We start from the raw sequence: 93,320 nt of genomic DNA on the forward strand, positions 1-93,320 counted from the left end.
TCCACGAACGCGGCACCGAACAGCTCCGCCAACGACTCGTCCCACTCGTCCGGCACGACACCACGCACGTCATACGCCTTGACGATGTTCGAAAGATCTGCGGCCACTGCCTGCCCTCCTGAAGGTTCTGTCCGGTCTGGCCAACCTACCCTGAACCGGCGCCCGTACTTCAGGTGATCAGAGCGTCAGGAATCGGGCGATCTCAGGACGCGCAGGTGTCCGCGACGGGTCTCGCCGGTGGCCGGGCCCCCCGGCCGGGATCCGCCCGCTTCCGCCGCGCGCTCGGGCGGGCGGGCCGCTTCGCGGACCGCGTTGGCGAGGGCTTCGAGATCGTCGCCGCTGGGGCGCGGGGGCGCGGACCCGTCGGAGAGCCGGACGACGTCCCAGCCGCGCGGGGCGGTCAGGCGCTCGGAGTGCTCGGCGCACAGGTCGTAGCAGTGGGGCTCGGCGTAGGTGGCGAGCGGGCCGAGGACTGCGGTCGAATCGGCGTAGACGTACGTCAGTGTCGCGACGGCAGGGCGGCCGCACGCTGTGCGCGAACAACGACGTACAAGGCTCACGATGTTGGACGGTACCGCACTCTTGACCGGGCCGCGACGACTGTCCCGCCGCTCACTCCCCCGTGTCGTGCCGGGAGCTACCCTGCGGGGGTGACCGACAGCCCGCTGCCTCCCCGCCCAGCCCGGCCCCCGTTCGAGGACTCCGCCGAGCCCCGCCCGCGTCGGCGGGACCGGCACGGGCGCGGGATGCGCGGTCCGGTGGCGCCGCCGCAGGTGCCGCTGTCGGCGAGCCGGTCGGAGCTGTTCGGGGACCTCGTACGGGACTCGGTGGAGCGGCTGGAGCGGCGCTGGCCGCAGCTGGCCGATGTGGAGTTCCTGGTCGGTGACGTACCGGGACCGCCGGGCGGACCGGACGCCGGCTGGAACGACGAGGCGGTGCCGCTGGGCGGGGTCTCGGAGCCGCGGGAGGGCCGGCCGGCCCGGATCGTGGTCTTCCGGCGGCCGGTGGAGATCCGTACCAAGACGCGCGACGAGAAGGCGCTGCTGGTGCACGAGATCGTGGTGGAGCAGGTGGCGGAGCTGCTGGGGCTGTCGCCGGAGACCGTGGACCCGCGCTACGGGGAGGACTGACCGGGGCGGGAGCGCGGGGATCCGGCACCGGGTCGTGCGGCGCCCCGGCGGGACCCCGCGCCCCGGCGGAATCCGCGTCGAGGCGTACGGGTCCCGCCGGGACGGCGTGCCGGGGGGCGTGCGGTGCGCCCGCGGGACGGCAGCACCCGGACCCCGGCGGCCCTGATCAGCGGGTCAGGACCGAGAGGTCTTCGGCGGCCCTGGGGACGGCGACCGTGGAGCGGTCGTCGGACAGGGTCTGGACGGTGAACATCGCGGTGCCCTCGTGCGGCAGGTTCAGGGTGCGCGCCGCGTGGACCGGGCCGCCCGACAGGGTCTCGACGGTGAGGGCGTAGGAGCCCTTGCCGCCGGCCGGGGCCACGGCCACCGTCTGCGTGGTGCCCGCCTTGACGGTCACCTCCTGGGAGGCCGCCTCCCCGCCGCCGGTGCCCGGCGAGGCGGTCACCCTGACCTTCGCGTCCTCGGCTCCCGGCACGGTCAGCGCCAGGACGGTCGCGTTCTCCTCGGGCCGGTTGTCGGCCACGGTCGCCCGCGCGCCCACCGGTGCGGCGGCCTGGACGAAGCCCAGTTCCTGCTTGGCTCCGCTGCCGCGCACCACCCGTACCGCCGCGACCACCGGGGCCGCCTTCCCCGGGTCCGCCGGGGCGAGCAGCAGCGAGCCGGGCTCGCCGCGGGTCACGTCCTTGAGGTCGACGCTCGCGGTCATGCCGGCCTTGACGTGCAGCTGTTCGTTGCCCGCCGGGGTGAGGGAGCCGTTCGCGGCGGCCAGCCGGATCTTCAGGTCCGCGTCCTCCTCACCGGGTGCGAAGGCCACCAGCCGTACGGAGACCGCGTCGGCCGGGATCCCTGGCAGGACCAGGGAGCCCGCGGGGTCGGTGGCGGCCGGCAGCCAGTCGGCGCCGACGCCCTCCTCGGCGACCTGGACGGAGGCGCCGACCCGGCCCGCCCGGGTCGTCACGTGGGCGGTGGCATCCGCGAGCTGGCTGCCCGGGACCAGCGAGGAGAGCAGGACCGACTTGCTGGATCGGGGGTCGACCCGGATGTTCTCGCCGGTGCCCGCGTCGGCTTCGGCCAGGCCGTCGGGGCCGAAGAGCTTGATGTCCACGACGGCCGCGGCGTCGTCGGGGTTGGTCAGGTGGAGGTAGTCCTCGCGGCCCTTGGCGGTGCTCACGGCCGGGAACCAGAAGTCGGTGCCCGGCGCGGTGCAGGCGGCGCCGAGGACGCCCCGGGCGCGGCCCACGGCGACCTTGGTGGTCAGCTGGGCGGTCCACCCGGGGGCGAGGACCCCGTCGGCGCTGCCGGTGAGGGCCGGGGCGTCGGCGCCGGAGGCGGTGGCCCCGGAGGGCTTGCCGATCTCCTTGGGCTCCAGCACCGGCTTGGCGTCCTTGGTGGCGCCGAGCAGCCGGGCGGAGCCCTTGCCCTCGGCGGGGGCGGCCGCGCCGGGGGTGAACGCGGTGTACGCGGTGTCCGCGATGTCCGAGGAGCTGGGCGCCGGGCAGACCAGGAGGGAGCGTTCCACCGGCATCCGGGCGGCGGCCCGGGTTCCGTCCGCGGCCGCCGTGCCGCCGGTGGCGGGGGCGGTGAGGGCGGCGACGCCGGTGAGGACGGCCAGCGCCGCGGCCGCGGCCGCCAGCGTGAGGGGTGCGCGCTGCTTCACTGCTGGGGGCTCCCGTCCGGGCGCGGGTCGTACTGGGCGTGGCCGTCGGGGCCGGGGTGGCCGCTCCGGCCGGGGTGGGGGTCGTACGGCCCGTACTGCTCGTACTGCTCGTACGGGTAGGGGTAATGCTCCGGCGCCTGCTCCGGCGCCTGGGGGTACGGGTACTGCTCGTACTCCCCGGGCTGGGCGTAGGGCTGCTGCTGCGGCTGGGGTTCGTAGGCGTAGCCGCTCTGGTCGGGGTAGGTCTGGTAGGCGTAGCCCTCCTCCCCGTAGGCCGGCTGCGCCGGGATCTGCGCGTACGGGTCGGCGGCCACCGCCGCCTCCACGGGGGCGGGCGGCGGGGGCTGTTCGGCTTCGGCGCGCAGCCGGCGGGCGCGGCGGCCCTCGCCGGGCTCGCCCGGGCCGGGCTGCGCGGGGACGGCTGCCTCCTCCTCGGGGAGGTCGTCGTCCAGGCGTCGGCGGCGGCCGGGCAGGGCCATCACCAGCAGCACCAGGGCGAGGAGTCCCTGGGCCCAGTGCCAGCCGGTCCGCAGCAGGGAGTCCTCGTGGACCAGGTCGAGGCGGCCGCCCGCGGCGGGCAGCTCGAAGCCCTGCGCCCAGCCGTCGAGGGTCTTCGGCGTGAGGGGCTTGCCGTCGAGGGTTGCCCGCCAGCCGGAGTCGGCGCGGTCGGCGATGCGCAGGACGCGGCCGGCCTCGCCGTCGGGGATCTTGCCGTGGGCTTCGACGGGGCCGGCGGCGACGGGGATCGGGGCCTCGCCCTGCTTGCCGGAGACGATGACGGCGCGCGGCAGCCATGGTTCGACGCCCCACAGCGCGGTGCCGTCCTGCTGGTGGCGGCGGCCGAGGCCGGGGGTGGCGTCGAGGACGCGGCGGATCTCCTCGGGGCCGCCGGGGCGGAACATGACGAAGCGGATGGCGTAGGAGCCGAGCTGGCCGGACTGGTCCGCTCCGGAGCCGGCGACCAGGTTGGAGACGACCTTGTCGAGGCGGGGGTCGCTGCCGGTGCGGGCGGCGATGTCGGCGTCGCCGAGACGGGCGCCGGAGCCGCGGACGAGGCTGTAGGAGACGGTGGCGGGAGGGTCCAGGTCGAGGACCAGGGTGCGGGTCTGGTTGTCGTCCCCGCCGGCGTCGGCGACGAAGGCGGGCACCTGTACGGGGTCGCGGCGCTGGAGCGGGCCGTCGGCGCCGGCGACGAGCCAGACGGCGGCGGCCGTCAGCGGTCCGGCGGCAGCGGCGAGGGCGATCAGCGCGGCCAGCGGCTGGCGCCAGCCGAAGCTGCGGGCGGCGACCCGCTCCCTGGCGCCGTCGGCGCCGAGCGCGGCGGCCGCCAGCAGGGCGAGGCCGTAGACGAGGGTGGCCGGTCCGGCCCATCCGCCGCGGTTGAGGACGACGGCGAGCAGGAGGGCGGCGAGCGCGGCGGCCCAGGCGGTGCGGACGGCGAACTGCCGATCGGTGCGGAGCAGGGCGGCGAGCGCGGCCAGCACGATGCCGAGGAGCAGCGCTCCGCCGCCGGCGCCGGGGCCGCCGGGGCTGGTGCCGAGGAGGTCCAGCGCCGTGGCGGAGCCGCTCGCGGAGGGCAGTCCGGCCTCGCGCAGGAAGCGGCCGGGGTGCGTGAGCAGGCCGAGCGACCAGGGGGCGAGCACGAGGAGCGGGACGGCGAGGGAGGCGAGGTACCGGGGGGCGTACGTCTTCCACCGCCCACGCTGCTGGACCAGCGCGGCGGCTCCGAGGACGGCGGCGAGCGGCCAGACGACGGGGGTGAAGGCGGTGGCCAGCGTCAGCAGCAGGGTGTACGTCCACACGGCGCGCCAGCCGGCCCGGCCGCTGTCGGCGAGGCCGAGGGCGGCGACGGCGGAGCGGGCGGCCAGGGGCAGCAGGACGGCGAGGACGGCGGTGCCGAGGCGGCCCCCGGCGAGGGCTCCGGTGACGGCGGGCAGGAACGCGTAGGCGACGGCGGCCCAGGCGCGCAGCAGCCGTGACTCCACGAGCGGCCGGGAGGCGAAGTACGCGGTGAGTCCGGCGAGTGGGACGGAGCCGACGAGCAGCAGGGTCAGCGCGGCGTGGCCGGAGCCCAGCAGGAGGGTGGCGAGGGCGCCGAGGACGGCGAGGTAGGGAGGGGCGTCGGCGGTGGAGCCGGTGGAGACGGCCTGCCAGCCCTCGGTGTAGGCGTGCCAGAGGCCGGAGCCGCTGTCGGGGGCGGGCAGGAGGGCGCCGCCCATCAGGGAGCCGCCGCCGATCAGGGAGCGGCAGGCGGCGAGGGAGACGAGCAGGAGGAGGCCGAAGAGGACGGGCGCGGGGTTGCGGGAGATCCGCTTGAGGCGCGCGAACCGCTCCTCGGCCACCGGGTGGTCGCCGTCCTCGCCGGGTGCGGTCAGAATGCTGCCGCCGCCGTGCCGCCCGGCGGGGGCGGGGTCGGTGGACCGGGCGTCGCCGAAGTACCCGGCGAGCTGGTCGGCGTTGGCGCGCAGGGAGGCGCCGGGCGGCGGGAAGAGCGGCCGCAGTTCGGCGGCGGGGACGGCAGGGCGGCGGCGGGCCCGCCGGGCGGCGAGGATCCGGCCCGGGCGGAGCAGGGTGGCCAGGAGCCCGGTGACCTCGTCGACGGCCTGGCCGGGGGCCTTGCCGACGAGGTAGGCGAGGGTGCGCAGCACGGTGCCGAGCAGGACGCGCAGCAGGACGTAGGGCAGGGCGCGGCCGGAGCTGTTGGCGAGGATCGTGTAGACGGCGCCGGCCTTGTCGACGCGGTGCGGGCTGGAGCTCGTACGGCCGGCGCAGTCGACGGTGCGGCGCTCGCGGGCGGCGGCCTCGGCGTGCCGCAGGACGGCGTCGGGGGCGACGAGGACGGTGTGGCCGGCGCTCTGGACGCGCCAGCACAGGTCGACGTCGTCGCGCATGAGCGGCAGCCGCTTGTCGAAGCCGCCGAGTTCGTCGTAGACGTCGCGGCGGATCAGCATGCCGGCGGTGGAGACGGACAGGACGGGGCGGATCTGGTCGTGCTGGCCCTGGTCCTGTTCGCGGCGGTCGAGCCCGGTCCAGCGGCGGCCGCTGCGGGCGATGGTGACGCCGGCTTCGAGGAGCTGCTTCTTGTCGTACCAGCCGCGCAGTTTGGGGCCGATGACGGCGGCGTCGGGGTTCTCGTCGGCGACGCGGAGCAGTTCGGTGAGGGCGTCGGGCTCGGGTGCGCTGTCGTCGTGGAGGAGCCAGAGCCACTGGACGGGTTCGCCGTACGGGAGTTCGGGGAGGTCGTAGGTGTCGTCGCGCCAGGTGCGGCTGACGGGGTCCCAGCCGCTGGGGCGCTTGAGGTACGGGAGGTCCTCGGGCGTCAGGGTGCCGGCGGTGCGGGCGGCTTCGTCGACGGCGGTGCCGAAGCCGGTGCGGCGGGCGAGGTGCAGGACGCGGTCGTCGCCGAGGGCTTCGGTGAGGAGGCGCGCGGACTCGTCGGCGCTGCCGGTGTCGGCGGCCAGGTGGTTCTGCGCGGGGCGTTCCTGGCCGAGGAGGCCGGCGAGGGTGCGGGGCAGCCAGCGGGCGCCGTCGTGGGCGACGAGGACCGCGGTGACGACGTGCCGGGGGAACTCGGGGGTGGCGGGGGCCTGGTGGGAGGCCGCCGACTGGCTGTGCAGGGACATCGCGCTACTGGCCCTCCGGCCTGGGGGTCCCGGGGACCGGGTCACCGGGGTGGGGTCCCCCCGGACGCGGTCCGGGGGAGGTCCGGGGGTGGTGTGCCCTCGGAGGCTGCTGGACAGCGCCCCACCCTAACGGCTGGCACAGCAGCGGTCCGCCTCCTGCGGGGAAGGTGCAGGAGGCGGACCGTGGGCCGTGCGGTGCGTCGTGCCGTGCGATGTGCGGTGGACACCCGGGTCGGGACCGGGCGTATCGGGCGTATCAGACGGCGGCCTTCTTCAGCCGGCGGCGTTCACGCTCCGACAGGCCGCCCCAGATGCCGAATCGCTCGTCGTTGGCGAGGGCGTACTCGAGGCATTCGGAGCGGACTTCGCAGGCCAGGCAGACCTTCTTGGCCTCTCGGGTGGAGCCGCCCTTCTCGGGGAAGAAGGACTCGGGGTCGGTCTGGGCGCACAGAGCGCGCTCCTGCCATCCGAGCTCCTCGTCCGCCTCCTCGACCAGCAGTTCCTGAAACAGCTCGGTCATGTGCGCCCCTCGCTCTGTCTGTGCGTCCCCGTGGTGATGCCGTCACTGATCGCTACGTAACGACACGAGTGAAATTACAAGTGCGTGGCTCCGGAGCAGTCAAGCCGAGATCTGCTATTGGGCCCCTTATTCACTCTGCGGAACCAAGCCTATGCAGAAAGTGTTCAAATCGCCAAAAACCATGACACAAGCCACAGGCACCCTGGCTCCTCGCCTCTACCCCCGATTCACGCCGAACCTCACGTCGGAGTTGCGATTCGACCGAAGAAGCGGCGGAGATCACAGTCCGATCACGAGATGCGGCGGGAGGTTTGGGTTCGGCAAGGCGGCACATCCCCCGGTGCGGACTGCACAAACCTTTCTCCGCACGCAGTAACCGGATGAGGTGAAACTTTCACCCCAAACCAGACATTGAGTTGACAGTCCGACCCCGGAGCCGTTCTCCTGGTTCGCATGTCAGTGCCCGCAGCCACCACCCGGACCCCCATTCGTGGGTTCCTGTGCGCTGCCCAGGTTCGCTGTCGCTGTTGCTGCTGTTGATGCCTTCGGAGCTTCGGCTCCGCTGAGCTCCGGCCGACCCCCCGCAACCGCCCGGCACCACTGACATCCGTCGAGGACTTCGCACGATGAACAGCACCCCCACCCCGACCACCGTCGAGAGCGACCTCCAGATCGCCGGCGACATCCTCGCCGTCCAGCACCTCCTGCAGCCCGCCCGCGAGCACCCGGCCACCGTCGCCGAGTTCGTCGGGCTGGCCCGCTCCATCGCCGAGGACCGCGCCTCCTGGGAGCACCTCGTCCGGTACGACGCCACCACCCGCTGGTACCACCGGCTGCGCACCGGCCCCGGCTACGAGGTCTGGCTGCTCAGCTGGGTCCCCGGCCAGGGCAGCGGCCGGCACGGGCACGGCCCCTCCTCCGGCGTCCTGACCGTCCTCGAAGGCGAGCTCACCGAGCGCAGCCCGCGCGGCCGGCTCACCCTCGGCCCCGGCTCCCAGCGGGTCTTCGGCCCCGGCTACGCGCACGAGGTCGTCAACGACACCCTCGACGGCGCGGTCAGCCTGCACGTCTACTTCCCCGGGCTGACCCAGATGCCGATGCACAGCTGCTCCCCGGCCGCGGCGGAGTCCGTCCCCGCCTGAACCGGGCCGCCCGGGCGCGTCGGCCCGCGGCTGAGAGACTGTGCGCATGCGCATCGTTGTTCTGGCCGGCGGTATCGGCGGCGCCCGGTTCCTCCGCGGACTCAAGTCGGCAGTGCCCGACGCGGACATCACGGTCATCGGCAACACCGGTGACGACATTCACCTGTTCGGGCTCAAGGTGTGCCCCGATCTGGACACGGTGATGTACACCCTCGGCGGTGGCATCGACGAGGACCAGGGCTGGGGCCGCGCCGAGGAGTCCTTCACCGTCAAGGAGGAGCTCGCCGCGTACGGGGTCGGACCGGCCTGGTTCGGCCTCGGCGACCGCGACTTCGCCACCCACATCGTCCGTACCCAGATGCTCGCCGCGGGCTATCCGCTGAGCGCCGTGACCGAGGCGCTCTGCGACCGCTGGCAGCCCGGGGTGCGGCTGCTGCCCATGTCCGACGACCGGGTCGAGACCCACGTCGCGATCACCGACGCCGCCACCGGGGAGCGGCGCGTCATCCACTTCCAGGAGTACTGGGTCCGGCTGCGCGCCGCGGTGGACGCGGAGGCGGTCGTGCCCGTCGGCGCCGAGCAGGCCAAGCCCGCGCCCGGCGTGCTGGAGGCCGTCGCCGCCGCGGACGTCATCCTCTTCCCGCCGTCCAACCCCGTGGTGTCCATCGGGACGATCCTGGCCGTGCCCGGCATCCGGGACGCCGTCGCCGCCGCCCCGGCGCCCGTCGTCGGCCTCTCCCCCATCGTCGGCGGCGCGCCCGTGCGCGGCATGGCCGACAAGGTGCTGGCCGCGGTGGGCGTGGAGTCCACGGCCGCCGCCGTCGCCCGGCACTACGGCCCCGGGCTCCTCGACGGCTGGCTGGTCGACACCGCCGACGCGGCCGCCGTCGCCGAGGTCGAGGCCGCCGGGATCCGCTGCCGTGCGGTGCCGCTGATGATGACCGACCCGGCCGCCACCGCGGCCATGGCCCGGGCCGCACTGGAACTGGCCGGGGCCCCCCGGTGAGCGGCCCGTCCGCCCCCCGCCGACGGACTCCCTCGTACGAGGTACGGGCCGTCGGCGGGATCCCCGAGGTCAGGCCGGGTGACGACCTGGCGAAGCTGATCGCGGTCGCCGCGCCCGATCTGCGGGACGGGGACGTCCTGCTGGTCACCTCGAAGATCGTCTCCAAGGCCGAGGGCCGCGTCGTGGCGGCGGACTCCCGCGAGGACGCCATCGACGCGGAGACGGTGCGGGTGGTCGCCCGCCGGGGCGCCCTGCGGATCGTCGAGAACCGGCAGGGGCTGGTGATGGCGGCCGCCGGGGTGGACGCCTCCAACACCGCGCCCGGCACCGTCCTGCTGCTGCCCGAGGACCCCGACGCCTCGGCCGCCGCGATCCGTGACGGGGTGCGCGACCTGCTCTCCGTGGAGGTGGGCGTGGTGGTGACGGACACCTCCGGGCGGCCGTGGCGCACCGGGCTGACCGACGTGGCGATCGGCTCGGCCGGGGTCCGCGTCCTGGACGACCTGCGGGGCGGGACCGACGCGCACGGCAACCCGCTGAGCGCGACGGTGGTGGCGACGGCGGACGAGCTGGCTGCGGCGGGCGACCTGGTCAAGGGCAAGGCGGCGGGGCTGCCGGTGGCCGTCGTACACGGGCTGGCGCACGTACTGGGCGAGGGTTCGTCGGCACGGGACCTGGTGCGCGCTCCGGCCGAGGACATGTTCCGGCTCGGCACCTCGGAGGCGGTACGGGAGGCGGTGGCTCAGCGCCGTACGGTGCGGGCCTTCACGGCCGAGCCGGTCGACCCGGGCGCCGTGCGGCGGGCCGTCGAAGCGGCCGTGACGGCGCCGGCTCCGCACCACACGACCCCCTGGCGGTTCGTGCTGCTGGAGTCCGAGGCGGCCCGGCTGGGGCTGCTGGACGCGATGCGGGACGCCTGGGTCGCGGACCTGCGGGCCGACGGCAGGCCGGAGGAGTCCATCGCGAAGCGGGTGCGGCGGGGGGACCTGCTGCGGGCCGCCCCGTACCTGGTGGTGCCCTGTCTGGTGACGGACGGGGCGCACCACTACGGGGACGCGCGGCGGGACGGCGCGGAACGGGAGATGTTCGTGGTCGCGATGGGCGCCGGCGTGCAGAACTTCCTGGTCGCGCTGGCCGGGGAGCGGCTGGGCTCGGCGTGGGTGTCCTCGACGATGTTCTGCCGGGACGTGGTGCGCGAGGTGCTCGGGCTGCCCGCCGGATGGGATCCGATGGGGGCGGTGGCCGTGGGACATCCGGCCGAGCCGCCCCGGGAGCGGCCCGCGCGGTCCGCGGAGGCGTTCGTCCAGGTCAGATAGGGGCCGGCCGGGCAGGCGGTCAGAGCAGGCCGATGTCGGTGCGCGGCATGCGCGGGACCCGGCGGGGCGGGGTGCGGCCCGCGAGGAGGATGAGGCGGGCCGCGCGGTGGCGCTGGCCGGCGTACGGCGCGAGGAGCTCCAGCATGGCGGCGTCGTCGGCGTCGCGGTTCCCGGCGAGGGCGTAGCCGATGATGCCGGGGAGGTGGAGGTCGCCGGTGGTCACGGCGTCGGGGTCGCCGTTGCTGCGCTGGAGGGTCTCGGCGGAGGTCCAGGGGCCGATGCCGGGGACGGCCTCCAGCCGGGCGGCGGCCTGGGCCGGCGGCAGGGCGGTGGCCTCTTCCAGGCGGGGTGCGACGCGGGCGGCCCGGACGATGGTGTCGGAGCGCTTGGCGTCGACGCCGGCCTTGTGCCAGTCCCAGGACGGGATCATCGCCCACTCGCGGGCGGTGGGCATCACGTACAGGTCGAGGCCGTGCGGGCCGGGGGCGGGCCGGCCGTGCCGGCGGACGAGTCGGCGCCAGGAGCGGTACGCCTCGTCGCTGGTGACCTTCTGCTCCAGGATGACCGGGATCAGGGACTCCATGACCAGGCCGGTGCGGGTGAGGCGCAGGCCGGGGCGGCGGCGGTGGCTGGCGTGGACGAGGCGGTGGCGGGGGACGAAGGCGGTGGGGTCGTCGTCGGCGCCGAGGAGGGCGGGCAGCCGGTCGAGGAGCCAGTCGGCGCCCGGGCCCCACGCCTCGGCGGCGATGCCGGTCCCGGCGCCGGTGCGGCTGACGCGGAGGGTGGCGGGGCCCTGGGGGGTCTGGCTGGCGCGCCAGACCGAGCCGTCGGGGGTGGTGCGGAAGGTGGGGTCGGCCGGACCCCGCCTGAGGGGGCCGAGGGTGATGCCGAGGTCGACGGGGGCGGCGGGGGTCCAGAGCCGGGTCCTGGCCGGGGCCGCGGTCGGCCGGGCGTCCTGGCCTGCCTGGGGCCGGGGCAGGGCGGTGCGGCCGCCGCGGACGGTGGTGCGGTTCAGGGGGTCGAAGCGGGCGGCCATGCCTCGAGCGTAGCCCTGCCGTCGCCCTGCCGTTGCCCTGCCGGGGGCCGGGCGTCCCGGTCGGCCCGGGTCCGGGGCCGGGGCTCGGCCCCCGGCCCCGCGCCTCAAGCGCCGGCGGGGCTGGGAGGGCCGTCGGGTGCTGCGGCTTACCGATCGGGGCTCCGCCCCGGACCCCGCGCCTCAAACGCCGGCGGGGCTGGAATTTGCCGGTCGGCGGGGCTGGATCGGGCCGCCGTCGGCGTGTGAGGGGGCGGAACGGGGTGCGCCGACCGCCGGAGGTTACAGGCGGCCCTGCAGTTTCGCCGAGGAGGTGCGGGTCGTGGGGAGCTTGCCGTACAGCTTGGCGCCCGGGCAGGCGGTGGCGAAGCCGTCGCGGTGGCCCGCGATGACGTTCATCGAAACGTTTCTGCCCTTGGGGTAGCGGTTGCCGCCGCCCGAGGTCAGGGTCGTCTTCGCGCGCGGGTCGCGGCCGAACAGGCCGAGCTTCCAGGCCGTGAGGCGGGCGACCGCGTCGACCGCCGCCGCCGGCGGGTTCGAGGAGGTGAACGTGCCGAGCACCGCGACGCCCATGCTGTTCGAGTTGAACCCCATGGTGTGCGCGCCGAGCACCGCCTTGGAGACCCCGCCCGCGCGCCCCTCGTAGACCGTGCCGCACTTGTCGACGGCGAAGTTGTAGCCGAGGTCGCGCCAGCCGTTGCTGACCACGTGGTAGCGGTACAGGCTGCGCAGGACCGCCGGGGCGTCCTTGCAGGCGTAGTTGTTGCCGGAGGCGCTGTGGTGGACGAACGCCGCCTTGACCGTGCTCGTGTAACCGAAGCCCGCCTCGCGCAGGGACTCGTCCGCGCCCCATCCCTTGCGGGTGACGATGCGGGGACGCGGGCCGATGAACGGGGCGGCCGCCGCGGTCAGCTCGCCGTCGCTCGCGTAGACCGCGTCGGCGGTGGAGTCGGCCTTGTCGAGTTCGGTGATCTCGTCGGCGCCGAGCTCGGCGTGCGGGAGGTTCGCCGCGGACGACTCGGCCATCTCCATCGTCATGCCCGGCACCGTCACCTCGCCCTTGTCGTCGCCTTCCGGGCCGGCGTTCTTGCCGTCCGTGCCGGTGGCGGGGGTCTCCGGGCCGGGGTCGACGAGTTCGATCCGCATGCCGGTGGGGAGCCGGGAGGGGGTCTGGTCGGCGGAGGTGCCGGGCTCCGCCTGGACGCGGACCTCCACGCCGTCGGACTCACCGACCCACAGGGGGGCGGTGGCGCCGCGGACCCGGCCCGAGCCGCGTTCCGCCGCGTCGGGGTCGGCCGCGTGTTCGCTGTTGTGGGTCTCCACGTCCTGCCAGTCGGACCAGGCCGCGGTCTTCGCGGAGCGCGTGCGGACCTGGACCTTGCCGTGCAGCGGGGTACCGACGTCGTCCCAGACCACACCGACCAGCGAGAACGTCTTGACGTCGCGGGCGCTCAGGCCCTGAGCTTCGGGCGCGCCCGGGGAGGCGCTCATGCCGGGGAGGCCGGGCGTCCGGGTCGAGACGGGCCCGAGGGGGACGAGCGGCAGCGATTGGGTGGACCCGGCGGGGGCTGCGGGGGCGGACTCCGCCAGGGCCGAGGTGGGGAACGCGATGGGCAGGGCCAGTACGGCGGCGGTCACGACGCCGATCGAGGAAGCAAGGAATCCACGCATGACAAGGATGGTGGGCACCCCGACCTGCCGGCGCCATCCGAGAACTGACGGCCCGTCCGGCCCGCACCCGCCGCCCCCTCCCCCGAACGGCGCAGCGGCGGGCCTCCGTACGGGGGACCGCCCCGCGTACCCTGTGCCGGGTGAACGCCACTGACCGCACCCTTGCCGACCTGCTGCGATCCGCGCTCGCCGCCGATCCGGGCCGCCCCCTCGTCACCTTCTACGACGACGCGACGGGCGAGCGCGTGGAATTGTCCGTCGCCACCTTCGCCAATTGGGTGGCCAAGACCGCCAATCTGCTCCAGGGCGACCTGGGCGCCGAGCCCGGGGACCGGCTGGCGCTGATGCTCCCCGCGCACTGGCAGAGCGCCGTGTGGCTGCTCGCCTGCGCCTCGGTCGGGGTCGTCGCCGAGGTCGGCGGGGATCCGGCCGACGCGGACCTCGTCGTCAGCGGGCCGGACACGCTGGACACGGCCCTGGCCTGTTCCGGGGAGCGGGTGGCGCTGGCGCTGCGGCCGCTGGGCGGGCGGTTCCCTCAGCCCCCGGCCGGGTTCGCCGACTACGCGGTCGAGGTGCCGGGGCAGGGGGACCGGTTCGCGCCGTTCGCACCGGTCGACGCGGACGGGCCCGGGCTGGCCGTCGGCGGCGAGGAGCTCAGTCACGCGGAGCTGACGGCGCGGGCCCGCCGGGACGCGGCCCGGCTCGGTCTCGGCGCGGGCTCGCGGGTGCTGTCCGGGCTCGGCTACGACACCTGGGACGGCCTGTCGGCCGGGCTGTACGCCGCGCTGGCGGCGGGCGGGTCCGTGGTGCTGTGCCGGAACCTGGACCGGCTGTCGCCGGAGGCCCTGGAGCAGCGGGTCGAGAGCGAGCGGGTCACCCACCGCCTCTGAGCGCGGCCGCCGGCGCGTGCTGCGTCGGCGGGAGCCGGACACGGGCGGAAAGGGTCATTTGTCACCCGCATGGGTCTAGACACGACCCCGCCCCCGGGCTGTCCGGGCCTCGCGCATGCAGGATCGGCAGTGGCCGTGCTCCCCCGTACGGCTGTTGTCGGAACGGCGAGGGGACGGACGCCAGTGACGGACAGCGCAGGCATACCAGGCGGAACCGGGACGGCCGCGGGCGGCTCGAAGCCCGCGCGCAGCCGTCGGCGCCGACTGCTGCGCTGGACCGGTCTCGGGGCGGCCCTGCTGGTCCTGGGCGGTTCCGGCGGCGGCTGGTGGCTCTACAACAAGCTCGACGGGAACATCACCGAGGACACCTCGGCGGCGGCGGAGCTGCGGCGCTACGAGCGCGAGCGCCCGGCGCACTTCGGCAACGGCACCCAGAACATCCTGCTGATCGGCTCCGACTCCCGCTCGGGCAAGGGCAATGCCCGCTACGGGCAGGACCGGGGCACCGAGCGCTCCGACACCGCGATCCTGCTGCACCTGCCGGCGGACCGGCGCAGTGCCACGGCGGTGTCGATCCCGCGCGACCTGATGGCGGACGTCCCCGAGTGCCTGATGGCCGACGGGAGCCGCACCCCCGAACGGCGCGCGCAGTTCAACTGGGCGTTCCAGTGGGGCGGGGCCGCCTGCACGATCCGCACGGTGGAGCGGCTCACCGGAATCCGGATCGACCACCACATGGTGATCGACTTCAACGGCTTCAAGCGGATGGTCAACGCCATCGGCGGCGTGGAGGTGTGCCTCAAGCGGGCGGTCGACGACTCCGAGGCCAAGCTCCGGCTGCCGGCGGGACGCCAGACCCTGCAGGGCGAGCAGGCGCTGGGCTACGTGCGCGCCCGCTACGGCCTGGGCAACGGCAGTGACACGGACCGGATGGAGCGCCAGCAGCAGTTCCTCGGCTCGCTCGTGAAGAAGGTGCAGAGCAACGGGGTGCTGCTGAACCCGGCCCGGTTGTACCCGCTGCTGGACGCGGCGACCTCCTCGGTGACCACGGACCCGGGGCTGGCCTCGCTGCGCGGCCTGTACGAACTGGTCCGGGGCGTACGGGACATACCGACCGACCAGGTCAAGTTCCTGACCGTGCCCCGCAGACCGTACTGGGCCGATCCGAACCGGGATGAACTCGTCCAACCGGATGCCTCCCGGCTGTTCCAGCAGCTGCGGAGCGACCAGCCGGTGACGGTCGCCCCGCCGAAGCCCGAGTCCACGCCCGAATCCACACCCCGGCCCCGGCCCCGGCACCCGGACGGAACCGCCAACGGGGACGCGTCGGCCGGGGTCACGCCGTCCGCCGAGCCGCGGGACGGGAGCGCGCGGCCCGAGGGCGGGACCAGCGCCCCGACCAGCACCACGACCAGCTCCGCTCCCGTCCCGGCGCCCACCTTCACCGGCACCACGGCGGGTGTCGCCGATTGCCGGTAAAGCAATCCCAAAAGCCGGTGTCCGAACCGAACGGGTTGTGAGGTTCGCCCCGTTATAAGGGGAGTGGAATTTGTCACCAGCATGGTTTGCAGCGGAAGCTGGCGGATAAGGTGAGCGATCCGGTGCCCCGCCGGACCAGAGGCCGGGCACCAGCAGCCGGATCGTTGACCGTGCGCCCCGGGGGAGGCGCGTCGCGAGGCACCCGACGGAGGATTCGAGCAACCGTGGATGCGCAAAGCCGTGGGCGGGCCGACGAGATCGACCCCGCAGACCAGTGGGTGCTCAATCCCCGCACCGGCAACTACGAACTGCGACTGGGCGACTCCGCAGCGCCCCAGCAGGGGGGCGGCGTGGCCGCCCCGCGGAGAGCTCCGTCCGCACCGGGCAGGCCCACCTCCCCCTCCCCGGCCGTCCCGAAGCCCCGGCGCGGCGACGCCCCGCCCGGCGGCCGGCGCGGCGGCCGCTCCCGGAAGGTCGGTGGCGGGGGTGGCGGGCGCCGCAAGAAGGCACTGCTCGTCACCAGCGGCACGCTGGCGTTCCTGCTGGTCGGGGGCGCGGCGGCGGCGTACTTCTACTACGACCACCTGAACGGCAACCTGAGCATCACCGACATCGCGGGCGCCGGGACCGGCGGCTTCAAGAAGGACCAGGCCATCAACATCCTGGTCATCGGCACCGACAAGCGCAGCGGCTCGGGCAACGAGGGCTACGGGGACAAGGACAGCGTCGGCCACGCCGACACCACGATCCTCTTCCACGTCGCCAAGGACCGCTCCAACGCCACGGCTCTGTCCATCCCGCGCGACCTGATCACCGACATCCCCGCCTGCCCCACGAAGCAGCCGGACGGGTCGACGAAGGAGATCAAGGGCACGAAGGGCACCCGGTTCAACAACAGCCTGGGTCAGGAGGGACGAGACGCGGGCTGCACGATGCGCACCGTCAAGGACCTCACCGGAATAGAGATCGACAACTTCATGATGGTCGACTTCAACGCGGTGAAGACCCTGAGCACGGCCGTCGGCGGGGTGCCCGTCTGCCTGGAGAAAGCCGTGGACGACGAGGACTCCAAGCTCAAGCTGTCCGCGGGCGAGCACCGGCTGGCGGGCGAGGACGCGCTGGCGTTCGTCCGTACACGGCACGCCTTCGGCAACGAGAGCGACCTGGACCGGATCAAGACCCAGCAGCAGTTCCTCGGTTCGATGATGCGCGAGATGAAGTCGAAGGAGACGCTGACCAGTCCGAAGAAGTTCTTCTCGCTCGCCGAGGCCGCCACCAAGTCGCTGACCGTGGACCAGGGCCTGGGGTCCATCGACAAACTCACCGATCTCGCGGGCGAGTTGAAGGACATCGACCTCAAGAACATCACCTTCACCACCATGCCGGTCCTCGACAACCCGGCCGAGAAGGTGAAGGCCACCGTCGTGGTCGACAGGGCGCTGGCCGATCCGCTGCTGCAGATGATCCGGGGGGACGTCTCGCTCACGGAGGTCGAGAAGAAGGAGCAGGCCGCGCAGGAGGCGGCCGACGCGGACGCGAAGGCCAAGCAGGACGCGCTGCTCCAGGGCGGCCGGGCACCCGCGGCGGACGTGCGGGTCGGCGTCTACAACGGCGGCGGACCCAAGGGTTCCGCCTCCACGACGCTGAACTGGCTCCAGAACAACAAGGGCATGTCCAAGGCGAGCAACGAGGGCAACGCGCCGGCGAAGGTCGGTGCCACGCAGCTGGAGTACGCGCCCAACCAGGCCGACCAGGCCCGGGCGCTGGCCGACGCCCTGGGGCTGCCGGTCACGGCGCTGAAGATGGGCACGGCCGACGCCTCGGCGAAGACGCCGATGAAGCTGACCCTCGGTCCGGACTTCCAGCAGCCGGGCGTCCCGCTGTCGCCCCCGATTCCGCGGGAGCTGCCCAAGGACGTCCAGCAGGCCCAGGCGGACAAGGCCGTCTGCGCCAAGTAACGGGGGCCGCCGGGCCGAACCGGCACCGCATCGACCGAGCAGGATCTTGAGGGGGGACACGTGAGGCACAGCAGCGTGCGCGGGGAGGGGGCGACCGCCCAGTCCGCCGGGGGCACATCCGACGACGGCGCGGACGCGTCCGGCGCGATACCCCCACCGCGGACCGGCTCCCGGGCCGCCCGCCGGGCGGCCGACCGGTCCCCCAGACGGGGCCGGCGGCGCGTGCTGCGCTGGGTCGCCTCCGTCCTGTCCCTGCTCATACTCGGGACGGCGGCGGGCGGTTACCTCTACTACCGCCACCTGAACGGCAGCATCAAGACGGACGCGCTGAACCTCGGCGAGACCAAACTGGGCGGCTCCAAGCCCAACTCCTTCGGGCAGACCCCCCTGAACATCCTGCTCATCGGCTCCGACGCGCGCGACGACGCGGAGAACCAGGCCCTCGGCGGGGCCACCGACACCTTCGACGGCCCGCCGCTCGCGGACGTGCAGATGCTGCTGCACCTGTCCGCGGACCGCAGCAACATGTCGGTGGTGTCCATGCCCCGCGACACGATGCTGATGATGCCCAAGTGCACCGAGCCCAACGGCCAGGTGCACCCCGCCAGCAAGGGCCTGGTCCAGACGAACGAGTCCATCCAGCGCGGCGGACCCGGCTGCACGGTCGCCGCCTGGATCGAACTCACCAAGATCCCCATCGATCACTTCATGATGATCGACTTCAAGGGCGTGGTCAGGATGGCGGACGCCATCGGGGGCGTCCCGGTCTGCGTCGAGCAGAACGTCCACTCCCGCACCCGCGACGGCAAGGGCTCCGGGCTGAAGCTGCCCAAGGGCGAGAGCGTCATCCAGGGCGAGACCGCCCTGCAGTGGCTGCGCACCCGCTACGGGTTCGAGGACGGCACCGACATCGCCCGCACCCATGCCCAGCACCAGTACATGAACTCGATGGCCCGCGAGTTCCGCAAGAACGCCAAGCTCACCAACCCGGTGAAGCTGAACAGCCTGGCGCAGGCCGCGATCGAGGCCATGGTCGTGGACCCCGGCCTGAAGAAGATCGACAAGCTGTACGACCTCAGCATGGAGCTCAAGAAGGTCTCGCCGGGCCGGATCGCCATGACCACCATGCCGTGGGTCTACAGCAAGCGGCCGGGCTTGGAAGGGCGCGTCGAGCCGCTGCCGGGCGAGGCCGACGCCCTGTTCCGCATGATCCGTGAGGACATCCCGCTGGACGGCAAGGGCTCGGAGACCCCGGCGGACGGGGCCTCCCCCTCACCGGGCGCCTCCGCGAGCCCCGCCGCGCCGGGCCAGCCGCCTTCGGCCCCCGCCACCGCCACCGCCCCGGCCGCGGCGGCGCCCGCGCAGGTCGCGGTCTCCGTCCGCAACGCCACCGGCGGCAAGGACGGCGCCGAGACCAAGGTCAAGCTGCGGGCGAACGACATCGCCGCGCTGCTGAAGGACAAGGGCTTCGCCAAGGCCACCGCCGACACCCAGACGGGCGGGGAGGACACCACGGTGGTCCGGTTCGCCACCGACGCCCAGGCGGCCGACGCCGCCGCCGTGGCCGCCGCGTTCGGCCTGCCCGCCACCGCGGTGGCGAAGTCGGCGGAGGTCCCCGGGATCGTGCTGTTCGTCGGCAAGGACTGGCGGACCGGCAGCGCGCCGACCCCGCCGCCGGCCGCCCCGACCGTGGCCCCGACGTCCGCCCACGCCCTCAACGGCGACAACGACAAGGCGTGCATGCCGATCCAGGAAGGCTTCACCTGGTAGCGCGCCCGCACGAAGGGCCCGGTGGGGCGGCCGTCCGGTTCACGGCCGCCCCACCGGGCCCTTCTCGTCTGCCGCGGGCCTCCCGCGGCCCCGTCGTACGGCTCAGACCTGCGACGGGTCCCGGTGCACGGCCGGGCGGCGGGTCGCGATGAGCCTGTCCGCCAGCGAGCGCGGGCTCGTCAGGAAGCCGTAGCCCCAGCACAGGTGCATGGTGGCCAGGGCCAGGGGGATCTGCGCCCGCGCCTTGAGGGAGCGGCCCCGGCCCGCCGGCAGCGAGCCGACGGCGATCGCCGCGAGGTAGCCCGCCGGGAGGGCGAAACCGAGCGGGGTGACGGCCGCACCGACGACCACGCCCGCCGCGAGCGCGCAGACCAGGGTCGGCGGCGCCAGGTAGCGCAGGTTGATGGAACCGGAGTGGTAGCGGGCCACCACGTGCCGCCACCGCCCGTAGTCCTTGTACTGCTTCGCCAGCGCCCGCACCGAACGCCGCGGCCGGTACTGCACCTTCAGCTCCGGGGAGAACCAGATCAGGCCGCCGGCCTCGCGGATGCGGAAGTTCAGCTCCCAGTCCTGGGCGCGGATGAACTCCTCGTTGTAGCCGCCCTGCTGCTCCAGGGCCTCGCGGCGGAAGACACCGAGGTACACCGTCTCGGCCGGCCCCGCGCGGCCGCCGGTGTGGAACGGCGCGTTGCCGACGCCGATCTTCGACGTCATGGCGGCGGCCACGGCCTCTTCCCAGGCGTTCTGGCCCTCGGCGTGCATGATGCCGCCGACGTTCTGCGCCCCGGTGTCCGCCAGGAGGCGCACGGCGGTGGCGATGTAGTCCGGCGAGAGCATGCCGTGGCCGTCGACGCGTACCACGATCGGGTGACGCGAGGCCTTGATGGCGGCGTTGAGCGCGGCCGGGGTCCGACCCGTCGGGTTCGGAACGGTGTGGACGCGGGGATCCTCGGCGACGAGCTCTGCGGCGATCTCGTCGGTGCGGTCCGTGGACGGCCCCAGCGCGATCACCACCTCCATCTCGCCCGCGTACTCCTGTTCCAGGATGTGGCGGACGGAGTCGCGGAGGTAGTGCTCCTCGTTGAGCACCGGCATGATCACCGAGACTGCGGGCTGCTGGGCGGGCATGTGGTCCTTCACGGTCGGGTATCGGTGTCACGTTACCGCGTACGGGGGAACCGGGTGCGCGCCGAGTGAGCGGTAAGGACAGAGGCTGATCGTATGGACCTACTGTTCTGACGAATCAGATCCAGGCCGATCGTTTCCCCTGCCGTGTTCGCGGAGGTGTCCCCCGTGCCCCAGCCGCACCGTCCCACCCGTCCCGCCAGGCCCCCCCAGCCCCCGCGCGTACGGCGCGGCGGCGCGGGCGGCGGCCCGGCCCGGCACCGGGGCGACCGACCCCGGTGGGGGGTGCGGATCGCGGCCGGGCTCTCGGTGGCGGTGCTGGGCTGCGGGGCCGTCGGGCATGCCGTGATGACCGGCCTGGACACCGGGATCGAGCGGGTGGACCCGTTCAAGGACATGAAGAACCGCCCGCAGGCCGGGCACGGACTGAACTTCCTGCTGGTCGGCACCGACGGCCGGGAGAAGATCTCCCAGGACGAGAAGCGGGAGTACCGCCTGGGCGGGGCGCCCTGCCACTGCACCGACACCATCATGCTCGTCCACCTCTCGGCGGACCGGGAGCGGGCCAGCGTGATCAGCCTGCCGCGCGACAGCTACGCGGAGGTGCCCGCCCACCACGACCTCGTCACCGGCAAGGCGCACAAACCGCACCCCGTGCGGCTGAACGCGGCGTACGCGGAGGGCGGCCCCAACCTGACCGTGCGGACGGTCGAGAACATGACCCGGGTGAAGATCGACCATTACCTGGAGGTCGACTTCACCAGCTTCATGAAGACGGTCGACGCCGTCGGCGGCGTGGAGATCTGCACCGCCAAGACCATGCGCGACCCGAACACCGGTCTCGACCTGCTGCCGGGCACCCACCGCCTGACCGGCGGCCAGGCCCTGCAGTACGTTCGCTCGCGCCATGTCGACGGCGCCTCGGACCTCGGCCGGATGCAGCGCCAGCAGCGCTTCCTCGCCGCTCTGATCAAACAGGCGACCACCGGCGGGGTGCTGCTCAACCCGGTCAAGTTCAAGCAGGTCAGCTCCACGCTGCTGGGGTCGGTCCGGGCCGACCGGGGCTTCGGCTCGGAGCAGATGCTCGCCCTCGGGCAGGCGATGCGCGACTTCACGCCCTCCTCCTCGGAGTTCGCCTCGGTTCCCGTCGGCGATGCCTCCTTCCGGGTGAAGAGCATCGGCTCCACCGTGAAGTGGGACGAGCCGAAGGCCGCCAAGCTCTTCGAGGCGATCCGGGAGGACCGGCCGCTGGCCCCGGCGCGGCCCGGTGCCGCCGACGGCCGGGCCGCGGCGGTCCCGGTGGACGTGCCCCCGCAGCAGATCCGGGTGCGGGTGGAGAACGGCGCCCGGATCGCCGGGCTGGGCGGCCGGGTGGACGCGGCCCTGCGCGCCACCGGCTTCGACACGACCGGGGTCCCGGGCAGCAGCACCGGCCGCGACGTCCGGCGCACGGTGGTCGCGTACGACCCGCGCTGGGACCGCTCCGCCCGCTCGGTGGCGGCCGCACTGCCGGGCAGCGAGCTGCGGGCGGTGGCGCGCCAGGGCCGGACCGTGGTGGTCATCGCGGGCTCCGACTACCGCACGGTGGTGCCGGTACGGGCCGAGGACGCCCCCCAGGGCGCCTCGGGGGTGCTGACGGGCGACGAGGTGACCTGCGCGGCGGCGCGGTGAGCTGCGGGGCGGCCTGCGGGCCGCGGTGAGCTGCGGGCGCGGGGCCGCGGTGACCTCTGGGGCCCGGTCAGCTGCGCGACCCGGTCAGCTCCGGCGGGTCAGTCGTCGAAGCCCTGGGCGGCCCGCTCCTCGCGCAGCGCCATGATCGCCTGCCGTCGGGCGAGCCGGTGCGTGCGGCGGATCTGGGCCTCCTGGTAGCGCCGCTCGTCCCGCTCGGTCTCGGGGAGCACGGGAGGGACCCGGCGGGGCTTGCCCTCGGCGTCCACGGCCGCGAAGACCAGGTAGGCGCTGCCCACCTGGGTGGCGGGCGTGGACTCGTTCCACCGCTCCGCGAGGACCCGTACGCCGATCTCCATCGAGGAGCGGCCCGTCCAGTTGCACTGGGCCTTCACGTGCACCAGGTCGCCGACCCGCACGGGCGCGAGGAAGGCCATCTCGTCCATCGACGCGGTGACCGCGGGGCCCCCGGAGTGCCGTCCGGCCACGGCCCCGGCCGCGTCGTCCACCAGCTTCATGATCACACCGCCGTGCACCGTACCGAGGAGGTTGGTGTCGTTGGCCGTCATGATGTGGCTGAGGGTCGTACGGGAGGCCGCGGTCGGCTTCCCGGGCAGCTCGCCCGGTATCTCTGTCATACGGACACCTTAGATGCGCCGCGGAGGCATCAGCTCTGCAACAGGACCGGTACGGAAGCCACCCCGGGCTGTCGGGTGACACGCCCGGGCAGGCATTCTTGGGCGCATGAATGACTGGCCTGAAGGTCGTGACGACGGGTACGGACGCGGCAGCGCCGGAGCGCAGCCCGAGGGCGCGCGGCGGATGCGGCACGTCCAGCGGCAGCAGCCGACGCGCCCGGCGGTCCCGCCGCCCGCCCGGCGGCCCGGACCGCCGCCCTCGCCCACCGTGCCCCCGCAGCAGTCGCCGGGCCGCGACACCTACGGCGGGTACGACAGCGGCTACAACACCGGCCAGGTCTACGGCTCTCCCGCCGGCCCCGGCGGACCGGGCGGACCGCCGGGGCCGCCCTCGGGTCCCGGCCGTCCGGGACGGACCCCCGCATCCGCACCGGACTGGCGCAGACGGATCAAGGTCGGCTCCCTGGTGCTGGTCTCCGCGCTGGTGGTGACCACGGTCTCCACCTACTTCTGGGCGGACTCCAAGGTGCGCCGCGAGGTGGACCTGTCCAAGGTCATCGAGCGCCCGAAGGAGGGCGACTGCACGACGTACCTGATCGTGGGCTCCGACAGCCGCGAGGGCATGTCCGCCGAGGAGAAGAAGAAGCTCCACACGGGCTCGGCCGAGGGCAAGCGCACCGACTCGATGATGATCCTGGCGAAGTGCTCCAGCGGGAACACCATGATCTCGCTGCCGCGCGACTCGGACGTGGAGATCCCCTCCTTCGTCGGCTCCCAGTCGGGCAAGAAGTTCCCGGCTCAGGGCCGGCGGGTCAAGCTGAACGCGGCCTACGCCGAGGACGGCCCGGAGCTGCTGGTGCGGACGGTGGAGCACAACACCGGCCTGCGCATCGACCACTACGCGGAGATCGGCTTCGCCGGCTTCGCGAACATCGTGGACGCGCTCGGCGGGGTGGAGCTCGACATCGAGGAGGGCTTCAAGGACGAGAAGTCCGGCGCCGACTTCAAGGCGGGCCGGCAGACCCTGAACGGCGAGCAGTCACTGGCCTTCGTACGGACCCGCTACGCCTTCGCCGAGTCGGACCTGCAGCGGACGAAGAACCAGCAGAAGTTCCTCTCCGCCCTGGCCGGTCAGGCGGCGACGCCGTCGACGGTCCTGAACCCGTTCGACCTCTACCCGCTGCTGGGCGCGGGCCTGGACACGCTCATCGTCGACAAGGACATGGGCCTGTACGACATGGGCCAGATGTTCTTCGCCATGAAGGGCGTCAACGGCGGGGACGGCGTGTCGATGAACATGCCGATCTCGGGGCAGCGCGGCGGCAACCTCGTCTGGGACAAGGCGAAGGTGCAGCAGCTGGTGAAGCAGATCCAGAACGACGAGAAGGTCACCGTCCGCGGGCAGTGACCCGCGCGCGAGCCCGTGGGCGCCCGTGCGGGTCCGGCCCGGGGGGGGGTCAGGCGTCCGGGGAGAAGCGGATCGCGGCGTCGGAGAGCCGGGCGCCGCACCACACCCGGGCGCCGGCGCGCAGCTCGTTGTCGGCCCCCACCCGGGCGTCGTCGCCGATGACGGCGCCGTCGACCACGGTCCGCTCCCCCACCGCGGCGCGCGCGCCGATCAGCGCGGCGCTGACCTGCGCGTCGGCGCCGATGACGGCGCCCTCCAGGACGATGGAGCCCTGGACGACCGCTCCCGCCCCGATGCGGGCCCCGGCCCCCACGACCGTGCCTCCGGACAGCTTGGCCCCCGCCTCCACGTGGGCGCCGGGCAGGACGAGCGACTCGCCGCAGCGGCCCGGGACGGCCGGGGAGGGGACCACGCCGCGGACCAGGTCGGCGCTGGCCTGGACGATGGCCTCGGGCTTGCCCAGGTCCATCCAGTACGTGTTCTCCGTGACGCCGTGCAGCGTCGCGCCGGAGGCCAGCAGGCCGGGGAAGGTCTCGCGCTCGACGGAGACCGGGCGGCCCGCCGGGATGGAGTCGATCACGCTGCGGCGGAAGACGTAGCAGCCGGCGTTGATCTGGTCGGTGATGATCTCCTCGGGGGTCTGGGGCTTCTCGGTGAAGGCCAGTACCCGCCCCTCGGAGTCGGTGGGCACCAGGCCGAAGGCGCGCGGGTCGTCGACGCGGACCAGGTGCAGGGAGACGTCGGCGTCGGCCGCTTCATGGGACTCGACCAGCCCGGCGATGTCCAGGCCGGTGAGGATGTCCCCGTTGAAGACGAGGACGGCGGAGTCCGGGCCGCCGGTGAGCAGCCGGGCGGCGTTGCGGATGGCGCCGCCGGTGCCCAGCGGTTCGTCCTCGACGACGTACTCGAGGTGGACGCCGAAGTCGGATCCGTCGCCGAAGTAGGGCTCGAAGACCTCGGCGAGGTAGCAGGTGGCCATGACGATGTGCGTGACACCGGCCGCGGCGGCCCGGGCTATCTGGTGGGCGAGGAAGGGCACGCCTGCGGTCGGGACCATCGGCTTCGGCGTGTTCACCGTGACGGGACGCAGTCTCGTCCCCTGTCCGCCGACCAGCAGGATCGCTTCCGTCATTGCGTTCTCCCCAACCGATTCCGGCGCACGAAGACCCAAATTTAGCCCATCCGTGGAGCCCCCAGAGCCGCAGGTGGCGAACGGGCCGCGGCGGTCGCCGAAGGGGCGGTCCCCGGTCCGGCCACGCGGTCGCGGCGGCCGCGCATACCGTCCTGGACATGACAGCAGGGGCGCTGGAATGATCACGGCCTCCCCTCCCCGTGAGCAAAGGTCGGAAATGACGACATCTCATCCACCGTTCCTCCGGCGCACCGGGTGGGTCGCCGCGCTCGCCGCGGCGGTGTTCTCGGTGCCCGTGCTCGTCGCCCCCGCGCAGGCCCTTCCCGGCGACCCGGCCACCGCGTCCTCCTTCAACCTCAAGCCCGGACCGGACCTGGGCGCCGTGGTGGCCGACCTGAAGGCGGCGTTGCCGGTCGCGTCCGTCAAGGACCTGCTCGACCAGGGCAACCGGATCGCGAAGACGGGCGCTTCGTGCACCACCGACCCGTTCGGCACCGGCGACAACGGCGCCGTACTGCCACCCGCCCAGAAGTTCTGCTGGGACGCGGGCGACTCCGACACGCGGGAATGGATACCGCAGGGCATCACGGGCGTTTCGGACGCCCAGGTCGACGAACTGTGGGGCACCCGCAAGCCGTTGGTCACCAGCTGGTACGACGACGCCGACGGCGACCTGTGTGCGGCGGACCCGGGCACCTGCGACGAAAAGGGCGTACGGCTGTCGTTCCTCGACCCCGAGACGCCGGTGACGGGCAACGCCGAGGGCCGGCGCTACCGCCACGTCCTGCTGGTGGAGCCGTTCTACAACGCGTCCGGCAACGCCTCCTACAAGGCGATCAACGTCCATGCGGGCGGCATCGCCTGGTACAAGTACTTCTTGTACGTCACGGACACCCTGAACGGCCTGCGGGTCTTCGACATGCGCTCCCTCCTGGACCTCAACCCGGACCAGGACGCCTCGGTGGACGACACCACCCTGAACGGCCTGAAGAGCAACGTCAGGGACGAGACGAACATCGGCCGGCAGAACAACGTCTACTACAGCCACACGTACCGCTACGTGATGCCGCAGGTGGCCTCCTACCGGTTCGTCAGCGCCCAGGCGAACACCAGCGCGGCGACCTGCAAGCCCACGGGAGCCCCCAAGGCGTCCTACATCTCGATCGACCGCAGCAACACCGCCGCCCCGGCGATGATCATGGGCGAGTACTGCAACTCCGATACCGACAACCCCGAGAAGGGCCGGGTCGGGGCGCTTCCCATCGACGACGCCACCGGACTCCTGAAGACGGCGGGCGGCGTGGTCGGCGCGACGAGCGCCTTCTACCTGCCGCGCGACCTCACGCAGGGCGCGGCCCGCTACAACGGCATGTACTACTTCAACCGCAGCTGGGAGAGCAACAGCGGGAGCCTGCGGCGGGCCACCGTCTCGGGCGGGCGCCTGGTGGACTACGGCGCCAACATCACCAACGCGGCCGGACCCGAGGACCTGTCCTTCGAGCACGCCCAGAGCGTCGTGCCCGCCGGCACGGGCACCCAGTACCTGTGGTCGCTGACGGAGCACCGCATGGACACCGCGGACCCGACCTGCACCGACCCCGGCTCTCCTTGCGGCCGGGTGATCTACGCCCACCGCGTGACGGACGTCCTGGGCCGCCCGTAGCCCCGGCCCGGCCCCACGCGAACACCCCCCGGTGTCCCGCCGGGGGCTGTTCGCGCGAACGGGCCGAGTGGTTACGGCAGGTTGCGGGCCATGACGATCCGCTGGACCTGGTTGGTCCCCTCATAGATCTGGGTGATCTTGGCGTCGCGCATCATGCGCTCCACCGGGTAGTCGCGGGTGTAGCCGTAGCCGCCGAGGAGCTGGACGGCGTCCGTGGTGACCTCCATGGCCACGTCGGAGGCGAAGCACTTGGCCGCGGCGCCGAAGAAGGTCAGGTCGGCGTCGACGCGCTCGGACTTCGCCGCCGCGGAGTACGTCAGCTGGCGGGCGGCCTCGATCTTCATGGCCATGTCGGCGAGCATGAACTGCACACCCTGGAAGTCGCCGATCGGCTTGCCGAACTGCTTGCGCTCCTGGACGTAGCCCTTGGCGTAGTCCAGGGCGCCCTGCGCGATGCCGAGCGCCTGGGCGGCGATCGTGATGCGGGTGTGGTCGAGGGTCTTCATCGCGGTGGCGAATCCGGTGCCCCCGGCGCCGATCATGCGGTCGGCGGGGATGCGCACGTTGTCGAGGTAGACCTCGCGCGTCGGGGAGCCCTTGATGCCGAGCTTCTTCTCCGGGGCACCGAAGGAGACGCCCTCGTCGGACTTCTCGACGACGAAGGCGGAGATGCCCTTGGAGCGCTTGTCGGGGTCGGTGACGGCCATGACCGTGTAGTACTCGGAGACGCCCGCGTTGGTGATCCAGCGCTTGACGCCGTTGAGCACCCAGAAGTCGCCTTCACGGACCGCGCGGGTCTTCATGCCGGCGGCGTCGGAGCCCGCGTCCGGCTCGGAGAGCGCGTAGGAGAACATCGCGTCGCCCTTGGCGAGCGGGCCGAGGTACTTGGCCTTGAGCTCCTCGGAACCGGAGAGGATCACCGGGAGCGAGCCGAGCTTGTTGACGGCGGGGATCAGGGAGGAGGAGGCGCAGACGCGGGCCACCTCCTCGATCACGATCACCGTGGCGAGGGCGTCGGCGCCCGCGCCGCCGTAGGTCTCGGGCACGTGGACGGCGTGCAGGTCGCTGGCGACCAGGGCGTCGAGGGCCTCCTGCGGGAAGCGGGACTCCTCGTCGACCGCGGCTGCGAACGGGAGGATCTTCGCCTCGGCGAGCGAGCGGACCGACTCGCGGAGCATGTCGTGCTCCTCGGCCGGGCGGTACAGGTCGAAGTCGGCAGAACCCGCCAAGATCTCTCACTCCCCAGGGTGATGCGTGATGCTAACTACCGTTAAGTAACCGAAGCTTAGTGGCCGGTGTGCGGATGGCGGTACGGACGGCCCACGTGAGTTGCATGACAAAGGGGTCCTTACGGGGGGCGTGCCCCGTGACCGGCCCGACTATGCTCAGTGGCCGCAAACGGCCCGCCGCACCCCAGCAACTGTACGGAGCACCCATGGCCCCCCTCAGGATCACTGTGATCGGCACCGGATACCTCGGCGCCACGCACGCCGCGGCGATGGCGGAGCTGGGGTTCGAGGTGCTGGGGCTGGACGTGGTGCCCGAGAAGATCGAGATGCTGGCGTCGGGCCGGGTGCCGATGTACGAGCCGGGCCTGGAGGAGCTGCTGTCCGCGCACGTGGCCGGGCTGCCGGGGTCGACGGGCCGGCTGCGGTTCACCACCTCCTGGGAGGAGGTCGGCGCGTTCGGCGACGTGCACTTCGTGTGCGTGAACACGCCGCAGAAGCACGGTGAGTACGCGTGTGACATGTCCTACGTCGACTCCGCGATCGCCTCGCTGGCCCCGCACCTGACGCGGCCGGTGCTGGTGGTCGGCAAGTCCACCGTGCCGGTCGGCTCGGCGCAGCGGCTGGCGGCGGTGCTCGCGGAGCTGGCGCCGGCGGGGGCGGACGTCGAACTGGCGTGGAACCCGGAATTCCTCCGGGAGGGCTTCGCGGTGCGGGACACCCTGCACCCCGACCGGATCGTGATCGGCGTGCAGGGCGAGCGGGGCGAGAAGCTGCTCCGCGAGGTGTACGAGACGCCGATGTCGGAGGGCACTCCGCTGGTGGTGACCGACTTCCCGACCGCCGAGCTGGTGAAGACGGCCGCGAACTCCTTCCTGGCGACCAAGATCTCGTTCATCAACGCGATGGCGGAGGTGTGCGAGGCCGCCGGGGGCGACGTGGTCAAGCTCGCGGAGGCCATCGGCTACGACGACCGGATCGGCGCGAAGTTCCTGCGGGCCGGGATCGGCTTCGGCGGCGGCTGCCTGCCCAAGGACATCCGGGCCTTCATGGCGCGCGCCGGTGAGCTGGGGGCCGACCAGGCGCTGACCTTCCTGCGGGAGGTCGACTCGATCAACATGCGGCGGCGCGGGCACATGGTGGAGCTGGCGCGGGACGCGGTCGGCGGGTCGTTCCTCGGCAAGCGCGTCGCGGTGCTGGGCGCCACCTTCAAGCCGGACTCCGACGACGTGCGGGACTCGCCCGCGCTGAACGTGGCCGGGCAGATCCACCTGCAGGGCGGGCAGGTCACCGTCTACGACCCCAAGGGCATGGACAACGCGCGCCGTGTCTTCCCCACCCTGGGGTACGCCGACTCCGCGGTGGAGGCGGCCCGGGGCGCGGAGGTCGTCCTCCACCTCACCGAGTGGCGCGAGTTCCGCGAGGTCGACCCGGCGGAGCTGGGCCGCGTCGTCACCGACCGGCTGATCCTGGACGGGCGCAACGCGCTCGACCCCGCGCTCTGGCGCGGGGCGGGCTGGACCTACCGCGCCATGGGCCGCCCCCGCGCCTAGCCGGCCGGGGCAGGGCCCGGCCTGCCGGTTCGGAGGCGGGTCCGGGTGCGCCCGGCCCGCGTGCCGGGGGCGGGTCAGAACGGCATGGGGCGGGGGCGGCGGTGCTGGGCCGCGCGGGAGGTGAACTCCGCGTCGCGCATCACGCGCTGGGCGTTGCCCCAGGTCAGCAGAGCCAGGTCGGACTCCGGCCAGCCCCGGTCGAGGAGTTCCGCGACGAGCCGGGGGTAGCCCGAGGGGTCGGTCAGGCCGGTGGGGCGGTGGTTGCCCGGCTCGGCGCCGAAGCCGGCGCCCAGGCCCACGCAGTGCGCACCGGCGACGGCACGGACGTGCTCGACGTGGTCGGCCACGGCGTGCAGGGAGTCCCCGGTCCGGGCGGTGTCGAAGGTGATCATCGCCAGGCCGTTCGCCTCCCGCAGGGCGAGCAGGACCTCGTCCGTCACGTTTCCCGGGTGCGGGTTCAGCGCCGCGGCCGCCGTGTGGGAGATGAGCACCGGGGCCTTGGAGGCCGCCGCGATGCGGCGGGCCGTCGGCGAGGGGCAGTCGGCCAGGTCCAGCACGATGCCGAGCCTGTTCGCCTCCTGCACCACCTCGTGGCCGAAGGCGGTCAGGTCGTGCCGGGCCCAGGCCGCTCCGGCGGGCGCGAGGATCCGCACCCCCAGCGCGTGGAACGCGTGCAGCGGGCTCAGCGAGTCGGTCAGCGTCCGGCCGGGCACGGGACCGAGGAAGCAGGCGATCCGGCCGCGGTTGCGGGCGTCGGCCATGTCGTCGGCCGTCAGCGCGAGGCCCAGGCCGTCGGGGTAGCGGCGCACCAGGGCCAGCGCGATGTCGATCTGTTCCAGGGCGCCGGAGACGGCCTGGTCGTCGGCGGCCTCGCCGGGGGTGAGCAGCGACCAGAACTGGGCGCCCACTCCTCCGGCGCGCAGCCGCGGGATGTCGGTGTCGACACCGGCGTCGGGCGTGTCGATGTCGTGGTACGGGGTATGGCGCAAGGTCCAGACGAGCGTGTTGCACCCGTCCACGACGGGATGCGCGGACAGCAGCGCCGCGGCCCGGTCGAGGGCGCTGGTCACCGCTGGAGGGGCGGGATGGTCTTCCGCCCCGATGCCCACGGGGTGGGGTTCATCCTGCAGGTCGGCCATGGCGTTCGCTCCGGTCTCGGCGGCAGCAGGGAGAGATGCTGCCACCGTGACACGCGGGGTGCCCGGGTCGCCCGGCAGGTGTGGCATTCGGGTGCGGTCCGCAGGTCACACCCGGTTGCCGCCTCCTGGTCCGGCCGGCGCCGCCTCGCCGATCACCGCGTTGGACGGGCCCCGGGACGCCGACTGCTCCCGCGCCACGGCCTCCGCGTCGCGCAGCACCCGTACCGCGTTGGACCAGGTCAGCTTCGCCAGGTCGGCCTTCGACCAGCCGCGCACGAGCAGCTCCGCGACCAGGTTCGGGTAGCCCGCCACGTCGTCCAGTCCGGAAGGGGTGAAGGCGGTGCCGTCGTAGTCCCCGCCGATGCCGATGTGGTCGACGCCGGCCACCTCGCGCATGTGGTCCAGGTGGTCGGCGACGGTCGCGGCCGTGGCCACCGGGCGCGGGCGCGCCGCCTCGAAGGCCCGGTGCAGGGCCATCGCCTCGGGGGTGGTGTCCAGATGGTGCAGGCCGTGCGCCCGCAGGTTCTCGTCCGCCGCCAGCGTCCACTCCACGGCGGCGGGGAGGATGAACTTGGGGACGAAGGTGACCATGGCGATCCCGCCGTTGGCCGGGAGCCGCTCGAGAACGTCGTCGGGGACGTTGCGCGGGTGGTCGCACACCGCGCGCGCCGAGGAGTGCGAGAAGACCACCGGCGCGGCCGTGACGTCGAGCGCGTCGCGCATCGTCGTCGCGGCCGTGTGGCTGAGGTCCACCAGCATGCCGACGCGGTTCATCTCGCGGACGACCTCGCGGCCGAAGTCCGTCAGGCCGCCGTGCCGGGGTTCGTCGGTCGCCGAGTCCGCCCAGTCGATGGTGTCGTTGTGTGTGAGCGTCATGTAGCGCACGCCCAGCCGGTGCAGGGCGCGCAGGGTGGCCAGGGAGTTGTTGATGGAGTGGCCGCCCTCGGCGCCCGTCAGCGAGGCGATCCGGCCGTCGGCGCGGGCCGCCTCCATGTCGTCGGCGGTCAGTGCCCGCACCAGGTCGGCGGGGTAACGGGCGATCAGCTGCTCGACCGCGTCGATCTGCTCCAACGTGGCGCTGACCGCCTCGTCCCCGGTCAGTCCGGTGCTCACGTAGACGGACCAGAACTGCGCGCCGACCCCGCCGGCCCGCAGCCGCGGAAGGTCGGTGTGCAGGTACGCCGACTGGTCCTCGGCGATGTCCCGGCGGTCCAGGTCGTAGCGGACTTGCGTGCGCAGCGCCCAGGGGAGGTCGTTGTGGCCGTCCACGACGGGATGTCCGGCCAGCAGTTCACGCGCCTCGGCCAGGCGCTGCGCCGCGCTCACTTGCCGAATCCGAAGGAGTCCGCGCCCGCGACCTTCGTCCGCAGCCGCTTGCCCTTCTCCCTGGCCTGGTCTCCCAGCTCCTGCTGGAAGTCGCGCATCCGGGCGAGCAGCTCGCCGTCGTGGGCGGCCAGCATCCGTACGGCCAGCAGACCGGCGTTGCGCGCCCCGGCGACCGAGACGGTGGCGACGGGGACTCCGGCGGGCATCTGGACGATCGACAGCAGGGAGTCCATGCCGTCGAGGTACTTCAGCGGCACCGGGACGCCGATGACGGGCAGCGGGGTGACCGAGGCGAGCATGCCGGGCAGGTGGGCGGCCCCGCCGGCGCCCGCGATGATCGCCTTCAGGCCGCGCTCGGCCGCCCGCTCCCCGTACGCGATCATCTCGTGCGGCATCCGGTGCGCGGAGACGACGTCGACCTCGTAGGGGATCTCGAACTCGTCCAGGGCCTGGGCGGCGGCCTCCATGACGGGCCAGTCCGAGTCCGACCCCATGACGATGCCGATCACGGGGCCTGCGGCGGAGGTGCTCATTCGGTGACCGTTCCTCTGAGGTAGTCGGCGGCGTGGCGTGCGCGCTCCAGCACATCGTCCAGGTCGTCGCCATAGGTGTTGACGTGGCCGACCTTGCGGCCCGGTTTCACGTCCTTGCCGTACATGTGGATCTTCAGCCGCGGGTCGCGGGCCATGCAGTGCAGGTAGGCCGCGTACATGTCGGGGTAGTCCCCGCCCAGCACGTTCGCCATGACCGTCCACGTGGCACGGGGGCGCGGGTCGCCCAGCGGGAGGTCCAGGACCGCGCGTACGTGGTTGGCGAACTGCGAGGTGACCGCGCCGTCCTGGGTCCAGTGCCCGCTGTTGTGCGGGCGCATGGCCAGTTCGTTGACCAGGATGCGGCCGTCGGTCGTCTCGAAGAGCTCGACGGCCAGGTGGCCGGTCACGCCCAGCTCCCGGGCGATGCGCAGCGCCAGGCTCTGCGCCTCGCCCGCCAGGGCCTCCGAGAGGTTCGGGGCGGGGGCGATCACCGTGTCGCAGACCCCGTCCACCTGGACGGACTCCACGACGGGGTAGGCCACGGCCTGGCCGTGCGGGGAGCGGACGATGTTGGCCGCCAGTTCGCGGACGTACTCGACCTTCTCCTCGGCCAGGACCGGGACGCCCGCCTTGAACGGGGCGTGCGCGTCCTCGGGCGTGCGCACGAACCACACGCCCTTGCCGTCGTACCCGCCGCGCACCGTCTTGAGGATCACGGGGAAGCCGCCCACCTCGTCCGCGAAGGCCGCCACGTCCGCCGGATCGCTCACGATCCGGTGGCGGGGGCTCGGCGCGCCGATCTCGTCGAGCTTGGCGCGCATCACCCCCTTGTCCTGGGCGTGCACCAACGCGTCGGGCCCCGGGCGGACGGGTACGCCGTCCGCTTCCAGGGCCCTGAGGTGCTCGGTGGGCACGTGCTCGTGATCGAAGGTGATCACGTCGCAGCCGCGCGCGAAGGCGCGCAGCGTCTCGAGGTCGCGATAGTCGCCGATGACGACGTCGCTCACGACCTGGGCCGCCGAGTCCTGTGGGGTGTCACTGAGGATCTTGAATTTGATACCGAGGGGGATACCCGCCTCGTGGGTCATGCGGGCGAGCTGTCCGCCGCCGACCATGCCGACTACCGGGAACGTCACGCCACCAGGGTATCGGGCGGTATCCGGCCACCGGGACCCGCCCGGACGCGGACGCCGCGCCGACCCGCCGGTGTGCCGTGCGTCGCACGGTGCCCGAAGGCACAGACGGACCGCAGGGGCGACACTTACGATGTGGGGGTTGACGGACGTACAGCGGACGCCCCGCGCGGGGCGGTGACCGACAGGGACTGACCATTCAGATGAGCACGCCGGGGAACGGATCTGTTCTCGAACGCGTACGCGGTCTCCTGCGGGAGGTCGCCAAGTTCGGGGCCGTCGGCGGGCTGGGTGTGCTGGTCAACCTGGGCGTCTTCAACCTGATCAGGCACACCACCGACCTCCAGGTGGTGCGCGCGAGCGTGATAGCGACCGTGGTCGCCATCGCGACGAACTACCTGGGTTTCCGCTACTTCGCCTACCGGGACCGCGCCCGCAGCGGCCGGACCCGCGAGCTGGCCCTGTTCGCCGCCTTCAGCGCGGTCGGCCTGGTCATCGAGAACGGCGTGCTGTACACGGCCACCTACGGCTTCGGCTGGGACGGCCCGGTCGCCTCCAACGTCTTCAAGTTCATCGGCATCGGCACCGCGACCGTCTTCCGCTTCTGGTCCTACCGGACGTGGGTCTTCAAGGCCCTGCCGCGGCCCGCCGAGGCCGAGCCGATACCCGGGCCGATACCCGGCCCGGCCCCGCTGCCGGCTCCGGGCCGCAGGCCCGAACCGCAGCACGAGCCGGAACCCGAGCCCGCGGCGAGCTGAACCATCCCGGCTTCGCGCACGACAGGACCTAGCGGACCGTCTTCTCCGGGTCGGTGCGCTTCGGTGCCGTCCGGCTCAGGAACAGGGCGAAGACCGGCGGCTGGGCCTGGAGCAGTTCCAGGCGCCCGCCGTCCGCCTCGGCGAGGTCCCGGGCGACGGCCAGTCCGATGCCGGTGGAGTTGCGGCCGCTGATGGCCCGCTCGAAGATCCGGTTGCCGAGGTCCGGCGGGACCCCCGGCCCCTCGTCCGTGACCTCCAGCACCGCCTGGTTGCCGGCCACCCTGGTACGCAGGGCGACGGTGCCGCCGCCGTGCATCAGCGCGTTCTCCACCAGGGTGGCCAGCACCTGGGCCACCGCGCCCGGCGTGCCCACCGCCCGCACGCCCTGCTTGCCCGAGTGCACGATGGCGCGGCCGGCGCTGCGGTAGGCGGGCCGCCACTCCTCCACCTGCTGTTTGACGATCTCGTCGAGGTCGAAGGGGACGGCCGAGCCGGTCCGCGGGTCCCGCGAGTTCGTGAGCAGGCGCTGGACCACGTCCGTGAGCCGTTCCACCTGCGCGAGGGCGATGGTCGCCTCCTCCCGCACGGTCTCCAGGTCGTCGGTGACCGTGATCTCCTCCAGCCGCATCGACAGGGCGGTCAGCGGGGTGCGCAGCTGGTGGGAGGCGTCCGCGGCCAGGCGCCGCTCGGCGGTGAGCATCCGCCCGATCCGCTCGGCGCTGGCGTCCAGCACGTCCGCGACCCGGTCCAGCTCGGGGACCCCGTACCGCTTGTGCCGGGGCCGGGGGTCTCCCGACCCCAGGCGCTCGGCGGTCTCGGCGAGGTCGGTGAGCGGCGAGCCCAGCCGGTTCGCCTGCCGTACCGCGAGCAGGACGGCCGCCACGACGGCCAGCAGCGCGACGGCGCCGACCACCGCCAGGGTCCGGCCGACCTCCTTGGTCACGGTGGAGCGGGCTTCCTCCACGACCACGAGCTCGCCCTGCTCACCGCGTGCGGTGCCGCGGATGACGTCCTCGTCGATGCGCTGGCCGACCTCCACGGCGGCCTGCCCCGGGATGGTGATCGTGGCGTGGTGGCCCCTGTCGAGCTGGTCGGCCAGGGCCTGGGGGTCGACCTTCTCGCGTTCCAGGACGCTCGCCTCGACGATGCCGACCAGGCGCTGGGCCTCGTACTCGATGCGGTCCTGGGCGCTGCTGGTGATGGTCCTGGTCTCCACGATGACCAGGGAGACCCCGAAGACGGCGATCACGACGAGTACGACGGCGAGCGTGGAGTTGATCAGGCGGCGGCGCATGGCGTGGGAGCCGCTCAGCTCTTCTCGAAGCGGAAGCCGACGCCCCGGACGGTGGCGATGTAGCGGGGGTTGGCCGCGTCGTCGCCGAGCTTCTTGCGCAGCCAGGAGATGTGCATGTCCAGGGTCTTGGTGGAGGACCACCAGGTGGTGTCCCACACCTCGCGCATGAGCTGGTCGCGGGTGACGACCCGGCCGGCGTCGCGGACCAGGACCCGCAGCAGGTCGAACTCCTTGGCCGTGAGCTGGAGCTCCTCCTCCCCCATCCAGGCGCGGTGCGATTCGACGTCGATGCGCACGCCGTGGGTGGCGGGGGCCTGGGCGGTCTCGGCGGCGCCGCGCCGCAGCAGGGCCCGGACGCGGGCCAGCAGCTCGGCGAGGCGGAAGGGCTTGGTCACGTAGTCGTCGGCGCCCGCGTCGAGGCCGACGACGGTGTCGACCTCGTCCGCGCGGGCGGTCAGGACCAGGATCGGGAACCCGTGGCCCTCGGCGCGCAGCCGGCGGGCCACTTCCAGGCCGTCCATGCCCGGCAGCCCGAGGTCCAGGACCACCAGGTCCACGCCGCCCTGGAGGCCGGCGTCCAGGGCCGCGGGACCGTCCTCCCGGACCTCGACCTCGTACCCCTCCCGGCGCAGGGCGCGGGCCAGGGGTTCCGAGATGGATGCGTCGTCCTCGGCGAGCAGTACACGCGTCATGTGGGTGATGGTAGACCGCGGCGACCGGATCGAGGGGGCTGCGGGCGGACCCCTGCCTATCTGCGCTTACGACCAAGCGATGACCTTCGATTATGGTCGGGCGGTTCCCTCGACGCCTGTGATCCATCTCTCAAGTCCTTCCTTATCCGGCCCTGTCGTGTCGTATGGTGTCGAGACGCCTGATGCACTACCTCAGGGACCTTTGTGCCGAAAACCGCGCCGAAGGTCTCTACTGCTGCCCCGCACGGGCGGGCAGTCTTGTCGGACTGGCCTGTCCGGGCTCGATGACAGTGAACGACCTGTGGGCCGGGCCCGCCGCGCGATGGTGTGCGGCCGGGCGTGGATCCCGGTTGCGGAAGTCCCTCGCGCCCCCGAACCCCCGGGGACGACACCCCCGGGCGTGGGGTGGGACCTCCGCCGCCGGTGCCGGCCACCCCCCACCGGGCGCTGATGGGCTCACGAAGCCACGCGTCCCGAGCAAGCAAGGATCGACCATGGCTTCCAGCCTGACGAAGGACTCGGCGGATCCGTCCACCGAGAGGACCTTCTTCGGCCACCCCCGTGGCCTGGCCACGCTGTTCATGACCGAGATGTGGGAGCGGTTCTCCTACTACGGCATGCGCGCACTTCTCGTGTACTACCTGGTCTCGGGCGGCGCCGACGCCGCCACGGGCAGCCAGGGCGGCGGCCTTGCGATGACCGCGGCCACGACCACGGCCATCTACTCCGTCTACGTCTCCATGGTCTACCTGATGGCCATGCCGGGCGGATGGTTCGGCGACCGTGTCTGGGGTGCCCGCAAGACGGTCGCGATCGCCGGCTTCGTGATCATGGGTGGCCACCTGTCGCTGGCCCTGCCGGGCCAGGCGATGTTCTTCGTCGGCCTGATCCTGGTCGCGACCGGTTCCGGTCTGCTGAAGGCCAACATCTCCACGATGGTCGGCCACCTGTACGACGGCCCGGAGGACCCGCGCCGCGACGGCGGCTTCACGATCTTCTACATCGGCATCAACCTCGGTGCCTTCGTCGCCCCGTTCATCGTCGGAACGGTCGGCAAGGAGCACAACTGGCACCTGGGCTTCGCCCTCGCGGCCGTCGGCATGGGCCTGGGCCTCGCCCAGTTCCTGATCGGCACGAAGAACCTGAGCCCCAAGAGCAGCGAGGTCCCGAACCCGCTGTCCGCCGAGGAGCGCAGCGCGGTCATCCGCAAGGTCCTGTTCTGGGTCGCGGGCATCGCCGTGTTCTACGGCGCCGTGGTCTGGCTGGGCTACTACACGCTGAACTGGGCCCTGGTCCCGCTGACGCTGGCCGGCCTGATCATCCCGATCGCCGTCCTGACGCGCATCAAGCGCGACAAGGACCTGTCGGTTGGCGAGCAGTCGAAGATGACCGCCTACATCTGGTTCTTCATCGCCGCGGCCGTCTTCTGGATGATCTACGACCAGGGCGGCTCCACGCTGTCCCTGTTCGCCGACTCCAAGACCGCGGACACCATCTTCGGCCTCGGCTTCTCGGCCACCTGGTACCAGTCGCTGAACCCGCTGTTCGTGATGGGGCTGGCGCCGGTCTTCGCCTGGCTGTGGCTGTGGCTGGCCCGCAAGAACCAGGAGCCGAACACCATCGTGAAGTTCGCGATGGGCCTGGTCCTGGTCGGCGCCTCGTTCTTCGTCTTCATCGTCCCGATGAACATGGCCGGCGACGGCACCATGGTCTCCCCGATGTGGCTCGTCTCGATCTACATGATCCAGACCATCGGTGAGCTGTGCCTCTCCCCGGTCGGCCTCTCGGTCACCACGAAGATGGCCCCGCAGAAGTACGCCTCCCAGATGATGGGCGTCTGGTTCCTCGCGGTCACCGCCGGCGACTGCACGACGAGCATGCTCTCCATCGCGGGTGTCGACCTGAACGGCACCTGGGTGATCGGCTTCGAGGCCGCCGCCGCGGTCCTCGCGGGCTTCGCGGTCTACTCGTACCGCAAGAAGGTCCAGTCGATGATGGGCGCCGTGCACTGACGCACGCACCCCCTTCGCCACACGGGCGGCCCGGCACACCGGAAGGTGTGCCGGGGCCGCCCGCGTCGTGTGCGGTCGCGACTGCCTCCCGGCTGCCGGAAACGCGCGGCCGCTCCGCTACCGCGTGCCGCGCAGGCGGCGCCACGGGGTGAAGGTGAAGACGGCGCCGCCGAGCAGGATGACCGTGCCGGCGACCAGGGCCAGGGCCTTGATGCCGCCCTCGTCCTCGGCGCCGGTGTCGGCGAGCCCGCCCGGGCCGCCGGTGGTGGCCCCGGTGGTCCCGGGCGAGCCGGAGCCGCCCGGCTGGGCGGCGGTGTCCAGCTCCAGCGAGACGCCGCTGCTGGCCGCCTTGCAGGGCACGTTGATCGGGGTGGAGCCGGGGGCCATCGTGACGTCGATGGTCAGCCGGCCCGGGCTCAGCGTCACCTTGCCGCTCTTGCCCGGCGTGTAGGTGCCGGTCATGTCGTTGAGGCTGACCGGCGCCTTGTCCGGGATGGGCTCCGCGTTGGCGGGGCCGGTGACCTTGACCGTGCCGCTGTCCGCACCGCCGAGCGTGATGTCCATCGAGGGCTTGAGGGCCCCCGCGGGCAGGGCCATGGGCGCGGCCATCGCGCCCTTCGCCGTCTTGACGGTCAGGTCGTAGCCGCCGCCGTTCTTCTTCGCGTTGATCGTGACCGGGGTCTTGATGCCGCCGGGGACGACCGGGCCGCAGTCGAAGGCGACCTCGACGGCCTTGCCCGGGAAGTCGGTCTGGCCGCCGCCCCCGCCGCTGGTGGTGCCTCCGGAGGTCGTGCCGCCGGAGGTGGTGCCGCCGCTGGTCGTGCCCCCGGAGGTGGTGCCGCCGCTGGTCGTACCCCCGGTGGTGGTGCCGCCGTTGGTCGTACCCCCGGTGGTGGTGCCGCCGTTGGTCGTGCCGCCGCTGGAGCCGGCGGAGACGTCGATGGTGGCACCGCCCTTCACCTCGCCGGTCGGCGCGCACTTGGTGACGAAGGTGCCGAAGGAGAACGTGACGGCGACCTCGTACTTTCCGGGGGTCAGGGTGATCTTGCCGGCCTTGGTGAGCTTCAGCTTGGCCTTCATGGGCGACATGACCATGGGGGCCTTCTTGGGGATCGGCGGGTTCTTCTTCTCCCCGACGACCTTCAGCTCCCCCGCCCCGCCGCCGACCGCGATCCAGCCGGTGGGCTGCACGGAGTCCTTGGGGATGTCCATCAGGTCGGTGTTGTTGGAGGCCGGCTTCACCGTCTCCCACACCACCTCGACCTCGTCCCCGACCTTCGCGGTGGCCGGCGCGCTGATCCTGGCGGTGGTCTCGCCCTCCACCGGATCGCCTCCGCCGGCCGGCGGAACGCACTTGACCTTGAACGTGGCCTCGGCGGCCACGGCGGCAGAAGCCGATGTGGCGATACCCGCGCCGCCGAGCAGCAGCGCGACCACGGCCGCGCTCACCCTCCGTTGGGTCTTCACGAATGTCCCTTCGTCGTCGAACGGTTCTCAGACGGTGCGGACGTCTGCGGTGCTGTCTCCGGCGCGCTGTCCGGGGTGAACCACGGCAGGACCGCCGTGGGGGTCTTGGGGGTCTCGGGGGTCTCGGGGGTGGCCGGGGCGGCCGGCGGCTCGGAGCCCCGGCGCGCGGGCCTCCGTACCGAAGGGATCCCGGGCAGGCGGGCCGTCACCTCGGCGGAGCGGGCGACCCGGTGGCGTCCCTCGGACCCGGTGCGCGGCCGGACCCGGTCGACGACGGCCATGCCGGCGCGGAACACCGCGGCCGGGACGACCAGCAGGAGCAGCCCCCAGAAGAGCAGCACCCCGTACGGCCGGTCCACGCCCCAGGGCTGGGTCGCCAGCACGGTCTCGCCGTACTTGAGGGAGACGGTGTAGTCGCCGTGGGCGCCCGCGGTCAGCGCCACGTCCAGGGCGATCTCCGCCTTGCCGCCGGGCGCGATGGTGCCCTTCCAGCGGACCTCCTCCCACAGCGGCGCGAACACCCCGTGGGCGGTGCCCAGCTGGAAGACCGGGTCCTTGACGGGGGCGGAGCCGAGGTTGCCGACGGTCACCTCGAACCTGCGGGCGGGCGGTGCGCCGAACCAGGTCAGCACCCCGTCCTCGCCCGCCAGCCGGACCCCGCTGAGGATCGCCAGGCGGGCCGTGCCCGATGCGGCGGGCAGGTCGGCCACCGGATGGTCGGTGATCTTCAGTGCGGCGGTGACGGTGGACTGGTCCCCGTTGACGGAGGCGACGTTGACGACGCAGGGACACGGCTTGGGCGGCGCCACCACGGGCAGTTGGGCGGTGAAGCGGCCGTCGTCGGCGACGGAGACGGCCACGCCGTCGGCGTTGGCGCAGCTGTTGGTGCCGCCGATCATGTTCTGACCGCAGACCAGCAGCATCACCAGGGTCTTGGCCCGCCAGCCGGTGCCGGTGACGGTGATCCCGGTGCCCTTGGCGGCCTCCTGGAGCGAGAGCGCCACGGCGGCCTTCCCCTCGTCGGCGGCGGCCGGCGGGGCCGGGAGCAGGGCCAGCGCGCACACGGCCAGCCCGGCGGCGAGCAGGGCGCCGAGTCTTCTCACCGGGAGGCTCCCGTCAGTTCGTGGTGCGGTGCGGGGACGGGGCCGGGCGCGGCCGGCGCGTCGGGTGGCGGGTCCGGGCGCGGCCGGCGGGCGCGCAGGAGGTGCAGCGCGGCCCCCGTGGCCCCGCCGAGGACGAGCAGCCCCGCCCCCGTCCAGCCGACGACGTTCCAGGGCACGAGCCAGCGCGATCCGGCGGCCACCGCGCGGGCTCCGCCGGGCGCGGTGACGGTGAGGCGGACCCGCACCCGGTCCAGGACCGGGGCCTCCGGCCACGGTTCGGTCAGCCGCACGCGCTGGCCGGGCAGCAGTTCCACGGGCAGGGCGCGGCCGGTGCGCCCGGGCACCTCGCCGAACAGGCCCTCGGCCTCGATCGCCAGCTCGGGGGCGAGGGCCACGTTGCCCCGGTTGACCAGGGTGTAGGAGACGACGGCGGCCGGGCCGCGGCCCCGTACGGCGACGTCCTCGACCGTGACGGCGGCCAGCGAGGGGCCGCTGACCCGCAGGTGGACCCGGACGCCGACCTCGTGTCCGCCCTCGGTGGCGACCACGGCGGCGGGGTGGTCGCCGGGCGGGGAGGCGGGCGGCACGGTGAGCGTGAAGGGGACCACCGCGCGGGTGCGGGGCGGAATCGTGACGGTGGCTCCGGCGCCGAAGCTGATCCAGGAGCCGGCGCCGGTGGACTGCTCGGCGGTGCGGACCGCGAGGGCGCCGTCGGGGGTGTCGTAGGCGTCGGCGCCGCGCAGGGTGACCTCGCGCTCGCGGTCGCTGGTGTTGGCCAAGGCGAGGCGGTCCTCGAGGACGGTACCGGCGATGCCCGCGAGGTAGAAGAAGGGGCGCTCGCCGCCGGGCCGGGCGGCTGCGGCCGTTCCGGCGAAGGGCTCGGCGGTCCAGCCGGGTTCGTCGGCCGCCGCGGGCACCGCCGCGGCCGCGCAGAGCGCGGCGGCGGCGAGGACCGGCACGCCGAGCCGTCGGAGCGTGGGGAGCACGGGCATGGCCGGGGGTGCTCCGTTCAGGACCGGACCCGCCGGCCGCGCCGGGTCAGCCAGAGCACGCCGGCCGCGCCGCAGAGCAGCACGGTGCCGCCGAGGGTGCCCAGCGCGAGGGCGGAGTCGAGGGGGCCGGTCTGCGGGAGGGCGCCGTCGCCGTCCTCGTCACCGGCGGGGGCGCCGCCTCCGCCGGCGGCGGTGACGTCGAGCTCCAGGGCGGGGCCGGGGCTGTTGCCGGGGGTGCAGGTGGTCGTGGTGCCCATGGCCTTGATGGTCAGCACGCCGGCGGTGAAGGTGACCTTGCCGCTTTTCGCGGGGGTGTAGGTGCCCGAGAGGTCGGTGATCTTGATGGGGGTGTTGGCGGGCGCGGCCTCGGGGTTGGGCGGGCCCGAGACCGGCACGGACGCCTTCTCGGCGCCGCCGACGACGATGACCGCGCTGGGGCTCATCGCCCCCTTGCCCAGCTCGATGGGGCTGGAGGAGACGCCCTTCTGGAAGGACATCGTCAGCTTGTAGCCGTCGCCTTCCTTGACGGCCTTGATGTCGATGGGCGACACCGCCGACTTGTCCCCGATCGGGGTCTTGCAGTCGTAGGCCACGTCGACGACGGCGGCCCGGGCCGCGGGGGCGGCCAGCAGTACCGCCGATCCCGCCAGCGCGGAGGCCAGCGCGAGCGCGGTGGAGCGTTTCCGGTCGGACACCTTCGTCTTCCCCTCGGACCTCGGAACCACAGGTTACTGACGACACATCAGATGGGTGGCTCAAGGTACGCCCGGGGCCTTGCGGAGGGAAGACACGGGGCGGGCCGGAATCGACCGCCCGTCAGTGCACGCGGACACCCCGCTGCCAGACGCCGGAGACGAGCGGGACGCCCGGCCGGTAGGCGAGGTGGACGTGGCTCGGCGCGTCCAGGAGGACCAGGTCGGCGCGGGCCCCGGGGATGAGGGCGCCGAGGTCGGTGCGGCGCAGGGCGCGGGCACCGCCGGCGGTGGCCGACCACAGGGCCTCGTCGGGGGTCATCCGCATGTCGCGGACGGCGAGGGCGATGCAGAACGGCATGGAGCTGGTGTAGGAGGAACCGGGGTTGCAGTCCGTGGACAGGGCTACGGTGGCGCCGGCGTCGAGGAGGCGGCGGGCGTCGGGCCACTGGGCGCGGGTGGAGAACTCGGCGCCGGGCAGCAGGGTGGCGACCGTGGTGCCGGCGGCCTGGGCGAGGGCGTCGACGTCGGCGTCGGTCAGGTGGGTGCAGTGGTCGGCGGAGGCGGCCTCGAGTTCGACGGCGAGCTGGACCCCGGGCCCGTACGAGAGCTGGTTGGCGTGGACGCGCGGGATCAGCCCGGCAGCCGCGCCCGCGGTGAGGATCGCGCGGGCCTGGTCCCCGTCGAAGGCGCCCTTCTCGCAGAAGACGTCGACCCAGCGTGCGTACGGGGCGCAGGCGGTCAGCATCTCGCCGGTGACGAGGTCGACGTAGGCGGCCGGATCCTCGGCGTGATCGGGGGAGACGATGTGCGCGCCGAGGTAGGTGACCTCCTCGGTGTGCGCGGCGGCGATGCGCAGGGCGCGGGCCTCGTCGGCCGTGGTGAGGCCGTAGCCGGACTTGGTCTCGACGGTGGTGGTGCCCTGGCGGCGGGCCTCCTCCAGGTGGCGGACCAGGTTGGCCTCGAGCTCGGCGTCGGTGGCGGCGCGGGTGGCGGCGACGGTGGTGCGGATGCCCCCGGCGGAGTAGGCGCGGCCCGACATCCGGGCGTTGAACTCGGCGGTGCGGTCGCCTGCGAAGACGAGGTGGGAGTGGCTGTCGACGAAGCCGGGGATGACGGCGCGGCCCCGCGCGTCGACCGCGGTGTCGGCGGCGGGGGCCTTGGCGGCGGGGCCGACCCAGGCGATGTGGTCTCCGTCGATGACGACGGCGGCGTCCTCGACGAGGCCGAGGGGGCTGCCGTCGCCGAGGGCGGGGTCGTTGGTGACGAGGCTGCCGATGTTCGTGAGGGCGGTGGTGGTCATGGGTTCCTCTCAGGGCTGCTGGTCCCCCGCCCCGCCCCTTCCCGAAACCGGGGCTCCGCCTCGGACCCCGCGCCTCGAACGCCGGCGGGGCTGAATCCTTCAGCCCGTCCGGGGGTCATCTCCGCGTGGTAGCCGGGGGAGTCTGAGGACCGGGTCCGGGCAGAGCCCGGTTTCGGGAGGGGGCGGGGCGGGGGAAGGCCCGCAGCAGGCGCTGCGGTCAGGTGCGGAGGGCTGCGATGGCGGAGGCGAGGGCGGACGCGACATCCGGGACGAGGGTGTGGGCGCCGTCGCGGACCACGTGGCGGCCGCCCACCACCGTGTGCCGGACATCCGCGGCCGAGGCCGCGAAGACGGCCGTCTCGGCGCCGAGCCGCGGCAGGGGTCCGGCCGTGCGTACGGAGTCCAGCGCGAGCGTGGTGAAGTCCGCGAGCGCGCCCGCCTCCAGGCGTCCCGCGTCGGGCAGCCCGAGGGCGGCGTGGCCGTCCTCGGTGGCGGCGGTGAGCAGGGCGTTCGCCGTCCAGTGGCCCCGCGTACGGCTGCGCAGCCGCTCGTTCAGCTCCATCGCCCGCGCCTCCTCCAGCAGGTCGATGACCGCGTGGCTGTCGCTGCCGAGCGACAGGGGGCTGCCCGCCTGCTGCAGGCGCGTCGCCGGGCCGATGCCGTCGGCCAGGTCGCGTTCCGTGGTGGGGCACATGCACGTGCCGGTGGCGGTGCCGCCGAGCAGGGCGATGTCCGCGTCGGTCAGGTGCGTGTTGTGGACGCCGGTGGTGTGCGGCCCGAGCACGCCGTGGTCGGCGAGGAGCTGCGTCGGGGTGCGGCCGTGCGCCGCCCGGCAGGCGTCGTTCTCGGCGGTCTGCTCGGAGAGGTGGACGTGCAGGGGCGCCCTGCGCTCCCGCGCCAAGGCGGCGACGGTGGCCAGCTGGTCGGCGGGGACGGCGCGCACCGAGTGGATCGCCGCGCCGATCAGCGCGTGCTCGCGGGGTTTCAGCGCGCTCACGCGCTCCGCCCACGCCTCGGCGGTGCCGTCGCAGAAGCGCAGCTGGTGCGGTTCGGGCGCCTGGCCGAAGCCCGCGGACAGGTAGGCGGTGTCGAGGAGGGTGATGCGGATGCCGGCCGCTGCGGCGGCCTCGATCAGGGCCTCGCCCATCGCGTTCGGGTCGGCGTAGGCGGCGCCGCCCGGGGCGTGGTGGACGTAGTGGAACTCGCCGACGTTCGTGATGCCCGCCAGTGCCATCTCGGCGTACACGGCCCGGGCGAGCGCGAAGTAGCGCTCGGGGGTGAGGTTCTGGGCGACCTTGTACATGACGTCGCGCCAGGTCCAGAAGGTGCCGGAGCCCACCTGGACGGTGCCGCGCAAAGCCCGGTGGAAGGCGTGGGAGTGCGCGTTGGCCAGGCCCGGCAGGGTCAGGCCGCGCAGCACCTCCGCGCCCGGCGGCGGGCCGTCCCCGCCCGTGGCCAGCCCGGCGATCCGCCCGTCGGCCGACACCGCCAGGGCCACGCCCGGCTCGACGTGCGTGCCGAGCCAGGCGTGTTCCAGCCAGTACGTCTTCCGCGCGGTCACCGCGAACCCGTCGCGCTGCATGCGAGACCTTCCAGTACGTCGGCGAGGGCGAGGACTCCGGCCACGCAGTCGTCCTCGGCGGCGAACTCCTTCGGGGAGTGGGAGACGCCGGTGGGGTTGCGTACGAACAGCATGGCGGTCGGGACGGCCGCCGAGAGGATTCCGGCGTCGTGTCCCGCCCCGGTGCCGAGGACGGGGACGGCCCCGCCCAGGATGCGGTTCATCTCGTCGCGCAGCGCGTGCTCGAACTCCACGACCGGGGTGAAGGACTCCCGGACGACGGCGAGGTCGATGCCGTCCTGCTCGGCGCGCTCGTGCGCGGCCTTCTCGATGGCGGTGACGACCGTGTCGAGGGTGGCCTGGTCGGCGGCGCGCGAGTCGAGCCAGCCGCGCACCAGGGAGGGGATCGCGTTGACCCCGTTCGGTTCGACCGCGATCTTGCCGAAGGTGGCGACGGCCCCCGCCAGGGCCGCCTCCGTGCGGGCGGCCAGCACGGTCGCCGCGTAGGTGAGCATCGGGTCGCGGCGGTCCGCCAGGCGGGTGGTGCCCGCGTGGTTGGCCTCGCCGTGGAAGTCGAACCGCCAGCGGCCGTGCGGCCAGATCGCGGAGGCGATCCCGACGCGGTCCCCGGACAGGTCCAGGGCGCGGCCCTGCTCCACGTGCAGTTCGACGAACGCGCCGATGCGGGCGAGCCGTTCGGGGTCGGCGCCGATGCCCTGCGGGTCGTATCCGGCGGCCTCCATGGCCTGCGGCAGCCGGATCCCGTCGGCGTCGCGCAGCTCGTACGCCTTCTCCCTGGTCAGTTGCCCGGCGGCGAGCCGGGAGCCGACGCAGGCGAGGCCGAAGCGGGCGCCTTCCTCGTCACCGAAGTTGGTGATGGCAAGGGGCCTGGCGAACTCCGCTCCCCGCCTGCGGAGTTCGTCCAGGGCCGCGAAGGAGGACACCACCCCGAGGGGGCCGTCGAAGGCCCCGCCGTCGGGGACGGAGTCCAGGTGGGAGCCGGTGACCACGGCGTCGCCCGCGAGGGGGTCGCCGAGCCAGGCCCACTGGTTGCCGTTGCGGTCGGTCTCGTACGTCAGTCCGCGCGCCTCGGCCTGCTCCTGGAACCAGGTCCGGCAGTCGGCGTCGGCGCCGGTCCAGGCGTAGCGGCGGTAGCCGCCGCTCCCGCTGTCGCGGCCGATGGGGGCCAGGTCGGCCCACATGGCGTGGAAGGAGGGGGCCTCGCTCACGCCGAGTGCTCCCGCATCGGGACCCGCACGCCGCGTTCGTCGGCCACCGACTCGGCGATGTCGTAGCCGGCGTCGACGTGGCGGATGACGCCCATGCCCGGGTCGTTGGTGAGGACGCGCCGGATCTTCTCGCCCGCCAGCGGCGTGCCGTCGGCGACGGTGACCTGGCCGGCGTGGATCGAGCGGCCCATGCCGACGCCGCCGCCGTGGTGCAGGGAGACCCAGGAGGCACCGGAGGCGACGTTGACCATGGCGTTGAGCAGCGGCCAGTCGGCGATGGCGTCGGAGCCGTCGAGCATGGCCTCGGTCTCGCGGTAGGGGGAGGCCACCGAACCGCAGTCGAGGTGGTCGCGGCCGATGACCAGCGGCGCGGCGAGCGTGCCGTCGGCCACCATCTCGTTGAAGCGCTCGCCGGCCTTGTCGCGCTCGCCGTAGCCGAGCCAGCAGATGCGCGCGGGCAGGCCCTGGAAGTGGACGCGCTCGCCGGCCATCTTGATCCAGCGGTGCAGGGACTCGTTCTCGGGGAACAGCTCCAGCATCGCCTTGTCGGTCTTGTGGATGTCCGAGGCCTCGCCGGACAGGGCGGCCCAGCGGAAGGGGCCCTTGCCCTCGCAGAACAGCGGCCGGATGTAGGCGGGGACGAAGCCGGGGAAGGCGAAGGCCCGGTCGTAGCCGGCCAGCTGGGCCTCGCCGCGGATGGAGTTGCCGTAGTCGAAGACCTCGGCGCCCGCGTCCATGAAGCCGACCATGGCCTCGACGTGCCGGGCCATCGACTCGCGGGCCCGGGTGGTGAAGCCCGCCGGGTCCTTGGCCGCGTAGGAGGCCATGTCCTCGAAGTCGACGCCGACGGGGAGGTAGGCGAGCGGGTCGTGGGCGGAGGTCTGGTCGGTCACGATGTCGATCGGGGCGCCCTCCGCGAGCATCTGCGGGAGCAGCTCGGCGGCGTTGCCGAGGAGGCCGATGGACAGCGGCTTGCGCGCGTCGCGGGCCTCGACGGCCAGCTGGAGGGCGTGGCGCAGGTTGTCGGCCCGCACGTCCAGGTAGCGGTGCTCGATGCGGCGCTCGATGGCGCGCGGGTCGACGTCGACGCAGATCGCCACGCCGTCGTTCATCGTCACGGCGAGCGGCTGGGCGCCGCCCATCCCGCCGAGCCCGGCGGTGAGGGTGATCGTCCCCGCGAGGGTGCCGTCGAACTTCTTGGCGGCGACGGCCGCGAAGGTCTCGTAGGTGCCCTGGAGGATGCCCTGCGTGCCGATGTAGATCCAGGACCCGGCGGTCATCTGGCCGTACATGGTCAGGCCGAGCTGCTCCAGGCGCCGGAACTCCTCCCAGTTGGCCCAGTCGCCGACGAGGTTGGAGTTGGCGAGCAGCACGCGCGGCGCCCACTCGTGGGTCTGCATCACGCCGACCGGGCGGCCGGACTGGACCAGCATCGTCTCGTCCTGCTTGAGGGTCCGCAGGGTGCGGACCATCGCGTCGTACGAGCGCCAGTCGCGGGCGGCCTTGCCGGTGCCGCCGTAGACGACCAGCTTGTCGGGGTGCTCGGCGACCTCGGGGTCCAGGTTGTTCTGGAGCATCCGCAGCGCGGCCTCCTGCTGCCATCCCAGGGCGCTGAGCTCGGTGCCTCGCGCGGCACGTACGGGGCGGGGTCCTGACATGGCGGTGCCTCCTCCGATGTTGGTCGATCCATTCACATCCTGTCGTCCTGAATAGATTCAGTCAACAGCTGCGGGGGGCTCCTTCGGATGATGGGATGGCGAGCATGGCCGCCGACATGGACACGGAAGGCGCCGCCGCGCGCCGCGATCGGGCCGTCCGGGCCGCCGTCGAGCAGGGACTGCTGGACGCCGAGCCGCTGGTCTGCCTGCTGGACACCGCCGGGATCCGCGCCTCGGCGGCGGCCCTGACCGCCGCCTTCGCGGCCGAGCTGCCCCCGGGGACCCCGGTCCTGCACGCCTTCGCGGTCAAGGCCGCCCCGCTCGTCCCCGTGCTGCGGCTGCTGGCCGGCGCCGGCCTCGGCTGCGAGGTGGCCGGCCCCGGCGAGCTGGCGCTGGCCCGGGCGGCCGGGGTGGGGGCTGAGCGGATCGTCCTGGACTCCCCCGCCAAGACGGCGGCCGAACTGCGCGGGGCGCTGGCCCTCGGCGTCGCCGTCAACGCCGACAGCCGCCAGGAGCTGGAGCGGCTCGACGCGCTGGTGGCGGCGGCGCCCACCGCGTCCCCGGTCGGCGTACGGATCAACCCGCAGACCGGGGCGGGCACCATCGACGCCCTGTCCACGGCCACCGCGACCTCGAAGTTCGGGATCGCGCTGCGCGATCCGGGCGCCCGCGCATGGCTGGTGCGGGCGTACCTGGACCGGCCCTGGCTGACCCGGCTGCACGTCCACTCCGGCTCGCAGGGCGTCCCGCTGGCGCTGATCGCCCGAGGCGTGCGCGACCTGCACGCGCTGGCCGAGGAGATCAACGCGGCGGCCGGGCGCCGCCAGGTCGACACCCTCGACATCGGCGGCGGCCTGCCGGTGAACTTCGCCTCGGACGAGCACACCCCGGCGTACGAGGACTACGTCCGCGCGCTGCGCGAGGCCGTGCCCGGCCTCTTCGACGGCTCCTACGGCCTGGTCACGGAGTTCGGCCGGTCCCTGCTGGCCAAGCACGGGCTGGTCCTCGCCCGCGTCGAGTACACGAAGACCACCGGCTCCCGGCCGATCGCCGTCACGCACGCGGGGGTCCAGCTGGCGACCCGCACCGTGTACGCCCCGGCGGCGTGGCCGCTGCGGATCCTGCCCTACGACGCGAAGGGCGCCCCGAAGGGCGGCGCCCCGGTGGCCCAGGACATCGCGGGCCCCGCCTGCTTCGCCGGTGACCTGCTCGCGACGGCCCGCGAGCTGCCGCTGCTCGCGCCGGGCGACCTGATCGGCCTACCGGACACGGGGGCGTACTTCTTCACCGCCCACTACGGCTACAACAGCCTGCCGCGCCCGGCGGTGCACGGCTTCGCCGTCGCTCCGGAGGGCCGGGTGCGCTTCGCGCTCGCCCGGCCGGCGCAGGACCTGTCGGCGATCGTCGCCGAGGCGGGCGGCGGCCTCCGCGAAGCCCTCCTGTAACCGCTGCGCGACGCCGTTGCCGGGGCTCCGCAGGGCTACTCCACGAACAGGCCGCGGGCCGCGGCGCGGGCGTCGAAGGACTCCAGCCGGGCCTGGGCGTCCGGCAGTGCGTCCGCCATCGCCTCCAGCAGCACCCGGCCCAGCAGCATCGGCGCACACGCCGTGTCGAAGGCCAGGCCGGTGCCGACCGGCGCGGGGATCAGCAGGTCCGAGTGGCGGGCCACCGGGGCGAACGCCGAGTCGGCGACCGTCACCACCGTCAGCCCGGCCCGCCGCGAGCGCTCCAGCGCGTCCACGACCTCCCGCGGATGGCGGGGCAGCGCGAAGCAGAGCAGCGCCGAGGCCCCCGCGCCGACGGCGGCGTCGATCCGGTCCTCCAGCATCGAACCGCCCTCGTCGAGCAGCCGCACGTCCGGGTGCACCTTCGCGGCGAAGTACGCGAACCCGCGCGCCTGCGAGGACGCCGCCCGCAGCCCGAGCACCGGGAGCGGGGTGGAGGCGGCCAGCAGCCGGCCCGCCTCCTGGACCGGCGAGGGGTCGGCGAGCATCGCCGCGAGCTGCCGCAGGTTCTCGATCTCCCCCTGCACCGCCTGCTGGTACTCGTTGTACGCGTCCTCCGGCGCCGCCTGCGGCCGCCGCTCGGCGGGGGCCACCTCCCGCAGGTGCCGGCGCAGGGCGGGATAGCCGTCGAAGCCCAGCGCCACCGCGAACCGGGTCACCGAGGGCTGGCTCACCCCGGCCAGCTCGGCCAGTTCGACGCTCGACAGGAAGGGCACCTCCGCCGCGCCGCGCACCATGCAGTGCGCGATGCGCCGCTGGGTCGGCGTCAGCCGGTGCCCCTCGAACAGCTTCTGCAGCCGCGCGGCCGGGCTGTCGCTCATGGCCGTCCCCTCCGTCCCCTGGGTTATTCAGTTACGGAGCACTCTGCATGTGGTTATGCAGCGGAGCAAGCCGCGCCCGGGATGCGGATACGGGGGACAGCCCCCGTGCGAATGCCCGCCGCCCTTCCTACGGTGGGGCCATGGACGCGCATGCCGGAGAGCTGAAGAAGGAACTCGACGCCACCCTGGACGCCCGCCGCGAGCTGGGTCCGGAGTACGAGTCCGCGCTGGTGGACTCCTTCGTCGAGAAGGTCGACACGCAGGTGCGGCGCCGACTGGCGCAGGAGCGCCTGTCCGCGGCGCGCGAGGGCGCCGGCGGCCGCCGCCCGGACCTCGCGGAGGGCAACTTCGGCGAGCGCTTCGGCTTCGCGGTCATCACGCTGGTGCTGGCGATCCCGCTGTCGGCCATCGCCGCCGCGCACGCGCACCTGCCGGGCCTGCTGGTCGCCTGGGGCGGCATCCTCGGCGTGAACTTCCTGCACGCCACGAAGCACTTCCGGCGCAGGTCGGCCGAGTAGGGGCCCCCGGGCGGGAGGGCCGGGAGGGTGGCGCGGGGACCGCCGCACCCCGGGGAGCCCGGGGGCGGGACGACGGCGGTCCCCGCGACGGACACGGGCCGGGTCAGGGCCGTCCGCGTCCGGGGCGTCGACGCGGTCCGGGAGCCGCTCCGGAGGCGCGCAACGCCATCTGTGGTGCGGCCGGAGCGTTACCGCCCCCGCCACGACCACCACTGTGCCGGAGCCGTGTTAAGCCGGTGCTGCCGCGACGTGACGGGCCCGTACCGTTCGTGCGACGTCCCCTTCGGACGCGCCGGTCCCGGCGCGTCCGAAGAACGGGCCGGTCCCGGCGGCGGCCGGTCGGGCTACTTCGCGCCCTTGGCCAGGAACGCCAGCAGGTCCTGGCGGCTGACGACGCCGGTCGGCTTGCCCTCGACCAGCACGATGGCCGCGTCGGCCTCGCCGAGCACCGCCATCAGCTCGGACACCGGCTCGCCGGATCCCACCTGCGGCAGCGGGGCGCTCATGTGCTTCTCCAGCGGGTCGTTCAGCGAGGCCCGCTGCGCGAACAGCGCCGCGAGGAGCTCCTTCTCGACCACGGACCCGATGACCTCGGCGGCCATCACGTCCGGGTGGCCCGCGCCCGGCTTGACAATCGGCATCTGCGAGACGCCGTACTCGCGCAGGACCTCGATGGCCTCGCCGACGGTCTCCTCGGGGTGCATGTGGACGAGGGAGGGGATGCCGCCCTCCTTGTCGCTGAGCACGTCGCCGATGCGCGCGGAGGGCCCGGCCTCCTCCAGGAAGCCGTGCCCGGCCATCCACTCGTCGCTGAAGATCTTGCTCATGTAGCCGCGGCCGCTGTCCGGCAGCAGGACGACGACCACGTCGTCCGGCCCGAGGCCCTCGGCGGCCCGCAGCGCGGCCACGACCGCCATGCCGCAGGACCCGCCGACCAGCAGGCCCTCCTCCTTCGCGAGGCGGCGGGTCATCTGGAAGGAGTCCTTGTCGGACACCGCGATGATCTCGTCCGTCACGTCGCGGTCGTACGCGGTCGGCCAGAAGTCCTCGCCGACGCCCTCGACCAGGTACGGGCGGCCCGAGCCGCCGGAGTACACCGAGCCCTCGGGGTCGGCGCCGATGACCCTGACCTTCCCGCCGCTGACCTCCTTGAGGTAGTTGCCCGTACCGGAGACCGTGCCGCCCGTACCGACGCCCGCGACGAAATGGGTGATCTTCCCGTCCGTCTGCTCCCACAGCTCGGGACCGGTGGTCTCGTAGTGCGAACGCGGGTTGTTCGGGTTGCTGTACTGGTCGGGCTTCCAGGCACCGGGGGTCTCGCGCACGAGCCGGTCGGACACGTTGTAGTACGAGTCCGGGTGCTCGGGATCGACGGCGGTCGGGCAGACCACGACCTCGGCGCCGTAGGCGCGCAGGACGTTGATCTTGTCCAGGGAGACCTTGTCCGGGCAGACGAAGATGCACTTGTAGCCCTTTTGCTGGGCCACGATGGCGAGTCCTACACCCGTGTTGCCGCTGGTCGGCTCAACGATGGTGCCACCGGGCTTGAGCGCTCCGCTCTGCTCGGCGGCCTCGATCATCCGGACGGCGATCCGGTCCTTCACGGAACCGCCGGGGTTGAAGTACTCGACCTTCGCAAGGACGGTGGCCCGGAGGCCTTCGGTCACACGGTTGAGCTTCACCAGCGGGGTGTTGCCGACGAGGCTGATCATCGAGTCGTGGAATTGCACCATGTTCTCCAAGGAGGGGACTCCACGGGTTCTCCGGGAGGCATGGCCAGAGTATGCGGAAAGGGATTGGCCGACCGTCCGTACGGGGCAGGAAGGTCAACAGGAGCGGGTAGGGAAGCGAGGTGGCCTGAAGGGTGTCAAGGGCGAGGACGGCCCGCCGGATCGCGGCGGGGGCAGCGTACGGCGGGGGCGGCCTCGGGCTGGTCGGGGTCGCCACGGTGGGCCTGGTGCTGGCGGAGATGCAGTTCGCCAAGCGGACGGTGGGCTCCGGGCTGCCGGACCCGCCGCGTGCCGACGGGCTGTACGGCAGCGAGTTCGGCGGCCCCGGGCCCGACCCGGGCCCGCTGCGCCTGGGCATGCTGGGCGACTCCACGGCGGCGGGTCTCGGCGTACGGCGGGCCCGGCAGACCCCGGCGGCGCTGCTGGCCTCGGGCCTGGCGGCCGTGGCGGAGCGGCCCGTCGAGCTGCGCAACGTGGCCGTCTCGGGGGCCATGTCCGACGACCTCGACCGGCAGGTGGACCTGCTGCTGGACGGACCGGCCGGTGAGGGCGCGCCCGCCCCGGACGTGTGCGTGATCATGATCGGCGCGAACGACGTGACCCGGCGGATGCCGCCGACCCAGTCGGTGCGCTGCCTCACCTCCGCCGTGCGGCGGCTGCGTCTCGCGGGCGCCGAGGTCGTCGTCGGCACCTGCCCCGACCTGGGCACGATCGAGCCGGTGTACCAGCCGCTGCGCTGGATGGCCCGGCGGGTCTCGCGCCAGCTGGCCGCCGCCCAGACGATAGGAGTGGTCGCGCTGGGCGCCCGTACGGTCTCGATGGGAGATCTGCTGGGCCCCGAGTTCGCCGCGAACCCGCGGGAGATGTTCGGCCCCGACTCCTACCACCCGTCGGCGGAGGGGTACGCGACCGCCGCCATGGCCGTGCTGCCGACGCTGTGCGCGGCGCTCGGGCTGTGGCCGGAGTCCGACCGGCTGGACGTGTCCCGGGACGAGGACATGCTGCTGGTGGCCAAGGCCGCGTCGGCCGCGGCGGGGCAGGCCGGTACGGAGGTCACCCCGGCGCGCGGCCCCTGGGCACTGCTCAAGCACCGGCGCCGGCGGCGGCTGCCGGTCGAGGGGCTCCCGGCGTCGGCCACCACGCCCGCCACGGGCGTCTCGGGCGTCTCGGGCGTCTCGGGCGTCTCGGGCCCGGTCTGAGGCGGTCAGGGGCTGTGGGGGGCGCCGTCCCGGTCCGAGGCGGTCGGAGGCCGCCGTGCGCCGCCCGGGCCCGGTCGGAGTTTGCGGGGCGGGCGAGGGGGGCAGGGCCAGATCAGCGGTGGCCGTCCGTGCACGTGCGGCGCGATGCGGGACGGCGCGTGCCCGGTGCCCGTGAGGGCCGGTGCCGGTGGGCGCGGGGACGGGCGGTGCGTGCGGGACGGCCGGCGTGTGCGGGACGGCCGGCGTGTGCGGGAGCGACCGGTATCACACGCCCCGCCCGGTGAATTCGACCGTACGGGGCGGTAACTTCGCATCCGGTCCCGCAACGACGCACCCCCTTGGAGCCCCGATGCCCGAAGCCGTCATCGTTTCCACCGCCCGGTCGCCCATCGGTCGCGCCGGCAAGGGCTCGCTCAAGGACGTCCGTCCGGACGACCTGACCGCGACGATCATCCAGGCCGCGCTGGCCAAGGTCCCCGAGTTGGACCCGCGGGACATCGACGACCTGATGCTGGGCTGCGGCCTGCCGGGCGGCGAGCAGGGCCACAACCTGGCCCGGATCGTGGCCGTGCAGATGGGCATGGACTTCCTGCCCGGCGCGACGATCACCCGCTACTGCTCCTCCTCGCTGCAGACCTCCCGGATGGCGCTGCACGCCATCAAGGCGGGCGAGGGCGACGTCTTCATCTCCGCGGGCGTGGAGATGGTCTCCCGGTTCGCCAAGGGCTCCTCGGACGGCATGCCGGACACCCACAACCCGCTCTTCGCGGAGGCGGAGGCCCGCACGGCCGCCGTCGCCCAGAGCGAGGGGACGTCCTGGCACGACCCGCGCGAGGACGGGCTGGTCCCCGACGCGTACATCGGCATGGGGCAGACCGCGGAGAACCTGGCCCGTCTGAAGGGCGTGACCCGCCAGGACATGGACGAGTTCGGCGTCCGCTCGCAGAACCTGGCCGAGGCCGCCATCAAGAACGGCTTCTGGGAGCGGGAGATCACCCCGGTCACGACCCCGGACGGCACGGTCGTCTCCGCCGACGACGGCCCGCGCGCCGGCGTGACCCTGGAGGGCGTCTCCGGGCTCAAGCCCGTCTTCCGCCCCGACGGCCTGGTCACGGCCGCCAACTGCTGCCCGCTCAACGACGGCGCCGCGGCGCTGGTCATCATGAGCGACACCAAGGCGCGGGAGCTGGGGCTGACCCCGCTGGCCCGGATCGTCTCCACCGGCGTCACCGGCCTCTCCCCCGAGATCATGGGCCTGGGCCCCGTCGAGGCGTCGAAGCAGGCCCTGAAGCGGGCCGGTCTGACGGTCGGCGACATCGACCTGTTCGAGATCAACGAGGCGTTCGCGGCGCAGGTCATCCCGTCCTACCGGGACCTGGAGATCCCGCTGGACAAGCTGAACGTCAACGGCGGGGCCATCGCCATCGGTCACCCGTTCGGGATGACGGGTGCCCGCATCACCGGCACCCTGATCAACAGCCTGCAGTTCCACGACAAGCAGTTCGGCCTCGAGACGATGTGCGTGGGCGGCGGGCAGGGCATGGCCATGGTCATCGAGCGGCTGAGCTGAGCCGGAGCGGAGGGTAGGGGTCGCCCCGAGGAACGAGGGGCGGCACCTGCCCGCAGCGGTGGCGAAGATCAGCGCGACCACCAGAAGCGAACGTTTGAACTGCGTCGCGCCCGGTGCGCCGCACGGGATTCTTCTTGATCTCTTGCCGCGTACCGGCCCCGTTTCGAACCCTGTCGCGGCCGACCTGTGACCGAATCTCCCCCAGGATGTGACCTATCTCTTGGGGGATCGGCATTTCTGCAGGTCAGACGATATGCGGACTACCGCTTCGGGACGAAAGCCCTGTCCAATTCATGACGTAATGCACTGCATGCCATTCCCAGGGGAGGTCAAGCTGATGTAGGAAGTCGGGGGATCGAATCAACCAGGAGTTAGTCAGTGAGCGCCATGTCTCTTGCCCTGCTGCTGACCACGGCCGCTGCCACGGCCGTGGGCGCTGCTGCGCTGCACGCCGTCCACGGTCTGCGTAAGCAGGTAACGGCCCTGCGCGGCGAGCTGGCCGTGCCGGTCCACCCGCGCGGTGCGACCGTGCCGCACGCCCGCAGCTCCCTGCAGTCGCCCGCCGCCGAGATACGGGCCGCCGTCGCCGAGGCCCTCGCCGAGGAGCGCGAGCGCGAGCTGGCCGAGGCGCGCGCCTTCTGGGCCGCCCAGGAGGCCCGCGACGCCGCCGACGCCACGCCGCGCCTCGCCGGCGACGCGCCCGGCGCCCTGCTGGGCGGTCTGCCGGGCCTCGGGGAGGACGGGCCGGTCTTCCTGCCCCGCCAGGCCGACCTGGTGGGCCTGGAGCCCGTGCTGGGCGAGGAGGCGGTCGAGGAGTACCCGGAGGATTCGGCCGAGCTGGCCGCCGCGCGCCGGCGCCACCCCTCGCACCCCGACTTCGTACCGGTCCAGTCGCACCCCGGCGCGGACCACGAGCGCACCGTCAACCGCCTCGAGGAGCTCGCGGAGGCCCGGACCGCCCTCGCGGACGTCCGCCCCGGCCCGCTGGGCACCCTGGACGTGTACGTCTTCACCGACGGCACCACGCTGTGCATGACCCCGGGGCACCGGGAGACCGCGGAGCGGCTCGCCGAGGCCCTGCGTTCGGGCACCGCGCCGGTGCTGCTGGGCGGCTCGGGCATCTCCGGCGCCTATGCGCTCACCTTCTCCTGCGGTGACGCGGAGGACCCGGACAGCAACGTCTACATCCTCGCGGACCGCGTCATCGCATCGCTCTGACCTCGGCCCCCTCCACCAGTCGCACGGCCTCGTCCAGCATCGCGGACGGGGCCTTCGCGCCGTCCGGCTCCGGAACGCGGCGCAGCGCCTCGGCGAGGTCGCGGCCGGCCACCGCCACCTGGTCCCCGACGACGAAGATCCCCGCGTCGGGCATCTCCCGCGGCGGCAGCCCCTCCAGGGCCCGCGCCCGCGCGGCGAGCTCGCGGGCCAGTTCCAGCGCCGCGGCCGCGGCTCCCTGCTGGAGGCGGCTCTGCGGTGCGGCCCGCAGCCGGTCGGCGAAACGTTCCACGACGGCGCTCAGGGGCGAAGTATCAAGCACCCGGCCGACCTTACGCGCCGTCCCGGCACCATTGCCAACGGGCGAACTCTCCGGCACGGTGACGTGAAGGGAACAGCACGGCAACCCCTCCGGAGGCGCCCATGTCCGTAGAGTTCTCCGAGCAGACACACCGCAACATGATCGACAGAATCCCCCAGGCCACCGGTCGTGCGCTCTCCGACTGGCTCCGCACCGTCGACGAGGGCCCCTCGCTCGTCCGGTTCGAGGAGAAGGTGAGCTGGCTGCGCGGCGCGCACGAGCTGTCCTACGGCCAGGCCAAGGCGATCATCCACGAGTACGACCTGCGCAGAGCCGCCCGCCGCTTCGGCTGAGTCCCGCCACGATCCCCGTCCCCCCGCGAACGCGGGAAGGCCCCGCGAGCTGCTGCTCGCGGGGCCTTCCCCCTGCTGTGGACGGCGGGCCCGGAAGGCCGCCGGTCCTCCTAGTCGTCGCCCGAGAGGATCTGGAAGATGCGGAGCATCTCCAGGTAGATCCACACCAGGGTCATGGTCAGGCCGAAGGCGGCCAGCCATGCCTCCTCGCGCGGGGCGCCGTACGCCAGCCCGTCCTCGACCTGCTTGAAGTCGAGGGCGAGGAAGCACGCGCCGAGGATGACGCCGAGGGCGCCGAACAGCAGGCCGAGGCCGCCGCTGCGGAAGCCGAGGCCGTCACCGCCGCCGAAGAGGGCGAACAGCGAGTTGGCGACCATGAGCAGGATGAAGCCCATGGCGGCGGCCATCACGAAGCCGGCGAAGCGCCGGTTGACCCGGATCCAGCCCATCTTGTAGGCGAGGAGCACGGCGGCGAAGACGCACATCGTGCCCATCACGGCCTGGATGACGACACCCGGGCTCAGATAGGTGCTGGTGGCCGCGCTGATGACGCCGAGGAAGACGCCCTCGAGCGCCGCGTATCCCAGGATCAGGGCCGGGACCGGCTTGCGCTTGAAGGACTGCACCATGGCCAGGACGAACGCGACGAGTGCGGCGCCGATGCCGATGGCGTACGACTTGCTCAGGTTGGCCGGGTCGACCGGCAGCAGGATCCACGACAGGGTCGCCGTCACGATGAGCGTGCCGAGCGTCATGCCCGTGCGGCTCACGACGTCGTCCATGGTCATCGCGTTGGCGCGGACCGCTGCCTGGGGCATCCCCGTGGCGGGGTCGGTCGCGTACGGGTTCGTCGCATACGGGTTGGTCGCGGTCCCGGCCTGCTGGTGCTGCGCGTCAAACCCCGCGTAGCCGCCGTTGTCGCGGCTGAACCCCCGTCGCGAGAAGACCGGGTTACTGCTCCTCATCTCACTCCTCCGTGGCCACCGGGCGCGGCCTTGCATCAAGAGTAATGCGCTCGCAAAGAAAGCACCCTACTGCTGGAGGAGGATCTTAGGAGAAGGCGCGGCGAAGCGCAGGGGATAAGGGGACCGCCCCTCGCCACCTACGGAGTGCCCGGAGCCGGACTTGAACCGGCACGGCCCGAGGGCCAGCGAGGTTTAAGCTCGCCGTGTCTGCATTCCACCATCCGGGCAGGGCGTGGCGGCCCCCGTGGAAAAGCCTTGAACGCTCGGCCGAGCCTATCCGGAACGCCCCGGTCGCCAACGGGGCCTCAATCCGATGTTGTCTTATTTTATTGGCGCTTGAGGGGTCGTCAGACCTCAGAACGCGCGGTGGGCCCCTTCTGGCGACGATCACGCCCGAACCGGGAATGACGGGATTTCGACGGCCCGCCGCGGCTCCGCGCCACCCCGCGCGCCACCCGCTGCGCCACCCCGCGCCTCCGTCGGTCGTCAGGGCCCTGTCATACCAGAGGAGGAGGCGGACGGGCCGCCGGTAAGACTCCAGTGGGCCCGGGAACGGTCACCGCGGCTGATCCGCCGCGGGGGTGGCCGCGGCGACGATGGGAGCGTCCCGCAGACGTGCGGACCGAAACCGGTCCGCACACCCCCCGCCCCGACAGGAGTCGCATCCGTGACCACCACGAACTACGCCCCGCACACCACCCAGGCCGTGGCCGCCCGCGCCACCGGCCTCTCGAAGGTGTACGGCCAGGGCGAGACCCAGGTGGTCGCCCTCGACAACGTCTCCGTCGACTTCGCGCAGGGCCGGTTCACCGCGATCATGGGCCCCTCGGGTTCGGGCAAGTCCACGCTGATGCACTGCGTCGCCGGCCTGGACACCTTCTCCGCCGGGTCCGTGCGCATCGGCGACACCGAGCTCGGCTCCCTGAAGGACAAGCAGCTCACGCAGCTGCGCCGGGACAAGATCGGCTTCATCTTCCAGGCCTTCAACCTGCTGCCCACCCTGACGGCCCTGGAGAACATCACGCTCCCCATGGACATCGCCGGCCGCAAGCCCGACAAGCAGTGGCTGGACACGGTGATCGGGATGGTCGGCCTCTCCGAGCGCCTCTCCCACCGACCCACCCAGCTCTCCGGCGGCCAGCAGCAGCGCGTGGCCGTCGCCCGCGCCCTGGCCTCCCGCCCCGAGATCATCTTCGGCGACGAGCCGACCGGCAACCTCGACTCCCGCTCCGGAGCCGAGGTCCTGGGCTTCCTGCGCAACTCGGTCCGCGAGCTCGGCCAGACCGTCGTGATGGTCACCCACGACCCGGTCGCCGCCTCCTACGCGGACCGCGTCCTCTTCCTCGCCGACGGCCGCGTCGTCGACGAGATGGCCGGCCCCACGGCGGAGGGCGTCCTGGACCGCATGAAGGCCTTCGACGCCAAGGGCCGCACCAGCTGACCGGGTCCCTCCCGAAGCCCTCCACCAGACTTCCAGCACCAGGACAGAGACCCCATGTTCCGTACCGCCCTGCGCAACGTGCTCGCGCACAAGGCCAGGCTGCTGATGACGGTGCTCGCCGTCACCCTCGGCGTCGCCTTCGTCTCCGGCACCCTCGTCTTCACCGACACCCTCGAGAAGTCCCTCTCCGGCCAGAGTGCCAAGGACTACGAGGGGGTCGCCGTCTCCGTCACCTCCTACGGCCAGGGCCGCGACGAGAACGGGCAGAAGGAGGGCGAGCCCGGCCTCAGCCAGCAGACCCTCGACAAGGTCAAGGCGCTCCCGGGCGTCGGCTCCGTCTCCGGCCGCGTCTCCGGCTTCGCCGGCGTGGGTGACGAGAACGGCAAGCTGATCGGCTCCGGCTGGTCCAACAAGGGCGGCAACTACACCCCCGTGAAGGACGGCAAGGACCCGCGCTACGCGTTCGTCCGGGGCGCGGGCCCCGCCAGGGCCGACGAGGTCGCGCTCGACGAGGCCACCGCCCGGGCGGGCGCCTACCAGGTCGGCGACAAAGTCCGCGTGGCCACCAACGGCCCGGTCAAGGAGTACTCCCTGGCCGGCGTCTTCACCACCGAGGACGGCTCGGTCCAGGCCGGCGGCAGCCTGGTGCTCTTCGACACCAAGGTCGCCCAGGAGCTCTACCTCAAGCCCGGCTATTACCAGGAGCTGTCGGTCGCCGCGAAGGACGGCGCGTCCGCCGAGAAGCTGCTCGCCGACATCACGCCCCTGATCGACGGCGAGCACACCAAGGCGCAGACCGGCGCCGCGCTCGCCAAGGAGCAGGCGAAGAACATCGAGCGGGACCTCGGCCAGATGGGCACCATGCTGCTCGTCTTCGCCGGCATCGCGCTCTTCGTCGGCGTCTTCCTCATCTACAACACCTTCACCATGCTGGTCACCCAGCGCACCAAGGAGCTGGCGCTGCTGCGCGCCGTCGGCGCCAACCGCGGCCAGGTGATGCGCTCGGTCCTCGCCGAGGCCCTGGTGGTCGGCGTCGTGTCCGCCGCCATCGGCCTGGTCAGCGGCATCGGCCTGGCCGTCGGCATCCGCTCCCTGATCGGCTCCTTCGGCGCCAAGCTCCCCGGCGGCGGCCTGGTGATCGCACCGACCACCGTGGTCGCGGCCCTGGTCATCGGCGTCCTGGTCACCATGATCGCCGCGGTCCTGCCCGCCTGGCGCACCGGCCGGATCGCCCCGGTCGCCGCCATGGGCAGCGCCCACCTCCCGGCCAGCGCCAAGTCCCTGGTGCTGCGCAACGTGATCGGCTCCGTCATCGGCGTCCTCTCTGTGGGCTTGGTGCTGCTGGGCGTGTCCATGGGCAAGGACGAGGGCCGCATGGTCATCGGCGCGGGTGCGTTCTTCATGCTGATCGGCATGATCGTGCTGCTGCCGCTGCTCTCCAAGCCGGTCGTCGCGGCCGTCCGCCCGCTGCTGCAGAAGGTGTTCGGGGTCCCCGGCAAGCTGGCCGCCCAGAACGCCGTGCGCAACCCGCGCCGCACCGCCGTCACCGCCGCCTCCCTGGCGATCGGCCTGACCCTGGTCACCACCCTGTCGGTGCTCGGCGTCACCGTGGGCCAGGTCGTCGACCGGATGAGCACCGAGAAGCTGAAGGCCGACTACCGGGTCTCCATGGCGGGCGACATGGGCAGCCTGGACAAGTCGGTCGCCGAGACCCTGGCCGGGGCGCCCGGGATCAAGGCGGTCTCCCCGCAGGCGGCGGGCTATTTCATGGTCGGCGAGGACTTCCGGTCGGTCTCCGGTGTCACCCCCGCCACCATCGGCCAGATGCTGAACATCGAGGTCACGGGCGGTTCGTTGGACAGCCTCGGCAGGGGTGAGCTCGCCGTCGCCGAGAAGACCGCCCGGAAGCAGAACCTGGCCGTCGGCTCCACCCTCCAGGTCCGGTACGACGACGGGCAGCAGGCAAGCCTGAAGGTCGGCGCCCTCTACAAGGACATGGACGGCCTGCTCTCCCCCTACGTCCTCGACAACAAGATCCTCGGCGAGCACAGCGAGGAGAGTCACGTCCGCGAGGTGTACGTCAACGTCGCGGGCGGGGCCTCGGCGGCGGGCCAGCAGAAGGTCGTCGACGCCCTCGGCAAGAACCCGGCGATCACGGTCGCCACCCGGCAGGACATGCGCAACGAGATGGGCGGCATGATCAACACGATGCTGAACGTCATGTACGGCCTGCTCGGCATGGCGCTGATCATCTCGGTGCTCGGCGTCGTCAACACCCTGGCCATGTCCGTCTTCGAGCGGACCCAGGAGATCGGCATGCTGCGGGCGATCGGCCTCGACCGCGGCCGGGTGAAGAACATGATCCGCCTGGAGGCCGTGGTGATCTCGCTCTTCGGCGCGGTCCTCGGCGTCGCCATCGGCGTCTTCCTCGCCTGGGCCGTCGGCAGCACGCTGGCGAACGCCATGCCGAACTACGAGCTGGTCCTCCCGTACGACCGGATCGGCGTCTTCCTCCTGCTGGCCGCCGTGGTCGGTGTCCTGGCCGCGATGTGGCCGGCCCGCAGCGCCGCCCGGCTGAACATGCTCACCGCCATCAAGACGGAGTAGCGCACCTGCCGTTCGGCGGGACGCGAAGGGCCCCGGGGCGCGCCCCCGGGGCCCTTCGGCTCGTCCCCGCCCCCTCGCGACCCGGCGCCGTGGCGGGCCCTCACGCGCCCCAGGTGCGCAGCCGCAGCGGCAGCCCGGAGTCGCCGTCCGCGCCGGGGCGCACCGCGAGGACCTGGTTGACCCCGAGCCGGCCGTGCTCGAAGCCGAGCGCGGAGGCCGCCATGTACAGCAGCCACACCCGGGCCCTGCCGGCCGAGGTGAGCCGCACCGCCTCGTCCCAGTGGGCCTCCAGGCGGGCCACCCAGGCCCGCAGGGTCAGCGCGTAGTGCTCGCGCAGGGCCTCCACGTCGCGGACCTCGAAGCCGGCCCGCTCCAGCTCGCCGACGGTGCTGCCGAGCGGCGCGAGCTCCCCGTCGGGGAAGACGTACGCGTCGATGAACTCGTCGATCCGGTACGCCTGCTCGTCGGGCTCCGGCCGCCGGGCGATCTGGTGGTTCAGCAGCCGCCCGCCGGGGCGCAGCAGGGCGTACAGGGTACGGGCGTACTCGCGGTAGCGGTCGGAGCCGACGTGTTCGGCCATGCCGATCGACGAAACGGCGTCGTAGGGGCCGTCCTTGACGTCGCGGTAGTCCTGGACGCGGATCTCGACGCGGTCGGCCAGGCCCTCCTCGGCGACGCGCTTGCGGGCGAAGGCGGCCTGCTCCTGCGAGAGCGTGATGCCGGTGGCCCGGACCCCGTGCTCCCGGGCCGCGTGCAGGACCATCGAGCCCCAACCGCAGCCGACGTCCAGGAGCCGGGCCCCGGGCGCCAGGGCGAGCTTGCGGCAGACCAGGTCGAGCTTGTCGCGCTGGGCGTCCTCCAGGGTGGCCCCGGGGCTCCAGTAGGCGCAGGAGTACACCATGGACGGGCCGAGCACGTGGCCGTAGAACTCGTTGCCGACGTCGTAGTGGTGGCTGACGGCCGCCCGGTCGCGGTGCCTGGTGTGGACGGCCCCGGTGCGCCGGGGCGCCTCCTCGGGCGGCGGGGCGGGCGCGGGCCAGGGCCGGGCCAGCGCGGCGAGGTCGCGCACGGCGGCCCGCACGGCCGGGTCGCGCAGCAGTCCGACGGTCCCCGCGGCGCGGGCCGTCCGGGCGTGCCGGGCGGGGTCGGCCGGGGCGGCGGGCTCCCGCTCCCACAGCAGCCCGGCCACCCGGTCCAGCAGGTCGAACAGATCGCCCTCGACGGTCAGGTCGCCCGCGACCCAGGCCCGCGCAAGACCGAGCTCGCCCGGCTTCCAGAGCATGCGGCGCAGGGCCCGGCGGTTGGCCAGCACGAGGGTGGGGCCGCCGGGGGGACCGGCCTCGCTGCCGTCCCAGGCGCGCAGGCGGACGGGCAGCGGGGTGCCCAGCAGGGTCTCGGCGAGTGCGGCCAGCCGCGGCGCGGCGTCGGTCATCTCGGCACCTCCAGAAAGCTCCGACAGGGCGGACTACCCATTCCCGGTCCCGGACATGCCGAAGGGGCCGCCCGCACCACGGATGGCGGGCGGCCCCTTCGGGCCGTGCTGGAGGTGTTCCGGTCAGGCCCGGGTCAGGAGGCCTTGGCCTTCTGGGCCGGCGTCGCGGTCGCGGCCGGGGCGGGCTTGGCGGCCTCGTAGAACTCCTCGCGCGGGCTCTCCAGAGCACCGAGGGAGACGACCTCGCGCTTGAGGAACATGCCGAGGGTCCAGTCGGCGAAGACGCGGATCTTGCGGTTCCAGGTCGGCATGGCCATGCCGTGGTAGCCACGGTGCATGTACCAGGCGAGCCGGCCCTTGAGCTTGATCTTCATCTTGCCCATGACGATCATCGCGACGCCCTTGTGGAGGCCGAGGCCCGCCACCGCACCCTTGTTGGAGTGCGCGTACTCGCTCTGCGGGAAGCCCCGCATGCCCGAGATGACGTTGTCGCCGAGGACCTTGGCCTGGCGCAGCGCGTGCTGGGCGTTCGGCGGGCACCAGGCGTTCTCGACGCCGGCCTTGCGGGCGGCGACGTCCGGGACCTGGGCGTTGTCGCCGGCGGTCCATATGTAGTCCGTGCCCTTGACCTGCAGGGTCGGCTCGGCGTCCACGTGGCCGCGGGGGCCGAGCGGCAGGCCGTAGCGGGCCAGCACCGGGTTGGGCTTGACGCCGGCGGTCCACACGATGGTGCTGGAGTCGACCTCGAGGCCGTTCTTCAGCACCACGTGGCCGTCCACGCAGGAGTCCATGGAGGTGTTCAGGTAGATCTCGATGCCGCGCGACTCGAGGTGCTCCTTGCCCCAGGTGCCGAGCTTGGGCCCGACCTCGGGGAGGATCTTGTCGGCCGCGTCGACCAGGATGAAGCGCATGTCTTCGCGCTTGATCGTGGAGTAGTACTTCGCGGCGTCGCGGGCCATGTCCTCGACCTCGCCGATCGTCTCGGCGCCGGCGAATCCGCCGCCGACGAAGACGAAGGTGAGGGCCTTGCGGCGGACGTTCTCGTCCGTCGTGGACTCGGCCTTGTCGAGCTGCTCGAGGACGTGGTTGCGCAGGCCGATGCCCTCTTCGACGCCCTTCATGCCGATGCCCTGCTCGGCGAGGCCGGGGATCGGGAAGGTGCGGGAGACGGCGCCGAGCGCGATCACCAGGTAGTCGAAGGGCAGCTCGTACGCCTCGCCGACCAGCGGCGTGACGACGGCGACCTTGCGGTCCTGGTCGATGCTGGTGACCCGGCCGGTGAGTACCTCTGCCTTGGGCAGCACGCGTCGCAGCGGGACGACGACGTGCCGAGGCGAGATGCTGCCTGCGGCCACTTCGGGGAGGAAGGGCTGGTAGGTCATGTACGAGCGCGGGTCGACGACCGTGACGGTCGCCTCGCCGTAGCGCATCTTCTTCATGATGCGCTTGGCTGCGTACAGGCCTACGTACCCACCTCCTACAACGAGGATCCTGGGACGCTCCGTGGTGCTCATGGAAACGAGTATCCAGCACCCGAAGGGGTGTCGCTCGTGAGCCCCTTCACAAGGTGTCGGAGGGCCTCTGCTACACTCCGCCGCCCACGTGACACAGGTCATGGTGCGCCACGGGAACCGCGGTGGGCCGGGAGTCGTTGTTCACCCGTCCTGAACTGGCCTCCTGGCCCTGGACGGCACTGGACGACGGGGGTTCGTCCATACCTCCGACACGGAACCCGTCGCGCCCGCCGATCGCACGAACGGGCACGAACAGAGGCCCGCGGGCCCCGGAAGGGGGCCGAAAGCCCCTCTCGCGGGCCCCGCAGCCTTCTTTTCCTTGTGAAGAACTTCACGAAGTTCGTGTGGATCACCGCCCGCAAGTCCTCCGCGAACCCCTTCCGGAGCCCCCGGAACACCCCTACGGCCCCTCGACGCCACGCCGTTCGGGCCGTCGACCGGGCGATGCCGCCCGGTCCCTCCGTGAACCCGCGGGGCGTTCCGGTTCACCACCGCGGCACGCCGACGGTGCTCCGGTCAGTCGACCGGAGCACCGTCGCTCGGCGGTTCGGCGGGTCAGACCGGCCTCTGGTCGCTCTCGGCCTCTTCCGCGGCCTTGATCGCGATGCCGTCGAGGATGTCGTGCTCCGAGACGATGACCTCCGAGGCACCGATGCGCTCCATGACCGCCAGGAGGACGAGGGCGCCCGCGCCGATCACGTCCACCCGGCCCGGGTGCATCACGGGGATCGCCGCGCGCTCGGCGTGGGTCGAGGTCAGCATGCGCTCGCTGATCTCGCGGACCTGCTCGTAGCCGATCCTGGCGTGGTGGATCCGCTCGGAGACGTACTCCGACAGGCCGAGCGCGATCCCGGCGACCGTGGTCACCGAGCCGGCCAGGCCGACCAGGGTGCGGGCCTCGGCCAGCGGGACCGTTTCGGCGGCCAGGTCCAGCGCCGCCTCGATGTCGGCCCGTACGGCGGCCACTTGCGCGGCGGTCGGCGGGTCGCTGACGACCCCGTCCACCACCAGGTGGCGCTCGGTCATCCGTACGCAGCCCACGTCCACGGAGCGGGCGGCGCGCACGCGGTCCTCGCCGACCACGAACTCGGTCGAGCCGCCGCCGATGTCCACCACCAGGAACGGCCGCTCCAGGTGGCCGTGTGCGACGAGCTCCCTGGTGGCGCCGGTGAAGGAGAACTCCGCCTCCTGGTCCCCGGAGATCACCTCGGGCTCCACGCCCAGGATCTCCCGGACGCCCCGGACGAAGTCGGCCCGGTTCTCCGCGTCCCGGGAGGCCGAGGTCGCCACGAAGCGGACCCTCTGCGCGCCGAGCTCCTCGATGACCGCCGCGTACTCCCGGCAGGCCGCGAAGGTGCGCTCCAGGGCCTCCGGTGCCAACCGCCCCGTCCGGTCCACGCCCTGGCCGAGGCGGACCACCGTCATCCGCCGGTCCAGTTCCACGAGGTCACCGGTGACCGGGTCGCAGTCGGCGACGAGCAGGCGGATGGAGTTCGTGCCGCAGTCGACGGCCGCGACCCGGGTCACGCGCCCGGCTCCTCGTCGGCCGCCGCCGCACCGCACGGGGTGACGCATGGGCCCTTGGCCCACCACTCCGGCAGCATCGCGAGCGCCTCGTCGCCGAACGGGTTCACGCCCGGGCCCGCGGCCAGCGAGTGGCCGACGAGCACGTGCAGGCACTTGACCCGGTCCGGCATCCCGCCGGCGCTGGGGAAGCCCTGGAGCACCTCGATGGCGTCGCGGCGCCGGATGTAGTCCTCGTGCGCGGCCCGGTAGGCGGCGGCGAGCTCGGGGTCCTCGGCGAGCCGGGCCTGCATCTCCTTCATCACGCCGTTGGCCTCCAGCGTGCCGATGGCGGACGCGGCTCGCGGGCACGTCAGGTAGTACAGCGTCGGGAAGGGGGTGCCGTCGGGGAGCCGCGGCGCGGTCTCGACCACGTCCGGCCGGCCGCAGGGGCAGCGGTGGGCGATGGCGCGCAGCCCGCGCGGCGGGCGGCCGAGCTGCTGCTCGAACGCCTCGATGTCCGCGTCGGTCGGCTCGGTCCGGTCGGTCTGGGGCGGGGGCGTCTGCATGCCTTGAGGAAGTCTCTTCGTTCTCGTGGATGGGTACTGCGGTACGGGTCTGGTGCGTGCGGTGCGGAGCGGGTGCGGACGGGCTCACTCGCCGGGGCGGTCGGCCTTGTCCACGCCGTCCCACACGTTGGAGTACCAGGGGCGGTCGGAGCCGGCTTGCCCGCTCCGGTGCCGCTCGGCCGCCGCCCGGGCCCCCGGGTCGGTCATGATGTAGCCGATCTCCCCGGGACGCAGGAAGTGCAGGTGCTTGCGCGCCTGCTGCTCCGCGTAGGCGTCGTCCTGCCAGCGGGCCTTCTCGTCGCGGAGCCGCTCCAGGCGCTCCCGCGCGGCCGCCGCGGCCCGCTGCTGGTCGGCGATCTCCGAGCGCTGGGACACGTACTGCCGCATCGGGTACGCGAGGGCGACGACCAGCGTACAGAGGACGAGCACCAGGAGCGCGGCGCGGCCGGTGAGCCGGCTGCGCCGGACCTGGCGGCGCGACTGCGAGCGGTAGACGTGCGCGGCGGTCCGCTCGCCGAGCTGCTTGAGCCTGGTCGCGGTGGAGAAGGTGGAGAACCGATCCCGGTTCCCGGCCATTGATCCGCCTCCCCTGTGTACGCACTACGCACTACGTCCCCGCACACGGTACGGGACCGAGTGCGGGGACGTACGGAGGCGAGGGCGTGATTAGCCCTTGAAGCGCGGGAACGCGCTGCGGCCCGCGTACACCGCGGCGTCGTCGAGGATCTCCTCGATGCGCAGCAGCTGGTTGTACTTGGCGACGCGGTCCGAGCGGGCCGGGGCGCCGGTCTTGATCTGACCGCAGTTCACGGCGACGGCGAGGTCGGCGATGGTGACGTCCTCGGTCTCGCCGGAGCGGTGCGACATCATGCACTTGAAGCCGTTGCGCTGGGCCATCTCGACGGCGTCGAGGGTCTCGGTCAGCGAACCGATCTGGTTCACCTTCACGAGCAGGGCGTTCGCGGAGCCCTCCTCGATGCCGCGGGCCAGGCGCTCGGGGTTGGTGACGAAGAGGTCGTCGCCGACGATCTGGACCTTGGTGCCCAGGCGGTCGGTGATGGTCTTCCAGCCGGCCCAGTCGTCCTCGAACAGCGGGTCCTCGATGGACACGAGCGGGTACGCCTCGACGAGCTCGGCGTAGTAGTCGGTCATCTCGGCGGCCGAGCGGGACTGGCCCTCGAACTCGTACTTGCCGTCCTTATAGAACTCGGACGCGGCGACGTCGAGCGCGAGCGCGACGTCGGTGCCCGGGGTGTAGCCGGCCTGCTTGATGGCCTCGACGATGAGGTCGAGCGCGGCGCGGTTGGACTCCAGGTTCGGGGCGAAGCCGCCCTCGTCACCGAGACCGGTGGACAGGCCCTTGGTGTGCAGGACCTTCTTGAGGGTGTGGTAGACCTCCGCGCCCCAGCGCAGCGCCTCGGAGAAGGACTCCGCGCCGATCGGCGCGATCATGAACTCCTGGATGTCCACGTTGGAGTCGGCGTGCGACCCGCCGTTCAGGATGTTCATCATCGGAACGGGCAGCAGGTGCGCGTTCGGGCCGCCGAGGTAGCGGAAGAGGGGGAGGTCCGAGGCCTCGGACGCGGCGTGCGCGACGGCGAGGGACACGCCGAGGATGGCGTTGGCGCCGAGCGAGCCCTTGTTGTCGGTGGCGTCCAGGTCGAACATGGCCTGGTCGATCAGGCGCTGCTCGGTGGCGTCGTAGCCGACGAGCTCCGGGCCGATCTGCTCGATCACGGCGAGGACGGCCTTCTCGACGCCCTTGCCGAAGTAACGGTCGGGGTCACCGTCACGCAGCTCGATGGCCTCGAAGGCACCGGTGGAGGCGCCGGACGGAACTGCAGCACGGCCGGTGCTGCCATCGTCGAGGCCCACCTCGACCTCGACCGTGGGGTTGCCTCGGGAGTCCAGGATTTCCCGGGCTACGACGACGTCGATGGACGGCACGAGCATCTCCTTCTGGGATGTGACGCTGGGTGTGCGGTGGCGTCAGGCCGTGGGATGGCCTTGCCGCCTAGAGCCTAACCGGATCCGGGCACTCGGCCCGCCGACCGCCCGGGTCCTGGGACGAAAAAGGGTCCGAATACCCCTGTTCCAGGACATAGAGCGCCCGGCCACCGGGGGCCCGGCCCCTGACACGCCACCGCCCGGCGCGTGGGGGGAGACGCGCCGGGCGGTGTGTGGTGGTGCGTGGTGCTCACGGACTGCGCGGCTGTCGCCGCGCCGGTCAGCTGAGCTTCAGCTTCTGACCCGGGAAGATCAGGTCGGCGTCCGAGACGATGTCCTTGTTCAGCTCGAACAGCTTCTCCCAGCCGCCCTGCACGCCGTTGGTCTCGGCGATGGTACCCAGGGTGTCGCCGGCCTTGACCGCGTACGAGCCGTTGCCGGTCTTCGGGGCCGGGGCCGCGGAGCGCTCGGAGCGGGTGGTCGGGGCCTCGGAGCGCTTCGTCTCCTGCTTCGGGGCCGCCTGCTTCGGGGCCGCCTGCTTCGGGGCCGTCTGCTTCGGCGCCGTCTGCTTGGGCTCGGTCTTCTTCTCCTGCTTGGGGGCGGCCGCGGTCGCGCCGCCGCCGGTGTAGGAGGAGTTCGACAGACCCTTGCCGCAGTGCGGCCAGGCACCCTTGCCCTGGCCCTTGAGGACCTTCTCCGCGACGGCTATCTGCTGGGCCTTGGAGGCCTGGTTGGCCTGCGCGGCGTACGACTTGCCGCCGTACGCGGCCCAGGTCGAGGACGAGAACTGCAGGCCGCCGTAGTAGCCGTTGCCCGTGTTGATGGCCCAGTTGCCACCGGACTCGCACTGCGCGACCTTGTCCCACTCGGACGCGGTGGCGGCGCTGGCGGTGCCCGCGGCCATCAGGGGGGCGGCGACGGCCACACCGGCGACACCGGCGAGCGTGACGATGCGAACGGCCTTGGAACCGCGACGGTGCTTGCCCTTGCCGGAAAGCAGCATGGAGTTTCTCCTCACCGACGCCTACGAGGTGAGCTGTCGGGTTCGGGCGAGTGAGTTGCCCGGCCGTGCGACCTAGCGCACGTCTTGACCCCTAGCCGGTGGCGTGACCGTCTCTCAACGGCCGCTCCCGGCGCCTACCTTGGTTCCCCCGCTCCTGCCTTCGGCGCTTGACGCGACGACTGTTCCCCCCGTCCGCCGGCAGGATTCGGCGATGCGGTCGAAGGAGCCCGCGGTGGCGGGCGATTCAGAAGGTAGACAGGTCTCCCCCCGATGTTCAACGGGCGTTTTCGGGGGAATCGGCCCCTACTTGCGCTCGCCGCGGGGACGTTTGCGCAGGTGAGGGCCGGGTTTGCGGAAGCCCCCGGGCGAGACACGCCAGTTGACCGGAAGAGACGCATGTCTCACTTGATCAAAACGGACAATCGACTCTTTCCGACCGGCCGAAGTGCCCCTATTCGGCGGTTAGATCCAGGTTCTGGCCGGGCTTGATCAGGTCTGCGTCTCCGCCGATGACCTGCTCGTTGGCCGCGTAGAGCGCGTTCCAGCCGCCCTCGAGTCCCTTGGCGTCCGCGATGGCCGTCAGGCTGTCGCCCGCTTTGACCGTGTACGTGGGCGCGGACGGGGCGTCAGCGGGGCCGGACACCTCGACGGCCGGCGTGCCGCGGTGCTTGCCGCTGCCCTCGGGGGCCGTCGCGGGCGTCGCGGGCGGGGTCGTCGGGGTGGTCGGCGCCTCGGGGCTCACCGGAGCCGTCGGGTCGGCCGGGGCCGTGGGGTCGCCCGGGGTGACCGGCGGCAGGCCAGGGGTGGTCGGCGGGGTGCCGGGCGGCGTGGTGGGGGGCGTGGTGGGCGCGTCCGGGTTCACCGGGGCGGTCGGAGCGGTGGGGTCGGTCGGGGAGGGCGTCGGCTCCGGTTCGTCCGGCGAGGGCATGACGGGCAGTCCGAGGGAGGGCGCGAGCGGGCCGTCGGGCAGCGCGAACGACGGGCTGCCGGACGGGGTCGGCGCGGGCTGCGTCGGGGCGCCGAAGTCGGTGGAGGGCCTGCCGGTCCCGGTGGTGGGGACCTGGTCGTCCGGGCGGGAGGGGGCGCCGGCCGCCTGCGAGCCGCCGGGCAGCCCCGGATCGACCTCGGCTGCGGGGCCCTGCGCGTCCAGCCCGGCCGAGGCCGCGCACAGCGGCCACGCCTGCGGGCCCTGGGAGGCCAGGACCCGCTCGGCCACGGCGATCTGCTGGGAACGGCTCGCCAGGTCGGCCCGCTCGGCGAAGTCCAGGCCGCCGGCGTTGCTCCACTGCTCCTGGGTGAACTGCAGGCCGCCGTACTGGCCGCTGCCGAAGTTCGCACTCCAGGCGCCGCCGCTCTCGCATTCGGCGACCTTGTCCCACGTGGCCGTGTCGGCCGCGGTGGCGTTGGTGGCGGCGAGCAGCGGCAGTGCCAGCGCGGAGCCGGTGACTCCGGCGGTGACGACTATCGCGGGCACCTGGCGGGGGCGTCTGTGTCGGCCGTTCCCGGAACGCATGATGCTGCACCTTTCGCATAACGGCGGGGTAACGGCAGAACCTAGCGGCCTTCGAACGGTTGTCACAACTCCGGTCGGCTCCTGACGTCCGGTCAGTTGGCCTTCAGATGTTTATGGGTGTGAAGCGCACGGGAAGGGTGCGCAGGCCACGCATGATCAGTCCGCCGCGCCAGCGCAGGTCCGCTGGTGGAACGGCGAGTTCCAGATCAGGCAGACGCGTGAGCAAAGTCGCAAGCGCGGTCTGTCCCTCGAGTCGGGCGAGCGGAGCGCCCAGGCAGTAGTGGATGCCGTGCCCGTATCCGAGGTGCTGGTTGTCCGTCCGCGAGAGGTCGAGGGTGTCCGGTCCGGCGAACCGCGCGGGGTCGCGGTCCGCGGCCGCGAGGACGACCAGGACCGGCTCCCCCGCGGCGACCCGCTGCCCGCCGAGGGTCAGCGGCTCGGTGGCGAAGCGCCAGGTGGCCAGCTCCACGGGACCGTCGTAGCGCAGCAGTTCCTCGACGCCGGTCTCCAGCAGGCCGCTCTCGCCGGCCGCGAGGGAGGCCTGGAGGCGGGCGCGCTCGCCCGGGTTCATGAAGAGGGAGTGGACGCCGTTGCCGATGAGGTTCACGGTGGTTTCGAAACCGGCGAAAAGCAGGATGAAAGCCATGGCGGTGGCCTCGGCCTCGGTCAGATGGTCACCGTGGTCGCTCGCCCGGATCAGGTCCGAGATGAGGTCGTTGCCCAGATCGTCCCGCTTGCGGTGGATGAGTTCCCCGAGATAGGTCCGCATCTGCTTCACGGAACGGGCGACTCCGCCGCGCGGACCGCCGCCGTGGCGGATCATCATTCCCGCCCAGTCGCGGAAGTCGTCCTGGTCCTCGCGCGGTACGCCGAGCATCTCGCAGATGGCGTAGATGGGGAGCGGGAAGGCGAACTCGTGGATCAGGTCCGCCTCCCCCCGCTCCGCGAACCCGTCGATGAGGTGGTCGGTCAGCTCCTGCACCCGCGGGGTGAACTCGGCGACCCTGCGCGGGGTGAACGCCTTCGACACCAGCCGCCGCAGCCGGGTGTGGTCCGGCGGGTCGATGTTGAGCAGGTGCGTCATCAGCTCCGCCTTGCGCTCCCCCGGGATCCCCGTCTTGCCCTTGGCGTGCGCGGGCTCCGCGTGGTGCGCCGGGTTCTTGCTCAGACGCTGGTCGGCGAGGGCCTGGCGGGCGTCCGCGTACCGGGTGACCAGCCATGCCTCGACCCCGCTGGGGAGCCTGGTGCGGTGCACCGGGGAGTGCTCGCGCAGCCAGGCGTAGGCCGGATAGGGGTCGGTCGCGAACTCCCAGTCGAACAGGGTCGGCCCCGGGTGGGAACCGTCGGCCGAGGGGGTGTCTGCGGGCTCTGCGGGGGTCTGCTCGTGCACCCGACGACCGTATCCCGGCTCCGGACCCCCGTCCCAAATGGGCGCTTCGTCGCGGCTGTCCGCAGATCCATCCTCCCTTGACGGCGGCTCGCACGGCGTTCCTACTGTCGGCCTTGTGGATGTGAGGATCTTGAAGAGCAGTTTCGCGGTGGTGGAGAGACGGGCCGAGCACGCGGTCAAGTTCTTCTATTCCCACCTCTTCTGGCACAACCCCGCGATGCGCGAGCTCTTCCCGGACTCCTCCGAGGACATGGAACGCCAGCGGGACCGGCTCTTCGCCGCGCTCACCCACGTGGTCGCCCACCTGGAGGACGACGGCCTGCTGCCCTACCTCCACGAGCTCGGCCGCGACCACCGCAAGTTCCGCGCCGGGCCCCGGCACTACGCCGCCGTGGGCGCCAGCCTGCTCGCCGCCCTCGCCGAGGCCGCCGGCGAAGCCTGGACCCCGCGGGTGGAGAAGGCATGGGCCGAGGCGTACCGGCTGATAGCCGACGCGATGCTGGCCGGCGCCGCCGCGAGCGAGGAGCCGCCCTGGTGGGACGCGGAAGTGGTGCGCCACCTCCGGTACGGGGAGGACATAGGGGTGCTGACCCTGAAGCCGCACGCCCCCTTCCCCTACCTGCCCGGCCAGTACACGAGCGTGAGCAGTCCCCGGGTCTCCAGGGTCTGGCGCACCTACTCCCTCGGCAACGCCCCCCGCCCCGACGGCACCCTGGACCTGCACGTCAGCCTGATCGAGCGGGGGCGGCTCAGCACCCCCCTGGTCCGCGACGTGGAGCCGGGCGAGAGGCTGCGGCTCGGCGCCGCGGCCGGGCGGCTGACGTTCCGCCGGACCGACCGTCCGGCCAGCCTCATAGCCGCCGGAACCGGCTGGGCACCGGTCCGGGCCGTCCTGGAGGACCTCGCACGGCACCCTCCCGACCAGGACGTACGGCTCTTCGTGGTCGCGCGGGACGCCTCCTACCTCTACGACCGGCCGTTCATCGACGCCTTCGCGGCGGCCTGCCCCTGGCTCGCCGTCACCTACATCACGCCCGCTCCCGGGCAGCACCGCAACCAGGCCACCGACCGGCTGGCCACCGCGCTCGGCACCCGGGGGCTCTGGCCCGAACAGGACGTCTACCTCAGCGGGCCGCCCTCCTTCATCGAGGAGACCGCCTGCCTCCTGGAGGAGCTGGGCGCCGCCCCCGGCCGGATCTTCCACGACTCCGTACCCGCGGCCGGACGCGGCCACGGGCCGAACGGCCGCCCGCTGGGCTTCGGGGAGTGGTTCCTGAACCGCCCCGCGCCGCACTGGCACAACCCGTCGGGGCGCGCGCCGCGGGACGACCGGTAAGCGGTGCTGCGCCCTACGCGACGCCCTCGGCGGCGCGGATCGCGTCCCGGTAGACGCGGGCCGCCGCGCGCAGCGCCGTCTCGGGGTCGGTCCCCTCCGCCTCGGCGCGTGCCGCCAGCCGGAGCAGTTCGTAGCCGATGCCCTCGCCGCGGGGCAGTTCCACGTCCACCCCGCCCGTACGCACCCGGCCGGCGAGCTTGGCCGCGAGCGCGAGGCCCGGCTGGCCGAGCGGGATCCCGTCCGTGACGGACTCCCGGCCCTTCTCCACCGCCTTGGTGCGCTGCCAGTGCGCGCTGACCTCCTCCGGGGTCTCGGCCTGCTCGTCGCCGAAGACGTGCGGGTGCCGGCGGATCAGCTTGTCCACCAGGGTGGCGGCCACGTCGTCGATCGAGAACGCCCCGACGTCCCCCTCGTCGTCCCCGTCGTCCTCGGCGACCCGGTCGTCCCCTGCCCCGCCGGCGCCCTCCTCCGCGATCCGGGCGTGGAACACCACCTGGAGCAGGACGTCCCCGAGCTCCTCGCGCAGCTCCTCCCGGTCCCCGGCCTCGATGGCCTCGACCAGTTCGTACGCCTCCTCGATCGCGTACTTGGCCAGGCCCCGGTGGGTCTGCCGGGAGGTCCACGGGCACGCGCGCCGGACCCGGTCCATCACCTGGACCAGGTCGAGCAGCCGGGCCCCCGGCAGGTCGTAGGAGCCCGGCAGCAGCTCCAGGTCGGGCATGGCGACCCGGCCGGAGCCCGCCAGGCGGGCCAGCCCGTCGGTGAGCCGCTGGTCGCCCTCGCCGCTCAGGAGCACCACGACCGTGGCGCCGCCGGCGCAGGCCGCGACCAGTTCCCGCGCCTCGGGACTGCTCTGCACCACCTCCACGCCCGCGTCCCCCAGGTACGGGAGCTGCGGGTGGTCGGGATCGGCGCACAGCACCCGGTCCGCGGAGTGCAGGGTCTGCCACGCGGGCCAGGACAGCACGCCGGGGGCGACCCGGTGGCTGGTGGTGAGCAGGACGATGCGGCCGGTGGGCTCGGCCGTGGTGGAGGCGCGGGGGTCGTGGTCGGTCACCCTGCGAACCTACCCCCGCGGGCGGGTGTCAGGCTCCGGCGGGTGCCTGCTCGGGGCGGGTCCGCTGGGTGATCCAGGGGGTCTCCCCGGCGCCGAGCTTGATCTGCTGCACGTCGAAGGAGCCGTAGCGCGGGTTGACCTCGATGTGCAGGGCCTTCGCCGCGGTCCGGGCCGGCTCCTCCAGCTTCCCGTTGCCGTACTTGGCGGTCAGCTTGGTCAGCAGCACCCGGTCCCGGAGGAAGCGGTCGACCTGGCCTGGGGCCATGGCGCCCTTCTGCAGCAGCAGCGCCTCGAACTGCTCGGCCCCCTTGTTCTCCTCGACGTACGCCTTGCGCTCGTCCTGGACCTCCTTGGCGGAGACCGCGATCCCGGCGGTCTCGGCCATCTTGTCGATGATGCGGCTCTGCAGCATCGAGTCGAGCTTCTGGCGCTCCAGGTTGGGGGTGCTCGCGATGAGCTCCGCCGCGGCCTGACCGGTGCGGTTCTGGGCGGCGCGCACCTGATTCACCTGGGCCTGGAGGGCGGAGGTGGTGATGCGTTCACCGCCGACGACGGCCGCGGTGCCGGGGCGCGCCTGCCCCGACGAGCAGGCGGACAGCAGGGGGGCCGCCAGCAGCAGGGCGGTGGAGACGGAGAGCGCTGTGCGACGGTGCAAAGGAGCCTCCAGGGCCGGGAGATTGTGCGTCGGTGCACAAGGGCCTTGCGATGGTCGATGGTATGCAGTCAGGGTGATCCGAGCCACTGATTCGACCAACGATTCCGCAGGTGTTGAGGTGCGCCGCCGGCGGTGGCCGCGGGCGGCGGTCCGAGCGGCCGGCCGGCCGCTCCCGCGCCGGCGGCGTCAGCGGACCTGACCGAGCCAGTGCAGGGTGCGGCGGACCTCGCCCGGGAAGGGGTGGTTGGGACCGTGCAGCCGTTCCGCGTCGAACAGCAGGCGGGCCAGGGTGTCGCGGGCCGCGGACCGGTCGCCGAGGGAGAGCAGCAGGTGGGCTATCCGGCGGCGGACCTCCAGGGGGAGCCCGGGGTCGGGGTTGGCGTAGTGGTTCTCGAAGAGCGGCAGCAGCGAGCGGTACTCCGCGAGGGCCGCGGCGGGCTCGCCGAGCTGCTCCAGGCACTGCGCCGCGTCGTAGCGGAAGCGCAGCGCCTGCGGGTCGCCCGCCGGGAACTCGTCGGCGAGGCGGCGCAGTTCGGGCAGGGCGCGGCGGTACTGGCCGTCGTCCATCAGGGTGGCGGCGTACTGCTTGCGCAGGGAGCGGACCACCGGCGAGTGCTCGCCGTGCTGGGCCGCCGCGGCCGGGAGGATCCCGCCGAGGATGTCGCCGGCCTGCGTCAGCCGGCCCTGGTCCAGCAGCTTGCGCGCCTCGTCCACGGCGCCGGGGATGTCGGGGCCGGCGGGCGCCGGGGTGGGCGGGGAGGTCGGCTGCGGCGGTATCACGGTGGCCCGGTCGGGCCACGGGGCCTGCGGGCGCAGGAAGGGGCGGGTGGGGTCGAGCGGGCCGGAGGGGGCGCGGCTGCCGCGGGCGGGCAGCAGCGGCGCGAGGGCCTCGTAGACCGCCTGGGCGGAGGGGGGGCGGTCCTGCGGGTCCTTGGCGAGCAGGCGCAGCATGAGCGCCTCGAGCTCCGCCGGGATCTCCGGACGCCGGGGGCGGACCGGGGCGGGCGGCTCGTACAGGTGGCGGTGGAGCACGCCGAGGGCGGTGGATCCCGCGAAGGGGACGTTGCCGCTGAGGAGTTCGTACAGCAGCACGCCCAGCGCGTACAGGTCGGTGTACGGGCCCACCGCACCGCTCATGGCCTGCTCGGGCGCCATGTACGCGGGACTGCCGATGGGGGTGCCGGTGCTGGTGAGGCGGGTGGTGTCGGTGTCCATCACCGAGGCCACGCCGAGGTCGAGGACCAGGACGGTGCCGTCGGGGCGGACCATCACGTTGCGCGGCTTGAGGTCGCGGTGCACGATCGGCACCGCGTGGACGGCGGCGAGCACCGAGCACAGCTGCGCGACGACCGACACCGCCCACGGCCAGGGGTAGGGGTCGTGCGCGGCGAGGTGGTCGGCGAGGTCGGAGCCCTCCACGTAGCCCATGACGAGGAAGAGTTCGTCGCCGTCGCTGCCCGCGTCGTGCACGGTGACCAGGCCGGGGTGGTCGACCTGGGCGGTGACGCGGCACTCGCGTGCGAAGCGGCGGCGCAGCTCCTCCGCGACGCTGCCCGGCCCGGCGACCTTGTCGGGCCGCAGCAGCTTGACGGCGACCCGCCGGTCGAGGCTCCGGTCGTAGCCGGCCCAGACCTGGCCCATGCCGCCCTGGCCGAGGATCGACGACAGCTGGTAGCGGTCCGCGATGATCCGGTCGGTCACTGATCCGGGTCCTGGATCGCCGTCCGGTTCGGGTCCTGGTACGGGCCGCCGGGCGGCGGGGTCTGCTTGCGCAGCAGTTCGCTGAGCTCGTCGAGTTCGGCGCGGACCTGCCCGATGCGCGGAGGCGGGGTCGGCTGCGGGAGCTGCTGCGGGAGCTGGGGCACCGGGGTGGTCGTCCGGGAGTGGGGGTAGCCGTAGGAGGGCGCGGTGGTGTGCTGTCCCGTGGTGTAGGGGACGGGCTGCGCCGGGTACCACTGCGCCCGCGGGCCCGCGGCACGCTGCCTCTCGTGGTGGCGGATGTCGGCGACGAGGAAGTACACGCAGGTCGCGAAGCCGGTGAGGATGATGCCGCCGGCCCCGGTGTTGCCCTGCCAGCCGTCGGTGTCCGGGGTCGGGTCCAGGCCGATCAGCACCACCGAGCCGACGGAGAGCGCACCGCTCACCGCGAGCAGCCACCAGTCCCGGGCGGCGCGGGTGACGAGGGCGAGCCGCAGCATCGAGCCCCAGGCCAGGAAGCCGCAACTCAGGATCGGCAGCAGCGCGAAGACCACGCGCAGGGCCACCACGCCCCCGGAACTGGGCTGGTGGCCGTGCTGCGGCGGGAGGCCGGGGGCGTGCATCGGGTGCTCCTGACGGGCCGTGCGGAAAGGGTTTCGGGGATGAGCGTATACAGCGATTCCGGCCATGGTGAGGGGATGTGCGCAACCGTTGCACGGTCGCTGCACGATCGTCCGCGCACCGCTCTGAGCAGCGGGTTCCGGTCCGCGGGAGCGAACCGCCCCAAAGGGGCGCGGCGCCGCCGACGGGAACGCGCCGAACGGCGGGCCGCCCGGCGGCCGCCGACGGCCCCCCGCGAGCGGCGCGGCACGGCGGCGGCCCGCGCGCGGCGCGCCCCAGGTCCTGTCCTCGAAGCAGCGCCGGTCAGGCCCGCGGCGTCCGGTGGGGCGCCGCGGGCCGGGCGGGACTGTGACGACAGGGCCTAGGAGCCCAGGATGGTGGTGAGGAACTCGCCCGTCCAGGCCAGCAGTTCCCGCCCGACCAGCGGCTTGCCCCCGACCCGGCCCGTCTTCGGGCGCGGGATCAGGACCTGCGAGGTGGCGGGCTTGAGGACCGCCCCCGGGTAGAGCCGCTTGAGGCGCAGCTCCTGCGACTCGCGCAGGTCCACCGGGCCGAAGCGGATGTTGGGGCCCTGCAGGGTGATGTCGGCGACCCCGCAGGCACGGGCGAGCATCCGCAGCCCCGCCACCAGCAGCAGGTTCTCCACCGGTTCGGGCAGTTTGCCGTAGCGGTCGGTGAGTTCCTCCCGCACCGCCTTGACGTCCGCCTCGGAGTTGGCCGAGGCGATCGACCGGTACGCCTGCAGGCGCAGCCGCTCACCGGGCGCGTAGTCGTGCGGGACGTGCGCGTCCACCGGCAGCTCGATCTTCACCTCGAGCGGCGGCTCCTCCTCGGCCCCGCCGTCGACGGCGGCCCGGTAGTCGGCCACCGCCTCGCCGACCATCCGGATGTACAGGTCGAAGCCGACGCCCGCGATGTGGCCGGACTGCTCGCCGCCGAGCAGGTTGCCCGCGCCGCGGATCTCCAGGTCCTTCATGGCCACGTACATGCCCGCGCCCATCTCGGTGTGCTGGGCGATCGTCGCGAGCCGCTCGTGGGCGGTCTCGGTCAGCGGCTTCTCCGGCGGGTAGAGGAAGTAGGCGTACCCGCGCTCGCGGCTGCGGCCCACCCGGCCGCGCAGCTGGTGCAGCTGCGAGAGGCCGAAGGTGTCGCCGCGCTCCACGATCAGGGTGTTGGCGTTGGAGATGTCGATGCCGGACTCGACGATCGTCGTCGAGACGAGCACGTCGAACTTCTTCTCCCAGAAGTCGACGACGACCTGCTCCAGGGCCTGTTCGGACATCTGCCCGTGCGCGGTCGCGATCCGCGCCTCGGGCACGATCTCGCGCAGCTTGGCCGCGGCCCGGTCGATGGACTCGACCCGGTTGTGGATGTAGAAGCACTGGCCCTCGCGCAGCAGTTCCCGGCGGATCGCCGCGCCGATCTGCCTCTCCTCGTACGGGCCGACGAAGGTGAGCACCGGGTGCCGCTCCTCCGGCGGGGTGGTGATCGTCGACATCTCGCGGATGCCCGTCACCGCCATCTCCAGGGTGCGCGGGATCGGCGTCGCGGACATGGTCAGCACGTCGACGTTGGCGCGCAGCTTCTTCAGCTGCTCCTTGTGCTCGACGCCGAAGCGCTGCTCCTCGTCGACGATGACCAGGCCCAGGTCCTTGAACCTCGTCTCCTGCGAGAAGAGCCGGTGGGTGCCGATGACCACGTCGACCGAGCCCTCGCGCAGGCCCTCCAGGGTGGCCTTGGACTCGGTTTCGCTCTGGAACCGCGACAGCGCCCGCACGTTCACCGGGAACTGGCTGTAGCGCTCGGAGAAGGTGCCGAAGTGCTGCTGCACCAGCAGGGTCGTGGGGACGAGGACGGCGACCTGCTTGCCGTCCTGGACCGCCTTGAAGGCCGCCCGGACGGCGATCTCGGTCTTGCCGTAGCCGACGTCGCCGCAGACCAGCCGGTCCATGGGGACCGACTTCTCCATGTCCTCCTTGACCTCGGCGATGGTGGTGAGCTGGTCGGGCGTCTCCGCGTAGGGGAAGGCGTCCTCCAGTTCGCGCTGCCAGGGGGTGTCGGGGCCGAAGACGTGGCCGGGCGCCGCCATGCGCGCGCTGTAGAGCTTGATGAGGTCGCCGGCGATCTCCTTGACCGCCTTCTTCGCCCGCGCCTTGGTCTTGGTCCAGTCGGCGCCGCCGAGCCGGTGCAGGGTGGGGGCCTCGCCGCCGACGTACTTGGTGACCTGCTCCAGCTGGTCGGTGGGGATGTAGAGGCGGTCGCCGGGCTGGCCGCGCTTGGCAGGGGCGTACTCGACGAGCAGGTACTCGCGGGTGGCGCCCTGGACGGTGCGCTGCACCATCTCGATGTAGCGGCCGACGCCGTGCTGCTCGTGGACGATGTAGTCGCCGGCCTCCAGGGTCAGCGGGTCGATCGTCTTGCGCCGGCGGGTCGGCATCCGGCCGAGGGCCTTGGTGGCGCTGCGCTGCCCGGTCAGGTCGGTCTCCGTCAGGACCGCGATCTTCAGTCCCGGATCGACGAAGCCGGTCTCGACCGAGCCGCAGGCGACGTGCACGATCGACGGCTCCAGGGCGCGCAGCTCGGCCTCGAGCCGGGCCGGGATGCCCTCGCCGCCGAGCACCTCGACGGTGCGCGCGGCCGGGCCGTGGCCCTCGGTGAGGTAGACGGTGTGCCAGCCGTCGGCGATCCAGCCCTTGGTGTCGGCGAGCGCGCGGGCGGTGTCGCCGCGGTAGGCCTCGGGGGCGTGCATGCCGAGCCTGAGGGTGTCCCCGCCGGTCACGTCGGCCTCGTCGGCGGCGAAGGGGGAGACCGACCACCACATCATGCCCAGCTCGCGGGCGTGCTCGCGGACGTCGGCGATGCCGCGCAGGGAGGCCGCGCCGACGTCGATGGGGGCCTCGCCGCCGCCCGCGGTGGCCGCCCAGGAGGCCATCAGGAACTCCTGGCTGGTCGCGACCAGGTCGGCGGCCCGGGTGCGCACCCGCTCCGGGTCGCAGACGACCGTCATCGCCCCGGCGGGCAGCACGTCGATCAGCAGTTCCATGTCGTCGACCAGGACCGGGGCCAGGGACTCCATGCCCTCGACGGCGATCCCCTCGGCGATCTTGTTCAGCAGCTCGCCGAGTTCGGGGTGGGCCTCGGCCAGGGCCGCGGCCCGCTCCCGCACCTCGTCGGTGAGCAGCAGCTCGCGGCAGGGCGGGGCCCACAGCCCGTGCTCGGCGATCTCCAGGGACCGCTGGTCGGCGACCTTGAAGTAGCGGATCTCCTCGACCTCGTCGCCCCAGAACTCGATGCGCAGGGGGTGTTCCTCGGTCGGCGGGAACACGTCGAGGATCCCGCCGCGCACGGCGAACTCGCCGCGCTTCTCGACGAGCTCCACGCGCGCGTACGCGGCGGCCGCCAGCGCCTGGGTCACCTCGCCGAGGTCGACGCTCTGGCCCTGCCGCAGGGACACCGGTACCAGGTCCCCCAGCCCCTTGACCTGCGGCTGGAGCACCGAGCGGATCGGTGCGACCACCACGGAGACAGGCCCGGCCGCCGGGTCGTCCTTGCTCGGGTGCGCCAGGCGCCGCAGGACGGCGATCCGGCGGCCGACGGTGTCGCTGCGCGGGCTGAGCCGTTCGTGCGGGAGCGTCTCCCAGGACGGGTAGTCCACCACCTCGTCGGCCGAGGGCAGCAGCGAACGCAGCGCGGCGGCCAGGTCCTCGGCCTCGCGCCCGGTGGCGGTCACCGCGAGGATCGTCCGTTCCGTCCGCCGGGCCAGCGCGGCGATCGCGAACGGCCGCGCGGCGGCCGGCCCGACCAGGTCCACGTGCATGCGGTTGCCGTCCCCGGCCGCGGTGACCGCCTCGGCGAGGGCCGGGTCCCGGGTGACGGCGTCGAGCAGTCCGTGCAGGGTCATGTGAGGGGCTTTCCGTCCGGTGAGGTCGTGAAGGGGCAACGCGAAGGACCCGACACGTCGTACGGGCCGGGGGTTCCCACCCTACGACGGCCCCCGCCGCCACGCGCGGGGGATTCGGGTCACCCGCCGGGGTGAACGGACTGCCGGCCCGGGCCGGCCGCCCGGCGGGTCCGGGGCCGCCGGGTGCGGCGAGCCCGCGGTGCGGGCGCGGTGCGGCGCGGCCCCCGCCGCGCCCCGCCGCGGGGGCCGGGGGATGTCAAGATGGTCCCCGTGGTGACCGTGCCGTCCGAGCTCCGCGTCGCTTCCGCAGAAGTCCACGCCGACCGGCCGAGGAGCAGCAGTCCGTGACGAGCGATGCGATAGCCCGGCCCGAGGCCCCGGCGGCGCCGGCGCCGGCCGGCCGGGAGGGGGACCGCTGGGCGGGACCGTACGCGGTGGCCGGCGGACTGCTCCTCGTCTACCTCGTGCTGTCCGTCGGGCGGTTCCGGCGGATGGAGTGGGCCTCCTGGGACCTGGGCATCTTCGAGCAGGCCGTCCGCGCCTACGCCCACCTCCAGGTGCCCGTCGCGGACCTGAAGGGGCCCGGGGCCAACATCCTCGGGGACCACTTCTCCCCGATCATCGCGCTCCTCGCCCCGCTCTACCGCCTCTTCCCCGGCCCCCTCACCCTGCTCGTCGCGCAGGCCGCGCTCTTCGCGCTCTCCGCGATCCCCGTCACCCGGGTGGCGGGACGGCTGCTCGGCCGCCACCGCGGGCTGGCCGTCGGCGTGGCGTACGGGCTGTCCTGGGGCATCCAGCGGGCCGTCGAGTTCGACTTCCACGAGATCGCCTTCGCCGTGCCCCTGCTCGCCTTCTCGCTGGAGGCGCTGCTGGGCGGGCGCTGGCGAGCCGCCTTGCTGTGGGGGCTGCCGCTGCTCTTCGTCAAGGAGGACCTGGGCTTCACGCTGGCCGCGCTGGCCGTGGTCGTCGCCTGGCGGGCCCGCACCACCGACCGGCGGGCCGCCCGGACGGCGCTCGCGGTCGCGGCCGGGGCCGCGGTCTTCGCCGTCCTGGTGTTCACCGTGGTCATACCGGCCTTCGCGACGGCGGGCTACGGCTACTGGGACAAGATCCACGGCGGTGGTCCCTTCGCCGGCCTGGGCACCAAACTGGAGACCCTGGCCTGGGTGCTGCTGCCGACCTCCGGCCTGCTCGCGCTGCGCTCGCCGCTGCTGCTGGTCGCCGCGCCCACCCTCGGCTGGCGGTTCCTGTCGGGGGACGACCACTACTGGTCCACCGACTGGCACTACAGCGCCGTCCTCATGCCCGTCGTCACCCTCGCCCTGGTCGACGCCATCGACACCGTCCGGCGCGGCGAGCGGCCCTGGCTGCGCTCGTACGCCCTCCAGCTGCCGGCCGCCGTCCTGGCCGCGGGCCTCACCCTGAGCGCGACCACCCTGCCGACCGAGAAGCTCACGCAGGCCGACACCTACCGCAAGCCGGCCCGGGTCACCGCCGTCGAACGCCTCCTGGCCCGGATCCCCGACGGGGCGACGGTCGAGGCCGACACCGGCCCGCTGACCCGGCTCACCTCCCGCTGCCGGGTGCTGTGGATCGGCGGCAGCAAGGGCGTGGTCCCGGACTGGATCACCCTGGACAACACCTCCAAGTGGGCCGGCGAGGATCCGGTCGGCTACGCCCGCCAGCTGCACCCGGGCGCCCGCTTCACCCTGGTCGGTGAAGCGGAGGGCGTCGTCCTGATGCGCCGGGGGTGACCGGGGCCGCCTTGCGGGCACGCGCGACGCCGGTCCGGGAAACCCCGAAAGGTCCCGGACCGGCGTACCCCCGTTGACGACCCCGGGCTACTCGCTCGCGATCGCGTTCAGCACGTTCATCCGCCCCGCCCGAAAAGCCGGGACCAGCGCGGCGAACAGACCCACCAGGGCCGAGGCCGCGAACACCCCGAGGATCGTCGGCCACGGGATCTCCAGCACCTTCAGACCCTCCAGCGCGAGGAGCTGCTGCGCCGTGGCGCCCCAGCCCATGCCCAGTCCGAGGCCGAGCAGCGCGCCGAACAGGGCGATGACCACCGACTCCAGGCGGATCATGCGGCGCAGCTGGCGGCGGGAGAGGCCGATGGCGCGCATCAGGCCGATCTCGCGGGTCCGCTCGACCACCGACAGCGCCAGGGTGTTCACCACGCCCAGCACCGCCACGACGATGGCGAGGGCGAGCAACCCGTAGACCATGTTCAGCAGCTGGCCGACCTGGTCCTTCAGGGCCTGCTTGTAGTCGGCCTGGTTGCGCACCGTGTACTGCGGGTACTCCGCCAGCGCCGCCTTGACCGCCGCGTAGGCGGTGTCCTGGCTGCCGTCCTTCGCGCTGGCCAGCAGCATGAAGGGGCGCGGCATCCGGTCGGCCGGGACGTTCGCCTCGGCGAGGGCGGTGCTGATGTACTTCATCGTCTTGTCGAGGTTGCCCTCGTCGCTGGTGATCGCCGCGACCTTCAGCCGGACGGTGTTGCCGCCGGTGAAGGCCACCGTGAGCTCGTCACCGAGCTCGACCCCGTGCGCGGCCGCGTACTGGGAGCCCACCGACATGGAGTCCTTGCCGTACGCCGCCGCGTGCTCCCCGGCGACCATCTTGCGGCGGAGGTCCTGGGCGTAGGTGGGGTCGGTGGCGCCGAGGCCCACCTCCTCGGTGGTGCCGTCGGGCGCGGTGACCTTCGCCGGCACCTCCCGGTAGGCGGTGACGTGGTCGAGACCGGCGGTGGCGCGCAGCGCCTGCTCCGCCTGCGGCATGACGGGCTGGTCCGTCTCGGATTCGACGATGAAGTCGGCGCCGACCGACTTGTCGAGCTCGTCGGTGGCCGAGGCCACCATCGAGGAGCCGACCACCGACAGGCAGGCGACCAGCGCCAGACCGATCATCAGCGCGGCGGCGGTGGCGCCGGTGCGGCGCGGGTTGCGCAGCGCGTTGCGCTCGGCGAGCCGGCCCACGGAGCCGAAGGGGCGCAGCACCACGCCGGAGAGCACCCGCACGACGCCCGCGGCGAGCAGCGGGCCGATCACGATGAACCCGATGAGGGTGAGGACGACGCCCAGGCCCAGCCAGAGCGAGCCGGGTCCGGCCTCGTCGGCGGCGGAGGCGAGGAAGAGGCCCGCGCCGCCCAGGCCGGTGAGCAGCAGCCCGAGGACGGCGCGGACGACGCCGGCCTTCCTGTCGCCCGGGGTGCCCGACTCGCGCAGGGCGGCCATCGGGGAGACCTTGCCGGCCCGGCGGGCCGGGACGAAGGCGGCGACGACGGTGACGATCACGCCGAGGAAGACTCCGGCGACCGGGGTGGTCCAGGCGACGGTGAGGTCGTCGGTGGACAGGTGCATGCCCATCTGGCCCATGAGCTCCATGAGTCCGACGGCCAGGCCGACGCCCGCGCCGACGCCCAGCACCGAGCCGACGACCCCGAGCAGGAACGCCTCGACCACGACGGACTTCAGCACCTGCCCGCTGTCGGCGCCGATGGCGCGCATCAGACCGATCTCGCGGGTGCGCTGGGCGACGAGCATGGAGAACGTGTTGAAGATCAGGAAGATGCCGACGAGGAAGGCGATCCCGGCGAAGCCGAGCATCACGTACTTCATGACGTCGAGGAAGGCGCCGACGTCCCGGCGGTTCGCGTCCGCGGCCTCCTTGGCCGTCTGCAGCTTGTAGGTGTCCGCGCCCACGGCGGAGGCGATGTTCCGCTTCAGCTGCGCGTCGCTCACCCCGTCCGCGGCGGTGACGTTGACGTGCGTGAACGCGCCGGGGTCGCCGAGCAGGTTGCGCTGCGCCGTGGCCGTGTCGAAGTAGACGACCGCCGCGCCCGGGTTGGTCACGGTGAAGGCGGCGATACCGCTGATCCGGGCACGGAAGTCACCGGTGACGGCGATGGTGCGCAGTTCGTCGCCGAGCCGCAAGCGGTGCTTCTTCGCGGTGTCGGCGTCGACCATCACCTCGGTGGGCCCGCGCGGGGCGTGACCGGAGGTGATCTTCATGGACTTGAGCTCGTTGTCGTTCCAGTTGCCGGCGAGGGTCGGGGCGCCGCTGGTGGAGCCCATGTTCTCGTTGGCGGAGTTGACGACCGTGACGGACATCGACACGACCGCGCCCTCGGCGCCCGCCACCCCTTCGGCCCTGCGGACCTGCTCGACGGCCGCGCCGTCCAGCGTCTCCGGTCTGCCGCGGTCCGGGGTCTCCTCGCCGTCCTTCGCGGCCTTCGGACTGACCGTCACGTCGGAGCTGGAGACGGCGAACAGCTTGTCGAAGGTGGTGTTCATGGTGTCGGTGAACACCAGCGTGCCGCAGACGAAGGCGACCGAGAGCAGGACGGCGACGGCGGAGAGCGCCATCCGCCCCTTGTGCGCGACGAAGTTGCGCCGGGAGGTCTTCAGGACGGTGTTGCTCATGAGGTCCGCCCGCGCGCGTCGAAGTCGGGGGTCTGGGGGCGTCCCCCGGAAAAACGCAGCATGCGGTCGAGGACCTGTTCGGCGGTGGGTCCGTACATCTCGTCGACGATCCGGCCGTCGGCGAGGAAGATGACGCGGTCCGCGTAGGAGGCGGCGACCGGGTCGTGGGTGACCATCACGATGGTCTGGCCGAGTTCGTCCACCGAGCGGCGCAGGAAGCCGAGGATTTCCGCGCCGGCCCGGGAGTCCAGGTTGCCGGTCGGCTCGTCCCCGAAGATGATCTGCGGACGCGCGGCGAGGGCGCGGGCGACCGCCACGCGCTGCTGCTGGCCGCCGGAGAGCTCGGTGGGCCGGTGCTTCAGGCGACCGGCGAGGCCCACGGTCTCCACGACCCGGTTCAGCCACTGCGCGTCGGGCTTGCGGCCCGCGATGTCCATGGGGAGCGTGATGTTCTCCAGGGCGTTGAGCGTGGGCAGCAGGTTGAACGCCTGGAAGATGAACCCGATCCGGTCGCGGCGCAGCTGCGTGAGCTTCTTGTCCTTCAGCCCGGTGATCTCGGTGTCGTCGAGGTGGATCTGCCCGCTGGTCACCGTGTCGAGACCGGCGAGGCAGTGCATCAGCGTGGACTTGCCGGAACCCGACGGGCCCATGATCGCGGTGAACTGGCCGCGCCGGATGTCCACGTCCACGTCGTCCAGGGCGACGACCCGCGTCTCGCCGGAGCCGTAGGCCTTGACGACCTTCCGCGCCCGGGCCGCGACGGCGGCATGCCCTCCAGTACCCCCGTGCCTGGTTTCGGTCATAGCCGTTGTCACGGTCTTTCTCCTTCTCGGTGTACCGCTCGGTGCGGCGCTTCGGTGCGGCGCCTCGGTGTGTGCTTCCGCCGCGGCCGGACGGCCGGACGGCCGCCGGCGGAGACGCTGGTCGAGCGCCGGTCGATCACCCGTCGATCGCCGGTCGGCCGCCGGTCGCGGTGCGTGCGCCGCCGCGCCCACAGTCTGTTGCCGGCGCCGCTCGGCCGCGCTGGTGCCCATCTCCGTATCCACTCGGGGGTTAACCCCACCCCCGGGCCTCCCGGCCTGTGTGAACCAGTTAAGGACGCGGCGGGGACTTCCTCGTCCTCCGCCGGGACGACAGGCCCCTGGACCGCAGTGCGGAGGGACCCCTAGGGGTCCTGCACCCTTCGGCGGAGCCGCCGTGGGGGATACCGCCGGACGCCGGGGCGGTGAGAAGGTGTTCCCCGCATGTAGGTGCAGGGGGAAGGAATCTCGGTGGGGACAGCGGACAGCGCGGAGGGACGAACGGGCGGCACCCCCGGAGCCGCCCCGCCCCACCCGGCGGGCCCGTCCGCGTCCGAGCGGGGCCGGCCGCCCGCCGCCGTCGTGGCCTCGCTCATGCTCGGGATGGCGCTCGTCGCCCTCGACAGCACCATCGTCGCCACCGCCGTCCCCCAGATCGTGGCCGACATCGGCGGGTTCGCCGTGTTCTCCTGGCTCTTCTCCGGCTACCTGCTCGCCGTCACCGTCACCCTGCCGGTCTACGGCAAGCTGTCCGACACCTTCGGCCGCAAGCCCGTCCTGCTCTTCGGCATCGGCCTGTTCGTCGTCGGCTCGCTGCTGTGCGCGCTGGCCTGGAACATGGCCGCCCTCATCGCGTTCCGGATCGTCCAGGGCCTCGGCGGCGGCGCCCTGCAGGGCACGGTCCAGACCCTGGCCGCCGACCTCTACTCGCTCGAGGACCGGCCGAAGATCCAGGCCCGGATGTCCACCGTGTGGGCCACCGCGGCCGTGGCCGGCCCCGCCCTCGGCGGGCTGCTCGCCTCCTACGCCCACTGGCGCTGGATCTTCCTGATCAACCTGCCGCTGGGCGCCCTCGCCCTGCTGATGATCGCCCGGCACCTGAAGGAGCCCGTACGGTCACCCGGGCGCCGCGGCCCGGTCGACTGGGCGGGGGCCCTGTCGATCTTCGCCTGCGGCGGGCTGCTGCTCTTCGCGCTCGTCCAGGGCGGGGTCGCCTGGCCCTGGCTGTCCGCGCCCTCACTGGGGTTGCTCGGCGCGAGCGCGGTCCTGGCCGCCGTCGTCGTACGGGTGGAGCGCCGGGCCGCGGAACCGATCCTGCCGGGCTGGGTGTGGCGCCGGCGCACCATCGCCGCCGTCAACCTCGCCATGGCGGCGCTGGGCCTGCTGATGGTCGCCCCGATGGTGTTCATGCCGACGTACGCCCAGTCCGTGCTCGGCCTCGGGCCCACCGGAGCCGGGCTGGTGATGTCCGTGATGACCCTGAGCTGGCCCATCAGCGCGGCCCTCAGCCAGCACGTCTACCGGAGGATCGGGTTCCGGCGGACCGCGGCCCTCGGCATGGCCATGGCCGCGGTGATCCTCTTCTCCTTCACCCTGCTGCCGCACCCCGCCCGGCCGTGGCAGCCCGCCCTGATCATGCTGCTGCTGGGCGGCGCCCTCGGACTGTTCCAGCTGCCGCTGATCATCGGGGTCCAGGCCACCGTCGGCTGGGCGGAGCGCGGGACGGCGACCGCGTCCATCCTCTTCTACCGCCAGGTCGGCCAGAGTGTCGGCGCGGCCCTGCTGGCCGCCGTGGCCAACGCCACCCTCGCCGCCCGCCTGGCGGACGCGCCCGTACCCGGACTGCCGACCGCCCTGGACGACGTCACCAAGGCCCTGGAGCAGCCGGGCACGGTCTCCCGGGCCGCCGGTGACTACCTGCGCGAGGCCGTGGCCGCCGCCGTGGACCACATCTTCCTGTGCGCGACGGGCGCCGCCGTGGCCTCCGTGCTGGTGCTGCTGCTCGTGGCACCGCGCAGGTTCCCGGTGCTGCCCGAGCGCACCCGGGAGTAACGCCCCCGCCCCGACCGCGACTTGTCAGCTCCGGGGTGGACGGGGTTAAGTCGGGGCCACGACCGTTTTCCGGGGGGACGACGCATGGCTTCCGCATTACTCGCCGCTCTGCTCCTGGCCGCGCCGGCCGCCCTGCTCGTGCTGCGGCTGCGCCGCAACCCGGCCTTCGTCACCGGCCGCGACGGCCGGCTCTCCACCTCCACCGTCCTGGCCCTGGCCTGGACCGTGATCCTGCTGTGGCTGCTGCTCGCCACCCTCGGCTACGGACTCACCGCGGGCGGCGGAGCCGACTGGTTCCAGGGCGAGCACGGCCCGCTGTCCCCGCTGACGACCGTCTACCTTCCGCTGCTCGGCGGCCCGTACGTGGCCATGATCGCCGCGAAGGCGGTGGTCGGGATGCGGGTGGAGAACGGCACCATGGCCAAGCCGGCCGCCAAGTCCACGGCGTCCGGACGGCGTCCGCTGCGGGAGCTCATCGCGAACGACAGCGGGCGCACGGACCTGGTCGACCTGCAGTACGTCGCGCTCAGCGCGGTCACGATGCTCTACGTCGTCCTGTTCTTCCTCTCGGACGTGGGCGCCGGGCTGCCGCGCCTGCCCTCGGAGATCTGGGCGCTGACCGGCGCCCCGGCGGCGGCCTACCTGGTCAACAAGATGGCCGTCCGCCCCAACCCGGTGATCACCGACGTCAGCCTCACCGCGGGCCGCCTCACCGTCACGGGCGGCGGCTTCACCAAGCCCGGCCCGGCCCCCGTTCCCGCCGGCCTCGCGGCCCCCGCCCTGACCGTGAACGGCACCCCCGTGCCCACCGAGCCCGACCCCCGGACCGGCGCCCTGACGGCCCCTCTCCCGGCCGCGACCACACCCCCGTTCACGGTGATCGTCACCTCCCGCGGCCTCCACAGCGACCCGTACTGCTACGAGGGCTGAACGGCTCCGGACCGAATCCCCGCGCCCGGCGCGGCGATGGCGCGGGCCGGGCCGGGCCGGGCCGGGCCGGGCCGCGCCGGGTCAGCCCTCCGCCGGGGCGGCGCGGCCCGTCAGGGCGGCCAGGCTCGTACGGACGTGGTTCATGTGCGCCCGCATCTCCTCCTGCGCCTCCTCGTGCTCCCGCAGGATCCGCTCCGTCTCCCGCCCGACCCGCTCCTGCGCCACCCGCGCCTGCGCGAGCAGCTCGGCGGCCCGCGCCTCCGCGTCCTCCTGCCCGTGCCGCGCCGCCTCCTCCGCCTCCGCGAAGCCCCGGCGGGCCTCCGCCAGCCGGGCCTGCGCCTGCCGTTCCAGCTCGGCGAGGCGCGCCTCCAGCTCCGCCTCCCGCGCCGTCAGCTCCCGCTCGGCCGCCTCCCACCGCTCCCGCTGCTCCTGCTCGCGCTCCGCCTGCTCCTCCTGCGCCCGCCGCCGCGTCTGCTCCAGCGCGCCCTGCGCCTCCGCCCGCCACGCCTGCGCGTCCTCCCGCGCCCCGGCCCGCGCCTCGTCCGCCTCCCCCTGGGCCCGCAGCAGCCCCTGCCGGGCCCGGACCTCGGTCTGCTCCAGCACCGCCGCCGCGTCCTGCCGCGCGAGCTCGGCCACCCGCTCCGCGTACGCCTCCGCCGCGCCCCTCACCTCGGCCCCGTCCACCCGCGCGTCGTCCCGCAGGGCCTGCGCCTCCTCCTGCGCCAGCAGCAGGATCCGGCGGGCCCGCTCGCTCAGGTCCTCGTACGTCTGCGGAGCGAGCGCGGCCACGGCCTCGCGCAGCCGCGCCGCCTCGCCCTCCATCCGCTTCGCCAGGACCGTCAGCCGCGCCACCCGCTCCCACGCCTCGTCACGGCTGCCGGACAGCCGGTCGAGATACCGGTCGACCTGGTCCGTCCGGTAGCCACGGCCGCGCACAGTCGCAATGGGTGCACTCATCCTGGTAGCGCCTCTCTCGCGGGGGTACCCGTCAAGGATGCGTCATAGGGGTCCCGGAAGCCGGAAATGGCCGGGCCGGACCCCGTTCGAGGGTCCCGGCCCGGCCGTCGCACCGGTCATCCGATCAGAGCAGTCCGTCCCACATCTGCTCCAGCAGCACCGACCACCAGCTCTCCGGCGAAGCCAGCGCCGCACTGTCGAGCCCGGCGAGGTTCGCCTGGAAGTCGACCGTCCAGCGCCCCGCCTGCTCCGGCGTCAGGTGCTGCCTGAGCCGCCACATGTGACCCAGCATCGCCAGCGACCGCGCGAACTGCGGCAGGCTCGAGTTGACGAACTGCGGCGGCACCGGGGCACCGCCCGGACCACCCTCCACCGGCACCGCCACGATGTTCGCCGTGCCGTACTGCACGCACAGCGCCTTGCCGAAGTCGCTGCCGATGACCAGGTACGAACCCGCGTCCGAGGCGGGCTGGACCTGCCGCTGCGCGGCCAGCTCGGCCAGCGTCGGCACCGGCTGGCCCGGTACCGCCTGCGCCCAGAAGAACGGCCCGAAGTCGACGGGAAGACCCGCCCACATCAGCGTCTGCGCCACGAGCTCCGGCACGCCCTGGCGGGACACCGCCCGCTGGTCGAAGCGGAACACGCCCTGCGGACCGAACGCACCCGCCAGTTCGTGCCCGATCGCGTCCAGCGGGATCGCCGGCTGCAGCGGGACCTGCGGCAGCGGCGCCCGGACCGGCGCGGGGCGCGCCGGGCCGTCCGCCACCTGGTGCAGCTCTCCCTGATGGGTGAGCAGGTGGCGCATGCCCTGCTGACGGCCCGCGTGGTCCTTGCCGTACGGAGCCACGCTGGTGATGCGCACCTGCGGCCACGTCTCGCGGATCATCCGCGCGCAGTAGCCGCCGGGCAGCTCACAGGACTCCAGCTCGGTGTGCAGCTCCAGCACCTGCTGCGGCGGCACGTTCATGGCCCGCAGCTCGTACAGGATCTGCCACTCGGGGTGCGGGGTACCGGGCGCGGAGCGGCGGATGATCTGCTGCTCGGAGCCGTCGGGCGCACGGTAGCGGAGCACCGCCTGGTAGCCGGGACCGACCGCCGGCACCCCGGTGGGGGCCGGCGGCTGCGGTCCGGGCGCGCCCGGACCGGCCGGTACACCGGGCGGACCGGGGGGCGCCGGGGGCTGCCCCGTCACGGCCGGACCGGCCAGCATCGTCGCGGCATGGTCGAGCCCGCCGCCGGGAACCCCGGGCGGACCGGGAGGCTGCGGCACGCCAGCACCGGGCGCGCCCGGGG

The 93,320-nt window shown here is 73.1% G+C and carries 72 protein-coding genes, 1 tRNA gene and 1 riboswitch; of the genes, 26 read left to right on the top strand and 47 right to left on the bottom strand.

Annotation, left to right across the window (positions count from 1 at the left end):
- Positions 1–185: 185 nt before the first annotated feature.
- Positions 186–563, bottom strand: a complete 378-nt coding sequence (locus AC07FY_RS16325) for a DUF3499 domain-containing protein (RefSeq protein WP_479007057.1) — start codon at positions 561–563, stop codon at positions 186–188.
- 87 nt (positions 564–650) lie between these two features.
- On the opposite strand from AC07FY_RS16325, the gene AC07FY_RS16330 reads away from it, so the two are divergent.
- Complete coding sequence (locus tag AC07FY_RS16330) at positions 651–1,130, top strand: metallopeptidase family protein (protein WP_479006377.1); 480 nt, start codon at positions 651–653, stop codon at positions 1,128–1,130.
- A 166-nt stretch (positions 1,131–1,296) separates the two neighbouring features.
- On the opposite strand, the gene AC07FY_RS16335 is transcribed toward AC07FY_RS16330, so the two are convergent.
- The 3 genes from AC07FY_RS16335 to AC07FY_RS16345 all read right to left on the bottom strand — a co-directional run bounded on the left by AC07FY_RS16335 (position 1,297) and on the right by AC07FY_RS16345 (position 6,930).
- The gene (locus AC07FY_RS16335; protein ID WP_479006380.1) at positions 1,297–2,787 is read right to left on the bottom strand and encodes a DUF5719 family protein; all 1,491 of its coding nucleotides are present in this window, start codon (positions 2,785–2,787) and stop codon (positions 1,297–1,299) included.
- Positions 2,784–6,410: a glycosyltransferase family 2 protein gene (locus AC07FY_RS16340; RefSeq protein ID WP_479006383.1), complete on the bottom strand. Its 3,627-nt coding sequence runs from the start codon at positions 6,408–6,410 to the stop codon at positions 2,784–2,786. The genes AC07FY_RS16335 and AC07FY_RS16340 overlap by 4 nt, the downstream gene beginning before the upstream one ends.
- 256 nt (positions 6,411–6,666) lie before the next feature.
- The gene (locus AC07FY_RS16345; RefSeq protein WP_003983763.1) at positions 6,667–6,930 is read right to left on the bottom strand and encodes a WhiB family transcriptional regulator; all 264 of its coding nucleotides are present in this window, start codon (positions 6,928–6,930) and stop codon (positions 6,667–6,669) included.
- Between the two features lie 626 nt (positions 6,931–7,556).
- On the opposite strand from AC07FY_RS16345, the gene AC07FY_RS16350 reads away from it, so the two are divergent.
- From AC07FY_RS16350 to AC07FY_RS16360, 3 genes are read left to right on the top strand one after another with little or no spacing between them, the layout of a single operon-like run.
- Entirely contained in the window at positions 7,557–8,072 is a 516-nt protein-coding gene (locus AC07FY_RS16350; protein ID WP_479006386.1) for a cysteine dioxygenase, read from the top strand.
- 46 nt (positions 8,073–8,118) lie between these two features.
- The gene (gene cofD / locus AC07FY_RS16355; RefSeq protein WP_479006389.1) at positions 8,119–9,078 is read left to right on the top strand and encodes a 2-phospho-L-lactate transferase; all 960 of its coding nucleotides are present in this window, start codon (positions 8,119–8,121) and stop codon (positions 9,076–9,078) included.
- Positions 9,075–10,394 carry a coenzyme F420-0:L-glutamate ligase gene (locus AC07FY_RS16360; RefSeq protein WP_479006392.1) on the top strand — a complete coding sequence of 440 codons (1,320 nt, stop codon included), beginning with the start codon at positions 9,075–9,077 and terminating at the stop codon, positions 10,392–10,394. Before cofD ends, AC07FY_RS16360 begins: the two co-directional genes overlap by 4 nt.
- 19 nt (positions 10,395–10,413) lie before the next feature.
- Here AC07FY_RS16360 and AC07FY_RS16365 read toward each other — a convergent pair whose 3' ends face one another.
- Positions 10,414–11,430 (bottom strand): DNA-3-methyladenine glycosylase family protein, encoded by a 1,017-nt coding sequence (locus tag AC07FY_RS16365; RefSeq protein ID WP_479006395.1) that lies wholly within the window; start codon positions 11,428–11,430, stop codon positions 10,414–10,416.
- 279 nt (positions 11,431–11,709) lie between these two features.
- Positions 11,710–13,098: a peptidoglycan recognition protein family protein gene (locus tag AC07FY_RS16370; RefSeq protein WP_479006398.1), complete on the bottom strand. Its 1,389-nt coding sequence runs from the start codon at positions 13,096–13,098 to the stop codon at positions 11,710–11,712.
- A 140-nt stretch (positions 13,099–13,238) separates the two neighbouring features.
- On the opposite strand from AC07FY_RS16370, the gene AC07FY_RS16375 reads away from it, so the two are divergent.
- From AC07FY_RS16375 to AC07FY_RS16390, 4 genes are all read left to right on the top strand, one after another.
- Positions 13,239–13,988, top strand: a complete 750-nt coding sequence (locus AC07FY_RS16375) for a TIGR03089 family protein (RefSeq protein ID WP_479006401.1) — start codon at positions 13,239–13,241, stop codon at positions 13,986–13,988.
- Between the two features lie 183 nt (positions 13,989–14,171).
- On the top strand, positions 14,172–15,467 hold the full coding sequence (locus AC07FY_RS16380) for an LCP family protein (protein WP_479006403.1): 1,296 nt from the start codon (positions 14,172–14,174) through the stop codon (positions 15,465–15,467).
- Between the two features lie 224 nt (positions 15,468–15,691).
- Positions 15,692–17,425 (top strand): LCP family protein, encoded by a 1,734-nt coding sequence (locus AC07FY_RS16385; protein ID WP_479006406.1) that lies wholly within the window; start codon positions 15,692–15,694, stop codon positions 17,423–17,425.
- Positions 17,426–17,485: 60 nt separating this feature from the next.
- Positions 17,486–19,195: an LCP family protein gene (locus AC07FY_RS16390; RefSeq protein WP_479006409.1), complete on the top strand. Its 1,710-nt coding sequence runs from the start codon at positions 17,486–17,488 to the stop codon at positions 19,193–19,195.
- A 102-nt stretch (positions 19,196–19,297) separates the two neighbouring features.
- Here AC07FY_RS16390 and AC07FY_RS16395 read toward each other — a convergent pair whose 3' ends face one another.
- The gene (locus tag AC07FY_RS16395) at positions 19,298–20,323 is read right to left on the bottom strand and encodes a glycosyltransferase family 2 protein (RefSeq protein WP_479006412.1); all 1,026 of its coding nucleotides are present in this window, start codon (positions 20,321–20,323) and stop codon (positions 19,298–19,300) included.
- 165 nt (positions 20,324–20,488) lie between these two features.
- Here AC07FY_RS16395 and AC07FY_RS16400 point away from each other — a divergent pair, with 165 nt between their 5' ends.
- Entirely contained in the window at positions 20,489–21,991 is a 1,503-nt protein-coding gene (locus AC07FY_RS16400) for an LCP family protein (RefSeq protein WP_479006415.1), read from the top strand.
- 98 nt (positions 21,992–22,089) lie between these two features.
- On the opposite strand, the gene AC07FY_RS16405 is transcribed toward AC07FY_RS16400, so the two are convergent.
- Positions 22,090–22,626: an acyl-CoA thioesterase gene (locus AC07FY_RS16405; RefSeq protein ID WP_361752045.1), complete on the bottom strand. Its 537-nt coding sequence runs from the start codon at positions 22,624–22,626 to the stop codon at positions 22,090–22,092.
- A 106-nt stretch (positions 22,627–22,732) separates the two neighbouring features.
- On the opposite strand from AC07FY_RS16405, the gene AC07FY_RS16410 reads away from it, so the two are divergent.
- Positions 22,733–24,034: an LCP family protein gene (locus AC07FY_RS16410; protein ID WP_479006418.1), complete on the top strand. Its 1,302-nt coding sequence runs from the start codon at positions 22,733–22,735 to the stop codon at positions 24,032–24,034.
- A gap of 49 nt (positions 24,035–24,083) precedes the next feature.
- Here the strand turns inward: AC07FY_RS16410 and manB are convergent, their stop codons facing one another.
- Positions 24,084–25,166, bottom strand: coding sequence for a mannose-1-phosphate guanylyltransferase (gene manB, locus AC07FY_RS16415; protein WP_479006421.1), 1,083 nt, complete (start codon positions 25,164–25,166; stop codon positions 24,084–24,086).
- A 217-nt stretch (positions 25,167–25,383) separates the two neighbouring features.
- On the opposite strand from manB, the gene AC07FY_RS16420 reads away from it, so the two are divergent.
- Complete coding sequence (locus tag AC07FY_RS16420) at positions 25,384–26,829, top strand: hypothetical protein (RefSeq protein WP_479006424.1); 1,446 nt, start codon at positions 25,384–25,386, stop codon at positions 26,827–26,829.
- A 71-nt stretch (positions 26,830–26,900) separates the two neighbouring features.
- Here AC07FY_RS16420 and AC07FY_RS16425 read toward each other — a convergent pair whose 3' ends face one another.
- Positions 26,901–28,058 carry an acyl-CoA dehydrogenase family protein gene (locus tag AC07FY_RS16425; RefSeq protein WP_479006427.1) on the bottom strand — a complete coding sequence of 386 codons (1,158 nt, stop codon included), beginning with the start codon at positions 28,056–28,058 and terminating at the stop codon, positions 26,901–26,903.
- A 206-nt stretch (positions 28,059–28,264) separates the two neighbouring features.
- Here AC07FY_RS16425 and AC07FY_RS16430 point away from each other — a divergent pair, with 206 nt between their 5' ends.
- Positions 28,265–29,608 carry a UDP-glucose dehydrogenase family protein gene (locus AC07FY_RS16430; protein ID WP_479006430.1) on the top strand — a complete coding sequence of 448 codons (1,344 nt, stop codon included), beginning with the start codon at positions 28,265–28,267 and terminating at the stop codon, positions 29,606–29,608.
- A gap of 74 nt (positions 29,609–29,682) precedes the next feature.
- Here AC07FY_RS16430 and AC07FY_RS16435 read toward each other — a convergent pair whose 3' ends face one another.
- The 4 genes from AC07FY_RS16435 to AC07FY_RS16450 all read right to left on the bottom strand — a co-directional run bounded on the left by AC07FY_RS16435 (position 29,683) and on the right by AC07FY_RS16450 (position 33,721).
- Positions 29,683–30,747 (bottom strand): membrane dipeptidase, encoded by a 1,065-nt coding sequence (locus AC07FY_RS16435; protein WP_479006433.1) that lies wholly within the window; start codon positions 30,745–30,747, stop codon positions 29,683–29,685.
- A gap of 105 nt (positions 30,748–30,852) precedes the next feature.
- Positions 30,853–32,073, bottom strand: a complete 1,221-nt coding sequence (locus tag AC07FY_RS16440) for a dipeptidase (protein WP_479006436.1) — start codon at positions 32,071–32,073, stop codon at positions 30,853–30,855.
- Positions 32,070–32,606, bottom strand: a complete 537-nt coding sequence (purE, locus tag AC07FY_RS16445; protein WP_479006439.1) for a 5-(carboxyamino)imidazole ribonucleotide mutase — start codon at positions 32,604–32,606, stop codon at positions 32,070–32,072. Before purE ends, AC07FY_RS16440 begins: the two co-directional genes overlap by 4 nt.
- On the bottom strand, positions 32,603–33,721 hold the full coding sequence (locus AC07FY_RS16450) for a 5-(carboxyamino)imidazole ribonucleotide synthase (protein ID WP_479007060.1): 1,119 nt from the start codon (positions 33,719–33,721) through the stop codon (positions 32,603–32,605). Before AC07FY_RS16450 ends, purE begins: the two co-directional genes overlap by 4 nt.
- A 221-nt stretch (positions 33,722–33,942) precedes the next feature.
- On the opposite strand from AC07FY_RS16450, the gene AC07FY_RS16455 reads away from it, so the two are divergent.
- Entirely contained in the window at positions 33,943–34,497 is a 555-nt protein-coding gene (locus AC07FY_RS16455; protein WP_479006442.1) for a GtrA family protein, read from the top strand.
- A 28-nt stretch (positions 34,498–34,525) separates the two neighbouring features.
- Here the strand turns inward: AC07FY_RS16455 and AC07FY_RS16460 are convergent, their stop codons facing one another.
- Positions 34,526–35,791 carry an ATP-binding protein gene (locus tag AC07FY_RS16460; RefSeq protein WP_479006445.1) on the bottom strand — a complete coding sequence of 422 codons (1,266 nt, stop codon included), beginning with the start codon at positions 35,789–35,791 and terminating at the stop codon, positions 34,526–34,528.
- A 14-nt stretch (positions 35,792–35,805) separates the two neighbouring features.
- Positions 35,806–36,483: a response regulator transcription factor gene (locus tag AC07FY_RS16465; protein ID WP_479006448.1), complete on the bottom strand. Its 678-nt coding sequence runs from the start codon at positions 36,481–36,483 to the stop codon at positions 35,806–35,808.
- Between the two features lie 494 nt (positions 36,484–36,977).
- On the opposite strand from AC07FY_RS16465, the gene AC07FY_RS16470 reads away from it, so the two are divergent.
- A complete protein-coding gene (locus tag AC07FY_RS16470; protein ID WP_479006451.1) occupies positions 36,978–38,495 on the top strand; it encodes a peptide MFS transporter in 1,518 nt (505 codons plus the stop codon).
- Positions 38,496–38,612: 117 nt separating this feature from the next.
- Here the strand turns inward: AC07FY_RS16470 and AC07FY_RS16475 are convergent, their stop codons facing one another.
- The 8 genes from AC07FY_RS16475 to hutU all read right to left on the bottom strand — a co-directional run bounded on the left by AC07FY_RS16475 (position 38,613) and on the right by hutU (position 48,500).
- Positions 38,613–39,962, bottom strand: coding sequence for a hypothetical protein (locus AC07FY_RS16475; RefSeq protein ID WP_479006454.1), 1,350 nt, complete (start codon positions 39,960–39,962; stop codon positions 38,613–38,615).
- Positions 39,959–41,065 (bottom strand): hypothetical protein, encoded by a 1,107-nt coding sequence (locus AC07FY_RS16480; protein ID WP_479006458.1) that lies wholly within the window; start codon positions 41,063–41,065, stop codon positions 39,959–39,961. Before AC07FY_RS16480 ends, AC07FY_RS16475 begins: the two co-directional genes overlap by 4 nt.
- Positions 41,062–42,057, bottom strand: coding sequence for a COG1470 family protein (locus tag AC07FY_RS16485; protein ID WP_479006461.1), 996 nt, complete (start codon positions 42,055–42,057; stop codon positions 41,062–41,064). Before AC07FY_RS16485 ends, AC07FY_RS16480 begins: the two co-directional genes overlap by 4 nt.
- 17 nt (positions 42,058–42,074) lie before the next feature.
- Positions 42,075–42,752, bottom strand: coding sequence for a peptidase (locus AC07FY_RS16490; RefSeq protein WP_479006464.1), 678 nt, complete (start codon positions 42,750–42,752; stop codon positions 42,075–42,077).
- A 121-nt stretch (positions 42,753–42,873) separates the two neighbouring features.
- Positions 42,874–44,052, bottom strand: a complete 1,179-nt coding sequence (gene hutI / locus AC07FY_RS16495) for an imidazolonepropionase (protein WP_479006467.1) — start codon at positions 44,050–44,052, stop codon at positions 42,874–42,876.
- Positions 44,053–44,269: 217 nt separating this feature from the next.
- Positions 44,270–45,634, bottom strand: a complete 1,365-nt coding sequence (locus AC07FY_RS16500; RefSeq protein WP_479006470.1) for a formimidoylglutamate deiminase — start codon at positions 45,632–45,634, stop codon at positions 44,270–44,272.
- A complete protein-coding gene (locus AC07FY_RS16505) occupies positions 45,610–46,815 on the bottom strand; it encodes an allantoate amidohydrolase (protein ID WP_479007063.1) in 1,206 nt (401 codons plus the stop codon). Before AC07FY_RS16505 ends, AC07FY_RS16500 begins: the two co-directional genes overlap by 25 nt.
- A gap of 23 nt (positions 46,816–46,838) precedes the next feature.
- A complete protein-coding gene (hutU, locus tag AC07FY_RS16510; RefSeq protein ID WP_479006473.1) occupies positions 46,839–48,500 on the bottom strand; it encodes a urocanate hydratase in 1,662 nt (553 codons plus the stop codon).
- A 104-nt stretch (positions 48,501–48,604) separates the two neighbouring features.
- Between hutU and AC07FY_RS16515 the strand changes: the two genes are divergently transcribed.
- Positions 48,605–49,945 carry a type III PLP-dependent enzyme domain-containing protein gene (locus tag AC07FY_RS16515; RefSeq protein ID WP_479007066.1) on the top strand — a complete coding sequence of 447 codons (1,341 nt, stop codon included), beginning with the start codon at positions 48,605–48,607 and terminating at the stop codon, positions 49,943–49,945.
- 35 nt (positions 49,946–49,980) lie between these two features.
- Here AC07FY_RS16515 and AC07FY_RS16520 read toward each other — a convergent pair whose 3' ends face one another.
- Entirely contained in the window at positions 49,981–50,826 is an 846-nt protein-coding gene (locus AC07FY_RS16520) for a MurR/RpiR family transcriptional regulator (protein WP_479006476.1), read from the bottom strand.
- Between the two features lie 140 nt (positions 50,827–50,966).
- Between AC07FY_RS16520 and AC07FY_RS16525 the strand changes: the two genes are divergently transcribed.
- Positions 50,967–51,344 carry a hypothetical protein gene (locus tag AC07FY_RS16525; RefSeq protein WP_479006479.1) on the top strand — a complete coding sequence of 126 codons (378 nt, stop codon included), beginning with the start codon at positions 50,967–50,969 and terminating at the stop codon, positions 51,342–51,344.
- 344 nt (positions 51,345–51,688) lie between these two features.
- Here the strand turns inward: AC07FY_RS16525 and AC07FY_RS16530 are convergent, their stop codons facing one another.
- Positions 51,689–53,074: a cystathionine beta-synthase gene (locus tag AC07FY_RS16530; RefSeq protein WP_479007068.1), complete on the bottom strand. Its 1,386-nt coding sequence runs from the start codon at positions 53,072–53,074 to the stop codon at positions 51,689–51,691.
- A 134-nt stretch (positions 53,075–53,208) separates the two neighbouring features.
- Between AC07FY_RS16530 and AC07FY_RS16535 the strand changes: the two genes are divergently transcribed.
- The 3 genes from AC07FY_RS16535 to AC07FY_RS16545 all read left to right on the top strand — a co-directional run bounded on the left by AC07FY_RS16535 (position 53,209) and on the right by AC07FY_RS16545 (position 57,061).
- Positions 53,209–54,273, top strand: a complete 1,065-nt coding sequence (locus AC07FY_RS16535; RefSeq protein WP_479006482.1) for an SGNH/GDSL hydrolase family protein — start codon at positions 53,209–53,211, stop codon at positions 54,271–54,273.
- 349 nt (positions 54,274–54,622) lie between these two features.
- Positions 54,623–55,843 (top strand): acetyl-CoA C-acetyltransferase, encoded by a 1,221-nt coding sequence (locus AC07FY_RS16540; RefSeq protein ID WP_479006485.1) that lies wholly within the window; start codon positions 54,623–54,625, stop codon positions 55,841–55,843.
- Between the two features lie 387 nt (positions 55,844–56,230).
- Positions 56,231–57,061, top strand: coding sequence for a hypothetical protein (locus tag AC07FY_RS16545; RefSeq protein ID WP_479007070.1), 831 nt, complete (start codon positions 56,231–56,233; stop codon positions 57,059–57,061).
- Here the strand turns inward: AC07FY_RS16545 and AC07FY_RS16550 are convergent.
- Entirely contained in the window at positions 57,045–57,380 is a 336-nt protein-coding gene (locus AC07FY_RS16550; RefSeq protein WP_479006487.1) for a hypothetical protein, read from the bottom strand. The genes AC07FY_RS16545 and AC07FY_RS16550 overlap by 17 nt on opposite strands.
- A gap of 101 nt (positions 57,381–57,481) precedes the next feature.
- On the opposite strand from AC07FY_RS16550, the gene AC07FY_RS16555 reads away from it, so the two are divergent.
- A complete protein-coding gene (locus tag AC07FY_RS16555) occupies positions 57,482–57,712 on the top strand; it encodes a DUF4287 domain-containing protein (protein WP_479006490.1) in 231 nt (76 codons plus the stop codon).
- A 110-nt stretch (positions 57,713–57,822) separates the two neighbouring features.
- On the opposite strand, the gene AC07FY_RS16560 is transcribed toward AC07FY_RS16555, so the two are convergent.
- Positions 57,823–58,677, bottom strand: coding sequence for a Bax inhibitor-1/YccA family protein (locus AC07FY_RS16560; RefSeq protein ID WP_479006493.1), 855 nt, complete (start codon positions 58,675–58,677; stop codon positions 57,823–57,825).
- A gap of 145 nt (positions 58,678–58,822) precedes the next feature.
- Positions 58,823–58,904, bottom strand: a tRNA-Leu gene (locus AC07FY_RS16565).
- Between the two features lie 440 nt (positions 58,905–59,344).
- Between AC07FY_RS16565 and AC07FY_RS16570 the strand changes: the two genes are divergently transcribed.
- Both AC07FY_RS16570 and AC07FY_RS16575 read left to right on the top strand, forming a co-directional pair.
- Positions 59,345–60,118, top strand: a complete 774-nt coding sequence (locus AC07FY_RS16570; protein WP_479006496.1) for an ABC transporter ATP-binding protein — start codon at positions 59,345–59,347, stop codon at positions 60,116–60,118.
- Positions 60,119–60,172: 54 nt separating this feature from the next.
- Positions 60,173–62,725: an ABC transporter permease gene (locus AC07FY_RS16575; protein WP_479006499.1), complete on the top strand. Its 2,553-nt coding sequence runs from the start codon at positions 60,173–60,175 to the stop codon at positions 62,723–62,725.
- A 100-nt stretch (positions 62,726–62,825) separates the two neighbouring features.
- On the opposite strand, the gene AC07FY_RS16580 is transcribed toward AC07FY_RS16575, so the two are convergent.
- From AC07FY_RS16580 to AC07FY_RS16620, 9 genes are all read right to left on the bottom strand, one after another.
- A complete protein-coding gene (locus tag AC07FY_RS16580; RefSeq protein ID WP_479006502.1) occupies positions 62,826–64,157 on the bottom strand; it encodes a class I SAM-dependent methyltransferase in 1,332 nt (443 codons plus the stop codon).
- Positions 64,158–64,291: 134 nt separating this feature from the next.
- The gene (locus AC07FY_RS16585; RefSeq protein WP_479006505.1) at positions 64,292–65,671 is read right to left on the bottom strand and encodes an NAD(P)/FAD-dependent oxidoreductase; all 1,380 of its coding nucleotides are present in this window, start codon (positions 65,669–65,671) and stop codon (positions 64,292–64,294) included.
- Between the two features lie 555 nt (positions 65,672–66,226).
- Positions 66,227–67,198, bottom strand: coding sequence for a Ppx/GppA phosphatase family protein (locus AC07FY_RS16590; RefSeq protein ID WP_479006508.1), 972 nt, complete (start codon positions 67,196–67,198; stop codon positions 66,227–66,229).
- Positions 67,195–67,743 (bottom strand): DUF501 domain-containing protein, encoded by a 549-nt coding sequence (locus tag AC07FY_RS16595; RefSeq protein WP_479006511.1) that lies wholly within the window; start codon positions 67,741–67,743, stop codon positions 67,195–67,197. Before AC07FY_RS16595 ends, AC07FY_RS16590 begins: the two co-directional genes overlap by 4 nt.
- An 84-nt stretch (positions 67,744–67,827) precedes the next feature.
- On the bottom strand, positions 67,828–68,319 hold the full coding sequence (locus AC07FY_RS16600) for an FtsB family cell division protein (protein ID WP_479006514.1): 492 nt from the start codon (positions 68,317–68,319) through the stop codon (positions 67,828–67,830).
- Between the two features lie 90 nt (positions 68,320–68,409).
- Positions 68,410–69,696, bottom strand: coding sequence for a phosphopyruvate hydratase (gene eno / locus AC07FY_RS16605; RefSeq protein ID WP_479006517.1), 1,287 nt, complete (start codon positions 69,694–69,696; stop codon positions 68,410–68,412).
- A 274-nt stretch (positions 69,697–69,970) separates the two neighbouring features.
- The gene (locus AC07FY_RS16610) at positions 69,971–70,693 is read right to left on the bottom strand and encodes a transglycosylase family protein (protein WP_479006520.1); all 723 of its coding nucleotides are present in this window, start codon (positions 70,691–70,693) and stop codon (positions 69,971–69,973) included.
- 3 nt (positions 70,694–70,696) lie between these two features.
- Positions 70,697–70,869: riboswitch (cyclic di-AMP (ydaO/yuaA leader) on the bottom strand.
- 275 nt (positions 70,870–71,144) lie between these two features.
- The gene (locus tag AC07FY_RS16615; protein WP_479006523.1) at positions 71,145–72,206 is read right to left on the bottom strand and encodes a LysM peptidoglycan-binding domain-containing protein; all 1,062 of its coding nucleotides are present in this window, start codon (positions 72,204–72,206) and stop codon (positions 71,145–71,147) included.
- A 103-nt stretch (positions 72,207–72,309) separates the two neighbouring features.
- Positions 72,310–73,596: a cytochrome P450 family protein gene (locus AC07FY_RS16620; protein ID WP_479006526.1), complete on the bottom strand. Its 1,287-nt coding sequence runs from the start codon at positions 73,594–73,596 to the stop codon at positions 72,310–72,312.
- Positions 73,597–73,717: 121 nt separating this feature from the next.
- Here AC07FY_RS16620 and AC07FY_RS16625 point away from each other — a divergent pair, with 121 nt between their 5' ends.
- Positions 73,718–74,932 (top strand): globin domain-containing protein, encoded by a 1,215-nt coding sequence (locus AC07FY_RS16625; RefSeq protein WP_479006529.1) that lies wholly within the window; start codon positions 73,718–73,720, stop codon positions 74,930–74,932.
- A 13-nt stretch (positions 74,933–74,945) separates the two neighbouring features.
- Here AC07FY_RS16625 and AC07FY_RS16630 read toward each other — a convergent pair whose 3' ends face one another.
- From AC07FY_RS16630 to mfd, 5 genes are all read right to left on the bottom strand, one after another.
- Positions 74,946–75,989: a nucleoside triphosphate pyrophosphohydrolase gene (locus AC07FY_RS16630; protein ID WP_479006532.1), complete on the bottom strand. Its 1,044-nt coding sequence runs from the start codon at positions 75,987–75,989 to the stop codon at positions 74,946–74,948.
- 28 nt (positions 75,990–76,017) lie between these two features.
- Entirely contained in the window at positions 76,018–76,644 is a 627-nt protein-coding gene (locus tag AC07FY_RS16635; RefSeq protein ID WP_479006535.1) for a SurA N-terminal domain-containing protein, read from the bottom strand.
- 186 nt (positions 76,645–76,830) lie between these two features.
- Positions 76,831–78,345: a protein kinase domain-containing protein gene (locus AC07FY_RS16640; RefSeq protein WP_479006537.1), complete on the bottom strand. Its 1,515-nt coding sequence runs from the start codon at positions 78,343–78,345 to the stop codon at positions 76,831–76,833.
- Entirely contained in the window at positions 78,342–78,965 is a 624-nt protein-coding gene (locus AC07FY_RS16645) for a hypothetical protein (RefSeq protein WP_479006540.1), read from the bottom strand. Before AC07FY_RS16645 ends, AC07FY_RS16640 begins: the two co-directional genes overlap by 4 nt.
- 359 nt (positions 78,966–79,324) lie before the next feature.
- A complete protein-coding gene (gene mfd / locus AC07FY_RS16650) occupies positions 79,325–82,864 on the bottom strand; it encodes a transcription-repair coupling factor (RefSeq protein ID WP_479006543.1) in 3,540 nt (1,179 codons plus the stop codon).
- A gap of 344 nt (positions 82,865–83,208) precedes the next feature.
- On the opposite strand from mfd, the gene AC07FY_RS16655 reads away from it, so the two are divergent.
- A complete protein-coding gene (locus tag AC07FY_RS16655; RefSeq protein ID WP_479006546.1) occupies positions 83,209–84,618 on the top strand; it encodes a DUF2079 domain-containing protein in 1,410 nt (469 codons plus the stop codon).
- 87 nt (positions 84,619–84,705) lie between these two features.
- On the opposite strand, the gene AC07FY_RS16660 is transcribed toward AC07FY_RS16655, so the two are convergent.
- Complete coding sequence (locus AC07FY_RS16660) at positions 84,706–87,288, bottom strand: ABC transporter permease (RefSeq protein ID WP_479006549.1); 2,583 nt, start codon at positions 87,286–87,288, stop codon at positions 84,706–84,708.
- Positions 87,285–88,091, bottom strand: coding sequence for an ABC transporter ATP-binding protein (locus tag AC07FY_RS16665; protein WP_479006552.1), 807 nt, complete (start codon positions 88,089–88,091; stop codon positions 87,285–87,287). The genes AC07FY_RS16660 and AC07FY_RS16665 overlap by 4 nt, the downstream gene beginning before the upstream one ends.
- A gap of 468 nt (positions 88,092–88,559) precedes the next feature.
- Here AC07FY_RS16665 and AC07FY_RS16670 point away from each other — a divergent pair, with 468 nt between their 5' ends.
- Together AC07FY_RS16670 and AC07FY_RS16675 are read left to right on the top strand one after the other, a co-directional pair.
- Positions 88,560–90,140: an MFS transporter gene (locus tag AC07FY_RS16670; RefSeq protein WP_479006555.1), complete on the top strand. Its 1,581-nt coding sequence runs from the start codon at positions 88,560–88,562 to the stop codon at positions 90,138–90,140.
- 84 nt (positions 90,141–90,224) lie between these two features.
- The gene (locus AC07FY_RS16675) at positions 90,225–91,070 is read left to right on the top strand and encodes a hypothetical protein (RefSeq protein ID WP_479006558.1); all 846 of its coding nucleotides are present in this window, start codon (positions 90,225–90,227) and stop codon (positions 91,068–91,070) included.
- An 81-nt stretch (positions 91,071–91,151) separates the two neighbouring features.
- Here the strand turns inward: AC07FY_RS16675 and AC07FY_RS16680 are convergent, their stop codons facing one another.
- Together AC07FY_RS16680 and AC07FY_RS16685 are read right to left on the bottom strand one after the other, a co-directional pair.
- Complete coding sequence (locus AC07FY_RS16680; protein ID WP_479006560.1) at positions 91,152–92,027, bottom strand: cellulose-binding protein; 876 nt, start codon at positions 92,025–92,027, stop codon at positions 91,152–91,154.
- A 124-nt stretch (positions 92,028–92,151) separates the two neighbouring features.
- Positions 92,152–93,320, bottom strand: a 1,169-nt coding sequence (locus AC07FY_RS16685) for an SUKH-4 family immunity protein (protein ID WP_479006561.1), incomplete at its 5' end; no start/stop codon positions are given.

This window comes from Streptomyces sp. NPDC045967 (genome assembly GCF_056430495.1).

What these genes read in the sequence shown, in the direction of transcription:
- AC07FY_RS16370 (WP_479006398.1), bottom strand. Translation starts at nt 13,098, where the DNA reads ATGCGTGGATTCCTTGCTTCCTCGATCGGCGTCGTGACCGCCGCCGTA.
- AC07FY_RS16585 (WP_479006505.1), bottom strand. Translation starts at nt 65,671, where the DNA reads ATGAGCACCACGGAGCGTCCCAGGATCCTCGTTGTAGGAGGTGGGTAC.
- AC07FY_RS16340 (WP_479006383.1), bottom strand. Translation starts at nt 6,410, where the DNA reads ATGTCCCTGCACAGCCAGTCGGCGGCCTCCCACCAGGCCCCCGCCACC.
- AC07FY_RS16615 (WP_479006523.1), bottom strand. Translation starts at nt 72,206, where the DNA reads ATGCGTTCCGGGAACGGCCGACACAGACGCCCCCGCCAGGTGCCCGCG.
- AC07FY_RS16485 (WP_479006461.1), bottom strand. Translation starts at nt 42,057, where the DNA reads ATGCCCGTGCTCCCCACGCTCCGACGGCTCGGCGTGCCGGTCCTCGCC.
- AC07FY_RS16410 (WP_479006418.1), top strand. Translation starts at nt 22,733, where the DNA reads ATGAATGACTGGCCTGAAGGTCGTGACGACGGGTACGGACGCGGCAGC.
- AC07FY_RS16545 (WP_479007070.1), top strand. Translation starts at nt 56,231, where the DNA reads ATGTCTCTTGCCCTGCTGCTGACCACGGCCGCTGCCACGGCCGTGGGC.
- AC07FY_RS16520 (WP_479006476.1), bottom strand. Translation starts at nt 50,826, where the DNA reads ATGAGCGACAGCCCGGCCGCGCGGCTGCAGAAGCTGTTCGAGGGGCAC.
- AC07FY_RS16470 (WP_479006451.1), top strand. Translation starts at nt 36,978, where the DNA reads ATGGCTTCCAGCCTGACGAAGGACTCGGCGGATCCGTCCACCGAGAGG.
- AC07FY_RS16405 (WP_361752045.1), bottom strand. Translation starts at nt 22,626, where the DNA reads ATGACAGAGATACCGGGCGAGCTGCCCGGGAAGCCGACCGCGGCCTCC.
- purE (WP_479006439.1), bottom strand. Translation starts at nt 32,606, where the DNA reads ATGAGCACCTCCGCCGCAGGCCCCGTGATCGGCATCGTCATGGGGTCG.
- AC07FY_RS16435 (WP_479006433.1), bottom strand. Translation starts at nt 30,747, where the DNA reads ATGGCCGACCTGCAGGATGAACCCCACCCCGTGGGCATCGGGGCGGAA.
- AC07FY_RS16365 (WP_479006395.1), bottom strand. Translation starts at nt 11,430, where the DNA reads ATGGCCGCCCGCTTCGACCCCCTGAACCGCACCACCGTCCGCGGCGGC.
- AC07FY_RS16455 (WP_479006442.1), top strand. Translation starts at nt 33,943, where the DNA reads ATGAGCACGCCGGGGAACGGATCTGTTCTCGAACGCGTACGCGGTCTC.
- AC07FY_RS16505 (WP_479007063.1), bottom strand. Translation starts at nt 46,815, where the DNA reads ATGTGGGCCGACCTGGCCCCCATCGGCCGCGACAGCGGGAGCGGCGGC.
- AC07FY_RS16575 (WP_479006499.1), top strand. Translation starts at nt 60,173, where the DNA reads ATGTTCCGTACCGCCCTGCGCAACGTGCTCGCGCACAAGGCCAGGCTG.
- AC07FY_RS16555 (WP_479006490.1), top strand. Translation starts at nt 57,482, where the DNA reads ATGTCCGTAGAGTTCTCCGAGCAGACACACCGCAACATGATCGACAGA.
- hutI (WP_479006467.1), bottom strand. Translation starts at nt 44,052, where the DNA reads ATGACCACCACCGCCCTCACGAACATCGGCAGCCTCGTCACCAACGAC.
- AC07FY_RS16395 (WP_479006412.1), bottom strand. Translation starts at nt 20,323, where the DNA reads ATGCCCGCCCAGCAGCCCGCAGTCTCGGTGATCATGCCGGTGCTCAAC.
- AC07FY_RS16675 (WP_479006558.1), top strand. Translation starts at nt 90,225, where the DNA reads ATGGCTTCCGCATTACTCGCCGCTCTGCTCCTGGCCGCGCCGGCCGCC.
- AC07FY_RS16515 (WP_479007066.1), top strand. Translation starts at nt 48,605, where the DNA reads ATGGCCGCCGACATGGACACGGAAGGCGCCGCCGCGCGCCGCGATCGG.
- AC07FY_RS16540 (WP_479006485.1), top strand. Translation starts at nt 54,623, where the DNA reads ATGCCCGAAGCCGTCATCGTTTCCACCGCCCGGTCGCCCATCGGTCGC.
- AC07FY_RS16525 (WP_479006479.1), top strand. Translation starts at nt 50,967, where the DNA reads ATGGACGCGCATGCCGGAGAGCTGAAGAAGGAACTCGACGCCACCCTG.
- AC07FY_RS16595 (WP_479006511.1), bottom strand. Translation starts at nt 67,743, where the DNA reads ATGCAGACGCCCCCGCCCCAGACCGACCGGACCGAGCCGACCGACGCG.
- AC07FY_RS16680 (WP_479006560.1), bottom strand. Translation starts at nt 92,027, where the DNA reads ATGAGTGCACCCATTGCGACTGTGCGCGGCCGTGGCTACCGGACGGAC.
- hutU (WP_479006473.1), bottom strand. Translation starts at nt 48,500, where the DNA reads ATGTCAGGACCCCGCCCCGTACGTGCCGCGCGAGGCACCGAGCTCAGC.
- AC07FY_RS16660 (WP_479006549.1), bottom strand. Translation starts at nt 87,288, where the DNA reads ATGAGCAACACCGTCCTGAAGACCTCCCGGCGCAACTTCGTCGCGCAC.
- AC07FY_RS16450 (WP_479007060.1), bottom strand. Translation starts at nt 33,721, where the DNA reads ATGGTCGGCGGCGGACAGCTCGCCCGCATGACCCACGAGGCGGGTATC.
- AC07FY_RS16350 (WP_479006386.1), top strand. Translation starts at nt 7,557, where the DNA reads ATGAACAGCACCCCCACCCCGACCACCGTCGAGAGCGACCTCCAGATC.
- manB (WP_479006421.1), bottom strand. Translation starts at nt 25,166, where the DNA reads ATGACGGAAGCGATCCTGCTGGTCGGCGGACAGGGGACGAGACTGCGT.
- AC07FY_RS16430 (WP_479006430.1), top strand. Translation starts at nt 28,265, where the DNA reads ATGGCCCCCCTCAGGATCACTGTGATCGGCACCGGATACCTCGGCGCC.
- AC07FY_RS16610 (WP_479006520.1), bottom strand. Translation starts at nt 70,693, where the DNA reads ATGCTGCTTTCCGGCAAGGGCAAGCACCGTCGCGGTTCCAAGGCCGTT.
- cofD (WP_479006389.1), top strand. Translation starts at nt 8,119, where the DNA reads ATGCGCATCGTTGTTCTGGCCGGCGGTATCGGCGGCGCCCGGTTCCTC.
- AC07FY_RS16460 (WP_479006445.1), bottom strand. Translation starts at nt 35,791, where the DNA reads ATGCGCCGCCGCCTGATCAACTCCACGCTCGCCGTCGTACTCGTCGTG.
- AC07FY_RS16345 (WP_003983763.1), bottom strand. Translation starts at nt 6,930, where the DNA reads ATGACCGAGCTGTTTCAGGAACTGCTGGTCGAGGAGGCGGACGAGGAG.
- AC07FY_RS16645 (WP_479006540.1), bottom strand. Translation starts at nt 78,965, where the DNA reads ATGCACGCCCCCGGCCTCCCGCCGCAGCACGGCCACCAGCCCAGTTCC.
- AC07FY_RS16560 (WP_479006493.1), bottom strand. Translation starts at nt 58,677, where the DNA reads ATGAGGAGCAGTAACCCGGTCTTCTCGCGACGGGGGTTCAGCCGCGAC.
- AC07FY_RS16500 (WP_479006470.1), bottom strand. Translation starts at nt 45,634, where the DNA reads ATGCAGCGCGACGGGTTCGCGGTGACCGCGCGGAAGACGTACTGGCTG.
- AC07FY_RS16580 (WP_479006502.1), bottom strand. Translation starts at nt 64,157, where the DNA reads ATGACCGACGCCGCGCCGCGGCTGGCCGCACTCGCCGAGACCCTGCTG.
- AC07FY_RS16600 (WP_479006514.1), bottom strand. Translation starts at nt 68,319, where the DNA reads ATGGCCGGGAACCGGGATCGGTTCTCCACCTTCTCCACCGCGACCAGG.
- AC07FY_RS16665 (WP_479006552.1), bottom strand. Translation starts at nt 88,091, where the DNA reads ATGACCGAAACCAGGCACGGGGGTACTGGAGGGCATGCCGCCGTCGCG.
- AC07FY_RS16420 (WP_479006424.1), top strand. Translation starts at nt 25,384, where the DNA reads ATGACGACATCTCATCCACCGTTCCTCCGGCGCACCGGGTGGGTCGCC.
- eno (WP_479006517.1), bottom strand. Translation starts at nt 69,696, where the DNA reads ATGCTCGTGCCGTCCATCGACGTCGTCGTAGCCCGGGAAATCCTGGAC.
- mfd (WP_479006543.1), bottom strand. Translation starts at nt 82,864, where the DNA reads ATGACCCTGCACGGACTGCTCGACGCCGTCACCCGGGACCCGGCCCTC.
- AC07FY_RS16465 (WP_479006448.1), bottom strand. Translation starts at nt 36,483, where the DNA reads ATGACGCGTGTACTGCTCGCCGAGGACGACGCATCCATCTCGGAACCC.